This window comes from Leifsonia sp. 21MFCrub1.1 (genome assembly GCF_900107895.1).
In the GTDB taxonomy this organism is placed as follows: Bacteria; Actinomycetota; Actinomycetes; order Actinomycetales; family Microbacteriaceae; genus Leifsonia; species Leifsonia soli.
The window spans coordinates 958,811-1,067,284 of the sequence record NZ_LT629867.1 but is presented as its reverse complement, the minus strand read 5'-3'; the positions used below and the strand labels follow the sequence as shown (position 1 = coordinate 1,067,284).

At 70.4% G+C, this 108,474-nt stretch carries 116 protein-coding genes, 2 tRNA genes and 1 pseudogene (2 of these 119 only partly in view); 60 read left to right on the top strand and 59 right to left on the bottom strand.

Going from position 1 to position 108,474, the window contains the following annotated elements:
• The 4 genes from BLW09_RS05055 to BLW09_RS05040 all read right to left on the bottom strand — a co-directional run.
• Window positions 1–1,862, bottom strand: partial view of a thioredoxin domain-containing protein gene (locus BLW09_RS05055; RefSeq protein ID WP_089909266.1) — the 5' portion only. It extends 1 nt beyond the left edge of the window; the window shows 1,862 of its 1,863 coding nt (coding positions 1–1,862); the start codon lies at window positions 1,860–1,862; only part of the stop codon is in view: it crosses the left edge, with 2 bases visible at window positions 1–2.
• A gap of 107 nt (window positions 1,863–1,969) precedes the next feature.
• The gene (locus tag BLW09_RS05050; protein WP_089909263.1) at window positions 1,970–2,380 is read right to left on the bottom strand and encodes a hypothetical protein; all 411 of its coding nucleotides are present in this window, start codon (window positions 2,378–2,380) and stop codon (window positions 1,970–1,972) included.
• Window positions 2,381–2,438: 58 nt separating this feature from the next.
• Window positions 2,439–3,272 (bottom strand): aldo/keto reductase, encoded by an 834-nt coding sequence (locus tag BLW09_RS05045; protein ID WP_089909260.1) that lies wholly within the window; start codon window positions 3,270–3,272, stop codon window positions 2,439–2,441.
• Between the two features lie 31 nt (window positions 3,273–3,303).
• Entirely contained in the window at window positions 3,304–4,917 is a 1,614-nt protein-coding gene (locus BLW09_RS05040) for a long-chain-fatty-acid--CoA ligase (protein ID WP_231947075.1), read from the bottom strand.
• A 160-nt stretch (window positions 4,918–5,077) separates the two neighbouring features.
• On the opposite strand from BLW09_RS05040, the gene hrpA reads away from it, so the two are divergent.
• The gene (gene hrpA / locus BLW09_RS05035; RefSeq protein ID WP_089909257.1) at window positions 5,078–8,947 is read left to right on the top strand and encodes an ATP-dependent RNA helicase HrpA; all 3,870 of its coding nucleotides are present in this window, start codon (window positions 5,078–5,080) and stop codon (window positions 8,945–8,947) included.
• A gap of 95 nt (window positions 8,948–9,042) precedes the next feature.
• On the opposite strand, the gene BLW09_RS05030 is transcribed toward hrpA, so the two are convergent.
• From BLW09_RS05030 to BLW09_RS04995, 7 genes are all read right to left on the bottom strand, one after another.
• Window positions 9,043–9,813, bottom strand: a complete 771-nt coding sequence (locus tag BLW09_RS05030; protein ID WP_231947073.1) for an SDR family oxidoreductase — start codon at window positions 9,811–9,813, stop codon at window positions 9,043–9,045.
• Between the two features lie 82 nt (window positions 9,814–9,895).
• Complete coding sequence (locus BLW09_RS05025; RefSeq protein ID WP_018191676.1) at window positions 9,896–10,669, bottom strand: amino acid ABC transporter ATP-binding protein; 774 nt, start codon at window positions 10,667–10,669, stop codon at window positions 9,896–9,898.
• On the bottom strand, window positions 10,666–11,649 hold the full coding sequence (locus BLW09_RS05020) for an amino acid ABC transporter permease (RefSeq protein ID WP_089909251.1): 984 nt from the start codon (window positions 11,647–11,649) through the stop codon (window positions 10,666–10,668). The genes BLW09_RS05025 and BLW09_RS05020 overlap by 4 nt, the downstream gene beginning before the upstream one ends.
• A 5-nt stretch (window positions 11,650–11,654) precedes the next feature.
• Window positions 11,655–12,554 carry an ABC transporter substrate-binding protein gene (locus BLW09_RS05015; protein WP_089909248.1) on the bottom strand — a complete coding sequence of 300 codons (900 nt, stop codon included), beginning with the start codon at window positions 12,552–12,554 and terminating at the stop codon, window positions 11,655–11,657.
• Window positions 12,555–12,792: 238 nt separating this feature from the next.
• Entirely contained in the window at window positions 12,793–13,677 is an 885-nt protein-coding gene (locus BLW09_RS05010; protein WP_089909245.1) for a sulfurtransferase, read from the bottom strand.
• 1 nt (window position 13,678) lies between these two features.
• On the bottom strand, window positions 13,679–14,668 hold the full coding sequence (locus BLW09_RS05005; protein ID WP_089909242.1) for a ribonucleotide-diphosphate reductase subunit beta: 990 nt from the start codon (window positions 14,666–14,668) through the stop codon (window positions 13,679–13,681).
• Between the two features lie 130 nt (window positions 14,669–14,798).
• A complete protein-coding gene (locus BLW09_RS04995; protein ID WP_172824174.1) occupies window positions 14,799–17,279 on the bottom strand; it encodes a ribonucleoside-diphosphate reductase subunit alpha in 2,481 nt (826 codons plus the stop codon).
• Between the two features lie 263 nt (window positions 17,280–17,542).
• On the opposite strand from BLW09_RS04995, the gene BLW09_RS04990 reads away from it, so the two are divergent.
• Together BLW09_RS04990 and BLW09_RS04985 are read left to right on the top strand one after the other, a co-directional pair.
• A complete protein-coding gene (locus BLW09_RS04990; RefSeq protein ID WP_089909232.1) occupies window positions 17,543–18,754 on the top strand; it encodes an MFS transporter in 1,212 nt (403 codons plus the stop codon).
• Window positions 18,755–18,869: 115 nt separating this feature from the next.
• Window positions 18,870–19,757, top strand: a complete 888-nt coding sequence (locus BLW09_RS04985; RefSeq protein ID WP_089909229.1) for a DUF559 domain-containing protein — start codon at window positions 18,870–18,872, stop codon at window positions 19,755–19,757.
• A gap of 58 nt (window positions 19,758–19,815) precedes the next feature.
• Here the strand turns inward: BLW09_RS04985 and BLW09_RS04980 are convergent, their stop codons facing one another.
• Both BLW09_RS04980 and BLW09_RS04975 read right to left on the bottom strand, forming a co-directional pair.
• Window positions 19,816–20,796 (bottom strand): aldo/keto reductase, encoded by a 981-nt coding sequence (locus BLW09_RS04980; protein WP_089909226.1) that lies wholly within the window; start codon window positions 20,794–20,796, stop codon window positions 19,816–19,818.
• A gap of 9 nt (window positions 20,797–20,805) precedes the next feature.
• Window positions 20,806–21,417 carry a TetR/AcrR family transcriptional regulator gene (locus BLW09_RS04975; protein ID WP_089909223.1) on the bottom strand — a complete coding sequence of 204 codons (612 nt, stop codon included), beginning with the start codon at window positions 21,415–21,417 and terminating at the stop codon, window positions 20,806–20,808.
• Window positions 21,418–21,474: 57 nt separating this feature from the next.
• On the opposite strand from BLW09_RS04975, the gene BLW09_RS04970 reads away from it, so the two are divergent.
• The 3 genes from BLW09_RS04970 to BLW09_RS04960 all read left to right on the top strand — a co-directional run bounded on the left by BLW09_RS04970 (window position 21,475) and on the right by BLW09_RS04960 (window position 24,622).
• Complete coding sequence (locus tag BLW09_RS04970) at window positions 21,475–22,230, top strand: SDR family NAD(P)-dependent oxidoreductase (RefSeq protein WP_089909220.1); 756 nt, start codon at window positions 21,475–21,477, stop codon at window positions 22,228–22,230.
• 77 nt (window positions 22,231–22,307) lie between these two features.
• The gene (locus tag BLW09_RS04965) at window positions 22,308–23,483 is read left to right on the top strand and encodes an acyl-CoA dehydrogenase family protein (protein WP_089909217.1); all 1,176 of its coding nucleotides are present in this window, start codon (window positions 22,308–22,310) and stop codon (window positions 23,481–23,483) included.
• Window positions 23,484–23,509: 26 nt separating this feature from the next.
• Window positions 23,510–24,622, top strand: a complete 1,113-nt coding sequence (locus tag BLW09_RS04960) for an aminopeptidase P family protein (RefSeq protein ID WP_089909215.1) — start codon at window positions 23,510–23,512, stop codon at window positions 24,620–24,622.
• A 7-nt stretch (window positions 24,623–24,629) separates the two neighbouring features.
• On the opposite strand, the gene BLW09_RS04955 is transcribed toward BLW09_RS04960, so the two are convergent.
• Window positions 24,630–25,043 (bottom strand): DUF3054 domain-containing protein, encoded by a 414-nt coding sequence (locus BLW09_RS04955; RefSeq protein ID WP_442911287.1) that lies wholly within the window; start codon window positions 25,041–25,043, stop codon window positions 24,630–24,632.
• 174 nt (window positions 25,044–25,217) lie between these two features.
• On the opposite strand from BLW09_RS04955, the gene BLW09_RS04950 reads away from it, so the two are divergent.
• Window positions 25,218–28,091, top strand: coding sequence for an aminotransferase (locus BLW09_RS04950; RefSeq protein WP_089909212.1), 2,874 nt, complete (start codon window positions 25,218–25,220; stop codon window positions 28,089–28,091).
• On the opposite strand, the gene BLW09_RS04945 is transcribed toward BLW09_RS04950, so the two are convergent.
• A complete protein-coding gene (locus tag BLW09_RS04945) occupies window positions 28,030–28,965 on the bottom strand; it encodes a LysR family transcriptional regulator ArgP (RefSeq protein WP_089909210.1) in 936 nt (311 codons plus the stop codon). The genes BLW09_RS04950 and BLW09_RS04945 overlap by 62 nt on opposite strands.
• A gap of 71 nt (window positions 28,966–29,036) precedes the next feature.
• On the opposite strand from BLW09_RS04945, the gene BLW09_RS04940 reads away from it, so the two are divergent.
• Window positions 29,037–29,636 carry a LysE/ArgO family amino acid transporter gene (locus tag BLW09_RS04940; protein WP_089909207.1) on the top strand — a complete coding sequence of 200 codons (600 nt, stop codon included), beginning with the start codon at window positions 29,037–29,039 and terminating at the stop codon, window positions 29,634–29,636.
• A gap of 33 nt (window positions 29,637–29,669) precedes the next feature.
• Here the strand turns inward: BLW09_RS04940 and BLW09_RS04935 are convergent, their stop codons facing one another.
• The 6 genes from BLW09_RS04935 to galU form a co-directional block, all read right to left on the bottom strand.
• Window positions 29,670–30,272 carry a TetR/AcrR family transcriptional regulator gene (locus tag BLW09_RS04935; protein ID WP_089909203.1) on the bottom strand — a complete coding sequence of 201 codons (603 nt, stop codon included), beginning with the start codon at window positions 30,270–30,272 and terminating at the stop codon, window positions 29,670–29,672.
• A 2-nt stretch (window positions 30,273–30,274) separates the two neighbouring features.
• Entirely contained in the window at window positions 30,275–30,823 is a 549-nt protein-coding gene (locus BLW09_RS04930; protein WP_089909199.1) for a hypothetical protein, read from the bottom strand.
• Window positions 30,824–30,927: 104 nt separating this feature from the next.
• Window positions 30,928–31,003, bottom strand: a tRNA-Ala gene (locus tag BLW09_RS04925).
• A gap of 58 nt (window positions 31,004–31,061) precedes the next feature.
• On the bottom strand, window positions 31,062–32,141 hold the full coding sequence (locus BLW09_RS04920) for a hypothetical protein (RefSeq protein WP_089909196.1): 1,080 nt from the start codon (window positions 32,139–32,141) through the stop codon (window positions 31,062–31,064).
• A gap of 128 nt (window positions 32,142–32,269) precedes the next feature.
• Complete coding sequence (locus tag BLW09_RS04915; protein ID WP_089909194.1) at window positions 32,270–32,932, bottom strand: GNAT family N-acetyltransferase; 663 nt, start codon at window positions 32,930–32,932, stop codon at window positions 32,270–32,272.
• A 23-nt stretch (window positions 32,933–32,955) separates the two neighbouring features.
• Window positions 32,956–33,933 (bottom strand): UTP--glucose-1-phosphate uridylyltransferase GalU, encoded by a 978-nt coding sequence (galU, locus tag BLW09_RS04910; RefSeq protein WP_089909191.1) that lies wholly within the window; start codon window positions 33,931–33,933, stop codon window positions 32,956–32,958.
• A gap of 59 nt (window positions 33,934–33,992) precedes the next feature.
• Between galU and BLW09_RS04905 the strand changes: the two genes are divergently transcribed.
• From BLW09_RS04905 to mscL, 3 genes are read left to right on the top strand one after another with little or no spacing between them, the layout of a single operon-like run.
• Complete coding sequence (locus BLW09_RS04905; RefSeq protein WP_089909189.1) at window positions 33,993–34,577, top strand: 5-formyltetrahydrofolate cyclo-ligase; 585 nt, start codon at window positions 33,993–33,995, stop codon at window positions 34,575–34,577.
• A gap of 34 nt (window positions 34,578–34,611) precedes the next feature.
• Complete coding sequence (locus tag BLW09_RS04900; RefSeq protein ID WP_089909186.1) at window positions 34,612–34,965, top strand: FmdB family zinc ribbon protein; 354 nt, start codon at window positions 34,612–34,614, stop codon at window positions 34,963–34,965.
• A gap of 16 nt (window positions 34,966–34,981) precedes the next feature.
• Window positions 34,982–35,419, top strand: a complete 438-nt coding sequence (gene mscL, locus BLW09_RS04895) for a large-conductance mechanosensitive channel protein MscL (protein ID WP_089909182.1) — start codon at window positions 34,982–34,984, stop codon at window positions 35,417–35,419.
• 94 nt (window positions 35,420–35,513) lie between these two features.
• Here the strand turns inward: mscL and BLW09_RS18875 are convergent, their stop codons facing one another.
• The 5 genes from BLW09_RS18875 to BLW09_RS04875 all read right to left on the bottom strand — a co-directional run bounded on the left by BLW09_RS18875 (window position 35,514) and on the right by BLW09_RS04875 (window position 42,212).
• Window positions 35,514–35,702, bottom strand: a complete 189-nt coding sequence (locus tag BLW09_RS18875; protein WP_157696905.1) for a hypothetical protein — start codon at window positions 35,700–35,702, stop codon at window positions 35,514–35,516.
• Between the two features lie 38 nt (window positions 35,703–35,740).
• Window positions 35,741–39,514 (bottom strand): ATP-binding protein, encoded by a 3,774-nt coding sequence (locus BLW09_RS04890; RefSeq protein WP_089909179.1) that lies wholly within the window; start codon window positions 39,512–39,514, stop codon window positions 35,741–35,743.
• Window positions 39,515–39,681: 167 nt separating this feature from the next.
• Window positions 39,682–40,179: a hypothetical protein gene (locus BLW09_RS04885; protein WP_089909176.1), complete on the bottom strand. Its 498-nt coding sequence runs from the start codon at window positions 40,177–40,179 to the stop codon at window positions 39,682–39,684.
• A gap of 51 nt (window positions 40,180–40,230) precedes the next feature.
• Entirely contained in the window at window positions 40,231–41,505 is a 1,275-nt protein-coding gene (locus tag BLW09_RS04880; protein ID WP_089909173.1) for an MFS transporter, read from the bottom strand.
• A complete protein-coding gene (locus BLW09_RS04875; protein WP_231947071.1) occupies window positions 41,502–42,212 on the bottom strand; it encodes a helix-turn-helix domain-containing protein in 711 nt (236 codons plus the stop codon). Before BLW09_RS04875 ends, BLW09_RS04880 begins: the two co-directional genes overlap by 4 nt.
• Window positions 42,213–42,287: 75 nt before the next feature.
• Here BLW09_RS04875 and BLW09_RS04870 point away from each other — a divergent pair, with 75 nt between their 5' ends.
• Window positions 42,288–43,733: an MDR family MFS transporter gene (locus tag BLW09_RS04870; RefSeq protein ID WP_089909171.1), complete on the top strand. Its 1,446-nt coding sequence runs from the start codon at window positions 42,288–42,290 to the stop codon at window positions 43,731–43,733.
• Window positions 43,734–43,844: 111 nt separating this feature from the next.
• On the opposite strand, the gene BLW09_RS04865 is transcribed toward BLW09_RS04870, so the two are convergent.
• On the bottom strand, window positions 43,845–44,486 hold the full coding sequence (locus tag BLW09_RS04865) for a class I SAM-dependent methyltransferase (RefSeq protein WP_089909168.1): 642 nt from the start codon (window positions 44,484–44,486) through the stop codon (window positions 43,845–43,847).
• A 119-nt stretch (window positions 44,487–44,605) separates the two neighbouring features.
• Here BLW09_RS04865 and BLW09_RS04860 point away from each other — a divergent pair, with 119 nt between their 5' ends.
• Together BLW09_RS04860 and BLW09_RS04855 are read left to right on the top strand one after the other, a co-directional pair.
• Window positions 44,606–45,514, top strand: a complete 909-nt coding sequence (locus BLW09_RS04860) for a DsbA family protein (protein ID WP_231947069.1) — start codon at window positions 44,606–44,608, stop codon at window positions 45,512–45,514.
• Between the two features lie 121 nt (window positions 45,515–45,635).
• Window positions 45,636–45,959 carry a hypothetical protein gene (locus tag BLW09_RS04855; protein ID WP_089909162.1) on the top strand — a complete coding sequence of 108 codons (324 nt, stop codon included), beginning with the start codon at window positions 45,636–45,638 and terminating at the stop codon, window positions 45,957–45,959.
• Here the strand turns inward: BLW09_RS04855 and BLW09_RS04850 are convergent.
• Window positions 45,956–46,570 (bottom strand): TetR/AcrR family transcriptional regulator, encoded by a 615-nt coding sequence (locus BLW09_RS04850; protein WP_089909159.1) that lies wholly within the window; start codon window positions 46,568–46,570, stop codon window positions 45,956–45,958. The two genes, BLW09_RS04855 and BLW09_RS04850, sit on opposite strands and share 4 nt — an antisense overlap.
• Before the next feature lie 132 nt (window positions 46,571–46,702).
• Here BLW09_RS04850 and BLW09_RS04845 point away from each other — a divergent pair, with 132 nt between their 5' ends.
• From BLW09_RS04845 to BLW09_RS04835, 3 genes are read left to right on the top strand one after another with little or no spacing between them, the layout of a single operon-like run.
• A complete protein-coding gene (locus BLW09_RS04845) occupies window positions 46,703–47,299 on the top strand; it encodes a DUF6230 family protein (RefSeq protein ID WP_089909158.1) in 597 nt (198 codons plus the stop codon).
• On the top strand, window positions 47,290–47,835 hold the full coding sequence (locus BLW09_RS04840) for a DUF6114 domain-containing protein (protein WP_089909155.1): 546 nt from the start codon (window positions 47,290–47,292) through the stop codon (window positions 47,833–47,835). The genes BLW09_RS04845 and BLW09_RS04840 overlap by 10 nt, the downstream gene beginning before the upstream one ends.
• Window positions 47,832–48,539: a hypothetical protein gene (locus tag BLW09_RS04835; protein WP_089909153.1), complete on the top strand. Its 708-nt coding sequence runs from the start codon at window positions 47,832–47,834 to the stop codon at window positions 48,537–48,539. The genes BLW09_RS04840 and BLW09_RS04835 overlap by 4 nt, the downstream gene beginning before the upstream one ends.
• Before the next feature lie 10 nt (window positions 48,540–48,549).
• Here the strand turns inward: BLW09_RS04835 and BLW09_RS04830 are convergent, their stop codons facing one another.
• Window positions 48,550–49,164, bottom strand: coding sequence for a J-domain-containing protein (locus tag BLW09_RS04830; RefSeq protein WP_089909150.1), 615 nt, complete (start codon window positions 49,162–49,164; stop codon window positions 48,550–48,552).
• 86 nt (window positions 49,165–49,250) lie between these two features.
• Here BLW09_RS04830 and BLW09_RS04825 point away from each other — a divergent pair, with 86 nt between their 5' ends.
• The 3 genes from BLW09_RS04825 to BLW09_RS04820 all read left to right on the top strand — a co-directional run bounded on the left by BLW09_RS04825 (window position 49,251) and on the right by BLW09_RS04820 (window position 51,157).
• The gene (locus tag BLW09_RS04825) at window positions 49,251–50,045 is read left to right on the top strand and encodes an epoxide hydrolase family protein (protein ID WP_231947067.1); all 795 of its coding nucleotides are present in this window, start codon (window positions 49,251–49,253) and stop codon (window positions 50,043–50,045) included.
• On the top strand, window positions 50,038–50,334 hold the full coding sequence (locus tag BLW09_RS19185; RefSeq protein WP_231947065.1) for an alpha/beta fold hydrolase: 297 nt from the start codon (window positions 50,038–50,040) through the stop codon (window positions 50,332–50,334). The genes BLW09_RS04825 and BLW09_RS19185 overlap by 8 nt, the downstream gene beginning before the upstream one ends.
• Before the next feature lie 202 nt (window positions 50,335–50,536).
• Window positions 50,537–51,157, top strand: coding sequence for a class I SAM-dependent methyltransferase (locus BLW09_RS04820; protein WP_089909147.1), 621 nt, complete (start codon window positions 50,537–50,539; stop codon window positions 51,155–51,157).
• A 6-nt stretch (window positions 51,158–51,163) separates the two neighbouring features.
• Here BLW09_RS04820 and BLW09_RS04815 read toward each other — a convergent pair whose 3' ends face one another.
• A complete protein-coding gene (locus BLW09_RS04815; RefSeq protein ID WP_089909145.1) occupies window positions 51,164–52,594 on the bottom strand; it encodes an FAD-dependent monooxygenase in 1,431 nt (476 codons plus the stop codon).
• 398 nt (window positions 52,595–52,992) lie between these two features.
• Here BLW09_RS04815 and BLW09_RS04810 point away from each other — a divergent pair, with 398 nt between their 5' ends.
• The 3 genes from BLW09_RS04810 (at window position 52,993) to dinB (ending at window position 55,110) form a co-directional block, all read left to right on the top strand.
• Window positions 52,993–53,199 (top strand): hypothetical protein, encoded by a 207-nt coding sequence (locus BLW09_RS04810; RefSeq protein ID WP_089909143.1) that lies wholly within the window; start codon window positions 52,993–52,995, stop codon window positions 53,197–53,199.
• 122 nt (window positions 53,200–53,321) lie between these two features.
• The gene (locus tag BLW09_RS04805) at window positions 53,322–53,795 is read left to right on the top strand and encodes a DUF1990 family protein (RefSeq protein ID WP_089909140.1); all 474 of its coding nucleotides are present in this window, start codon (window positions 53,322–53,324) and stop codon (window positions 53,793–53,795) included.
• A 118-nt stretch (window positions 53,796–53,913) separates the two neighbouring features.
• Entirely contained in the window at window positions 53,914–55,110 is a 1,197-nt protein-coding gene (gene dinB / locus BLW09_RS04800) for a DNA polymerase IV (RefSeq protein ID WP_089909137.1), read from the top strand.
• A 17-nt stretch (window positions 55,111–55,127) separates the two neighbouring features.
• Here the strand turns inward: dinB and BLW09_RS04795 are convergent, their stop codons facing one another.
• Window positions 55,128–55,355, bottom strand: coding sequence for an RNA-binding S4 domain-containing protein (locus tag BLW09_RS04795; RefSeq protein WP_089909134.1), 228 nt, complete (start codon window positions 55,353–55,355; stop codon window positions 55,128–55,130).
• 95 nt (window positions 55,356–55,450) lie between these two features.
• On the opposite strand from BLW09_RS04795, the gene BLW09_RS04790 reads away from it, so the two are divergent.
• From BLW09_RS04790 to BLW09_RS04775, 4 genes are all read left to right on the top strand, one after another.
• Window positions 55,451–56,011, top strand: a complete 561-nt coding sequence (locus BLW09_RS04790; protein WP_089909131.1) for a dihydrofolate reductase family protein — start codon at window positions 55,451–55,453, stop codon at window positions 56,009–56,011.
• A gap of 83 nt (window positions 56,012–56,094) precedes the next feature.
• A complete protein-coding gene (locus BLW09_RS04785; protein ID WP_089909128.1) occupies window positions 56,095–57,228 on the top strand; it encodes a hypothetical protein in 1,134 nt (377 codons plus the stop codon).
• A gap of 44 nt (window positions 57,229–57,272) precedes the next feature.
• Window positions 57,273–57,710, top strand: coding sequence for an alternative ribosome rescue aminoacyl-tRNA hydrolase ArfB (gene arfB, locus BLW09_RS04780; RefSeq protein WP_089909126.1), 438 nt, complete (start codon window positions 57,273–57,275; stop codon window positions 57,708–57,710).
• 63 nt (window positions 57,711–57,773) lie between these two features.
• Window positions 57,774–57,980: a hypothetical protein gene (locus BLW09_RS04775; RefSeq protein ID WP_089909123.1), complete on the top strand. Its 207-nt coding sequence runs from the start codon at window positions 57,774–57,776 to the stop codon at window positions 57,978–57,980.
• Between the two features lie 21 nt (window positions 57,981–58,001).
• Here BLW09_RS04775 and BLW09_RS19060 read toward each other — a convergent pair whose 3' ends face one another.
• Window positions 58,002–58,166, bottom strand: a complete 165-nt coding sequence (locus BLW09_RS19060) for a hypothetical protein (protein ID WP_172824173.1) — start codon at window positions 58,164–58,166, stop codon at window positions 58,002–58,004.
• 90 nt (window positions 58,167–58,256) lie between these two features.
• Here BLW09_RS19060 and BLW09_RS04770 point away from each other — a divergent pair, with 90 nt between their 5' ends.
• Together BLW09_RS04770 and BLW09_RS04765 are read left to right on the top strand one after the other, a co-directional pair.
• Window positions 58,257–58,934 carry a response regulator transcription factor gene (locus tag BLW09_RS04770; RefSeq protein ID WP_089909120.1) on the top strand — a complete coding sequence of 226 codons (678 nt, stop codon included), beginning with the start codon at window positions 58,257–58,259 and terminating at the stop codon, window positions 58,932–58,934.
• A 278-nt stretch (window positions 58,935–59,212) separates the two neighbouring features.
• Window positions 59,213–59,740: an HIT family protein gene (locus BLW09_RS04765; protein ID WP_157696904.1), complete on the top strand. Its 528-nt coding sequence runs from the start codon at window positions 59,213–59,215 to the stop codon at window positions 59,738–59,740.
• A gap of 398 nt (window positions 59,741–60,138) precedes the next feature.
• Here the strand turns inward: BLW09_RS04765 and BLW09_RS04760 are convergent, their stop codons facing one another.
• Window positions 60,139–60,630: a TIR domain-containing protein gene (locus BLW09_RS04760; RefSeq protein ID WP_089909114.1), complete on the bottom strand. Its 492-nt coding sequence runs from the start codon at window positions 60,628–60,630 to the stop codon at window positions 60,139–60,141.
• A gap of 272 nt (window positions 60,631–60,902) precedes the next feature.
• Between BLW09_RS04760 and BLW09_RS04755 the strand changes: the two genes are divergently transcribed.
• A complete protein-coding gene (locus BLW09_RS04755) occupies window positions 60,903–61,838 on the top strand; it encodes a 5'-nucleotidase (protein ID WP_197682051.1) in 936 nt (311 codons plus the stop codon).
• 272 nt (window positions 61,839–62,110) lie between these two features.
• On the opposite strand, the gene BLW09_RS04750 is transcribed toward BLW09_RS04755, so the two are convergent.
• Window positions 62,111–63,271, bottom strand: a complete 1,161-nt coding sequence (locus tag BLW09_RS04750) for a DNA cytosine methyltransferase (protein ID WP_089909111.1) — start codon at window positions 63,269–63,271, stop codon at window positions 62,111–62,113.
• 146 nt (window positions 63,272–63,417) lie between these two features.
• Between BLW09_RS04750 and BLW09_RS04745 the strand changes: the two genes are divergently transcribed.
• Window positions 63,418–64,596: a hypothetical protein gene (locus tag BLW09_RS04745; RefSeq protein ID WP_089909109.1), complete on the top strand. Its 1,179-nt coding sequence runs from the start codon at window positions 63,418–63,420 to the stop codon at window positions 64,594–64,596.
• A 743-nt stretch (window positions 64,597–65,339) separates the two neighbouring features.
• On the opposite strand, the gene BLW09_RS04740 is transcribed toward BLW09_RS04745, so the two are convergent.
• Window positions 65,340–65,411, bottom strand: a tRNA-Arg gene (locus BLW09_RS04740).
• A gap of 138 nt (window positions 65,412–65,549) precedes the next feature.
• On the opposite strand from BLW09_RS04740, the gene BLW09_RS04735 reads away from it, so the two are divergent.
• From BLW09_RS04735 to BLW09_RS04720, 4 genes are read left to right on the top strand one after another with little or no spacing between them, the layout of a single operon-like run.
• A complete protein-coding gene (locus BLW09_RS04735; RefSeq protein WP_089909106.1) occupies window positions 65,550–65,879 on the top strand; it encodes a PadR family transcriptional regulator in 330 nt (109 codons plus the stop codon).
• 2 nt (window positions 65,880–65,881) lie between these two features.
• Window positions 65,882–66,250, top strand: coding sequence for a DUF1048 domain-containing protein (locus tag BLW09_RS04730; protein WP_089909104.1), 369 nt, complete (start codon window positions 65,882–65,884; stop codon window positions 66,248–66,250).
• Window positions 66,247–67,068 (top strand): ABC transporter ATP-binding protein, encoded by an 822-nt coding sequence (locus tag BLW09_RS04725; protein WP_089909101.1) that lies wholly within the window; start codon window positions 66,247–66,249, stop codon window positions 67,066–67,068. The genes BLW09_RS04730 and BLW09_RS04725 overlap by 4 nt, the downstream gene beginning before the upstream one ends.
• Window positions 67,065–67,835, top strand: coding sequence for an ABC transporter permease (locus tag BLW09_RS04720; RefSeq protein ID WP_089909098.1), 771 nt, complete (start codon window positions 67,065–67,067; stop codon window positions 67,833–67,835). Before BLW09_RS04725 ends, BLW09_RS04720 begins: the two co-directional genes overlap by 4 nt.
• Before the next feature lie 115 nt (window positions 67,836–67,950).
• On the opposite strand, the gene BLW09_RS04715 is transcribed toward BLW09_RS04720, so the two are convergent.
• Entirely contained in the window at window positions 67,951–68,166 is a 216-nt protein-coding gene (locus tag BLW09_RS04715; RefSeq protein ID WP_089909095.1) for a hypothetical protein, read from the bottom strand.
• 68 nt (window positions 68,167–68,234) lie between these two features.
• Between BLW09_RS04715 and BLW09_RS04710 the strand changes: the two genes are divergently transcribed.
• Window positions 68,235–68,651: a GNAT family N-acetyltransferase gene (locus BLW09_RS04710; RefSeq protein WP_231947064.1), complete on the top strand. Its 417-nt coding sequence runs from the start codon at window positions 68,235–68,237 to the stop codon at window positions 68,649–68,651.
• Between the two features lie 28 nt (window positions 68,652–68,679).
• Here BLW09_RS04710 and BLW09_RS04705 read toward each other — a convergent pair whose 3' ends face one another.
• From BLW09_RS04705 to BLW09_RS04695, 3 genes are all read right to left on the bottom strand, one after another.
• A complete protein-coding gene (locus tag BLW09_RS04705; RefSeq protein ID WP_089909092.1) occupies window positions 68,680–69,378 on the bottom strand; it encodes a GNAT family N-acetyltransferase in 699 nt (232 codons plus the stop codon).
• A gap of 12 nt (window positions 69,379–69,390) precedes the next feature.
• The gene (locus tag BLW09_RS04700) at window positions 69,391–69,906 is read right to left on the bottom strand and encodes an HNH endonuclease (RefSeq protein ID WP_089909089.1); all 516 of its coding nucleotides are present in this window, start codon (window positions 69,904–69,906) and stop codon (window positions 69,391–69,393) included.
• A 414-nt stretch (window positions 69,907–70,320) separates the two neighbouring features.
• On the bottom strand, window positions 70,321–70,959 hold the full coding sequence (locus BLW09_RS04695) for a C40 family peptidase (RefSeq protein WP_157696903.1): 639 nt from the start codon (window positions 70,957–70,959) through the stop codon (window positions 70,321–70,323).
• Here BLW09_RS04695 and BLW09_RS18870 point away from each other — a divergent pair.
• Window positions 70,958–71,263 (top strand): hypothetical protein, encoded by a 306-nt coding sequence (locus BLW09_RS18870; protein ID WP_157696902.1) that lies wholly within the window; start codon window positions 70,958–70,960, stop codon window positions 71,261–71,263. The genes BLW09_RS04695 and BLW09_RS18870 overlap by 2 nt on opposite strands.
• 214 nt (window positions 71,264–71,477) lie before the next feature.
• Here the strand turns inward: BLW09_RS18870 and BLW09_RS04690 are convergent, their stop codons facing one another.
• Window positions 71,478–72,170, bottom strand: coding sequence for a metal-dependent transcriptional regulator (locus tag BLW09_RS04690; protein ID WP_089909085.1), 693 nt, complete (start codon window positions 72,168–72,170; stop codon window positions 71,478–71,480).
• Window positions 72,171–72,301: 131 nt separating this feature from the next.
• Between BLW09_RS04690 and serC the strand changes: the two genes are divergently transcribed.
• Window positions 72,302–73,417 (top strand): phosphoserine transaminase, encoded by a 1,116-nt coding sequence (serC, locus tag BLW09_RS04685; protein ID WP_089909082.1) that lies wholly within the window; start codon window positions 72,302–72,304, stop codon window positions 73,415–73,417.
• 7 nt (window positions 73,418–73,424) lie between these two features.
• Window positions 73,425–73,589: pseudogene (locus BLW09_RS19180) on the top strand (DUF2530 domain-containing protein); the annotation flags it as partial.
• On the opposite strand, the gene BLW09_RS04680 reads toward BLW09_RS19180, so the two are convergent.
• Window positions 73,509–74,366 (bottom strand): DUF3027 domain-containing protein, encoded by an 858-nt coding sequence (locus tag BLW09_RS04680; protein WP_089909080.1) that lies wholly within the window; start codon window positions 74,364–74,366, stop codon window positions 73,509–73,511. The pseudogene BLW09_RS19180 and the gene BLW09_RS04680 overlap by 81 nt on opposite strands.
• Entirely contained in the window at window positions 74,359–74,739 is a 381-nt protein-coding gene (locus BLW09_RS04675) for a cold-shock protein (RefSeq protein WP_018191747.1), read from the bottom strand. Before BLW09_RS04675 ends, BLW09_RS04680 begins: the two co-directional genes overlap by 8 nt.
• 56 nt (window positions 74,740–74,795) lie before the next feature.
• Here BLW09_RS04675 and BLW09_RS04670 point away from each other — a divergent pair, with 56 nt between their 5' ends.
• From BLW09_RS04670 to BLW09_RS04660, 3 genes are all read left to right on the top strand, one after another.
• Window positions 74,796–75,083: a hypothetical protein gene (locus BLW09_RS04670; RefSeq protein WP_089909079.1), complete on the top strand. Its 288-nt coding sequence runs from the start codon at window positions 74,796–74,798 to the stop codon at window positions 75,081–75,083.
• 28 nt (window positions 75,084–75,111) lie between these two features.
• Window positions 75,112–77,004 (top strand): helicase-associated domain-containing protein, encoded by a 1,893-nt coding sequence (locus BLW09_RS04665; RefSeq protein WP_089909077.1) that lies wholly within the window; start codon window positions 75,112–75,114, stop codon window positions 77,002–77,004.
• Window positions 77,005–77,071: 67 nt separating this feature from the next.
• On the top strand, window positions 77,072–78,715 hold the full coding sequence (locus BLW09_RS04660; RefSeq protein WP_089909075.1) for a DNA repair helicase XPB: 1,644 nt from the start codon (window positions 77,072–77,074) through the stop codon (window positions 78,713–78,715).
• 43 nt (window positions 78,716–78,758) lie between these two features.
• On the opposite strand, the gene BLW09_RS04655 is transcribed toward BLW09_RS04660, so the two are convergent.
• From BLW09_RS04655 to BLW09_RS04640, 4 genes are read right to left on the bottom strand one after another with little or no spacing between them, the layout of a single operon-like run.
• On the bottom strand, window positions 78,759–79,640 hold the full coding sequence (locus tag BLW09_RS04655; protein ID WP_089909072.1) for an aminoglycoside phosphotransferase family protein: 882 nt from the start codon (window positions 79,638–79,640) through the stop codon (window positions 78,759–78,761).
• Window positions 79,627–80,379 (bottom strand): pyrimidine reductase family protein, encoded by a 753-nt coding sequence (locus BLW09_RS04650; RefSeq protein WP_089909069.1) that lies wholly within the window; start codon window positions 80,377–80,379, stop codon window positions 79,627–79,629. The genes BLW09_RS04655 and BLW09_RS04650 overlap by 14 nt, the downstream gene beginning before the upstream one ends.
• Entirely contained in the window at window positions 80,372–81,316 is a 945-nt protein-coding gene (gene folP, locus BLW09_RS04645) for a dihydropteroate synthase (RefSeq protein ID WP_089909066.1), read from the bottom strand. The genes BLW09_RS04650 and folP overlap by 8 nt, the downstream gene beginning before the upstream one ends.
• Window positions 81,270–82,490, bottom strand: coding sequence for an NAD(P)/FAD-dependent oxidoreductase (locus tag BLW09_RS04640; protein WP_089909064.1), 1,221 nt, complete (start codon window positions 82,488–82,490; stop codon window positions 81,270–81,272). Before BLW09_RS04640 ends, folP begins: the two co-directional genes overlap by 47 nt.
• Before the next feature lie 103 nt (window positions 82,491–82,593).
• On the opposite strand from BLW09_RS04640, the gene BLW09_RS04635 reads away from it, so the two are divergent.
• Window positions 82,594–83,286 (top strand): response regulator transcription factor, encoded by a 693-nt coding sequence (locus BLW09_RS04635; RefSeq protein ID WP_018191755.1) that lies wholly within the window; start codon window positions 82,594–82,596, stop codon window positions 83,284–83,286.
• Between the two features lie 59 nt (window positions 83,287–83,345).
• Entirely contained in the window at window positions 83,346–85,046 is a 1,701-nt protein-coding gene (locus BLW09_RS04630) for a sensor histidine kinase (protein ID WP_089909061.1), read from the top strand.
• 158 nt (window positions 85,047–85,204) lie between these two features.
• Here BLW09_RS04630 and groL read toward each other — a convergent pair whose 3' ends face one another.
• From groL to BLW09_RS04610, 4 genes are all read right to left on the bottom strand, one after another.
• Complete coding sequence (gene groL / locus BLW09_RS04625; protein WP_089909058.1) at window positions 85,205–86,824, bottom strand: chaperonin GroEL; 1,620 nt, start codon at window positions 86,822–86,824, stop codon at window positions 85,205–85,207.
• 194 nt (window positions 86,825–87,018) lie between these two features.
• Window positions 87,019–87,222, bottom strand: a complete 204-nt coding sequence (locus tag BLW09_RS04620) for a cold-shock protein (RefSeq protein WP_018191758.1) — start codon at window positions 87,220–87,222, stop codon at window positions 87,019–87,021.
• 170 nt (window positions 87,223–87,392) lie between these two features.
• A complete protein-coding gene (locus BLW09_RS04615; protein ID WP_089909055.1) occupies window positions 87,393–87,941 on the bottom strand; it encodes a LytR C-terminal domain-containing protein in 549 nt (182 codons plus the stop codon).
• A gap of 21 nt (window positions 87,942–87,962) precedes the next feature.
• On the bottom strand, window positions 87,963–88,274 hold the full coding sequence (locus tag BLW09_RS04610) for a DUF3263 domain-containing protein (protein WP_089909052.1): 312 nt from the start codon (window positions 88,272–88,274) through the stop codon (window positions 87,963–87,965).
• A gap of 181 nt (window positions 88,275–88,455) precedes the next feature.
• Between BLW09_RS04610 and msrB the strand changes: the two genes are divergently transcribed.
• A complete protein-coding gene (msrB, locus tag BLW09_RS04605) occupies window positions 88,456–88,893 on the top strand; it encodes a peptide-methionine (R)-S-oxide reductase MsrB (RefSeq protein ID WP_089909048.1) in 438 nt (145 codons plus the stop codon).
• Complete coding sequence (locus BLW09_RS04600) at window positions 88,893–89,474, top strand: nitroreductase family protein (RefSeq protein ID WP_089909046.1); 582 nt, start codon at window positions 88,893–88,895, stop codon at window positions 89,472–89,474. The genes msrB and BLW09_RS04600 overlap by 1 nt, the downstream gene beginning before the upstream one ends.
• 15 nt (window positions 89,475–89,489) lie before the next feature.
• Here the strand turns inward: BLW09_RS04600 and BLW09_RS04595 are convergent, their stop codons facing one another.
• The 5 genes from BLW09_RS04595 to pdhA are packed head-to-tail and all read right to left on the bottom strand — an operon-like array spanning window position 89,490 to window position 94,133.
• A complete protein-coding gene (locus BLW09_RS04595) occupies window positions 89,490–90,440 on the bottom strand; it encodes a DMT family transporter (RefSeq protein WP_089909044.1) in 951 nt (316 codons plus the stop codon).
• A gap of 32 nt (window positions 90,441–90,472) precedes the next feature.
• Window positions 90,473–90,595, bottom strand: a complete 123-nt coding sequence (locus BLW09_RS19250) for a hypothetical protein (RefSeq protein WP_269457905.1) — start codon at window positions 90,593–90,595, stop codon at window positions 90,473–90,475.
• Between the two features lie 15 nt (window positions 90,596–90,610).
• On the bottom strand, window positions 90,611–91,978 hold the full coding sequence (locus BLW09_RS04590; protein WP_089909042.1) for a dihydrolipoamide acetyltransferase family protein: 1,368 nt from the start codon (window positions 91,976–91,978) through the stop codon (window positions 90,611–90,613).
• Window positions 91,975–93,024 (bottom strand): alpha-ketoacid dehydrogenase subunit beta, encoded by a 1,050-nt coding sequence (locus BLW09_RS04585; protein WP_197682050.1) that lies wholly within the window; start codon window positions 93,022–93,024, stop codon window positions 91,975–91,977. The genes BLW09_RS04590 and BLW09_RS04585 overlap by 4 nt, the downstream gene beginning before the upstream one ends.
• The gene (gene pdhA / locus BLW09_RS04580) at window positions 93,021–94,133 is read right to left on the bottom strand and encodes a pyruvate dehydrogenase (acetyl-transferring) E1 component subunit alpha (RefSeq protein WP_089909040.1); all 1,113 of its coding nucleotides are present in this window, start codon (window positions 94,131–94,133) and stop codon (window positions 93,021–93,023) included. Before pdhA ends, BLW09_RS04585 begins: the two co-directional genes overlap by 4 nt.
• Window positions 94,134–94,260: 127 nt before the next feature.
• On the opposite strand from pdhA, the gene BLW09_RS04575 reads away from it, so the two are divergent.
• The 5 genes from BLW09_RS04575 (at window position 94,261) to BLW09_RS04555 (ending at window position 98,849) form a co-directional block, all read left to right on the top strand.
• Window positions 94,261–94,689, top strand: a complete 429-nt coding sequence (locus tag BLW09_RS04575; RefSeq protein WP_089909037.1) for an Lrp/AsnC family transcriptional regulator — start codon at window positions 94,261–94,263, stop codon at window positions 94,687–94,689.
• A gap of 2 nt (window positions 94,690–94,691) precedes the next feature.
• Window positions 94,692–95,846, top strand: coding sequence for a low temperature requirement protein A (locus tag BLW09_RS04570; protein WP_157696901.1), 1,155 nt, complete (start codon window positions 94,692–94,694; stop codon window positions 95,844–95,846).
• Between the two features lie 179 nt (window positions 95,847–96,025).
• Complete coding sequence (locus BLW09_RS04565) at window positions 96,026–97,210, top strand: thiolase family protein (RefSeq protein ID WP_089909031.1); 1,185 nt, start codon at window positions 96,026–96,028, stop codon at window positions 97,208–97,210.
• Window positions 97,207–97,953, top strand: a complete 747-nt coding sequence (locus BLW09_RS04560) for an enoyl-CoA hydratase/isomerase family protein (RefSeq protein ID WP_089909028.1) — start codon at window positions 97,207–97,209, stop codon at window positions 97,951–97,953. The genes BLW09_RS04565 and BLW09_RS04560 overlap by 4 nt, the downstream gene beginning before the upstream one ends.
• Window positions 97,954–98,000: 47 nt before the next feature.
• The gene (locus tag BLW09_RS04555) at window positions 98,001–98,849 is read left to right on the top strand and encodes a 3-hydroxyacyl-CoA dehydrogenase family protein (RefSeq protein ID WP_172824287.1); all 849 of its coding nucleotides are present in this window, start codon (window positions 98,001–98,003) and stop codon (window positions 98,847–98,849) included.
• On the opposite strand, the gene BLW09_RS04550 is transcribed toward BLW09_RS04555, so the two are convergent.
• Window positions 98,827–99,228 (bottom strand): PaaI family thioesterase, encoded by a 402-nt coding sequence (locus BLW09_RS04550; protein WP_089909022.1) that lies wholly within the window; start codon window positions 99,226–99,228, stop codon window positions 98,827–98,829. The two genes, BLW09_RS04555 and BLW09_RS04550, sit on opposite strands and share 23 nt — an antisense overlap.
• 75 nt (window positions 99,229–99,303) lie before the next feature.
• On the opposite strand from BLW09_RS04550, the gene paaZ reads away from it, so the two are divergent.
• Complete coding sequence (gene paaZ / locus BLW09_RS04545; protein ID WP_089909018.1) at window positions 99,304–101,352, top strand: phenylacetic acid degradation bifunctional protein PaaZ; 2,049 nt, start codon at window positions 99,304–99,306, stop codon at window positions 101,350–101,352.
• Between the two features lie 90 nt (window positions 101,353–101,442).
• Here the strand turns inward: paaZ and BLW09_RS04540 are convergent, their stop codons facing one another.
• The gene (locus tag BLW09_RS04540; RefSeq protein WP_089909016.1) at window positions 101,443–102,036 is read right to left on the bottom strand and encodes a TetR/AcrR family transcriptional regulator; all 594 of its coding nucleotides are present in this window, start codon (window positions 102,034–102,036) and stop codon (window positions 101,443–101,445) included.
• Between the two features lie 69 nt (window positions 102,037–102,105).
• Between BLW09_RS04540 and paaA the strand changes: the two genes are divergently transcribed.
• The 6 genes from paaA to BLW09_RS04510 are packed head-to-tail and all read left to right on the top strand — an operon-like array spanning window position 102,106 to window position 106,620.
• Window positions 102,106–103,098 (top strand): 1,2-phenylacetyl-CoA epoxidase subunit PaaA, encoded by a 993-nt coding sequence (gene paaA, locus BLW09_RS04535; protein WP_442911286.1) that lies wholly within the window; start codon window positions 102,106–102,108, stop codon window positions 103,096–103,098.
• Window positions 103,095–103,382, top strand: a complete 288-nt coding sequence (gene paaB, locus BLW09_RS04530; RefSeq protein ID WP_089909013.1) for a 1,2-phenylacetyl-CoA epoxidase subunit PaaB — start codon at window positions 103,095–103,097, stop codon at window positions 103,380–103,382. The genes paaA and paaB overlap by 4 nt, the downstream gene beginning before the upstream one ends.
• Window positions 103,379–104,242 carry a 1,2-phenylacetyl-CoA epoxidase subunit PaaC gene (paaC, locus tag BLW09_RS04525; RefSeq protein WP_231947060.1) on the top strand — a complete coding sequence of 288 codons (864 nt, stop codon included), beginning with the start codon at window positions 103,379–103,381 and terminating at the stop codon, window positions 104,240–104,242. The genes paaB and paaC overlap by 4 nt, the downstream gene beginning before the upstream one ends.
• Entirely contained in the window at window positions 104,236–104,718 is a 483-nt protein-coding gene (gene paaD, locus BLW09_RS04520) for a 1,2-phenylacetyl-CoA epoxidase subunit PaaD (protein ID WP_089909010.1), read from the top strand. The genes paaC and paaD overlap by 7 nt, the downstream gene beginning before the upstream one ends.
• Window positions 104,719–104,728: 10 nt before the next feature.
• Entirely contained in the window at window positions 104,729–105,835 is a 1,107-nt protein-coding gene (paaE, locus tag BLW09_RS04515; RefSeq protein ID WP_089909005.1) for a 1,2-phenylacetyl-CoA epoxidase subunit PaaE, read from the top strand.
• A gap of 14 nt (window positions 105,836–105,849) precedes the next feature.
• Window positions 105,850–106,620: an enoyl-CoA hydratase/isomerase family protein gene (locus BLW09_RS04510; RefSeq protein WP_089909002.1), complete on the top strand. Its 771-nt coding sequence runs from the start codon at window positions 105,850–105,852 to the stop codon at window positions 106,618–106,620.
• 16 nt (window positions 106,621–106,636) lie between these two features.
• Here the strand turns inward: BLW09_RS04510 and BLW09_RS04505 are convergent, their stop codons facing one another.
• Entirely contained in the window at window positions 106,637–107,203 is a 567-nt protein-coding gene (locus BLW09_RS04505; protein ID WP_089908997.1) for a YbhB/YbcL family Raf kinase inhibitor-like protein, read from the bottom strand.
• A gap of 73 nt (window positions 107,204–107,276) precedes the next feature.
• Here BLW09_RS04505 and BLW09_RS04500 point away from each other — a divergent pair, with 73 nt between their 5' ends.
• A complete protein-coding gene (locus tag BLW09_RS04500) occupies window positions 107,277–107,732 on the top strand; it encodes a MarR family winged helix-turn-helix transcriptional regulator (RefSeq protein WP_089908994.1) in 456 nt (151 codons plus the stop codon).
• Window positions 107,733–107,735: 3 nt separating this feature from the next.
• Here BLW09_RS04500 and BLW09_RS04495 read toward each other — a convergent pair whose 3' ends face one another.
• Window positions 107,736–108,104, bottom strand: coding sequence for a VOC family protein (locus BLW09_RS04495; protein ID WP_089908990.1), 369 nt, complete (start codon window positions 108,102–108,104; stop codon window positions 107,736–107,738).
• Between the two features lie 62 nt (window positions 108,105–108,166).
• Here BLW09_RS04495 and BLW09_RS04490 point away from each other — a divergent pair, with 62 nt between their 5' ends.
• Window positions 108,167–108,474, top strand: the 5' portion of a protein-coding gene (locus BLW09_RS04490) for a MarR family winged helix-turn-helix transcriptional regulator (RefSeq protein ID WP_089908987.1). Its footprint extends 169 nt past the window's final position; the window shows 308 of its 477 coding nt (coding positions 1–308); the start codon lies at window positions 108,167–108,169; its stop codon lies beyond the right edge, outside the window.

The window sequence follows — 108,474 nt, the reverse complement described above, 5'->3', positions numbered from 1 at the left end:
TACAGCGCGGCCGCGTCCGTCACGGGCAGCCGGCAGACGAAGTCGCGACACAGATACGCGGTCGGCAGGCCATCCCGCGCGACGCGCCCCGCGAACAGCTCGAACCCGTCGGCGGTCAGGTCCGCCGCCTCCTGCTCGGTCACCAGGGCGACCAGCGGTGCGGGATGCCGCCGAGCGACCCGCACGAGGTCGCCGTCTCCGGCACCCCCGGCCGTCCCGCCCCCACCCGGCCGCACCACGACCAGCTGCTCCGGCTCCTCCGCCAGCCGAGACATCAGCGTCAGCGACGCCCCGAACCCGCTCGGGACCTGCGGGGCCTGCGCGGCCACCATCCGCATCGCCTCGCGCGCCGCCCGCTCGTACTTCCGCTCCCCCGACAGCAGGTAGAGGGTGTGCGCCGCCGCCGCGGTCGCGCTCAGCCCGGACGGATACGCGCCCTCGCTCGGGTCGACGCGCACGGCCAGTCCGGTCGCGGCGAGCACCGGGTCGCCCCCGCCCGGGGTCTCGAAGGGGCACGTCCCCTCGCCGGCCGCATCCAGGCACAGGTCCACCAGATCGCGCGCGGCCGCGGCGTACCGCGGTCCGCCGCCCGCGAGCGCGAGCTCCAGCAGACCGCCGGCGAGCCCGCCGTAGTCCTCCAGCGTCGCCTCCGCGTCGCTGACCCTGTCGCCGAGGGAGGCGCGCAGCAGCAGCCCGTCCGGCCGCCTGTGCCGGGTCAGCAGCAGGTCGGCCGTCTCCCGCGCCGCGGCGATCCAGGCCGGGCGGTCCAGGATGCGACCGGCGCGGGAGAGCGCACCGATCGCGAAGCCGTTCCAGCCGGTCAGCACCTTGGCGTCGACCTCCGGCGGCTCCAGCCGGGCCCGCTCCTCGGGCGCCACCCGGTAGTAGGTCCCCTCGACCCGGGCGCCGTCGATCACGCTCTCCGAATCCTGCGCCGACGCGAAGCCCCCGTTCGGTCGCCGCAGCACCGCCAGTAGGAACGCGGCGATGCCGTCGGCCGTCCGTTCGGCCCACGCGGCGCCGCCCTGCTGCCACGCCGTGGCGTAGGCGTCGAGGAGGAGCGCGTTGTCGTACAGCATCCGCTCGTAGTGCGGGTCGCTCCAGTCACGGCGGGTGGCGTAGCGGAAGAACCCCCCGTCGACGGGGTCGCGCAGCGGGGAGTCCGCCATGCGCTGCAGGGTGCGGTGCGCCAGCTCGCGCCCGGCAGGGCGGGCGAGCAGGAACCCGAGGACCGGCGCGACGGGGAACTTCGGCGCGGTCCCGAAGCCGCCGTACTGCGGATCCTCCGCCTCGGCGAGACGTTCGACGGCGCCGTCCAGAGCGCGGTCGTCGGGCAGGTCGGCGACCGCCGTCGCCGCTGCGGCCGCCGCCGCCATCGCCTCCCCCACGCGGGCGGCGTCGGACTGGACGGCGTCGCGCCGGTTCTCCCAGGCGTCGGCCACCGCATCCAGCACCTGCCGGAAGGTGGCCCGCCCGCCGACCGGCTCCGGCGGGAAGTAGGTGCCGGCGAAGAACGCCCGCCCGTCCGGGGTGGCGAACACCGTCAGCGGCCAGCCCAGGTTGTCGGTGAATGCGCTCGCGGCCGACAGATAGGCCGCATCCACCTCGGGATGCTCTTCTCGATCGACCTTGATCGCGACGAATCGGGCGTTCAGCTCGCCGGCGGCGACGGGGTCGCTGAAGCTCTCACGCGCCATGACGTGGCACCAGTGGCACGTCGCGTACCCGATGGAGATCAGCACGGGCACATCCCGCCTCCGCGCCTCCGCGAACGCGTCTGCGCCCCACGGGAACCAGTCGACCGGGTTGCCCGCGTGAGCGCGCAGATAGGGGCTGACCGCGTCCGCGAGCCGATTCACCATGCGCTCACCCTACGACCGCGACCCGCGAAGGGAAGCCTGGGGAAGGGAAGCCCGGGGAAGAGAAGCCCGGCGCTTCCCTCCGCGGTGCCGCGCCTGCCCGCACGCCCTCAGGCGGGCCGGTCCATCCCGTGCAGCCGAACCGACGAGTTGAGGTAGAACGTGCCGAGCACGGCGTAGGTCAGGCACGCGACGGCCGGGATGAGCGCCCCCTCCGGGCGGCTGGCCAGCGCGCCGACGCCCGAGACGAACGCCAGCAGGATCAGGCCGCCGCCGATCCAGAACCCCGCAGCGGGCCGGGCGGTCGCACGCCACCACGGCCGCGGGTCGGTGCGGTTCTCGTCGGCGCCGCGGAAGCAGCGCACCCCGACGATCACGTACGCCACGTTGAGGGCGGCGACGATCAGCACGTCGAGGGTGGCGTTCACGAGGTTCGCGATGACGAACCCGTTGAGCAGCAGGATGAAAGCGAAGACGCCGACGACGTAGGCGATCTTCCCCGTGACCGACGTGATCCTCACCCGACGAGCCTAGCCGGGAGCGGCGACAGCGGTGGGCCGCACGCTCCCGGCCGGTGGATCAGTTGACCTCGTCCGGGTGGGCGCTGACGCGTCCCTCGCGCTCCAGCGAGCTGATCGCCGCGATCTCGTCGGAGGTCAGCTCGAAGTCGAACACGTCGAAGTTCTCGGCCATCCGGGAGCGGGAGTTCGACTTCGGGAACACGATGTTCCCGGTCTGCAGGTGCCAGCGGATGACGACCTGCGCCGGCGTCTTGCCGTGCGCCTCCGCGGCCTGCGACACCTCGGGCGTCTCGAACAGCGGGTACTTGCCCTGGCCGAGCGGACCCCACGCCTCGATGGCGATGCCGTGCTCGCGCGAGAACGCGGTCACCTCCGGCTGCTGGTGCGCCGGGTGCAGCTCGATCTGGTTGACGGCCGGGACCACGTCCGTGTTGGCGAGCAGCTTCTCGAGGTGCGGAACGAGGAAGTTGGAGACGCCGATCGCCTTGGCGCGACCGGACGCGTAGATCTTCTCCAGCGACGTCCAGGCCTGCACGAAGGTGTCCTTCTGCGGCGTCGGCCAGTGGATGAGGTACAGGTCGACGTAGTCGAGGCCCAGCTTGCCGAGCGACTCGTCGAAGGCCGCCTCCGCGTCGGTCTGGCGGTCGTTCCACAGCTTGGTGGTGACGAAGAGCTCGTCGCGCGGGATGCCGGAGGAGGCGATCGCGGCGCCCACGCCCTCCTCGTTGCCGTAGATCGCGGCGGTGTCGATGTGGCGGTAGCCGACCTCGAGGGCGTCGGTCACGATCCGGGTGGTCTCGTCCGGATCGACCTTGAAGACGCCGAAGCCGAGCTGCGGGATGGTCGTCCCGTTGTTCAGGGTCAGGAGCGGAGTATTTGCGTTTGCAACCATATCCGCCACGGTACCAGCACCACGGCGGCTGTCATCCCACCGGCCGCGACTCCTCGTCCACTACCTCGTCCACCTCGTCGACGATGATCGCGTCACCGTCGAACCGGGCCACCAGCTCCCTCTTGAGCACCTTCCCGCTCGGTCCGAGCGGCAGGGTCTCGACGATCACGATGCGCCGCGGGAACTTGTAGGCCGCCACGCGCTCCTGGGCGTACGCGATCAGCTCCTCGGCCTCCGCCTCGCCGCCGGGCATCAGCGTCACCGCCGCCATGATCTCCTGCCCGTGGGTCTCGTGCGTCACCCCGAAGACGGCCACCATGGCGACGGCGGGATGCGCGGACAGCACCTCCTCCACCTCGCGCGGGTACACGTTGTAGCCGTTGCGGACGATCATGTCCTTCTTGCGGTCGACGATCGTGATGTAGTCGTCCTCGCTCTTCGTCCCCAGGTCGCCGGTGCGGAACCAGCCGTCGACCACGGCCTCCGCGTTCGCCTCCGGCAGATTGAGGTAGCCCTTCATCAGGTTGTGGCCGCGCACGACGATCTCGCCCAGCTCGCCGCGCGGGAGCAGCCGGATGCGGTCGTCCGCCTCGGCGTCGGCGATCTCCACATCCACACCCCAGATCGGCGTGCCCACCGTGCCCACCCGGGTCGGCCGGCCGCGGTGGTTGAAGGAGGCCACCGGCGAGGTCTCGGTGAGGCCGTAACCCTCGTGCACGTCGATGCCGTAGACCTCCTTCATGCGCTCGATGACCGCGACCGGGATGGCCGCGCCCCCGCTCATCCCGTAGCGCAGCGGCGGGCGGTCCGGGTTGGCCTTCGCGGCCTCCAGCAGCGCGATGTACATCGTCGGGACCCCGGTCATGACCGTGCAGGCGTGCTGGTTCATCAACTGCAGGGCCGTGGCTCCGTCGAACTTGGGTACCAGCACGACCGCCGCTCCCGCCCGGAAGCCCATGTTCATCACGCAGGTCTGCCCGAACGTGTGGAACAGCGGGAGACAGCCGAGGATGCGATCGTCGGGTTCGAGGTCCAGCGTCCCGGAGAGCAGCACGTTGACCTGCTCGACCAGCGAGAAGTGGCATCCCTCCGCCCCCTTCGGCTTGCCGGTCGTCCCGCTGGTGTACAGGATCGTCGCGGTGTCGAAGGGATCGCGCGGCACGTACGTGTCGACGGGGTCCGCCGCGGCGGCGAGCTCCTCCAGCCGCGGGAAGGGCGCCTGCTCGTACATCTCATCCGGTACCAGCACCGACAGCGTCGGGATGCCGGCGAGCGCGGCCCCCCGCGCGCCCTCGGCGAGGAGCGGCGCCGCGCAGATCAGCAGCGACGCCCCGGAGTCGCGCAGCACGTACGCGATCTCGTCGGCCTTCAGCAGCGCATGGATCGGCACGACGACCCCGCCGAGCGCCAGGACGGCGTAGTACGAGCGGGGGAAGTCGGGGATGTTCGGCAGCATCAGCGCCACCCTGTCGCCCGGGCCGACGCCCAGCTCCCGCAACGCCCCCGCATACGCGCGGGTCTGCTCCCACAGCTCGCTGTAACGGATCTCCTGCCCCGCGAAGATCAGGGCGACGTTGTCGGGCATCCGATGCGCCGTCTCCGCCAGGATGCTCGCGACCGACATGGTCGCATAGCCGTGACTCATGGGTTCTCCTCGTCTTCGTCGACGCCGGACCCGATACCGGTTGAGGAGAACCTACGTCACGCCCGGGCGCGGGGCAACGCCCCCGGCCGGGGACCACGGGTGAGGACCCCGGGTGCGGACCGTCCGGGCGGGACGCGCACGCCGGTAGACTGGAGGGCTCATGTCTTCGACCTCGACCCTCCCCCGCATCGTCTTCCCGCCCGAGCTGCCGGTCAGCCGGAGGCGGGAGGACATCGCGCGCGCGATCCGCGACAACCAGGTCGTGATCGTCGCCGGCGCCACCGGGTCGGGCAAGACGACCCAGCTGCCGAAGATCGCCCTGGAGCTCGGCCGGACCAGCATCGGCCACACGCAGCCGCGCCGCCTCGCCGCGCGCACCATCGCCGAACGCATCGCGGAGGAGCTGGGGCAGTCCGTCGGCGAGCTGGTCGGCTACCAGGTCCGCTTCACCGACCGGGTGTCGAAGGCGACCAGGATCAAGCTGATGACCGACGGCATCCTGCTCAACGAGCTGCGCCGCGACCGCCTGCTGCGCGCGTACGACACGATCATCATCGACGAGGCGCACGAGCGCAGCCTCAACATCGACTTCCTGCTCGGCTATCTCAAGCAGCTGCTGCCGAAGCGTCCCGACCTCAAGCTGATCATCACGTCCGCCACCATCGACCCGGAGAGCTTCGCCCGGCACTTCGCCTCGCCGGACGGCACGCCCGCGCCGATCGTCGAGGTCTCCGGCCGCACCTTCCCGGTCGAGATCCGTTACCGCCCGCTGGTCGCCGAGGCGCTGGAGGACGACGACGACGATCCGGATCCCGTGCCGTCGGTCGACCGCGACTACCTGCAGGGCATCAACGACGCGCTCGACGAGCTCGACCGCGAAGCACGCGGAGACGTGCTCGTTTTCCTCTCCGGCGAGAACGAGATCCGGGATGCGGCCGACGCCATCCGCGGCCGCAACCTCCCGGGAACCGAGGTGCTGCCGCTCTACGGCCGCCTCTCCTCCGCCGAGCAGCACCGCGTGTTCCAGCCGTCGACCGTCCCCGGCACCCGGCGTCGCGTCGTGCTCGCCACCAACGTCGCGGAGACCAGCCTCACCGTCCCCGGCATCAAGTACGTGGTGGATGCGGGAACGGCCCGCATCAGCCGCTACAGCACACGGGCGAAGGTGCAGCGGCTCCCCATCGAGGCGATCTCGCAGGCCAGCGCCAACCAGCGTTCCGGCCGCTCCGGCCGCACCAGCGACGGCATCGCCATCCGGCTGTACTCGGAGGAGGACTTCGCCAAGCGGCCCGAGTACACCGAGCCCGAGATCCTGCGCACCAACCTCGCCGCCGTCATCCTCCAGATGATCTCGCTCGGCCTCGGCGACATCGCGGCCTTTCCGTTCCTCACCCCGCCCGATTCGCGCGGCATCAAGGACGGCCTGGACCTGCTCACGGAGCTCGGCGCGATCACGGCGTCGAAGGAGGACACCAAGCTCACGGCGGTCGGCCGCCAGCTCGCCCAGCTCCCCATCGATCCCCGGTTCGCCCGCATGGTCGTCGAATCGAAGCGGCACGGCACCTCCCGCGAGGTCATGGCCATCGTGGCCGGGCTCACCATCCAGGATCCGCGCGAACGGCCGGTCGAGCGCCGCGGCAGCGCCGACGAGAAGCACGCCAGATTCGCCGACCCGACCAGCGACTTCCTCACCCTGCTGAACCTCTGGAACTACCTCGAGGAGCAGCAGAAAGAGCTGTCGTCCAGCGCGTTCCGCCGGCTCTGCAAGGCGGAGTTCCTCAACTTCCTGCGCGTGCGCGAGTGGCAGGACGTCTACCGCCAGCTGCGCCAGCTCGCCAAGCCGCTCGGGCTGACCATCGGGGAGCCGTCCGTGAACCCCGACGGCATCCACCGCTCGCTGCTCGCGGGGCTGCTCTCGCACATCGGGCTGAAGGATGTGCGCGAGAGCGGGCCGGCTCCGAAGGGCGCGGGGAAGGGCCCGCGCAGCCGGCAGGCCGAATACCTCGGCGCACGGCAGACCCGGTTCGTGATCTTTCCCGGATCCACCCTCGCCAAGAAGCAGCCCTCCGCGCTGATGAGCGCAGAACTGGTGGAGACCTCCCGGCTGTTCGCGCGGATGAACGCGGCCATCGACCCGGCCTGGGCCGAGCCGATCGCCGGCGACCTCTGCAAGCGGCAGTACAGCGAGCCGCACTGGGAGAAGAGCCAGGGCTCCGTCGTCGCCTACGAGCGGGTGACGCTGTTCGGCGTCCCGATCATCCCGCGCCGGCGCGTGCAGTACGCGCGGATCGACCGGGAGCTGTCGCGGGAGCTGTTCATCCGGCACGCGCTCGTCGACGGCGAATGGGACTCCCATCAGGCCTTCGACCGTGCCAACCGCGCCCTGCGGGCCGAGCTGCGCGAGCTGGAGGAACGCACCCGCCGCCGCGACATCCTCAACGACGACGAGGCGGTCTTCGAGTTCTACGATGCGCGCATCCCGGCCGATGTGGTGTCGACGCGCACGTTCGAGGGATGGTGGAAGAAGGCCAGGCAGGAGACGCCCGACCTCCTCACCATGACGCCGGAGGCCCTTCTGGACGAGGAGGCCGCCGAGGTCGACGAGGACGCCTTCCCACCGGTCTGGCGGCAGGGCGACCAGCGGCTGACCCTGCGGTACCGGTTCGAGCCGGGCGCCGAGGACGACGGGGTCACCGTCCAGGTGCCGCTTCCGCTGCTCGCCGGACTCCTCCCCGACGGCTTCGACTGGCAGGTGCCCGGACTCCGCCACGAGCTGGTCACGGCGCTGATCAAATCGCTGCCGAAGGCGATCCGCCGGCAGGTCGTGCCCGCCGCCGACTGGGCGCAGCGCCTGCTCGGCGAGCTGTCCGGGACAGCCGGGATGCGCGCGCACGAGGGCGAGCGGCCCGCGGCGTCGCTCGCCGACACGCTCGCGGCGACGATCTCGCGGCTGACCGGCTCACGCGTCAGCGGCTCCGACTTCGACCTCGACCGGCTCCCCGCTCACCTGCGCCCGACCTTCCAGGTCGTCGGGGAGCGCGGGCGCACGCTCGCCGCCGGGAAGGACCTCGCCGCCCTCCAGGAGCGGCTGCGCTCGCGGGCCCGCGATTCGGTGGCCGCCGTCGCCGAGGCGCGGACGCCGAACGCGATCGAGCGGTCGGGACTCACCACGTGGGACCTCGACGAGCTCCCGCGCTTCGTCGACTCGACGCACACCGGGCCGGGCGGCACCACGAACGTGATCCGCGCCTACCCGGCGCTCGTCGACGACGGCGACGCGGTCAGCATCCGCCTGATGGGAACGCCCGCCGAGCAGGCACGCGCGATGCCGGGCGGGGTGCGCCGACTGCTGCTCGCCAGCATCCCCTCGCCCGTCGCGTACGTGCAGCAGCACCTCACGTCCACCGAGAAGCTCACGCTCGCCGCCAGCCCGTACCCGAACACCAAGGCGCTGTTCGACGACTGCCTGCTCGCCGTCGTCGACTCGGTGCTGTACCGGATGAAGCCCGACGGCCAGGTGTTCATGCGCGCCGAGTTCGAGGCGGTGCGCGATCGCGTCTCCGGCATCGTGATGGACTCGATGTTCGAGACGGTCGCACTCGTCACCCGCATCCTCACCGCCGCGCGCGCGGCCGAGAAGGCGATCGCGGGGGTGACGGCCCTGACGTATCTGTCGGCGCTGAACGACGCGAAGGGCCAGCTCTCCGGGCTCGTGTATCCGGGGTTCGTCTCCGCGACCGGCCTCGAGCAGCTGCGGCACCTCCCGCGCTACCTGGCGGGCATCACGCAGCGGATGCAAGCGCTGCCCACCAACCCCGGCCGCGACCGGGCCTGGCAGACGCAGGTGGAGACCGCGGTCGCGCTCTACACGGATGCCGGCGGACGCATCCCGCTCGCACCGGGCTCTCCGCCGTCGCTGGTGCACGCGCGGTGGATGGTGGAGGAGTTCCGCGTCTCGCTCTTCGCGCAGTCGCTCGGCACGGCCGAGACCGTCTCCCTCCAGCGCATCCGCAAAGTCCTCACCTCCTGACCCCCACCGCCCCACCGTCGAGTCCGCAAACTTTGCACGTTCGCACCGCGTGTCGCGTGCAAAGATCGCGGACTCGACGGTGTGACGGGGGCGGGTCAGACGTCGAGGTGGAAGCCACCGTTGGAGTGGAGGAGCTGGCCGGTGATCCAGCCGCCGGACACGGAGAGCAGGAACGCGACGAGGTCGGCGGTGTCGTGCGGACGGCCCAGCCGGCCGAGGGCGGTCTCCGCCGTCAGCTGCTCGACCAGCTCCGGCGTCATCCAGCCGGTGTCGATCGGCCCCGGGTTGATCAGGTTCGCGGTGATCCCGAGGTGCGCGAGCTCGACGGCCGCCGCCTTCACGATGCGATCGAGCGCGCCCTTGCTCGCGCCGTAGGGCAGGTTGTGCGCGGTGTGGTCGCTGGTCAGCGCGACGATCCGCCCCAGACCCGCCGCCCCGGACGGGAACTGCTCGGCGAACGCCCGGATGAGCAGCCACGAACCGCGCGTGTTCACGGCGAAGTGCCGGTCGAACGCCTCCACCGACGTGTCGAGGATGCCGCTGTCGACCGAGTGCGCGTGGCTCATCACCAGCGCCTGCACCGGTCCGAGCTCGTCGCGCACCCGCGCGACAGCGGCGGCCGGCGCCTCCGCATCCGCCAGGTCGACGGATACCGGAAGAGCGCGCGCGCCCAGCCGGCGCAGCTCCTCCGCCAGAGCCTCATGCTCGGCGGGATGCGCACCCCACGGCATATCCGAGTCGTAGCCGTCCCAGTACCCGAACGCGACGTCGAACCCGATCGACGCGAGGTTCCGGGCGATCGCGTCGCCGATCGACCCCGGCCGGCTCGCACCGGTCACGAACACCACAGGCCGCTTCGCATCCACCCCGCGATGCTATCGGCTCCGGAGTTTTTCGCACCGACACGCCGTGTCGAGGCGGAGAAACTCCGGAGCCGATGGCGGGAGGCTAGAGCACCTTCGAGAGGAACGCCTGCGTCCGCTGGTGCTGCGGGTTGCTGAGCACTTCGCGCGGGTCGCCGGACTCGACGACCACGCCGCCGTCCATGAAGACCAGCTCGTCGGCGACCTCGCGGGCGAAGCCCATCTCGTGCGTCACGACCACCATGGTCATGCCGCTCGCGGCCAGGCCCTTCATCACATCCAGCACCTCGCCGACGAGCTCGGGGTCGAGCGCCGACGTCGGCTCGTCGAACAGCATCAGCTTGGGGTCCATCGCGAGCGCACGCGCGATCGCGACGCGCTGCTGCTGACCGCCGGACAGCTGCGACGGGTAGTGGTCGCCCTTGTCGCTGAGCCCGACGCGGGCCAGCAGCTCGGTCGCCCGCTCCACCGCCTTCGCCTTCGAAAGCCCCTTCACGCGGATGGGCGCCTCGATGATGTTCTCCAGCGCCGTCATGTGCGGGAACAGGTTGAACCGCTGGAACACCATCCCGATCTCGCGGCGCTGCCGGGCGGCCTCCTTGGGCTTCAGCTCGTACAGCTTGTCGCCGTGCTGCCGGTAGCCGACCACCTCGCCGTCGACCGAGAGCCGGCCGGCGTCGACGCGCTCCAGGTGGTTGATGCAGCGGAGGAAGGTGGACTTGCCGGAGCCCGACGGGCCGATGATGCACAGCACCTCGCCCGGGTTGACCTTGAGGTCGATGCTCTTGAGCACCTCGTTCGAGCCGAAGCTCTTCGAGACGCCCTCGGCCAGAACCATGGGGGTCTTCGTGTCGGTCATCCCTTGCCTCCGAGGTCGTTGCCGTCCGGTGCTCCGGCCGCGGGGAGCGCGCCCGTCGCGAGGGCCGGTTCGTTGCGGTCCGGGCGGCGCGCGTTGACGCCGCGGGAGAACCGCTTCTCCAGGAAGTACTGGCCCACCATCAGCAGGGACGTGAACAGCAGGTACCAGAGCGACGCCACGATGAGCAGCGGGATGGGCGTGTAGGTGACCGCCGAGATGTCGCGTGCGACACCGTAGAGGTCGGTCGTCAGCGGGATCGCCGCCACCAGCGAGGTCGTCTTCAGCATCGAGATGACCTCGTTGCCGGTCGGCGGGATGATGACGCGCATGGCCTGCGGGATGACGATCCGGGTCATGGTCTGCCACCACGACATGCCGAGCGCCGTCGCCGCCTCCTCCTGGCCCTCGTCCACCGAGAGCAGACCGGCGCGCACGATCTCCGCCATGTACGCCGCCTCGTTCAGCGCGAGGCCGATCACCGCGATGATGAAGGCGTTCTGCATGAACCCGAGGTCGAGGGTGAAGCCGACCTGGGTCCACGGCACGCCGAGGAAGATCTGCGGATAGATCAGCGAGAACAGGCCCCAGAAGACCAGCTGCACGTACACAGGCGTGCCGCGGAAGATCCAGAGGTAGAGCCAGGCGACCGACTTCACGACCGGGTTCGGCGAGAGGCGCATGACGGCCAGAATGAGGCCGAGCACGACGCCGATGATCATGGAGTAGATCGTCAGCTGGAGGGTCACGAGCGCAGCAGCACTGATGCGCTTGTCGAAGACGTACTTGCCGACGTACTGCCAGCCGTAGGCCTCGCGCTGGGAGGCGTCCACGATGAACCAGACCAGCAGGAGGATGAGGATCGCCGCGATGACGATGCGCCAGGGGTGCCGGAGCTTGATCGCCTTGATCGGCTCGGGACGGGTCCCGCCCGGCGACGGGACGGATCCCGTCGCCGGCCGGGCGGTGTTGCTCTGTGACATGAAGGTCAGCCCTTCGAGGCCGCGTTGACCTCGGCCTTCTCGACGGCACCGTCGGCGACGCCCCACTTGTCGAGGATCTTCTTGTAGGTGCCGTCGTCGATGAGGGCCTGGACGGCCTTCTGCAGCACCGGGGTCAGCTCCGAGTCCTTCTTGACGGGGAGGCCGTACGGCGCCTCGTCGAAGGTCTTGCCGGCCGCCTCGAGCTTGCCGTTCGACTTCGAGATCGCGTACAGGGTGACGGGCGAGTCGGCGCTGAGGGCGTCGGCCTTGCCGAGGATGACCGCGTTGGTCGCGTCGTCCTGCGTGTCGTAGCGGAGCGCCTGGATGGCGGGCTTGCCCTCATCGGTGCACTTCTTCGACTTGGCGGGAACCTCGTCGGTGTCCTCGTACGTCGTCGACTGGACGGCGACCTTCAGGCCGCAGGCGTTGTCCGGGTCGATGTTCTTGCCCTTCTGGGAGGCCCAGAGGATGCCGGCCGAGTAGTAATTGACGAAGTCGACCTGCTGCTCGCGCTCGGTGGTGTCGGTGAACGACGACATGCCGTAGTCGTCCTTGCCGCCGGCGACGCTCGGGATGATGTTGTCGAACTTCGCGATCGCGAACTCCGTCTTCACACCCAGCTTGTCGCCGATGGCCTTGGCGAGGTCGACCTCCCAGCCGACGGGCTGGGCGTTGTCGTCCTTGTACTCGTTCGGCGGGTACGTGTTGTCCATGCCGACGACGAGCTTGCCGGCGTCCTTGATCTTCTGGGGCAGCTGCCCGGCGAGGGTGTCGTCCTTCTTCACGTCCGAGGCCGAGCTCGACGTTGAGCTGCCGGACGGGGTGCTGTTGTCGACACAGCCGCTGAGCGCGAGCGCTGCGACGGCGGCGACTGCGGCGATGGGAACCGCGGTACGAATGCGCATGATTGTCGTTGTCCTTCTTCCTGTGCAGGAATGTGCCTGATGCGTATTGCAAGGGTAAGGGGAGGATACCCCAGCGGCGTTGCCGCACCTCAACACTAATTCGCGCAGAGAACGGCGTTTTTCGCGGACGTTTCCGGAAGGTTTCGTGCAATCCGGCAGCGGAATTCGTGGAATCGTGCGTGGACGCGCTGCGAAACCCGCGCGGGAGGCGTCGGTCGCCGCTCCCGCGCTGCCGAGGTCACGCTCCCGTAACGACCGGCCGTTCCGGGTCGTTCGACCACGCCGAGTAGGAGCCCGCGTACAGGGCCGGCATCGGCAGCCCGGCGGTGACCATGGCGAGCGCCTCGTGGGCGGCCGTGACGCCCGATCCGCAGTACACGCCGACGGGCGTGTCGGCGCCGATGCCGAGGCCCTCGAACCGCTGCGCCAGGGCGTCGGCCGGGAGCATCCGCCCGTCCGTCCCGAGGTTGTCGGTGGTCGGCGCACTCACGGCGCCCGGGATGTGACCGGGTCGCGGGTCCACGGGCTCCACCTCGCCGCGGAACCGCTCGCCCGCGCGCGCATCCAGCAGCACCCCTCGCGCGTCGGCGGCGAGCGCGGCAGCCGCGTCGCCGTCGAGGGTCGGAAGGGCGCCGAAGCGCACGGTGATGCTGCCGGGGATCGGCGTCGCCCCAGGCCCCTTCTCCAGCGGCATGCCCGCGTCGCGCCACGCGGCGATCCCGCCGTCGAGCACCCGCACGTCGCGCACGCCCGCGTGGCGCAGCAGCCACCAGGCGCGGGCGGCCGACGTGCCGGAGGCGTCGTCGTAGACCACGACGGCGTCGCCGTCGCCGAGGCCCCAGCGTCGCGCGGCCTCCTGGAAGGCCTCGGCCGTGGGGAGCGGGTGGCGCCCGTCCGCCGGCTCCCCGTGCCCGGCGAGCTCGGTGTCCAGGTCGACGTACACGGCACCGGGGATGTGCCCGCGCTCGTACTCCTCGCGTCCGGGCGGGCCGCCCAGCTTCCAGCGCACATCGAGCACGCGCCACGCCGAACGCCGCCGGCCGGCGCCGCTCCACAGGGATTCAGCCCCGAGAGCGACGTCCAGCGCGGCGGCGGTGATCAGCGGAGAGATCTCCGAGGTCATATCAGCGTCCGGTGGAGGCCTTGGCGTTCGACTCGTAGGACGTGTTGGTCGACTCGAAGAAGTTCACCAGCTCCAGCGTGTCGTTGGCGGTCGCCATCCACTTGGCCGGGTTGGAGACCTTGTACTCGGCCTCGAAGCCCAGCTCCTCCAGGCGGCGGTCGGCCAGGTACTTCACGTACTGGTTGATGTAGTTGGCATTCAGGCCCAGGATGCCGCCCGGGAGGAGGTCGCGGTTGTACTGCTCCTCCATCTCGACGGCGTCCAGGATCATCTGACGGATCTCGGCGGCGAACTCCGGCGTCTGCAGGTCCGGGTTCTCCTCCAGCACCGTCAGGATGAGGTTGATGCCGAACTTGAGGTGCAGCGACTCGTCGCGCACCACCCAGTCGATGAGCGAGCCGAAGTTGCGCAGCAGGTTCCGCTGGCGGAACGAGAGCGCCACCATGAAGCCCGAGTAGAACCAGATCCCCTCGAGGATGACGTTGTACGCCACCAGGTTGCGGATGAAGTCCTGCTTGCCCTCGGTCGTCGTGATGTCGAGCGCCTGCTCGGTCATCCGCTTGATGAACCGGACCTCGAACTCCTCCTTCTTCGCCATCGACGGCACGTCGACGTGGGAGTTGTAGGCCTGCTCGCGGTCGATCGGGAACGTCTCGAGGACGTACTCGAACGACATGCAGTGGTTCGCCTCCTCCCACATCTGCTTGGCGAGGTAGAGGTGCGCCTCCGCCGCGTTGATGTAAGGGTAGACACCGAAGGCGAGGGCCTTGTTGACGAGCAGCTCGTTCGGGTTGAAGTAGCTCATCAGGAAGGTGACCGCGTGGCGCTCCTCGTCGGTCATCCGCTTGAAGTCGGCGATGTCCTCACCGAGCTGGATCTCGTTCGGGAACCAGGTGTTCGCGACGGCCTGGTCGTAGAGGTCCATCGCCCACTGGTACGTGACCGGCTTGAGCAGCAGGCCCTCTTCGATTCCCGTTCCCAGAATCCCCATGGTGTTCCGTCTCTTTCGTTATTCGTTCGGTCGGCGGGTTACTGGCAGGACTCGCACTGCAGGTCGTCCATCGGGTCGACCGGCACGACGTATCCATCGAAGAGGTTTGGCTCCTCGATCTTGGTGCTGTTCACTTGCTCTCACCACCCGTCGCGAGTCCGCCGAAGCCGAAGCCACGGCGAGCGGGCGCCGCGGCCGGAGCCGTCTCGGTCACCGCGGGAGCGGCCGAGGGAGCCGGAGCCCCGACGGTCGCGAAGCCCTTGCGGCCACCGCTGATCTCCTCGGCCTTGTTGACCTTGACGGTCGACTGCTCGGCCTGGTGGCGCGGCTTCATGTGGAGGTAGTACGTCGTCTTGACGCCCTTCTCCCAGGCCGCGTAGTAGATGTCCATCATGTCGCCGAGGTCGCGCGTCTCGAGGTACATGTTGCGGCTGATCGCCTGGTCGATCCACTTCTGCGCGCGGGCCGCGACCTCGATGAAGGCGTACGGCGAGAGCTGGAAGCTCGTCTTGAACGTGGCCTTCACCTCGTCCGGGATCTCCGCGATGTTCTGGATGTCGCCCTGCGACCGCAGGATCGCCTCGCGGACGTCCTGCCAGATGCCGCGCTCCTGCAGTGTCTCGACCAGGTTGCGGTTGACCTCGAGGAACTTGCCCGAGGAGGTCGAACGGCTGAAGATCTGCGAGAACTGCGGGTCGAAGCCGGGCGTGGTGCCCGCGACGAGACCGATGGACGCCGTCGGCGCGATGGCCATGAGGGTGGCGTTGCGCATACCGCCCTTGACCTTCTCGCGGAGGCGGTCCCAGTCGAGGCGGATGGTGCGGTCCACCGTGATCGGGATGCCGCGGTCGGCCTCGGTGAGGGCGATGGAGTCGTAGGGCACCAGACCCTGCGACCAGCGGGAGCCCTCGAAGTTCGGGTACGCACCGCGCTCCTGCGCCAGGTCGGCGCTCTCGTCGATGGCGGCGTAGGAGACGTGCTCCATGATCTCGTCGATCAGGGCGTAGGCCTCTTCGCTCTCGTAGCTCAGGCCGAGCTTCTCGACGATGTCGGTGAAGCCCATGACGCCGAGGCCGATGGCGCGGTTCTGCTGGTTGGAGAAGTCGGCCTCCGGAACGCTCGACACGGTGATGTCGATGAGGTTGTCGAGCTGGCGGACCGCCTGGCGGGCGCTGGCCTCGATGCGCTCCCAGTCCATCTTCCCGTCGACCAGGTGACGCGACAGGTTGATCGACGCGAGGTTGCAGACCGAGACGTTGTCGCGGTCCTGCGGCAGCGTGATCTCGGTGCACAGGTTGGAGAGGTGGATGGTGCCCGTGTTGTTGTTGAGCGCACGGTTGTTGATCGTGTCCTTCCAGGTCAGCCACGGGTGGCTGGTGGTCTGGAGGCTCATCAGGATGTCCTTGAACTGCGCGCGGGCGCTGATCTTCTTGAACATCTTCAGGTTGCCGGCCTCGGCCTCTGCGACGTAGTGCGCGTAGCGCTCCGAGAAGGCCTTGCCGTACAGCTCGTTGAGGTCGGCGACCTCCAGCGGGTCGAAGAGGTACCAGTCCTCGTCGTTCTGGACGCGCTTCATGAACTCGTCGCTGATCCACACCGCGGTGTTCGCCGTGCGGGTGCGGCGGTACGGGTCGCCGGAGTTCTGGCGGAGGTCGAGGAACTCCGGGAAGTCCATGTGCCAGTTCTCCATGTAGAAGCAGAGGGCGCCGAACTTCTTGCCGCCGCGGCTGACCGCCCGCAGCACCGAGTCGATCGTGTGCATGAACGGGATGGGGCCGGTGGAGGTGGTGTTGTTGGAGCGGATGGGCGAGCCCTGCGCACGCAGCTTGGTGACCGACAGGCCGATGCCGCCGGTGCCCTTGGTGAGCCACATGACGTCGCGGACGCTCTTCGCGATGTGCTCGATGTCGTCCTGCATCTCCATGACGAAGCAGTTGGAGAGCTGCGGGTAGGCGGTGCCTGCGTTGACGAGGGTCGAGCCGGCGGCCAGGTACTCGAGCTTCGACATCTTGTCGTAGAACGCGATCGCGTGGCTGGTGGGGTCGGCCTCGTTGAGGGAGAGGCCCATGGCGATGCGCATCCAGAAGAACTGCGGCACCTCGAGGGAGTCGCCGTTGCGGGCCTTGATGCCGTAGCGGTTGTTGAGGGTGACGACGCCGATGTACTTCAGCAGCTCGTCGCGCGCGGGGTCGAGGTAGCCGGCCAGGCGGTCGAGGTCGAAGGCGGTGGTGAAGCGGCCGTCGAGCAGCGTCTCGGCGACGCCGCGCTCGATGTAGCCGCGGAAGCGGGAGGTGTGCAGCTCGACCAGCTCGTCGTGGCTCTCGTAGTCGCCGAGCACACGCTTGTAGATGGTCTTGAGGAGGAGGCGCGCGGCGACGGTGTCGAACGCCGGGTCGTCCTTGACGTTCTGGAGGGCGACCTGGATGACCGCCTCGTCCAGCTGCTGGGTCGTGATGCCGTCGAACAGCGTGAGCTCGAGCTCGCTCGCGATCTGCGTCACCCACGTGATGTTCTCGTCGAGTCCCTTGGCCGCGTTCTCGATGGCCAGGTTGATCTTGTTGGCGTCGTACGGCTCGCGCTCGCCGTTGCGCTTCACGACTGTGATTGCCACTGTCTCTCCCTCATTCGCTAAGCCGCCTGAGCGGCGGAAATCCCCGCGGAACCGTGCCTTCCCGCATCGGGGGGAGGCTGACCGGCTCTGTGTGCTCGACCACTATATAGCGGGGGTCCGACATTTCCACTCCCCCACATCTAGTGGGCGTGTCGTCCACAGATGGGGAGAAGTTATGCACAGTTTCCACACCCCGCAAAGTGGGGATGGACCGTGTGGATGATCCCGCGGAACGGCCTCCGCGACCGATAGTGTGGATAGTCGTGAGCACCTACTCGAGCCTCCTGAAGACGCCGGGCGTCGCCCGCATCATCGCGGCTCAGCTCACCGCCCGCTTCCCGTTCGGGATGCTGTCGCTGGCCTTCCTGCTGCACATCGAGCGCGTCCACGACTCGTACGCCGCCGCCGGACTGGTGCTCGGCGCCATGAGCATCGGGCAGGCCATCGCCGGCCCGATGACCAGCAGGCTGATGGGCGTCCTCGGCATGCGCGCCGTGCTCTGGACCACCCTCGCCCTGTGCTCCGTGGCGGTCGCGGCGATCGGCATCTTCGTCATGCCCATCCCCCTCACCATGGGCGTCGCGTTCTTCGCCGGGCTGAGCATGCCGCCCATCCAGCCGGCCGTGCGCACCATCTACCCGAAGATGGTCAACTCGCGGCAGCTGACGCCGCTGTTCTCGCTCGACGCCTCGGCGCAGGAGATCATCTGGATCGCCGGACCGGTCGCCATCACCTTCGTCTCGACGCAGATCGGCACCGTCGAGGGCATCCTGATGTCGGTGGCGATCATGCTCGCCGGCGGCTGCTGGTTCATCTCGTCGCCCGAGGTGGGCCGGGTGCGCATCCCCCGCAGCAAGCGGCGGTTCGGGACGGTGCTGGCGCGGCCGCCCGTCCTGCTCGCGACGGTCGTCGGCTTCCTGCTGATCGGCTCCTGCTCGGCGGTCGAGGCCGGTGTCGTCGCCACGTTCGGCGAGGGCTCTCCGCTCGCCGGGATCGTGCTCGCCATCTGGTCGCTCGGTTCGCTGGTCGGCGGCCTCGCCTTCGGCCACGTGCCGATCGGGCCGTGGGCGACCGCGCGGCGCATGCTCATCGTGTTCGTCGGCGTGGTGCTGTCGACCTTCATGCTGTGGTCGTGGTGGGGGATGTCGCTCACGCTGCTCGTCGCCGGACTCGGCATCGCGCCCGCCCTCGCCGTGCTGTTCGCCATCGTGTCCGCGAGTGTGAAGTTCTCCGACACGGCGGAGGCGTACGGCTGGGTCGGAACCGGGCAGCTGATCGGTGCCGCGCTCGGCTCGGCGCTGGCCGGCTTCCTCATCGACGGCGTCGGTGCGGTCGGAGCCTTCTGGGTCGCCGGGGCGTTCGCCCTGGTCGGCTTCGTCGTGCCCGCCCTGGCGCACCGCATCCACCCCGACCTGCGGGGTCGCGACGCCTCCCCCATCCCCGACACCGAGCCCGTCCCCGTCCAGCCCTCCTGACCGAGTTGCGACATCCTGTCGCAACTCGGTCACCTTTCCGGCAACGACTCACGACTCGATCGGCGGGTGTGGATAAGTTCGGGCAGGAAAAGAGCGCCTCCGGCAGGGTGGCGGGATGGGTCGATACGCCGTTCCTCTGCCAGCCGAGTTCTCCTGGGCGCCGTTCCGGGTGTCCGACGCCGCGGTGCGGGGCGTCGGGCCGGGTCGGCTGCGCCGTCGCGACCTCGAGCGGCCCGTGCGCGGCGTGCGGGCGCCAGCGGGCGCAGATCTTCGGGTGCGCTGCCGGGCACTTCTGCTCCACCGGCCGGAGGGCATGGCGTTCAGCCACATCACCGCAGCGCGCCTGTACGGCATCCCCCTGCCCGAGCGGCTGCGGGGTGACGATCCCGTTCACGTCACGGTGGAGGCGCCCTCCCGTGCACCGCAGATCGCCGGCGTCGTCGGCCACTCTGCGCGGCGCCTCGCTCCAGACCACCGCACCGGACTGCCGCTGACCGGACCGGAGCATACCTGGCTGGATCTCGCGTCCGTTCTCCGTCGCGCCGAGCTCGTCGCGGTCGGCGACTACCTCCTCGCATGCGAACTCGCGTCGGCGGAATCCCTGGCGCACGAGATCGAGTCGTCCGCTGGGCGCCGCGGGATCGCCACGGCTCGCCTTGCCCTGCCGCTGATCCGCCAGGGCGCCGAGTCGCCCGCCGAGAGCGTCTTCCGGGTCCTGCTCCACGACGAGGGTCTCGCACCGCCCTGCCTGAACTACCGGATCCATGCCCGGGACGGCCAGTTCGTCGCGCGCGTGGACATGGCCTACCCCGACCAGCGGCTCGTCGTGGAGTACGAGGGCGACCATCACCGCGTCGAGCGGCGGCAGTGGCATAAGGACATCCGTCGTCAGGGCGCGCTGGAGGACCTCGGCTGGCGTGTCATCCGGGTGACCGCCTCGGATCTCGCCGACCCTACCGACGTCTTCACCCGAATCCGTCGCGCCCTGGTCAGCGAATGGTGAGTCGATGCCGGAATCCGGGACGAGTTGCGACCAGGTGTCACCACTCGGCGGGGGTGGGCTACCAGCGGGGGTGGATGGAGGCGCGGAAGTGCGTGTCGTAGATGCGGTGCACGGCCGCGTCGAAGCCGTCGGGGAGGCGCACGGCGGCGGCAGCCGCGTTCGCGCGCGCCTGCTCCGGCGAGCGCGCGCCCGGGATGACGGTGGTGACGCCGTCCTGCGCGATGATCCACGCGATGGCGGCCTGCGCCGGCGTCGCACCCTCCGGCACCAGCTCGGCGAACTCGCGCGCCGCCTGCACACCCTCCTCGAAGTCGACACCAGAGAACGTCTCGCCCACGTCGAACGCCTCGCCGTGACGGTTGTAGTTGCGGTGGTCGTCGGCCGCGAACGTCGTCTGCTCGCTGTACCGGCCGCTCAGCAGCCCCGAGGCGAGCGGCACCCGCGCGATGATGCCGACACCGGCCGCGCGCGCGGCGGGAAGCACACGGTCGAGCGGCTTGAGGCGGAAGGCGTTCAGGATGATCTGCACCGTGGCCGTGCCGGGCCGGGCGATCGCCGCGAGGGCCTCGTCCACCGTCTCGACGCTGACGCCGTAGTTCTCGATCACGCCCTCCTCGACGAGCGTGTCGAGCGCGTCGTAGACGGCGTCGGTCGAGAACACCGGAGTGGGAGGGCAGTGCAGCTGGACCAGATCCAGCCGGTCGACGCCGAGATTGCGGCGCGAGCGGTCCGTCCACTCGCGGAACTTCGGCAGGGTGAAGTTAGCCGGGTCCTGCGCCTCGCGCCGCCCCATCTTGGTGGCGACGGTGAGCGGCAGTTCGGGGTGCTCCGTCACGAACCGCCCGATGAGCTGCTCGCTGCGGCCGTCGCCGTAGACGTCGGCCGTGTCGAAGAAGGTGACACCGGATTCCGCCGCCGCCTCCAGCACGCCGAGGGCGTCGTCTTCGGAGACGTCCCCCCAGTCCGCTCCGAGCTGCCAGGTGCCGAGTCCGACGACCGACACCTCCCGTCCTGTCCCGCCGAGGATGCGCTGTTCCATGCCATCAGCCTAGGCCGCGCCGGAGGCGGTGTCGGGGGGTTGCGCACCGCCGCTTCCCGGCCACCACGCGGGCGTGATCCGCCGCACCAGGGAGAGGAACGCATCCACGTCTCGAGGCCGCGGCCGGGTGAGCCACACGTCGATCGCGCCGATGATCCCGTCGGCGAGGTAGCGCGCGATGGCCCGCCGCTCCATGTCGTCGTTCGCCGGGACGACCAGGCTGTGCTGGTCGAGCAGGAGTTCGATCGACGCCTGGAAGTGCTCGCTGAGCATGGCGTGCAGGCTCGCGGCGCCGCTGTCGGTCCCGAGGCCGCGGCGGTAGACGATGTCGTGGTCGTCGACGTGCCGCAGGACGGCGCGGGTGACCCCCACGACGGCGGCCGCTGCGTCCGACGGCTCGACGTCGACGAGGAACTCGGCGCGCAGCGCGTCCAGCTCCGACCGCAGCACGCTCTCCAGCAGCGCAGCGGGCGACGGCGCGTACTCGTACACCGTCGACCGGTGGACGCCGGCGGCGGCGGCGAGCGCGCTGACCGTGACCTCGCTCACCGGTCCGCGGCCGGCGAGGTCGAGGATGGTGGCGCTGAGCCGGGCGAGCGTCTTCTGCTGGCGTGCATCCACCGCACGATCGTACAATGGAGTTATCCGACAGTTGTCGGATAACGAAAGGAGATCTTCATGGCTCAGTACGATGTCGCCGACCGGTCCGCGATCGTGACCGGAGGCGGCTCGGGCATCGGCCGTGCCGTCGCCCTGACTCTGGCGGCGAGCGGCGCGTCGGTCCTGGTGACCGACCTCGACGAGGAGCACGCGAAGGCCGTCGCCGACGAGATCACGGCAGCGGGCGGCACCGCGCGCGCCCTCGCCGGCGACGTGACCGACCCGGACTTCGCGACGGCGAGCGTCGCCGCGGCGAACGAGCTCGCCCCGCTGCGCATCGCGGTGAACAACGCCGGGATCGGCGGCGCGTCCGCTCCGGTCGGCGAGTACCCGCTCGACGCCTGGCGGAAGGTCATCGAGGTCAACCTCAATGCCGTCTTCTACGGGATGCAGCCCCAGCTCGACGCCATCGCGGCGAACGGAGGCGGCGCCATCGTGAACATGGCGTCCATCCTGGGCAGCGTCGGATTCGCGAACTCGTCCGCGTATGTGACCGCGAAGCACGCCCTCCTCGGCCTGACGCAGAACGCCGCGCTCGAGTACGCCGGGCAGAAGGTCCGCGTCGTCGCGGTCGGCCCGGGCTTCATCCGCACGCCGCTCGTCGCCTCGAACCTCGACGCCGACACCCTGGCGTTCCTCGAGGGCAAGCACGCGCTCGGCCGCCTCGGCGAGCCCGAAGAGGTCGCGTCCCTCGTCGCGTTCCTCGCGTCCGACGCCGCCAGCTTCATCACGGGCAGCTACCACCTGGTCGACGGCGGATACACCGCCCAGTAATCCTCCACAGCCCCCGGCTTTCCACAGAACTGCCGGGGGCCTGCCGTGCCCGGTCGCGCTCGCCTAGGGTGAGGAACGTGACCGAGCACGACACCTCCCCCGCGAGCAGCCTCCTCTCCGACGACCTCCTCTCCCGCTTCCGGGAGCGGGCCGCCGGCTACGACCGCGACAACCGGTTCTTCACCGAAGACTTCGCCGAACTGGCCGACGAAGGGTACCTGCGCGCCCTCGTCCCGACCGAGCTGGGCGGGCTGGGGCTCAGCCTGCAGCAGACCGCGCGACTTCAGGCGCGACTGGCCGGAGCGGCTCCCGCGACCGCCCTCGCCGTGAACATGCACCTGGTCTGGACGGGCATCGCCAAGACCCTCCGCGACCGCGGCGACGACTCCCTCGAATTCGTGCTGCGCGAGGCCGGGAAGGGCGAGATCTTCGCCTTCGGCCTCAGCGAAGCGGGCAACGACCTGGTGCTGTTCGGCTCGACGACGGAGGCGCGGCCGGAGCCCGACGGGTCGTACCGTTTCCACGGGCGCAAGATCTTCACATCGCTCTCCCCGGCCTGGACCCGGCTCGGCACGATGGGGCTCGACACCACGAGCGACGACGCCCCGAAGATCGTCTACGGCTTCATCGAGCGCACCGGCGGCGGGTTCGAGATCCGCGAGGACTGGGACACCCTCGGCATGCGCGCCACCCAGAGCAACACGACGGTGCTGGACGGCGCCCGCGCTCCCGCCGACCGCGTCGTGCGTCGCCTCGACCCCGGCCCGAACCCCGATCCGCTCGTGTTCGCCATCTTCGCGAACTTCGAGATCCTGCTCGCCTCCGTCTACACCGGCATCGGCGCGCGGGCGCTCGATCTCGCAGTGAAGGCGGCCCACCGCCGCACCAGCCTCAAGAACGATGGGCGCAGCTACGCGAACGACCCGGACATCCGCTGGCGCGTCGCCGAGGCCGCGATCGAGCAGGATGCGCTGCTCCCCCAGCTGGATGCGCTGGCCGGCGACGTCGACGCGCTGGCCGACCACGGCCGTCTCTGGTTCCCGAAGCTGGTCGGGCTGAAGGTGCGCGCCACCGAGACGGCCCGACGCGTCGTGGATCAGGCCATCCGTGTCTCGGGCGGCTCGACGTTCTTCTCCGGCAGCGAGCTGGGGCGTCTGTACCGCGACGTCCTGGCCGGGATCTTCCACCCGTCCGACGCCGAGTCGGCGCACAACACCGTCGCGAACGCGTGGCTCGGGCCGATCGAGGAGTGACCGGGTCGCCCCGGAGGGAGACGCACATGCAGGACATCACCGCGCGGCACTTCGCCGAGCGCCTGGAGCGCGGGGCGCGCCAGGCCGAAGCGGCGGGATTCGACGGGCTGGTGATCGCGCCCGGTCCCGATCTCGCCTACTTCGCCGACTACCTTCCCGTCGCCACAACCGAACGCATCACGCTGCTGGTGATCCCGGCGCAGGGCGAGCCCACCATGCTCGTCCCCGCGCTCGAACACCGCGGCGCGGCCGAGACGCGCGCAGCCGGGGCGATCCGCCTGCGCGATTGGTCCGACGGGGAGGACGAATACGTCCCCGCGGCCGCCCTGCTCCGCCCGGACGGCCGTTACGCGATCTCCGACGCCACCTGGGCGATGCACCTGCTCGGCCTCCAAGAGAAGCTGCCCGACGCGCGCTTCGCGGCCATCTCGACCGCCCTGCCGATGCTGCGGGCGGTGAAGTCGGCCGACGAGGTCGACCGGCTCGCGGCGGCGGGCGCCGCTGCCGACGCGACCTTCGACGACATCCTGCGCGTCCCGTTCGCCGGGCGCACCGAGGAGCAGGTCGCCGCAGACCTCGACCGGTTGCTGCGCGAGCACGGTCACTCGCAGGTCGACTTCACGATCGTCGCCTCCGGACCGAACGGCGCCGACCCGCACCACGAGCCCGGGTCGCGGACCATCGCCGACGGCGACATGGTCGTGCTCGACTTCGGCGGCCTGCTCGACGGCTACGGGTCCGACACGACCAGGACGGTCCACGTGGGTGAGCCGACCGACGAGGAACGCGAGGTGTTCGACGTGGTGGCCCTCGCGCAGCAGACCGCGTTCGAGGCCGTGGCCGTCGGCGTCCCGTGCGAGGAGATCGATCGCGCCGCCCGGCGGGTCATCCGCGACGCCGGTTTCGGCGAGTTCTTCATCCACCGGGTCGGACACGGCATCGGCGTGACGACGCACGAGCCGCCGTACCTGGTGGAGGGCGAGCAGCATCCGATCGAGGCGGGGATGTGTTTCTCGATCGAGCCGGGAATCTATCTGCCCGGGCGATTCGGCGTCCGGATCGAGGACATCGTCGTCGCGGGCGAAGACGGCGCGCACCGGCTGAACAACTCCAGCAGGGAGCTGCATCTGGTGGGCTGAGCGGACGCTAGCGCACGGCCCGGTCGACCGCGACCTGGTGCGCCGCCGCCAGCGTTCGGCGCCGCCGCACGAACGGCAGCGCGATCAGACGCCAGCCGACGAGGAACGCTCCGAGCACGACAGCCGCCACCGCGATGAACGACGGCTGCACGCCCTGGCCTGCGGCGGTGCGGATGAGCATCCCGACGGCGACGGTCATCAGCCAGATCGGGATGCCGGGCCAGACGATCGCCAGCGGGCGGTACCACGCCCAGGTCACCAGCCAGCCGACGATCAGGCCGACGAGGAACGGCCAGAGGGTGTCGATGATGCCGAGGACGGAGTTCGCCTCACCGTGGCTGCGCCGCCCGACGAGCACGAAAAGGGTCACGAGGGCCACGTCGATGACGAATGCGCCGAGCGCGGTCCTCCAGGATTTCACGGGCTCCAGGCTACGCGGACACCCCCGAAGGTTGGCTGGACGGGAGCCGAGTTGATACCGGGGGTTATCCACAATCGGCAGGCTGTCCACAACCTCACCGCGCGGTCGACATGGCGTCCATACCCCGTCAATAGACTGGCGTCAGATCCGCCCCGCCCGAGCCCTGGAGCCCCGTTGCCGAACTTCGACTTCCTCACCCAGCCCGCTCTCCCGCGCCCCGACGTCACCCCCGACGACGCGGCGGCCATCGCGACTGCGCACTTCGGCCTCGCCGGCCGGATCACCGAGCTCGGCAGCAACCAGGACCGCAACTTCCGCATCGACACCGGCGACGCGCGATACGTGCTCAAACTCGCCAACCCGGTGTTCTCGGCCGACGAGCTGCGCGCGCAGAACGCCGCCCTCCGTGCGCTCGCGGGCTCCGGCATCCGCATCCCGGAGGTCATCGCCACGACCGGCGGCGACGAGCTGATCGAGGTGGAGGTCCGCGGCACCGCGCTGTTCGCCCGCGTCCTGCGCTATCTCGACGGCGACCCGCTCACCGACGTCGGCCGCCCGTCTCGGGAGCAGCTGCGCATACTCGGCGCCCTCGCCGGCCGCGTCGCCGCCGGGCTGTCGCCCCTCCGCCACCCCGGGCTCGACCGGACGACCCAGTGGGATGCGCGCGTCAGCGGCGAGGTCGTCGACCTGCTGCTCGACCACGTCGCCCAGCCCGCGAAGCGCACCGTCGTGCGGGACGCGACCGACGCGGCCCTCGCCCGGTTGCGTCCGCTGCGCGACCGGTTGCGCGTGCAGGCGGTCCACGGTGACGTGACCGACGACAACATCGTGCTCGGACACGGCGGACCGGGCGTGATCGACTTCGGCGACGTGTCCGACGGCTGGCTCGTCGCCGAACTGGCCGCGACCGTGACGAGCGCCCTGCACCATGTGCCCGACGAGCCGCTCGCGGTTCTCGACGTCATCGAGGCGTTCCACGCCGAGTCGCCTCTCGACGACGCGGATCTCGCCGCCCTGTGGCCGCTGGTCGTGCTGCGCGGTGCTGTGCTCGTCGTCAGCGGCGAGCAGCAGGTCGCCCTCGAGGCCGACAACGTCTACGCCGCCGAGAACCGCGCCCACGAGTGGGTCGCGTTCGACGTGGCACGGCGGTTGGATGCGGCCGAGCTGGAGACGCTCATCCGCGCCCGACTCGCCCCGGCCCCCGCGCAGCCGTCGACCGGCTTCGGCCGGCTCGTCGCACTCACGACCGGTCCGGAGCACCTCGCCGACCTCTCGGTCATGGCACGCGACCTCGATGCGGGCGTGTGGCTGAGCGACGACGCAGAGGACCGCATCCTCGCCCGGGTCTGCCGCGAGCACGGGCACGCCGTCACCCGGTACACCGAGGCGCGGCTGACCCGCGCCCGGCCCGACCGCCCCCTGCCGTCGGCCACCGTCGCCCTCGCCGTCACGCTCGATGCGCCCACCGGCGTCGACGTGACCGCTCCGTTCGCCGGGGAGCTCGCCCTCGTCGAAGGCTCGTGGCTGCTGCGCGGCGACGCCGTCGACCTGTGGCTCGACGGCCTCACCCGCCCGCTGACCACGGCGACAATCGACGCCGGAGAGACGATCGGCACCGCCATCCGCCTCACGGCGCAGCTGAGCACACTCGCCGGGCACCGGCCGCCCGCGCTCGTCACGCCGACCCTCCCGCTCAGCGCCTGGACGACCGTCTCCCCCGACCCCTCCGCGCTCTTCGGCATCGACCTCGCCGTGGGCGCTCCCGACCCGGAGGCATCCCTGGCCCGTCGCGACGCCACCTTCGCCCATGTCCAGGAGCACTACTTCGCGCGTCCGCCGCTGATCGAGCGCGGCTGGCGCCACCACCTGGTCGACACCCGGGCGCAGAGCTACATCGACATGGTCAACAACGTCACGCAGATCGGTCACGGACACCCGCGGCTGGTCGACGCCGTCCGGGACCAGTGGGCGCGTTTGAACACGAACTCGCGGTTCCACTACGACGAGCTCTCGCGCTTCACCGAGCGCCTGGCGGAGATCGCTCCGGAGGGACTCGACACCGTCTTCCTGGTCAACAGCGGCAGCGAGGCGGTCGACCTGGCGCTGCGGCTGGCGCAGATCCACACCGGCCGGCGCACCATCCTCGCCGTCACCGAGGCTTACCACGGCTGGACGATCGGCTCCGACGCGGTCTCCTCCTCCCTGGGCGACAACCCGCGGGCTCTGGAGACCCGGCCGGACTGGGTGAAGCTCGTCGCCGCTCCGAACTCGCTGCGCGGACGGCACCGTGGTCCCGACTCCGCTGCCGCCTACCTGGCCGACCTGGATGCCGATCTGGCCGAGCTGGATGCGGCCGGCACCGCGGTCGCCGGGTACATCGCCGAGCCGGTGTTCGGCAACGCGGGCGGCCTGATGCTCCCCGACGGCTACCTGGCGGGCGTCTACGAGCGCGTCCGCGCCCGCGGCGGCGTGTGCATCGCCGACGAGGTCCAGGTCGGCTACGGCCGTCTCGGCCACTACTTCTGGGGTTCCGAGCAGCAGAGCGTGGTGCCGGACGTCATCACGATCGCGAAGGCGATGGGCAACGGGCAGCCGCTCGGAGCCGTCATCACCCGGCGTGACATCGCGGAGTCGTTCGCGGCGGAAGGCAGCTTCTTCTCCTCCGCCGGCGGCAGCCCCGTCTCGTCGGTCGTGGGCCTCACCGTCCTCGACGTCATGCGCGACGAGGGCCTGCAGCAGAACGCCGCGGAGGTCGGTGACCACCTCGTGGCGCGGTTGCGGGAGCTGGGCGAACGGCATCCGCTCGTCGGCGCCGTCCACGGCATGGGCCTCTATCTCGGCATGGAGCTCGTGCTCGACCGGGAGACGCTGCAGCCGGCGACAGAGGAGGCCGCCCGGGTGTGCGATCGGATGCTGGCGGAGGGCTGCATCGTGCAGCCGACCGGCGACTACAAGAACGTGCTCAAGATCAAGCCGCCGCTGTGCATCACGCGCGAGAGCGCCGATCGCTTCGCGGACGCGCTCGATCTCGTGCTGGCGACGCTGTAGGGCGGAGGACGCGCCGCGCCTCCTCCCCGATCGCCGCGGCGACCGCGTCGAGCGCTGCGGACCGCAGCGTCCACTGGTGCCAGTACAACGGCACCTCGGCCGTGTGCGCGTCGTCCAGCACGACGAGCGCGCCGGAGGCGACGAGCGCATCCGCCTGGAGGTCCGGCAGCATCCCCCAGCCCAGCCCGTGCACGGCGGCCTCGACGAACTGGGTGGAGGCCGGGATGAAGTGGCGCGGCGGCCGGGCGCCCGGTGCGACCGCGTCGAGGTAGCGGTCCTGCAGGGCGTCCTTGCGGTCGAAGACCAGCATCGGGGCCCGCGCCGCCGCCTCCGCGGTCCATCCGTCCGGGCACCAGCGCTCGACGAACGCCGGGCTCGCCGCCGCGCGGTAGACCATCGACCCGAGCGGGCGGGAGGTGCACCCCTGCACCGGCTCCGGATCGGACCCGATCGCGGCGAGGGCCGTACCGTCGCGCAGGCGGTCGAGGGTGTGCTCCTGGTCGTCGATGCTCAGCTCGTACGCGACGCCGTCGAGCCGGGCGAGGGCGGGCAGCACCCAGGTGGCGAGCGAGTCGGCATTGACGACGAGCGGCAGCGGCGTGCCGGCCGCGCCGTCGTCGCCCGCGAGCTCGGCCGCCGCCTCCGCCTCCAGGAGGGTCAGCTGGCGCGCCAGCCGGAGCAGCACCCGCCCGGCCTCGGTCGGCTCGACCGGCTTGCTGCGCCGCACCAGCACGCGCCCGCTCTGCTCTTCGAGGGCTTTGATGCGCTGGCTCACCGCCGACGGCGTGACGTGGAGGGCAGCGGCCGCCGCCTCGAAGGTCCCGCCGTCCACGACGGCTGCGAGAGTCCGCAGGTGTTCGACATGGGCCGCCATATGAAGCGATGCTAATGCATCATCAGGAACCTGAGCTGTACTTAGGCGAGAGAGCCCCTTAGCGTCGAGAGGTGCTCGCAACGTTCTTCACCGGCCTCGGCTCCTCCGCCTCCCTGATCGTGGCCATCGGCGCGCAGAACGCGTTCGTCCTCCGGCAGGGCCTGCGCCGCGAGCACATCCTGCCGATCGTGGTCATCTGCGTGGCCAGCGACGCGCTGCTCATGGCAGCCGGGGTCGCCGGAATCGGCGCGCTGGTGAAGAACGCGCCGATCGCGCTCGAGATCGTCCGCTGGGCCGGCTTCGCCTTCCTGCTGGGCTACGCCGTCGTCGCCGCGCGCCGGGCGCTGCGCCCCGGATCGCTCACCTCCTCTGGGGCCGTGGCCGGCTCCCTCGCCGCCGCGATCGGCACCTGCCTCGCGATCACCTGGCTCAATCCCCATGTCTATCTCGACACCGTGCTGTTGATCGGCTCGCTCTCCGCGTCGCACGGCGACCCCGGCCGCTGGGTCTTCGGCGCGGGCGCGGCGACCGCCAGCCTGCTCTGGTTCAGTCTGCTCGGCTTCGGCGCGCGCTTCGCCGCGCCGGTGTTCGCCCGGCCGGTCGCCTGGCGCATCCTGGACGGCGGCATCGCGGTGCTCATGGTCGTGCTCGCCATCCTGCTGGTCGTGTAGCCCGGCGGACGACACGATCGCGGCAGAACGGCCTCAGCCCCGAAGCCCGTCGAGGTGCGCCGTCAGCACGGCGACGGCGCGCTCCCGCTCCCGCTCCTGTTCTCGCTCCCCCGGGCCGCCGTCCCAGAGGAGGTGGAGCGCCACCCCGTCCACCAGAGCGTGCAGACGGTCGGCCTCGACCGTCTGGTCGGCGCCCGGCCGCAGCTCCCCGACCCGGTCGAGCTCCGCGATCAGGCCGGCGCACAGCTCGCGGATGCCCTCGTTGAACTGGAGCAGCACAGGTCGCAGCTGCTCGCTGCTCAGCGCCAGCGCGCCGAGCTGGAGGTGTGCGGTCAGCTCGATGCGCCGCTCCTCGTCGAGAGGCAGCAGCTCCTCCAGCACGGCGAGCACGGCCGGTCGGCCTTCGCCCCGGACGCCCTGGATGCGCCGCGTCGCGCTCAGGCGGATGTGCTCGAGGCAGAAGCGGCGGAGGGCGTCCTGCTCGGGGAAGGCGCGGCGGAGGGAGGCGGTGGCGATCCCCGCCTCGGCCGCCACATGGCGCACCGACAGTCCCGCCAGTCCGTCGCGCGCCAGCACCCGCATGGATGCCTCCGCGATCTGGCGGTCGCGCTCGTCGTGGTCGATCAGGCGGGGCATCGTCAGCCCCGCGACGCGACGGGCTGCGCCGTCTTCTTCGGCCAGATCGTGTAGCTGACCGCCCAGAGCACGTCGATCCCGAGGATCAGCCCGAGCGCGGGGAAGAAGCCGAGCAGTTCCGCCGTGCGCGCCGGAGCGCCGACCACGAGGATCAGCGCACCCAGGATCCCGCCGGCCACCGCGCAGGCGAGCAGGGTGCGCCCTACGTCTTTCCAGCAGACGACGGTGTACGCCCAGCCGGTCGGCTTCGGCCGCGGTTCGGCGCCGCGGAACCGCTGCGCGAACTTCGCGTCCGCCCAGGCGATCATCCGGTGGCCGTAGGCGACCGAGATGCCGATGTAGAGGGCGGCGAGGCCGTGGTGCCAGGAGGCGGTTGCCCCGCCGATCAGGTCGGCCGCCACCAGGACGAGCAGCACGACGTCGATGAGCGGTGCTGCGATGAGCAGTGCGGCGCCCAGCCTCGGTCTCCCGGCCGGGTAGCGGGCGATCAGCCCGGCCACGATCGCCACCCAGAACCCGATCTCGCACGCCACGATCGCCAGCAGAATCATCTCGCCTCGCATCCCCTGTGTTAGCACGAGTGTACCAACAAACCGCTCAGGCGGTGCGAGAGGGCAAACAAAAAGGCCGCCCAGCTGGGCGGCCCTTTCGGTGGTGGTGGAGCTAAGGAGATTCGAACTCCTGACCTCTTCGATGCGAACGAAGCGCGCTACCAACTGCGCCATAGCCCCGGGGAACTGCTTAGAAACAATAGCACCCCTCGCGGGTCCCGTCGAAATCGAGCGGGGCTCAGCTGGCCGCCCGACGACGACGCAGGACCGCGTCCAGGTCCATGCTGCCGGTGTCGACCTCGTCGAGGATGCCCATGCTCGCGTAGCGGCTCGGGACGGTCGCGGCGGGCACGTTCGCAGCGGGTGCGGACACGGGCACCGCGGCCGGCCGCTCCACCGCGCGCAGCGGGACCGGCGCGGCCACAGGAGCCGGCGGCACGACCTCTGCCGCCTTCCGCTCGAACTCGGCACGCGCGGCCGCGCGACGCAGCTCGGCCGCCGCATCCACCGACGCCATCGCGGCCGCGGCGACCGTTCCGGGAGACAGGTGCAGCGGCTTCGGGAGCGGACGCGGCGTCCAGCTCTGCCGGAGGCGCTCCTGCACCGGGATGTCGTCGTGCTGCGCGTCGTCGTACAGCTCCGGCGCGACGACGGACGTGCGCACCATCGGCTGCGCGACCGCGGCGGCGCGCTCCGGCCGCGCGAGGCGGCCAAGCATCCACCCGGACAGTGCGACCGCGCCGAGCGAGGCGACGGAGAGGAGCCAGGCTCCGGTCTCGAGGAGCAGGACGGCGCCCGAGACGAGCCCGATCAGCCCGGCGACGAGCACGAGGGTCGAGAGGCCGCGCGCCCGGCGGAGCCGGCGGCGGCGCTGCGGCGACAGCACGGGGCGAGCGGTGGAGGTGGCGAGCACCCGGGCGCGCTGTGCGGCGGCCGCGCGTGCGGCGCGCTCCAGCGCGATCGCGTCGTTGGCGGCTCGTTCCGCCTCCTCGGCGGCCCGGCGGCGCTCGTCCGCGAGCGCCTGCTCGCGGCGGGCGTGCGCAGCGGCCTCCGCGCGTGCGGCGGCGAGGGTCCTCTGCTCGGACTTGCGGAGGATGCGCTGCTGCTCCGCGACCGTGCGTGCGGTGGCTTCGAGACGCACCTCGTCGGGCAGTTCGCTGGTCTCCGCGAGGATGCGCAGCGTCTGCTGCAGCCGGACGGCGTTCCGCTCGGTGGCCAGGTACTCACGGCGGCGCAGCCACACCGGGACCAGATAGGCGAGCCAGAGAGCGGCCGCGAGCGCGACGATGACCCCACCGCCCATCACATCCCCGTTCATGTCCTCTACGGTAGGGGCGGCGAGGGTCGTGCCACCGTCACTCGCGGGGGTGTGTCACCCGATCCAGCGTGCTTTCAGCACATTTCCACCGAAAGCGCCCGAGCAGGGCTCCGCGGATGAGAGCCGCCTCAGTAATGGCGGGCGATCGGCAGCGGGATGGCCGCCGCCGCGCGGTCCTCTGCGGGGATGACCGCCGCGTCGTCCGGGACGTTGTGGTCGAGCCAGCGGCGCAGCACGCCCTGGTTCAGCTCCTCCGACACCAGCGCGAAGCAGAAGTGGTCGCGCCAGTCGCCGTTGATGTGGATGTAGCGGCGCCGCAGCCCCTCGTAGCGGAAGCCGAGCTTCTCGACGACGCGGAGGCTCGGGCCGTTCTCGGGGCGGATGCAGATCTCCATCCGGTGCAGCCCCAGCTGGTAGAAGCAGTAGTCGGTCGCCAGGGCGACCGCCGTCGGGGTGATGTTGCGGCCAGCGAACTCCTCGGCGATCCAGTAGCCGATCGTCGCGCTCGACAGCGAGCCGTACGCGATCGACGAGACGTTCAGCTGCCCGGCGAGCCGGCCGTCCCACTCGACGATGAACGGAAGGCCGTGGCCGGCCCGCGAGTTCGCCAGCAGCGACCGGATGCTCGCCCGGGTGTCGAACGACCCCGGCGCGTACGGGCTGGTCGCCTCCCACTGCCGCAGCCAGCTGCGGTTGTCGAGCAGCGACCGCTCCAGCGGGCGCGCGTCGCGCAGGCGGATGGGACGCAACCCCACGCGACCCTCGGTGAGGGTGGGGACGACGAGCGCCAACGGAGTCCTCCTTCAGCCGGCCGTCAGCGGGACCGGTCGGAGAGCGTCTGGATGGGCCCGGTCGGGTCGACGGGCATCTCCTCGACGAACTCCACGGGCTCGTCCTCGAGCTCGGAGGCGAACTCGCGCAGCCACGGGCGCAGCTCCGGGCCGAGGTCCTCGCGGTCGACGGCGAGCCGCACGATCGCCTTGATGTAGTCGAGGCGGTCGCCGGTGTCGTAGCGGCGGCCACGGAACACGACGCCGTACACGCCGCCCGTCCAGTCGGGGGCCTCCGCCATCGACTGCAGCGCATCGGTCAGCTGGATCTCGCCCCCGCGGCCCGGCTCCGTGCGCTCCAGGACGTCGAAGACCTCCGGGCGCAGCACGTAGCGTCCGATGACGGCGTAGTTCGAGGGGGCGTGCTCCTTGTCCGGCTTCTCGACCAGACCGGTGATGCGCACGACGTCGTCCTCGTCCGTGGCCTCGACGGCGGCGGCGCCGTACAGGTGGATGGAGTCGGGGTCGACCTCGAGGAGGGCGACGACGCTGGTGTGGCGCTGCGCCTGCACGGTCAGCATCCGGCTCAGGAGGTCGTCGCGCGCGTCGATGATGTCGTCGCCGAGGAGCACGGCGAACGGCACCCGCCCGACGTGCATCTTGGCCCGGAGGACGGCGTGGCCGAGACCCTTCGGGTCACCCTGGCGCACGTAGTGCATGTCGGCGAGGGCGGTCGAGTAGTTGACCTTCTCGAGCCGGTCGGTGTCGCCCTTTTTGGTGAGGGTCTCCTCCAGCTCGGCGTTGCGGTCGAAATGGTTCTCGAGGGCGTTCTTGTTGCGGCCGGTGATCATCAGGACGTCGTGCAGGCCCGCGTCGACCGCCTCCTCGACGACGTACTGGATGGCGGGCTTGTCCACGACCGGCAGCATCTCCTTGGGCATCGCCTTGGTCGCCGGGAGGAACCGGGTTCCGAGGCCGGCTGCGGGGATCACTGCTTTCGTAACGCGGTCGTGATTTGCCATGCCGCCTACAGTATCCGCATTTCGGGGGTGCACAGGATGGCATCTCCTAGGATTGCCGTATGGATCCGGACACTGCCGCTCATCGCAAGCGCGCCCTGCGCGCCGAGCTCCGCGAGCGCCGGCAGAACCTCACGACGACCGAGCGCCAGACCGCAACGGCAGGCCTGACCCGCAACCTGGTCGACCTCGCCACCGACCTCTCCGCCCGTTCCGTCTCGGCGTACCTCTCCACCCCGATGGAGCCGGACACGCGCCCCTTCCTCAACTGGGCGCACGCGCAGGGGCTGCGCGTGCTGCTGCCGATCTCGCGCGAGGACGGCCTGCTCGACTGGACGACCGGCGACGGCGAGACCGAGACGGAGGGGCTGTTCGGACTGCCCGAAGCCGTCGGCGAGCTGCTCGGGCCGATCGCGATCAACGACGTCGACCTCATCCTGGTGCCCGCGGCCGCCGTCGACGCGGGCGGGATGCGGATGGGCTGGGGTCGCGGATACTTCGACAAGACGCTCGGCAGCATGGAAAAATGTCCCCCGGTGTACGCCGTCCTGTTCGACGGCGAACTCGTGGACGAGGTGCCGCGCGAGCGTCATGACCAGCCGGTGGACGGCGCGGTCACGCCGACCCGCATCGTCCAGTTCACCTGACCACCACCCCGACAGCGAGCGCAGCGGAAGAAGAATGCCGACCTACTCCTACTCGTGCCGCGACTGCGGCCATGCCTTCGACATCCAGCAGGCCTTCACCGACGACGCCCTCACGGTGTGCCCGAACTGCGGCGGATCGCTCCGCAAGGTGTTCGGGACCGTGGGCGTGACGTTCAACGGCTCCGGCTTCTACCGGACCGACTCGCGCGGTGGGGCGAAGAAGACGGATGCAGCCCCGGCCTCGGGCTCGTCGTCGTCCGGATCCGGCTCGTCGGGCTCGTCTTCCTCCGGCTCATCCGGATCGTCGTCCTCCGGCTCCTCCGGCTCGTCGTCCAGCTCCTCCACCTCCTCGACTCCGTCGACGCCGTCGTCGGGTTCCGCCGCGTAGAAGGGTTCCTCCGGTCATGCTCAAAGGGTTCAAGGAGTTCATCCTCCGCGGCAATGTGATCGACCTGGCCGTCGCGGTCGTCATCGGCGCGGCGTTCACGGGGGTCGTGACGGCGATCGTGAACAACCTGATCAACCCGCTGATCAGCGCGTTCTTCAAAGCGAGCGATCTGGACAATGCGATGATCGTGACGCTGAATAACTCCGACATCAAGTTCGGAGCGGTCCTCGGTGCGGTGATCAACTTCCTGATCGTCGCGGTCGTCGTCTACTTCGTCTTCGTCTACCCGCTGAACCAGGTCAAGAAGCGCGCCGAGCGCCTGCGCAAGAAGGGCGTCGTCGAGCCGGAGGCCCCCATCACGGAGCTCGACCTCCTGACCGAGATCCGCGACCTCCTGCAGGCGCAGCAGTCGCCGCCCCAGCCCGCCGGCAAGCACGCCGACCCGCTCCCCTGACGCGCCCCCGTACCTTTCCCATCGAGTCGTGACTCGGTGCCCTTATCCGGCGCGAGTTGCGACATGATGTCGCAACTCGGCGGAGGGGCGGCGGTCACCAGTGCGGCGGAACGTCGCGGCGCAGCCGCTCGTCGTTCGACGACCACGCCGGCGCGTTGTCGGAGTCGGGAGCGGCCGGCGGCGCGGGCTCGTCCCGCGGTTCGGCACGCGGCTCCGGGTCGGTTCCTGGCGCGCCGGGACGCTGCACGCGGCGGTGCCGTCGCCTCCCGGGTGTCTCGCTCATCCCATCCAGCCTAGAACGGCCGACCGGGAACCGACGACCTAGACGGAACGGCTGTCGACGAGCTCCGGCAGCACGATGGGCGCCGTCACGTCGTCCGGCTCGCCCTTGCCGATGAGCGTGGCGATGCGTCCGGCGACGGCGTCGGGGTCGGCGAACAGCTCGAAGCTGTGCACGCGCAGGTAGTGCCAGCCGAGGCGGCGCAGCACGTCCGGGCGCAGGCGCAGCGACTCGCGCAGGCTGCCCTTCGACACGTCGTGGTCCGTCTCCACCGCCACCGCCCGGCCGCCGTGCGAGGCGACCAGGGTCAGCTTGCCGCGGTAGCCGAGGTGCACGTCGAGCCCGCGGCGGGCCAGGCGCTTCGCGAGGTCGAGCACCATCGGGTCGGCGTCCGGGCTCAGGTACTCCGGAGCGGCGGCCTGGATCTGGTCCGCCTCCCCCAGCACCTGGGCGAGCGCCGCGATGCCGTGCCGCATCCGCGTCTCGTCGATGTCCTCCGGCCGGAAGCAGGAGACGATGTCCATGCCGCGGCGGCCGCGCGTCATGCCGACCGCGAGCAGGCGGTCGCCGCCCGGCTCGGCGAGTGCGCCGAAGTTCGACAGCAGGCGTCCGTGCGGGGTGCGCCCGTAGCCGATGGAGAAGATGACGCGGTCGCGGCTCTGTCCGACCGACTGGTCGAGCGTCACGACGGTGAACGGCTCCGCGCGGTCGCCGAGGATGAAGTCGGCCAGCTCCGAGCGCTTCGCGAACGCCGCCAGCACGGCCTGGTTGACCCGGACGGCGTGACGCTCGCTCGCGGTGATGACCATGAGGGATTCGCGCGGACGCTCGGTGGCGTGCGCGAGCACCAGCTCGACGACCTTCGCGACCTCGGCGTCCGTCGACTCGACGGCACCGGTGTCGGTGTCGGGCATGCCCTGGCCGCCGCGGACGTAGTGCAGAGACAGGCTGCCGTGGCCGAGGTACGTCCCGGCCCACGGCAGGGAGTCGATCATCCCGCCGTAGAAGCGGCGGTTGACCAGCTCGGCGAGGTCTTCGCCGCCCGCGCGGTAGCTGCGGCTCAGCGTGTAGACCGGGAGCAGCTCGGAGAGCCGGGAGAGCGCGGAGTCGGCGTGCAGCGCATCCACGTCGACGGCCTCGACGGTCGTGCCGTACTCGTGCACGCCGATGTCGAAGCGCGACGGCGTCTGGGTCACCGGGTCGCCGAACGCGACGACCTGCTTCGCGCGGCGGATGACGGGGACGTTCTCGGCGAGGCTCGACGCGCCCGCGTCCACCAGCAGCACGGCGTCGAACCCGACCTCGCGCCCGATCGACGGCACCTCGTATGGCGAGATCAGCCAGACCGGGGCCAGCGGCCGGGCCAGGTGCGGCGCGGCCTCGTTGAGCGTGGTCGCCGTCGGCGTCGTGCTCTTCAGGAGGCGCTTGAGCGCTGCGGCCTCGTCCGGCCAGTCGACGATGCCGATCTTCCAGGTCTCGGCGAGCATCCAGGCCAGCTGCTTGCCGGTCGCGGAGGCGTGCGCCTCGTCCACGAGGCGGAAGTCGGCCTCGAGCCGGTCGAGCACGCCGGTGTTGGCGTTCAGCAGGGCGCGGTCGGAGGCGAGGAGCGACTCCAGCACCGACTGCCACCAGGCGAGTTCCAGCTCGGCGCTCACCTGCGCCTCGGGGACGTGCCGGATGGAGAGGTCCGAGATCAGCGGGTCGAGCTCCTGCTCGCGCAGCTGGGTGAGCAGCGCGGTGCGCTCCTGCAGGTTGGCGAGCACCTCGGACTCGGCGGCGAGGCCGGCGATCTGGCGGGTCAGCTCCTCCACCGGCAGCGCGGCGAGCGACTGCGGGGTGCCGGTGCGGCGGAGCGGGATGTCGAGGCGCGCGAGGTCTTCGGCCACGCGCTGGTAGGCGACCTGCACGTCCGCGATCCCGACGGGGACCTCGGGCACGACGCCGGCGACGGCGAACCGGTTCCAGAGGATGCGCTGCTGCTGGATGCGCCGCAGGCTCTCGTTCAGGTCGGTGACGTGCACGCCGGGCCGGACGTACTCGAGCGCGTGCTTGCGCAGACGGCGCCGGTTGGCGCTCGACATCGACGGCGACTCGCGGCGGGATGCGGTGGCCGCGATCAGCTCGGTGAGCGAGCGGTCGAAGACGGACGGCGTGAACTTGTCGAGCGTCTCGCGGATGTCGAGCAGGAGCCGCAGGTAGACGCCGAACTCGGCGATCGACGCGAACGGACGCATCCGGGTCTGCCCGATGAGGGCCTGCGCGCGGTCGATGAGGCGCGGGAGCTCCGCGCGGTTGAGCTTCTTCGCCAGCTCGTGCGCGGCCTTCCCCTCCTCCGTCGTCGTGAAGGAGGCGCCGTACCAGGGCGAGTCGTTCGGGCCGTAGCGGAACTCCCCGAGGCGGGCGGCGCGGATCAGCGCGTCGGCCGACGCTGCGCGGTCGCGGGCCAGCCCCTCGATCGCGCGGCGGCCGAGACGGGCCGTCGTCGACGGCGGCGCCGGAAGGAGGGACAGGCGCGACAGCTCGCGCAGCGCATCCAGCACGGAGACGCGGAGCACCGGGTCGCGGCGGGTCAGGGCGGCGCGGTAGTCGACCAGCACCTTCCGCAGCCGCACCAGCGCCTCGTCGACGTCGGTCACCTTGGGCTGTGTGGCCTTCTCGTTGCGCGCGATCGACTGGATGAGGTCGCGGCGCAGCGTCCGCGGCGTCACGGCGAGACCGGGGAGGCCGGCTGTGCTCAGCCGCTGGGCGATGTCGTCGAGGCTCGACCGCCGGGGGCTGACGACGAGCACGCGCTTGTGCTGGGCCACCAGGGCGCCGATCGCGTTCACGATCGTCTGGGTGCCCCCGGTGCCCGGGAGCGTCTTGACGACGAGCGAGTTGCCTGCCGCGATCTGCGCGACCACGTTCTCCTGCGCCTCGTCGGCGTCGAGCAGGAGGGTGTCGGTCGCGGGCGGGCGCTCGTCCTGGCGGATGGGCTCCACCGGGTTGAAGGCGCTCTCGACGGTCGTGCGCGCGGTCGGGTTGCCGGCCAGCGCATCCAGCAGCACCGTGTCGAGGTCGCGCGCCTCCTCGCTCAGCGCGGGCGCGACGTCGGCGAACGACGACGCCACCAGGCGCGGCTGCACGTTGAACCACGGCAGGTGCGAGGTCAGGCCGCGCAGGCGGTCGATGACCGGCTGCGGCTTGAACACCCCGTTGCTGACGGCGAGCGCCACGAAGGCGTCCGCATCCAGCGTGATCTGGAACTGCTCGTTGAGGGCGCGCGCCAGCTCCGGGTTGAGGAACGTCTGGCCCTTGAGCTTCAGCTCGAAGTCGCGGCCGTAGCGGCGGATGGCGAGCGGGCGCAGCAGGATCGGCGCCATGTACTCCTCGGAGCCGTGTCGCCACTGCGCCAGGCCGATCGCGAGGTGCACCGACTCGATGCCGCGCACCGAGCGCAGCTCGATGCCCTTCGCCGTGATCGCGTTCGCGGCCGCCCGCGCGGTGCGCAGGGCCAGCTCGTCGCGGATGAGGCTCGAGAGCAGGGTGCTCTGCCCGGTGATGAACTGCGGAAGGCCGCCGGGATGCGTCGTGCTCAGCTCGATGCGCGTCCGCGGGCTGTCCTCGAAGTGGAGCAGCGGAGAGACTCCGCCCACCGCCGCGATCTCGTCGCGCCAGCGCTTCCACACCGGCTCGGCGATGTTGCCGGCGACCAGCGCCGGGTCGCCCAGGCTGAGCGCGTGCGGAGCCGTCGTCGTGCGCGGGTTCAGGGCGTCATCGTCTGGGATGCCCGACGTCGCGTCGTCATCCTCGGTCTTCCTGTCCAGTCGCCACACACCGACACCCTACGTTCACATCCCCGGAAACAGCGGGAACCCGGGCGGGTTTCGCGTCAATATCATGCGCCGGACGAACGGCGCCAGCCTCGAGGCGCGCCCGGCGCGTCGCGACGGACGCACCGGGCGCGACGGACCGAGCCGAGGGGCAGGAACGTCGAGCGCGATCAGGGCGCCGGGGTGAGGGTCCCGTACGGCGGGAGGGCGCCGGTCACCACCGGCACCTGGAGTCCGACCGACTCTCCCCCGCTCGTGACGGTCACGGTCGTGAGCGAGCCGGGGGCCGCATCCAGGCCGCTCACCAGGCTCTCGTCGTCCGGCGGATCGCCCAGCTGACGGGTGTCGCGCGGGTCGAGGGACACCGAGATGCTCCCGCCACCGCTCGGGGCGATCTCCACCTGCTGGGTATCGCCGCCCTGGTTCACCAGCGTCACGACGAGGTTCGCCGTCGAGCCGCCGTCGCTCGTGACCAGCACGGCGTTGCCGACGAACACGTCCCCGACCGTGGCGCTGGACCCGACGCTCGCCTCCTCGATGTCGAGGGTGTCCTGCGGCGCGAACAGGTCGCACGCGGTCAGCCCCGCGACGAGCGCTGCGGCGAGCGCCGCCGCTCCGACGGTGCGTCGCAACGGCGGGATGCGGAAGAGCGGGGTGCGGAACGTCATATCCACCTCCGGGGGACCACGGTGGCAGCACCCTAGCGCCCGCGCGCTCCCTTACGTAAGACGGGTCCTTCCGCCGACCGGCGCCCTGTCGCGCAGGGCCACGATCCCGATGAGCCCGCAGAGCAGGTAGAGCGCCGCCTGCACGTCGAGCACCGGCACGATGTCGCCCGAGTCGGCGAGCAGACCGCCGACGAGCAGGCCGACCGCCTGCGCGCCGCCGTCCAGTGTCGTGACGGCGGCGATCACCCGGCCGAGCGCGCGCGGCGGCACGGTCGTCTGGACGAGGGTGATCTCCCCCGTCGCCGTGGTCACGCCCGGGACGCCCATCGCGATGAACAGCCCGGCGTACACCCACAGCGCCGTGGTGAACGGAGCGAGGTTCCAGGTGAGGAGGGAGAGCGCACCGAACACCAGGTACCCGACGCCGATCATCCAGCGCGGAGCCAGCCGCTTCGCCAGCGCGCCGGTCACCAGGCCGCCCAGCACCCCGCCGATCGCCTGGACCCCGCGGATGATCCCGGCCCCGGTGTCGCCCGCCCCGAGGTTCTGCGTGACGTAGACGAGGAAGAGCACCAGGAAGAGGCCCTGCGCCATCCCGGCGAGCGCCGCGATGCCCGCGAGCGTCCGCAGCGTCGCGGACCGCGCGATCAGCGCGAGCCCCTCCACCCACTCGTGCGGGATGCGCCTCTCGGCCGCGACCGCAGGCTCGCCGTCCGCGGTCGCCTCGGCGCCGCCCTTCCGCCGTTGCGGCCGGACGAACAGCATGAGCGTCGCGGTGATGAGGTACGACGCCGCGTCGGCGATCACCACCCCCGGCAGCCCCCACAGCGCGAACGAGAGGCCGCCGAGCGGGGAGCCGATGAGCCGCGCGAGGCTGTCGCTCACGGCGATCAGCGCGTTGCCGCGCGCGAGCTGGTCGGCGCCGACCAGCCGCGGGATCATCGCCTGCCGCGCCGGGTTGATGATCGCGCCGAGCACCGCTTCGACGGCGGCCACCGCGTAGACGATGCCCATCCGGTCGGCGCTCGCCGCGAGGAGGGGCAGGAGCAGCAGGCCCTGCAACAGGGCGACGACGACGATGGTGCGGCGGTGATCCCACCGGTCGACGAGCACCCCGAGGAAGCTGCCGACCAGCAGCATCGGGACGATCTCCACCAGGAACACGGTGGACGCACCGAGCGCCGACCCGGTCGCCGACAGGGCGAACAGCGGCAGCGCGATCATGAGCAGCCAGTCGCCGGTGTCGGAGACCAGGCCCGCCGTCCAGACGAGGGCGAAGTCCCGGCGGAGCAGCGGGGAGCGCTCGCGGGTCGCGGTCGCGGTCACGACGCACTGCCGTCGGTCGGCTCGACGTGGTCGGGCCGGACGGTCTCGTCGGGCTCGGCCGCGGCCCGCGCCGCGTTCGCCGCCGCGATCGCGTCCGGGTGCCGGAAGGCGTTGAGGTGCAGCGCGACGACGTCGCTGCCCTCCGGCGCCTCCGCCCGGGTGAGGGCGATGTAGGGGCGGATGAGCGCATCCAGTCCCTCCACGAGCTCGCGGAGCTCGCCCGGCGTGAGTCTGAGGGCGTACCCGCTGAGCATGCTCGCCTCGCGCCACTCGATCAGCTGCTCGTCGCGCTGGGCGATCGCGCGGTGGACGAGCGCCGCCTCCTCGTCGACCTGGCGGTCGGCGAGGGCGCGCTCGACGGTGTCGGCTCCGATGGCGAACTCGGGATCGTCCGTGCGGCCGAAGGAGAGGCCGGTGGACGACGACCGGTAGGGGCGCTCGCGGCCGTCCTCACCATCCACCGGCTCGACGAGCCCGACCTTGGCGAGCGCGCGGAGGTGGTAGCTGCAGTTGGAGGGAGTGGAGCCGACGACCGCCGCGCACTCGCTGGCCGTGCGCGGCCCGAATGACATCAGGTGGTCGAGCAGGGCCAGGCGGAGGGGATGCGCGAGCGCGCGCAGCGCCCGCGGGTCGGTGACCGTGGTGCGCCGTTCCTGGCGGCCGTCGTCGGTGTCCGCCTCGTCCGGCGACCCGGTTATGAAAGACATGTTTCAGATTGTCGCGCCGACCCTCTTCCACGTCAAGCCGGGAATGCGAGCGCCTCCCTCACGTTGTTGACCTCTATGAACGAACCCACCCGCGCCAGCGTCGGCTTCCGGTCGGAGCGCGGCCCCATCCTGATCGCCCTCATGCTGACGACCGGGCTCGTGGCCATCGACTCGACGATCCTCGCGACCGCGGTGCCCTCGATCGTTCAGGACCTCGGCGGGTTCGCGCAGTTCCCGTGGCTGTTCTCGGTCTACCTGCTCGCACAGGCGGTGTCCGTCCCCGTCTACGCCAAGCTGTCTGACACCGTCGGCCGCAAGCCCATCGTCCTGATCGGCATCGCGCTGTTCCTCATCGGGTCGGTGCTCTGCGGATTCGCGTGGAGCATGCCGGCCCTCATCGCGTTCCGCGCGCTCCAGGGCCTCGGCGCCGGAGCGATCCAGCCGATGTCGATGACGATCGCCGGCGACATCTACACCGTCGCCGAGCGCGCCAAGACGCAGGGCTACCTGGCGAGCGTGTGGGCGATCTCCTCCGTGGTCGGCCCGACGCTCGGCGGCGTGTTCTCGCAGTTCCTCTCCTGGCGCTGGATCTTCTTCGTCAACGTCCCGCTGTGCATCCTGGCCGCGTGGATGCTGATCCGCAGCTTCCACGAGAGCATCGAACCGCGGAAGCACCGCATCGACTACGCGGGAGCCGCGCTGCTGACCGGAGGGATGACGCTGCTCATCCTCGCCGTGCTCGAGGGCGGACAGGCCTGGGCGTGGAACTCGGTGTGGAGCATCGGCGCGTTCGCGCTGGGCGGCCTCCTGCTCGTCGCGTTCGTGCTGGTCGAGCGGCGGGCGGCCGAGCCGGTGCTGCCGCTCTGGGTGTTCTCCCGCCGGCTGCTCGTCACGACGACCCTCATCTCGCTCGGCGTCGGCGCCATCCTGATCGGGCTCACGTCGTACGTGCCCACCTACCTGGAGGGCACCATCGGCGTCGCGCCCATCGTGTCCGGCCTCGCGGTCGCCGCTCTGACCCTGGGCTGGCCGATCGCGGCGAGCCTGTCCGGCCGGTTCTACCTGCGCATCGGCTTCCGCAACACGGCGCTGCTCGGAACGGCGATCGCGATCGTCGGCGCGGTGTCGCTCGCGGCGACCTCGGTCAGCCCGTCCGTGCTGTTCGTCGCGGTCAGCTGCTTCGTCGTCGGCCTCGGGATGGGCCTGATCGCCACCCCGACGCTGATCGCGGCGCAGTCGAGCGTGCCGTGGAACGAGCGCGGCGTGGTGACCGGGAGCAACATGTTCGCCCGCTCGATCGGCAGCGCGGTCGGCGTGGCCGTCTTCGGAGCCATCGCCAACGCGATCATCGGAGCATCGGCGGGCGGCGCACACGCTGCCGGGACCATCCAGCAGGCGTCGACGGCGGTGTTCGTCGCAGTGGCGATCGCCGCGGTCCTGACCATCGTCGCCGGCCTCGCGATGCCGCGCTCCCGCGTCGAGGACGTGGAACTGGGCCGCGCGCCCGCCCCCGCGGAGTAGCCGCACCCGCCGCACCCCGGTCTGCCGTCGCCGGCCGCTGGTTGACGCGACGCGCCGTCGCCGGCGGCCGCCGGGCGGCGTGTCGCGTCAACTCGCGGCACGCCGCGCGGGTCAGCCCGGCAGACGCGTCAGCATGACGAACTCGTTGTACGTGAACGCCTTCCCCGCGAAGCGCGGCAGGGGGAACGAGTACTCCCGCTCCACCGTGAGGCCGAGTCGGTCCGCGAGGCGGCGGAGGCCGTCGAAGTCCGTGAACGAGACATGCGTCGCGTCGCTCGCGTAGCCGCGCTCCTGCGGTGTGATGAAGAGGACGTGTCCTCCGGGCTTCACATAGGGCAGGTATGTGCGGACGAGCTCGACGGCGAAGTCCGGGTCGACGTGCTCGACCACATGGGCGAACAGCAGCGAGTCGAAGGCCCCCGGCACCGCGTGCGGAGTCGAAGGGAACTCGTCGCTGGTGAACGACGTGAGCCCCCGTGCCCGGGCGATGGCCACGGAGTCCGCATTGTGGTCGACGCCGACGCCGTTGTTCCCCAGATGGGCCAGATTGCGGCCGAGGCCGCTCCCCACATCCAGCACGCGCCCGAGATGCAGACGGCGGATGTTCCACCGGTACGGCGCCTGGACGTTGAGGGTCCGGCGCCACCAACTGGTGTCCAGCCGGCGGAGGCGCTCCGCGTACTCGGACCCCGCGGTATCCCGGCCTTCGTTCGGCTCCGCGCCCGTTTCGTGCCCTTCGGGCTCCGACGGCATCAGCTGGCCCGGTCTCTCGACTGCATGCGTCCACGGTAGAGCACCCGGTACAGCGCCTTCAAAGCAAAGTCCCCCTACGATCATGGGAGAACTGTCCACTGTTCGATGGGATGAGCTGAATGGCAACTGGCAGAGGATCGACAGGTCCGACGAAACGCGACCGCCGCGAGGAGGCGCGTGAGACCGCCAGGAGGATGCGCGAGGAGGCCGCCAAGAAGGCCAAGCGGCGCAAGATCATCGTTCAGGGCTCGGTCATCGCCGGCGTCGTGGCCGTGCTCGCCATCATCGGCGTCGTCATCTTCACGACCGTGGGGAACGGGGGCGCAGGCGCCGCCAACCCGAAGAACATGGCGAGCGGCGGCATCCTGCTCACGTCCCCGACGACCGCGGTCACCACCCCCGCGATCCCGTCCGGCGGCCAGCCGACGCCCACGAAGATGAAGCTCGACGGCAAGACGGCGCACATCCAGATCTGGCTCGACTACCAGTGCCCCTACTGCGACCAGTTCGAGACCACCAACGACGACCAGATCAAGCAGTGGCTGCAGGACGGCACGGCGACGCTCGAAGTGCATCCCGTCGCCATCCTCGACAGCGTGCAGAACAACAACTACTCGACGCGCGCCGGCGCCGCCGCCTCCTGCGTGGCGAACTCGCAGCCCGACAAGTTCTGGGACATCAACTCAGCGCTGTTCGCGAAGCAGCCGAACGAGCAGACCGGCACCGGCCTCACCAATGCCGAGATCCTCAGCATCTTCAAGGATGCGGGCGTCAGCTCGAAGGCGATCACCGACTGCGTGAACAACCAGACGTACGCCGACTTCGTCACCACCATGACGAAGGACGCGTCGACCAACTCGCAGCTGAAGAACCCGGCCAACAACGGCTTCGGCACACCGACCGTCTTCGTCAACGGCGAGCGCTACCAGGGCGGCTTCACCGACGCCTCCGTGTTCGCCGCGTTCACGCAGGCGGCCGTGAAGGACGCCGGCTCGGGCAAGACCATCACCTTCCCCACCGCCAAGTAGCCCCACACCCCCACCGTCGAGTCCGCACAAATTGCACACCGCTTCGGCGTGTCACGTGCAAAGTTTGTGGACTCGACGGTGGGTGTAGCGTCGGAGGCGAGAGAGCGGAAGGGACGAGGCGATGGATCGGATTCCGGAGGACGGCGTGGACGGCGTCGAGATCGGCGAGACAGATGCGGGCGAGACGCCCGGATGGGCCGACCCGGCCGACGGCGACGTCGACTACGCGCTGAACGACCCGGAAGCCGAAGCCGACTTCGCCGATGAGCTGGTCACGAACGACGCGGTCGCCGGCGAGACCATCTGGCCCGGACCGGGCGACGGCAACGACGGCCCCACCGGCGGCCAGTCCCGCGAGGCCGAGCCGGTCTACGACGAGCACGGCGACGAGCCCGAGGATGACGGCGTGCTGACCGAAGAGGACGTCGAGGAAGAGGGCATCTAGCCCTCCGCACCTCCGCCGGCGGGCGCGCCCAGCGCATCCACCACTCCCCGGGCGCTGCGCTCGAGGAAGCCGACGATCTCCTCCGACGGCAGCTCCGTGCCGATCGCGCTCTCGACGAGGGCCTCCTCGGCGAACGCGATCCACGATCGCAGGCCGATGCGCAGCAGCAGCGTGTCGGGCACGCCCAGTTCCAGGAACGCCGCGATCACCCGGTCCGCCTGCTCACCGCGCGCCTCTTCGACGACCTGGCGCACCTCCGTATCGGCGGAGGCGACCCCGCGCACGAGCGAGTAGAACGTCCCGCTGTGCTCGCGGACGAACGCGACGGTCCGCGTGAGCGTGTCGTGGAGGCGGTCCAGCGGCGCCAGCCCTACCACCGGCTCCGTGGCGTGCAGCATGCTGTCGCGGGCCGTCCGCACGACCTCCCGGTGGAGTCCCTGCTTCGACCCGAAATAGTGGAACAGCAGCCCCCGCGAGACCCCGGCGCGGGCCGACAGTTCTTCGATCGAGAGCTGGTCCAGCGGGTTGTCGGCGAGGAACGCCACCCCGAGGGCGACGAGCTGCGCCCGGCGCTCGTCCGGCGTGAGCCGCGTGCGCCGGTCGGTCTCCATGCTTCGACCCTATCGGCCGTCTCCCCGACCGTGAGGTGCGCGATCGGCTATTGACAGCCGGTCAATAACGTCTAAGCTCACACCTGGACCTGACTGCGCCGACGCTGTCAAGTCCCCCGAACAGGAGGATCGATGAAGTTCCGAAAGCTCGCCGGGTCGCACGCCGGACGGATCGTGCTCGCCGCCGTCCCCGTCGCCCTCGTCTCGACCGTGCTGATGACCGGCGTCGCCCAGGGCGCAGTCCCCGTCTCGTTCGCCGTCTCCGGCAGCCAGTTCCAGATCAGCGCGACCAAGCTCGACGGCACCGGCTTCTCGCAGTACGCGGGCGTCGCTCCCGACACCGCGGGCAAGGAGCACCAGGTCGCCATCGCCAACATCAAGTCCGCCACCCTCTCCGATCTCTGCCAGGCCGTCGTCACCGACACCCCGCTCGGCAAGGTCGGGATGCTGATCACCGCGGGCGGCGGCGGGACCCCGGCCTCGGCCTCCGACCTGCAGATCGGCATGACCGACCTCAAGGGCGACTCCGAGTTCCACAACATCCGGATCGGCGTGGACGCCTCCACCGTGAACACCGCAGCCAAGGGCACAGCGGGCGACTTCGCACAGGATGCGGACACGGTCACGATCACGAACCTCCAGCAGACCGCATGGAGCACCCAGGCCTCCGTCTTCACCCTCAACGGCATGCACGTCCAGCTGACCGACGGCTCGAAGGGATGCTTCTGATCGTGGCCCGCGCGCACGCGAACGGCCCGATCCCGGCCGCCGACGAACCGGCGGCGCCGGGCGGCCGCGCACGCTTCCGGGCGTGGCGCCGCAGCCGCCCCTTCGTCGGCGGGCTGCTGACGGCGCTCGGCGGCGTCGAGATGTTCTTCTCCGGCCAACTGGACATCGGCAAGATCCACGTGCAGCTCGGCATCGAGGGGCTGCAGGCGACGATCATCCCGATCCTGCTGGTGCTGCTCGGGATCCTGGTGCTGGCGATGCCCGCGCACCGCATCTTCTACGGCGTGATCGCGCTCGCGGTCGCCGTCTACTCGCTCGTCGGCGTGAACCTGGGCGGGTTCTTCATCGGGATGCTGCTTAGCAGCATCGGCGGCATCCTCACCGTCGCGTGGATGCCGAAGAAGGCCGACGTGGACGCGGCGGGCACGGAGACGGCCGACGCGGAAGCCGCGGAGACTGACGCAGCCACAGACGCCGTCGCCGACGCCACCGATACCGCCGCCCAGCACAACACCGTCGAAGGCACGACCGCATGAGGCGGGGCCGCTCCGGCATCGTCGCGGGCGCGCTGGTCGCGTGCATCGCCGCCGCCCTCGCGGGGCTCGGCGCGGCCCGCGTGCCCACCGCGGCCCCCGCCGCGCTGTGCATCCCGATCATCATGCCGTGCACCTCGCCGACGCCGACGCCGACTCCCACGCCGACCGCCACCGGCATCCCGGGCGTCCCCACCCTGCCGATCCCGGGTGCACCCGGAGCCCCTGCGGCGCCCGGCTCCCCCACCCCCGCCCCGGCCGCACCGGCGACCCCGGCCGCCCCGGATGCGGGCGCCCCGGTCTTCACCCAGCCGCCCGCGCAGCTGGGCAGCCAGTCGCTCTCGTTCTCCGGCCTCCGCGGCATCAGCGTCGTGACGGTCCCGCTCGCCGACGGCAGCCGCATCCCTGTGCTCAAGATCTCCGCCGACAGCATCACCATCGACGGCTTCAGCCTGACCGTCCGCAAGGAGACCGGGCCCAAGCTCGCGACGACCGCCGACCAGATGGCCCTGCGCGGGAACGTCCAGGTCTACCTCGACTCGGTGACCGCGACCGGACCGGACGGGAAGACGCTGACGCTCGGCGCGGCGACGCCTCCTCCGGCGGACGGCCTGCCGCCCCAGCTGCTCCGGGTCACGCTGGGGCTCGTCGGGGTGACGGCGGACAGCATCCACTTCACCAACCCGCACCAGCACCTGACGGACTAGCCGGTCGCGCTCAGCGCCCGCGGCGCAGCCGGCGTCGCTCGCGCCAGGAGAGCGCCGCGTACGCCTCCTGCTCGGCTCGCCGCTTCGCATCCGCCTCCCGGATGCGCTCGTCGCGCCGCTGCCGCCAGCGGGCGATCTCCTCGTCGACGTCGCGCGTGCGGGTGATGACGGGCGGGCCGCCCTGCAGCTGGCGGCGCGCCTCGATCACGCGCCGGTTGAAGCTCTCGAGCTGCTCGCGCACGCTGCTCTCCGACGCGAGCCGGTCGAGTTTCGCGTCGAGTTCGGCATCCTCCGTGCGCAGCAGCAGGGCGGGCGGGCCCAGCCCCGTCAGCTGCTCGCGCTCGATCTTGCGGCGGATCCACCAGTCCGGGTCGTGCGTGCCGGTGAGCCCGGGGAGCGGCTTGCCCGCGCCGGGCAGGTTGTCGAAGTCGCCGCGGCGCATCGCCTGCTGGATCGCCGTCTCCACGATCTGGGCGCGCTGCTCCATCGTCGGCTGGCCGGGGTTGGACTCCTCCACCGGCTCTCCGCGCGCCTCCGCGTCTCGGCGCAGGCGGTACCGCGCGGCCTCCACGAGCGGGTCGGACTCGCGAGGCGCGCGACGGGTCTCGTCGCGGTTGCGGGCCATGTCTCCACAGTACGCCGCGCTGCCGACACCGCACCGGGTCGGAGCCGACCTCCGCCGGTGTCGGCGGCAGGCGCTAGCGTCGCGCCATGGAGTTCCGCATCGACGTGCCGCAGCCCGTGCTCGACGACCTGCGCCGGCGGCTGGAGGCGACCATCCTGCCCGAGCCGACGCCCGGTCCCGAGTGGTCGAACGGCATCCCGCCGCGCATCCTGGCGGCCCTCGTCGACCGCTGGAGCAGCGGGTACGACTGGCGTGCCTTCGAGCGCCGGGTCGCCGGCTACGAACAGCGGATGGTCGACCTCGATGGCTGCGATGTGCACGTGGTCCGCCTCCCCGCCCGGCGCGCGACCGGCCTTCCGATCGTGCTGACACACGGCTGGCCGTACTCGTTCGCCTCGATGCTCGGCCTCGCAGATCTTCTCTCCGAGGAGCGCGACGTCGTCATCCCCTCGCTGCCGGGCTACGGCTACTCGGCCGTGCTGCCGGAGCCGTTCTCGTCGCCGGGCGTCGCGCACCGCTGGAACGCCCTGATGACCGCCGAGCTGGGGTACGACCGCTACCTGGTCTACGGCGAGGATGTGGGCGCCGGCGTCAGCGACTGGCTGGCGGGCGCGCATCCCGAGTCGGTCGCCGGGATCATCGCACCGCACGCCTCTTTCTCCGCGCGCTCCCGCCCCGGCGTCGAGCTGACCGAGGAGGAGAAGGCGTTCCTTCGGTCGGTCGCCCGCCCCGAGGAGTCGGGCTGCGCACCAGCAGGGCACGCGTCCCGACACCCTCGCCGCCGCGCTCATCGACTCCCCCAGCGGCCTGCTCGCCTGGATCGCCGAGAAGGTGGCCGCCTGGAGCGACGGGGAGGGTCTGGAGCCGTTCGACGTGGATGACGTGCTCACGAATGCGGCGCTCTACTGGGTCACGCGCTCCATCGGCACCAGCTTCCGGCCGTACCGGGAGTCGCCGGACGACGACGAGCTGCACTCGCTGATCGAGGTGCCCGCCGCCATCGTGGTCCAGCGGCACGAGGCCGGCTACCCGCGCTCGCTCGCCGAGAAGAGCTACACCGACATCCGGTCGTTCGAGCGGCTGGAGCGCGGCGGGCACTTCACCGCGTGGGAGGCGCCGGACGCCGTCGCACGCATCGTGCGTGAACTCGAGGTGAACATCCGGAACTGACCTCCGCCGACCCGTTGACAATCCGGGAAAGCCCTTTACTGTGTGCACTAAGCAACGGATGGCAGGCTGAACCGCAGGGGGCGGGCAGCTGTACTGCGTTCCCGGTGCGCGGCGGTCGGCTTTTTTCGGGTGAGCCGACCGCCGCACCTTCTTTAACCGGCCGATCTCGCTCGAGACGCGCGACCTCGCTACGCTGGCGGCCGTGACCGATGACGAACACCTGAGGGCCGTGCGCGAGCGCTTCGACGATCGCGCGCCCACCTACGACGACAGCGAGATGCACCGGGCGCTCGCGGCCGCCGTCGCCTCGTTCGTCGACCTGGACGGCGTGGATGCTGTGCTGGATGTCGCGACCGGCACCGGTCTGGTGCTCCGCGCCCTGCACGATCGCGGCTACGCGGGCGCCGCCACCGGCGTGGACCTGTCCCCGCGCATGATCGCGGAGGCCCGACGGCACCTTTCGGAGGCCGAGCTCCTCGTCGCCGACGCGACCCGGCTGCCCCTCGGCGACGACGCGTTCGATCTCGTGACGTGCGTCACCGGGCTGCAGCTGTTCCCGCATCCCGCCGCCGCCATCGCCGAGTGGGCGCGCGTGCTCCGTCCCGGCGGACGTGCCGTCACCGCGACCTTCCTCGCCTTCGATCCCAGCCGACACCGGTCCGCCCCGCCGCAGGCCTTCATCGACCACACGCCGTTCGACTCCATCGAGAACCTCACCAGGACGGTCGCGCCGGCCGGCTTCGGCGTCGCCCGCACCGAGACGTGGACGGACGGCGCCGACGAGGTCCTCATCGCCGAGCTGACGCTCCCGCCCGGGCCCTGACCCGCGTCACACCGCACCGAACCACCGCGCGAGGTGCGCGTCCAACGCCTGCTGGTCGTCGCCCACCCAGGCGACGTGGCCGTCGGGGCGCAGTAGCACCGCGGGAGCGTCGAGCTCGTGGCTCGTGTCCGCCACGCGGTCGACCCGCCCCGACCATCCCCCGACGCTCAGCGCCCCGGTCTGGTCGAGCAGCAGGCCGCGCCCGTCGTGCAGGTGTTCGTAGAGCCGGCCGTGCGACAGGCGGAGGTCGCGCAGCCGCCGCCCGAGCAGGCCGGAGTCCGCCGGCCCCTGGCCGACGTCGTACCGCACCGCGATCCCCGCCACCTTCGCGCCGAGGAACGTGCCGACGCCGTCCACGTCCGTCAGCTCGGTCAGCAGCCGGCGCACCGCCTGTGGCCCGGGCTCCGGCGAGATCAGCTCGCTCTGCGCGCGCGTGATGGTCAGCACGTCCTCCGCGGCCGGGTGTCGCTCGGTGAAGTACGTGTCGAGCAGACCGCTGGGCGCCCATCCACCGACCTCCGCCGCGAGCTTCCAGCCGAGGTTGAAGGCGTCCTGGATGCCGAGGTTCAGCCCCTGCCCACCGAGCGGCGGGTGGATGTGCGCCGCATCCCCGGCGATCAGCACGCGCCCGACGCGGTAGCGTTCGGCAAGCCGCGTCGCGTCCGTGAACCGCGTGATCGAGCGCGGCGAGTGGATACCGAAGTCGGTTCCGGCGTATGCCTGCAGCTGCGTGCGGAACTCGTCGAGCGTCGGCGGTACCGACCGGTCCTCGGAGACCGACGCCGCGGGCACCACCGCCCGATACAGCCCCTCTCCGTTCGGCCCGATGCCGAAGCCGCGGTGCGTCTTCCGCACCTCCTCGGCGATCGCCGCGATCTCGTCCGCCGGTGCCGTCGCCTCCGCCTCGCCGAGGATCCACTCGGTGGTCGCCGCTTCGCCCGGGAAGCCGATCCCGAGCGTCCGCCGCACCAGGCTGCGCCCGCCGTCGCAACCGACCAGCCAGCGGCCGCGCACCCGCTCCCCGGAGGTGAGCTCGACGCTCACGCCGTCCGCGTCCTGCTCGAACCCGGCCACCTCCTCGCCCCGCCGGACCAGTGCCCCCAGCTCGGCAGCGCGCTCGGCGATCAGCCGGTCGGTCACCGGCTGCGGCATCCCGAGGATGTAGTCGTGCGTCGTGTCGAGGTGCACCGGCCGCGCGCTCGCGATGCCCGCGAACCGCCCGCCGCCCGGATACGTCGTGCCGACCGCGAGAAAGCGGTCGAGCAGCCCCCGCGAGTCCATGATCTCGATGCTGCGCGGGTGCAGGCCGAGCGACCGCACCGCCGTCGTCGGCTCGGCGTCCCGCTCGAGCACCAGCACCTCCACGCCGTGCAGGCGCAGTTCGCTCGCCAGCATCATCCCGGTCGGGCCGCCCCCGCTGATGATCACGTCGATCACGTCATCCTCTTTCCACCGTCCGCGCCACGATCTCTCGTGCGACCAGCCATTCTGCTGGATGGGGTGGGCCTTGCCGCAAGCCCCCGTCCGACCGGTATCCTGGAAATGCAGGCGGGGACGTCAGCCCGCCGCGTCCGGCCGCCACTCCTCCGCGAGCAGTCGATCTGCAGCCGGCTCAGGCCGCGCGCGACGAACCCGTACCGGCGGAGCGGATGCGGGCGAGCGTGGCGGCCTCGTGCGCCCGGCGCCGATCGCACCGTATGCATGCAACTTCACCCTTTCCGGATGACGCCGCCCCCTCCCTCCCCGCCCTAGCGTGCCTCGTGCAGTGATGTGAAGCCCGTGCCGGCCGGCGATTCGGGACCGCCGGCTGGCACGGGTCGAACGAAGGAGCGGATATGACCTACATCGATCTGCCCATCGGGCTGACGCCGCGCCGCGGGGCGGAGTTCCACCTGATCCGGTGGACGCGCGAACGCGACGAATGGACCGCCGAGACGATCATCGCGGTCTACATCTCGTCCACCCTCGACGAGTGGATCGTCGACCACCGTGGCCGCCGAGTGCGGCTGTCGAGGCAGGAGTGGCTGCGGTACCTTCCGTGAGGCCGGTCGGCGGCGCGGCGACCGCCGCGGTCCCGCCGAGCCCTCTGCGCCGACGGCACGGAGGCGTTCTGGCAGACTCTCCGCATGTCGAACTCCCTCGGCGCGGTGAGCGCATCGTGACGATGCCCGAAGCGCCCCACTGGGCGGCGAGCGACCCGGCGTTCCGCCGGTCCGAGGTCTCGGCGGTCATCGGGCGGGGTGCGGACGCGTGGCAGCGCGCAGGGGACGACGTTCTTCGGTGGCGGGTGAAGACGCGCAGCGGGTTCCTGGTCGGCTCGGACGCTCCGGTGCGGCCGGGTCAGCAGGAGCGGATCCGCGTGCGCGTGCTCGGAATGACGATCGTCGAGCCGGTCGAGGTCGTCGCCGTCGTCGAAGACCGTGACCGGGTCGGCTTCGCGTACCGGACGCTGCCCGGGCATCCCGTCGACGGCGAGGAGGCCTTCGTCGTCCACCGTGACACGGTCGACGGTGACATCACGCTCACCGTGCGCTCCCTCACTCGCGCTGCGCCGCAGCAGCCGTGGCGCCTCCTCCATCCCGTGCTGCGGATCGCCCAACGCGTGGCGCGGCGCCGCTACCTTCGCGCGCTTCGCTGACGGGTTCCGCATCCCGCCGACGGGACGCGCTGGCGCACCTCTGTACTGCCCGCGCCGCGGCCGATGTCCGCGGTCCCTGCGACCATCTCCCTGAAGGTTCGGACGACCGGAGGGCGGGATGCGAGGCGAGGCGACGGTGCTGCACGCGGATCTCGACGCGTTCTACGCCTCGGTCGAGCAGCGGGATGCGCCGGATCTGCGTGGCCGCCCGGTCATCGTCGGCGGCGGGGTCGTGCTGGCGGCGAGCTACGAGGCGAAAGCGCGCGGGGTGCGGACCGCGATGGGCGGCCGGCAGGCACGTGACCTGTGCCCGGAGGCCGTCGTCGTCCCCCCGCGCATGGACGTGTACTCCGCAGCGAGCAAGGATGTGTTCGCGATCTTCCGCGACACCACCCCGCTCGTCGAGGGCCTGTCGATCGACGAGGCGTTCCTCGAAGTCGGTGGGCTCCGGCGCATCGCGGGCACGCCCGAGCAGATCGCGACACGACTGAGGGAACGCGTCCAAACGGAGGTCGGCCTCGCCATCTCCGTCGGCATCGCGCGCACCAAGTTCCTCGCCAAGGTCGCCAGCGCCGTCAGCAAGCCCAACGGCCTGCTGCTCGTCGAGCCGGAGCGGGAGCAGGAGTTCCTCCTCCCGCTCCCGGTGGAACGTCTGTGGGGCGTCGGCGCCGTCACTGCAGAGAAGCTGCACCGACTCGGCATCCGCACCGTCGGCCAGCTCGCCGAGCTCGAGGAGTCCGCCGCCGAACGGCTGCTCGGCCGGGCGGCCGGCGCGCACCTGCACGCGCTGGCCCGGCTCCGCGACCCGCGCCCGGTCAACGCCACGAAGCGACGCGGATCCATCGGCTCCCAGCGCGCGCTCGGAAGCCGCCCGCGCACGGCCGAGGAGCTAGACCTCATCCTCACCCAGATCATCGACCGGCTCGCCCGCCGGCTCCGGGATGGCGACCGCACCTGCCGCACGGTCGTGCTGCGCCTCCGCTTCGGCGACTTCACGAGAGCCACGCGGTCGCGCACGCTCGGCTTCCCGACCGACCGCACCTCCGTGCTGCTGACCATCGCGCGAGCGCTCGTCGCCTCCGTTCAGCCGGACATCGCGGAGCGCGGGATCACCCTCATCGGCGTCTCGCTGTCTCACTTGGGGCGGTCCGACACCTTCCAGCCCGAGCTGCCGATCGACTGGGAGGACGGAGCGCGCCTCGACACCGTGCTCGACGCCGTCCGCGACCGCTTCGGCGCCGCCTCGGTCGCCCGCGCCGCGCAACTCGGTCGCGACCCTGGCTGGTCCACGCCGCTTCTGCCGGAGCACGAATGACGGCCTCGCGGGCGACCTTACGGGCTGACGCGGACGCTGCGCCCCTCGAACGTGACGACGTCGCCGAGCTGCAGCTGGCGTCCGCGGCGGCGATCGACCTCGCCGTTCACGGTCACGTAGCCGTCGATGATGGCCTCTTTGACGTTGCCGCCGGAATCGAGCAGCCCGGCGAACTTCAGGAACTGGCCGAGGCGGATGCCGTCGCCACCGATCGAGATGTCGTCGATGGATGTCGGGTCGCTCATCCCGAAAGGCTAACCCACCGCAGGCAGCAAAGGAGTACGGTCCCGGTGAGAACGCGCCTCGCGCATCCACCTCGTGCATCAAGGGAGACACCGGGATGAGACCGCTCCGCTACGCGATCAACGTCACGCTCGACGGCTGCTGCCATCACGAAGCCGGGCTTCCGCCCGACGAGGAGTCGATGCGCTACTGGACCGCCGAAATGGAGCGGGCCGACGCCCTCCTCTTCGGCCGGGTCACCTACCAGATGATGGAGTCCGCGTGGCGGCGACCGCCCACCGGCGCATGGCCCGAGTGGATGCTGGACTGGCAGATCCCCTTCGCCGAGGCCATCGACGGCGCACAGAAGTACGTCGTGTCGAGCACCCTGACCGAGCCCGACTGGAACGCCGAGCTGCTGCGCGGCGACCTCGGCCAGGCGGTCGAACGGCTCAAGCAGCAGCCCGGCGACGGCCTGTTCGTCGGCGGGGTGACGCTCCCCCTCGCTCTCGCGGATCTGGGACTGATCGACGAGTACGTGTTCGTGGTGCAGCCGATCCTCGCCGGGCACGGGCCGCGGCTGCTCGACGGGCTGCGGGAGCACATCCAACTCGAACTGGCCGACCAGCAGGAGTTCCGGTCGGGCGTGACCGCGATGCGGTACCGGCCGCAGGAGTAGCCGGAGCGGCACCACGAATTGCGGGGGCCACCGTCCGGGTTCCCGGTCGTACCCTGAAGGCGTCGACCGAGGGGGACGGCATCATGGGATGGAGACTCAAGAATCTGACGACGTTGACCGCGGGCGCAGGACTCGCGGTGTACCGCCCGACCGCGTGGCTGTTCGCGCAGTTCACCCGGCACGTCGTCTACCAGGGCTTCTCGTACCAGGACGGCGATGACGGCCAGCTGTATGAGCTGTACAGCAGCCAGAGCGACGACTGGAACGTCAAGAACCTCGTCGCCGAGGCGGGCGGAGCGGAGGTCGCGACCACCGCATCCGGCTACATCTGGGCACACCAGGGCTCGCAGCACGTCGTCTACCAGGGCGTGCGGTTCGACGGTCACGTGCACGAGCTCTGGTACACGGAGGACGACGGCTGGAACGCCAACGACCTGACCGCCGCGGCGCGGGCGCCGCTCACGCTGACGCAGCCGTTCGGTTTCGAGACCTCCTACGACGGCGCCCAGCGGGTCGTCTACCAGGGCCGGGACCGGCATGTCCACGAACTCCGCAACGCCGGGAGCGGCTGGCATGACCTCGACCTCAGCGCCGCCACCGGCGCACCGCTCTGCTCGGTCATCTCCGCGCCGACCGGCTACTCGTTCGAGCACCAGGGCACGGCCCACGTGCTCGTCCACACCGACAGCGACGTGCCCGGCGGCGGTCACATCCTCGAATACTGGGCGGATGCGACGGGATGGCACTGGGGCGACCTCATGGCGGCGACCGGCGCGCCCGGCGTCTCCGACTCGGACACCGTCCACGGTTACGTGTTTCGCGGTGAGGGCAGCCAGCACGTCGACTACATCGGACTCGACGGGCACATCCACGAGCTGTGGTGGAGCACCGACGGCTGGCACCACAACGACCTGAGCGTCGCCGCGTCGGCAGCGACGCCCGCGCGGCTCGGCGGGAGCCTCGCCTGCTACGCGTTCGAGGCGGGACTGTTCCAGCCGGTGGCCACGCAGCACGTGTTCTACACCGGCACCGACTCGATGATCCACGAGCTGTGGTGGAGCGCCGGCGGTTGGCACGTCAACGACATCGGCAGTCGCCTCGGCGCGCCGGCCGTGTGGGGAGACCCGGCCGGTTTCGTGGAGGTGGACAACGGCAGCCAGAACATCTTCTACCTGAGCGACGCACACCAGATCATCGAGCTGCGCTGGCGCCCCTGAGTCGGAGCGGCGTCCACGGCCATGACTCAGGGGATGATGGACGCATGCCCGCCGCCCACCGTCCCGGCCTTCGCGTCGACGCCGGACTCACGATCCCCGAGTCCGAGCTGTCGTGGCGGTTCTCGCGGTCATCCGGTCCGGGCGGCCAAGGGGTGAACACCGCCGACTCTCGGGCGGAACTGGTGTGGGATGTGGCGGGCTCCGCCGTCCTCGCGCCGTTCCAGCGGGAGCGGCTCCTCGATCGGTTGCGCGGCCGCATCGTCGACGGGAAGCTGACGATCACCGCATCCGAGCACCGCGCGCAGCTACGCAACCGGGAAGCCGCGCGCGCTCGGCTGGCCGACCTCGTGGCCGACGCCCTCCGCCCGCCGACGGCCCCGCGAAGACCGACCAAGCCGAGCCGCGGGGCCAGGGAACGGCGGCTGGATGCGAAGAAGCGTCGCACCGACGTGAAGCGCTTGCGTCGCCCTCCTCAGGACTGAGTCGGCTCGCCCCCATCCCGACGCAGCACCCACGGATCGCGCGTTGAGACGTACCCTCGCATCGTGAAAGCGAAGTGGTTGTTCCTCATCCTCGGCATCGTGCTCGTCCTCATCGGACTGCTGTGGACGCTGCAGGGGCTGAACGTGCTCGGCGGTTCCGTGATGAGCGGATCCCCGCTGTGGGGCACCATCGGCCCCATCGTGCTCATCGTCGGAGTCGTGCTGATCGTCGTCGCGCTGCTGCGCCGGCGCCGGGGCTCGGACACCTGACGGCGCCCGGCCCGGCCCGACTCAGACGCGCCGGCTTCCGGTGAGCATCCGGACGAGGAAGACGATGGCAGCGAGGACGAGGAGGACGATCCCGACCCAGAGCAGGAAGTTCAGCGACGAGACGAACCCTCCCGTGAGCAGGAGGACGATGGCGATCACGGCGATGACGATCAGCAGAATGTTCATCAGTTGACCCTTTCTGGTCGGGGGTTGATGGCTCCACGCAACCACCCGCGAGGAGGGGGCGCCTCACCCCTAGGGGTGTAATGTGCGGCCATGTCGGCAGCCCCGGACGGAGCGACGAAGCCGTTCACGATCGCCCTCGTGGACGACTACGACGTCGTACTCCTCGGCCTGGCGCACATGCTGGATGGCTTCAACGACCGGCTGGTCGTCGCCGAGATCGACGCGAACGCCCCGCTGGATGAGCCGATCGACGTCGTCCTGTACGACGCGTTCGCCCAGCCGGAGTCCGGTCACACGCAGATCGGCGAACTCGTGCGGAACCCCCGAGCCCGCCACGTCGTGGTCTACACGTGGAACTTCCACCCCGAACTCATCGAGAGCGCCAGCGCGCAGGGAGTCCACGGCTACCTCTCGAAGACCCTCACGGCACCGGAGCTGGTCGCCGCCCTCGAAGCCGTGAACAGCGGGGAGATCGTGGTGAGCGACTCCCCCGCGCGCGCCCGCAGCGCCGAAGAACTCGACTGGCCCGGCAAGCAGGAAGTGATCACCGACCGAGAGTCGGAGATCCTGGCCCTCATCACGCAGGGCAAGAGCAACGCGGCCGTCGCCGAGCTCAACTACCTCAGCCCGAACACGGTCAAGTCGCACATCCGCAGCGTCTACCGCAAGATCGGCGCCGCCAGCCGCACGCAAGCGGTGCTGTGGGGCGTGGAGCACGGGTTCACGCCGGACCATCGGAGGATCGAGCGGTGGGTTGGCGGGCGGTGAGGAGGGCGTGTGCCCGGATTTGGAGCGCGAATGTTCTGAATTTCGGCCGCCTTGAGATCAAGGTGATCGTCCGCAGTCTTACTCAGCTGCGGTACAAATCTTTATGACCGCTGGAATCACGGGCACGCCCGTAAGAGCGCGGCGGTCATCTGCATGCCCTCCACGATGAGCGCGTCCTGGGAGAGCTGTGATGCTCGCGCATGGCCCGAGACGCACTGAATCTGTCGGCCGTCCAACCGTCGCTGCCCCGCGGTCGTGTGCACCCCTTGGAATGCCACATGATCGGACTCGACGCGCTACGACGCGAGGCGACGCCGGAGGCGTCTATGCTCACAATTGTGACAACAGCAGGCTCTGAGTACGATGCCACATGCGACTTCTGTCGGATCGTGCGTCGCGAGTTGACTGCGCGAGTGGTTTACGAGACAAACGACACTCTCGCCTTCTTCCCTCTTGAGCCCGCAACTACAGGCCACACCATGATTATCCCGAAACGCCATGTTGCGAACTTCCTGGAACTGCTACCCGCGGATTTTCCTCAACTCGGCGAGGCCACTGTGCGAGTTGCGCGCGCCCTCATGGTGGCCCTTGGACCTGACGGTATGAATGTTGTCAGTTCGGCAGGTCGAGTTGCTAGCCAGACAGTCATGCATGCGCACGTGCACCTTGTGCCCCGCTGGCCGGATGATGCCGTCGGCGAAATCTGGCCAACAAAGAAGCCGACCTCAGCCGTGGTGCTGGATGACACCGCAGATGCGGTCCGCGAGATCCTGAACGCTGAGCATCTGGAAGAGCGCAACTACTAGCAACAGCAGACCCAGTCCGATCACCGTGAAATGGAGCCAACGCCACGGCTTTGACCTCCGTACACTCCTGGGCGAACACGCGGGGTACTTCGCGCTGTTCTGATATCGCAGCGTACTCATCTCGAAAATCGGAACCGCCGAGTTCGGGGCCCGAACGTCGTCGTAAAGAGCACGAAACAGCCGTTCCTGACGGAGGAAGAACAGATCCAACTTGGCGAACATTACAGGCGGCACGAGGGCGATAAGAGCCATCCACCAGCTCAAATTAGCGGCCGTGTAGCCGTAAATCACGGCCGCTACAGTCAACGACCATCCCTTGGCCGCAAAGGAGTGCGACGCCTGGCGAGCAATCGTCGCCTGCAGGAACTCCAGGTGCTTTACGCGCTCGGCAGTCCAGCTCAGTAGCTGCTGCGAATCGCGATTGCTTCTTCGACCCATGATTCGATGTTGTCGGAGATAGTCTTGTATACATCCGCGCTCGTTGAGCCGGCCGGGTTGTACACCTTCACCACTTCGTCGAACTTCTCATCGCCCAAGGCAAAACCGGCAAATGGGTTCAATCCGGCGGTCGTCGTGTTCCCGCTCGAATCAGCAAGGTTGTGGATCCGGATTCCAACGACTCCCTTGCCGTCATTCCATGCCTTTGTAAACTCGTAATTCACCCACTTGCGGCCCGCAGTGGACGCACCAATCAAGACCACATTGCAGCTCTTGCCAGACATCTCTTGGTCAATCCACTTCTGGATCTCCGCGTCCCCGCCGCCGGCCACGTCTTCCCACTCGTTGGCTGTCAGCAGCTGCTGTCCTTCGACGACGCCCATGTTCTTCACCTGGGCTACTCGCCACGCGTCTAGGCTGTACCGAAAGCTGAAAAAGACTCTTCGGGTCATAGCTCCCCCTCTACCGATGGCCATGAACGAGGCCAGGGGTAGCTAAGCGGAAAGGCCACCGGGTGAGGAATACCCCCAAAGAGGTCGCATCCGATCACGTGGCCCTCCGGTTAGTGTGCAGGTTGGCCAGAACGGGCACCTTCGAGATCGAAGACTAGCAATCGACCCACTTCCTCGACTGAACTCGGATTTGACCGGCGGGACCTGCTCGGTTGTGCGCTGGAATTCAGATAACGTTTGCGAGAGCCGTCTTCACTTCACCAAGGAGAACAGTGCCGTACGACCTGGGGAATATGCTCGTAGTAGGCGTGGCATCGAGCGCGCTTTTCGATTTGTCTGCAGCTGACTCCGTGTTTCGCGAAGAGGGTGAGGACATCTATAGGGAGTACCAAGAAGCTCACATCGCTGATGCGCTCGAGCCAGGTGTGGCATTTCCCTTCATTCACAGACTTCTTTCCCTAAACGACCTCTCTACGGACGGTGCACCGCTAGTCGAAGTCATAATCCTCTCTCGGAACGACCCCGAGACCGGCCTTAGGGTCATGCGATCGGTAGCTCATCACGGTCTTGCGATAACAAGAGCGATATTTATGCAGGGGCGCTCGCCATATGAGTACATGGGCGCATTGAACATGTCCTTGTTCCTGTCACAAAATGCGAACGACGTTCGAGTGGCCCTCGGGATGGGCTTCGCCGCCGGGCAGGTGCTTGGATCACCCGCGGCAGACCCGAACGGAACTGACCTGCGGATTGCCTTTGACTTCGACGGCGTGCTGGCTGACGACTCTTCCGAGCGCGTTATGCAGGAGGAAGGTCTTCCTGCCTTCCACGCACATGAGACTGCACATCTCGAGGAGCCCTTGCCCGAAGGCAGGCTCTCCGAGTTTCTCCGCGGTGTCAACCGAATTCAGGACATCGAAGAGTCAATGGTGAAGTCTGACGCCCGCTACAACCGCCGCGTTCACGTTGCCATTGTCACTGCCCGCAATGCCCCGTCTCATGAGCGGGTCGTGAGGACGCTCCAATCGTGGGGTGTTCGAGTAAACGACGCGTTCTTCCTCGGCGGTATTGAGAAGTCGACGGTATTGCGCGTGCTGAGGCCACACATCTTCTTCGACGATCAGATTGGGCACTTGGAGGGGGCCGCTGACGAAATCCCCAGCGTTCACGTTCCCTTCGGAGTTATCAACGAGGCGCCTAGTGCATAAAGATGCCGGCGGGCTCCCGCATCACCCTTAATCGCCGGCGCATATCGAAGCGACTATCACCGTCACGGTCAAGGCCCTCGGCGTCCACCAAGGATCAACATCACAGTCGAGCCCGTACCACATTCCATGATTCACAGGACTCTAGGCGGGATTACCTACGAATTGTCACTTAGCAGCCCTGTGCACGGCCGACACGCTCCTCTGAGCATGGGCGCGGAAACTAGCGGAATTGCGCGGCGCGTCAACACCTACCCTGCTTCCAGGCTAGACGCTCAGGCGGATGCAAGAACCCGTGATTCACTCTCGCGGTCGAGATACCCGAGCTGACACATCAACGCCCGTACGACCGCCTTACCGAGCTCCAAGGGTACGGCGTTGCCGAGCTGGCGCTGCACGTCCGCGCGAGTTCCGTCGATCTTGAAGTCGTCGGGGAACGACATGAGTCGCAGCATCTCATTGATCCGGAGCCGTCGAGCGCGCTCCTCACCGGAAGCGGTGCGGACGTTCTCCCAGTGGAATGGCCCTACCCACGGGCCAGGCTGTGCCTGAAGAGTCGTGGATGGGCGGTTCGGGTCGAGCCGAAGGAGAAAGGTCCAGTAACGGCTTCTCCACTCGAAATGGTTGCGGCCGCCGTAGCGCTCGGTGTGCCAGAGGTAGTTTTGGCCGGGCGGGATTTCGGCGGCGAGCTGCCCGTAGTTGCCATCAACAATCTCGTCGTCGGACGCTTGGGCGAGCCGGGGCAGGCCCTCGAACGCCTGCGCGGCGGTGACGTGAGGAATCTTGCTGGCGTCGACCGTGCGCGTGTGCTCGCTCCAGCCAGAATGGGTGGGCTCAGGGAACTCGAACTTCTCTCCGTCACGACGTCCGACTACAAACACCCGGCGGCGTAGCTGCGGGACCCCGTAGTCGGCGGCGAGAAGCACCTTCCACTGAGGGTTGTAACCCAGCTCGCCCAGACCCTTCAGGAGACGCTCGAACTGTGCCTTGTGGGTCTTGTAAGTCAGGCCCTGGACATTCTCGAGGATGAAGGCCTCAGGGCGGGCATCGCGCACGACGCGGACGTACTCGTCGAGCAGGGAGGCGTTGGGGTCACGGCTCTCGCGCTTCTGCTCCAGCCAGAACCCCGACTTACTGAACGGGGTACAAGGCGGACCACCAACGACGAGCACGGGCTCCTTAGAGCGCAGGCCGGCGGTGGCAAGGATCTCCTCCGTCGGGACCTCGCGGATATCCCCGGTGAGCGTCTTGGTGCCACGAAAGTTCGCCTTGAGAGTTTGGAGAGCAGGCTCGTTGTAGTCAGTCGCGACCGAGACGCGAAGCAAGCCACTGCCGGGGTCACCAGACGCCAAGGGCTCTCCGTCGGCGCGCTCGACAGCGAGGTCGAGCCCTCCTGCGCCGGAGAACAAGCTCACCACCGGGAGCTGCTCGCCCATCTGCCACCTCAATCCTCTTGCCTGCACGGCCCGTCATTCGAGGGGCTAGCGATCTAACAAGTATCGTCGAGAGGATTCTGTCAGCACCCTCCGACATGCCCACGGCAGGCGGCGATGTGTGACAGATCACGGCAGATCGGAGGCCTGTGGAGGACGAGTTATTGGCTGGTCGCGCGTTCGGCGAGGTGTACCGGGTGCAGGGCCGGGCTGACATGCATGACTTCCTGCTGCGCGCGGTCGAGGCTTCTGGCGGCCGCGTCCTCTACGCAAGCGGTCCCGAGCGTGCTCCCATTTATCTCGGGGTGCAGCTTGACTCTGACGAACGAATAGGGATGCTCATTTACCCGTTCCGGGTCACCCGAAACACGATCAAGAACCGCCCCGACGATGAGGTCAGGGGTCAATTGCGCTACGGATCCGAAGACAGTTGGACTCGCGACCACCCAATCGGCCGTGACATAGCAGGCGTCGACGTGGCGATGATTCTCGGCATCGACCTGGCCGACGGTGTGATCCTCGGACTGGATGCGAACCTGTGGGACCCGCTGCCTATGGGCATCTCCTTCTACGCAAAGGAGGCGGAGATCGATCAGGCCAAGCGGACTGGCTGGCATGTCTGGGAGAAGATCAACCGAGGCGGAAACAAACGCACCGAGGCGCGCTCGCCTACCAACCTCGAGACCGTCGTTGCGTTCACGCCTGTTCGGCTGGTCGACTACGCACGACTTGAACGACGCGCTACTGCGCTCCGTCTCGACCCGCCTTTGCGCTTTGCCGCGGCGACCGCAATGGCGGATCCTGTGTTGCCAGATGAACCGCAGCACCGGCATGTCCTTGAGAAGCAGTTTGCGCTGACCAGCGAGCAGATCCTCGACATCATCGGCGGCCGGAACCGTCTTTCTGTCGCGGTCCGCGGAGGAGTAGCCGAGTACCACCTGGAGCAGCAGCTCACAGGAGCACCCGGCATAGCCTCGGTTCAACGGCTCGACGTGGACGCGATGCACGACTTCGATGTCACCCTCGATGACGGTACGTTCCTCCGGGTCGAGTGCAAGAACGCCAGCCCCAAGGTTTCCGCTGGCGGTGCGTTCAAGGTCGAAGTGCAAAAGACCCGCGCCTCAAAGGGAGATCCGGCGTCCAGGTTTTATGCGGCGGATGGCTTCGACGTGGTCGCAGCCTGTCTGTTCTCGCCGACAGGACGGTGGGAGTTCCGCTTCGGCCGCACTGCGGACATGGCACGGCACAAGGACTTCTCCGACCGGCTCGCCCCGATCCAGACCATCACCGACGGCTGGACCGACAGCCTCCAGGCGATCAGCAGGTGATGCTCTAGTGACTCGCCCGCACCTCCCCTGCACCGTCCTCGGCGTGTCGACGAGCCAGCGCTTCGGATGGCCGAACCGCTGCTTGCGACGGTGCTCAACAGGCTCAGACCGCAGCCTGATGTCCCGACAGTGATCGAGTCAGCTATGAACGTGCTCGAATAGATGGCCCCACATCCGACGCCCGGCACGCAAGAAGACGAGCGTTGGCCATCGAAGTTTGCATCTACCAGTCCCGAGGTCCAGGGTCATCAGAGAATGGTCGCGCCCGCCTCCCCTCCAAGAACTCCGCGAGGCCGTTGTACGACGGATTGGCGGGCGTCGCTCGGTTCGTGAGCGGATGCGGCGCCGAGGCCCGATTCTCGGAAACGCGACGATGAAGTAACCTCCCCTGGCGTCGCCATCTGGAGTCAGCGCGAAGGCGGAGTTCCCAGCGCACAAGGAAACGCAGCACCTGTACGCCGCCGATTGAAGAGAACAAAGCAAACACTCCGAAGCCCAACCAGTAGGCGGATGGGTTAGTGGAAGCAAGGTGTTCAAGCATCGGTGCAACGCTACTGAAGGCATCCGAATGGCCGCGATCGCCAGTACGGGGGGGGTGACCCCGGCTGGATGGCCGAGCCTACGACTTATCCAGAGTTCGGCGACGCTAAGGCGTCCACCGCTCGTCATGGCGACAGCGCGGTGCGAATGAAATTATCGACTATCTGGGCCGAATGGATAGCCCGAACTGCGGACCTCTAAGGTGCCCCTGGAGGGACTCGAACCCCCAACCGTTTCCTTAGGACGGAACTGCTCTTCCATTGAGCTACAGAGGCTGGCCCGTCGAGTCTAGCGAACGCCGCGCATCCCCCTCGCAAAAAATCTTGCTATTCAGTGTTGCTAACTACCGGTACTCATGCTTACTATGTACCGGTAATCAGCAACACTGACTAGCAAGCAGGAAGGAGGGTCCCATGGGCAAGCAAGAGACCGAGATGCTCAAGGGGACGCTCGAGGGCATCGTGCTCGCCATCCTGTCGCGTCGGCCCGCGTACGGGTACGAGATCACCGCGTGGCTGCGCGACCAGGGGTTCGCCGACATCGCGGAGGGCACCATCTACGCCCTCCTCGTCCGGGTGGAACAGCGTGGGCTCGTGGATGTCGAGAAGGTTCCATCCGAGAAGGGTCCGCCGCGCAAGGTGTACACCCTCAACGCCCGGGGTCGTGACTACCTCGAAGAGTTCTGGAGGACGTGGAGCTTCCTCGCAGAACGGATCGAACAGCTCCACGAAGGAGACAACTGATCATGGCAGCGAAGTGGATCGAGACGATCACCGGATCCCTCGAGCAGAAGAAGCAGTACCGGCAGTACAAGGCCCGCGTGCAGGCCCTGCCGGAGCCGTACCGCGGCGCCGCGAAGGCGTTCGAGCGGTACTTCATGTACAACGGCGGCATCACCGACGGCGACACGCTCGTCACGATGCTCTCCGATTTCGCCGACATGTGGGAGCGGGCGGCCATCGACGGCACGCCGATCAGCGAGCTCGTCGGGGGCGACCCCATCGACTTCGCCGAGACCTACACGGAGTCCTACGGCGGCGTGAAGTGGATCGACAAGGAGCGGGCCCGCCTCATCAAGGCGGTCCAGGAGGCGGAACAGGAGGAGAAGAAATGAGCGCACCCGCGATCAGCGTCCGCGGCATCGAGAAGTCGTTCAAAGACGTCGAGGTGCTCCGCGGGGTCGACTTCGACGTGCAGGCGGGCACCATCTTCGCCCTGCTCGGCTCCAACGGGGCCGGCAAGACGACGCTCGTCCGCATCCTCAGCACCCTCCTCCGCGCCGACGGCGGCACCGCCACCGTGCACGGGGTGGATGTGGCGGCCAAGCCCTCCGACGTCCGCGGCGCGATCAGCCTCACCGGGCAGTTCGCCGCGGTGGATGAGGTGCTCACCGGGCGCGAGAACCTCATCCTCGTCGCCAAGCTGCGCCACCTGAAAGACCCGGGCGGCATCGCCGACGACCTGCTCGCCCGGTTCTCCCTCACCGACGCCGGCAAGCGCAAGGCGTCCACCTACTCGGGTGGGATGCGGCGCCGGCTCGACATCGCGATGAGCCTGATCGGCAACCCGCCGATCATCTTCCTCGACGAGCCCACCACCGGACTCGACCCGCAGGCGCGCATCGAGGTGTGGGAGACGGTCAAGCGCCTCGCCGGCCAGGGGACGACGGTGCTGCTCACCACGCAGTACCTCGACGAGGCGGAGCAGCTCGCCGACCGGATCGCCATCCTCCACAAGGGGACGATCATCCAGAACGGCACCCTCGACGAGCTCAAGCGGCTGCTCCCGGCCGCGAAGGTCGAATACGTCGAGAAGCAGCCGACGCTCGAAGAGGTCTTCCTCGCGCTCGTCGGCGACACGGGAGACGAGAACACCGACACCACCACCGACCGCACCGAGGGCGCGGCCGCCACAGGAAGGAGAGCACGATGACCGCCACCGTTCTCAGCGACACCGGTGTGCTCACCGGGCGCTCGCTCCGCCACATCCTGCGCAGCCCCGACACCATCATCACCACCGCGGTCACGCCGATCGCCCTGATGCTGCTGTTCGTCTACGTGCTGGGCGGCGCGATCAACACCGGCTCCAGCAGCTCGTACGTCAACTACCTGCTGCCGGGCATCCTGCTCATCACGATCGCCTCGGGGGTCGCGTACACGTCCTACCGGCTGTTCCTCGACCTGCAGGGCGGCATCTTCGAGCGGTTCCAGTCGATGCCGATCGCCCGCAGCAGCGTGCTGTGGGGGCACGTCCTCACGTCGCTCGTCGCGAACATCGTCTCGATGGCCATCGTGATCGGCGTCGCGCTGATCATGGGCTTCCGCACGGGAGCATCGGTCTGGGCCTGGCTCGGCGTCGCCGGCATCCTCATCCTCTTCACCCTCGCCCTCACCTGGCTCGCGGTCATCGCGGGGCTCTCGGCGAAGACGGTGGATGGGGCCAGCGCCTTCAGCTACCCGCTGATCTTCCTGCCCTTCATCAGCTCGGCGTTCGTCCCCACGACGTCGATGCCGGGACCGGTCGCCTGGTTCGCCGAGAACCAGCCGGTCACGTCCATCGTCAACACCATCCGCGCACTGTTCGAGCAGCAGCCGGTCGGAGGGGACATCTGGATCGCCCTCGCTTGGCTCGTCGGCATCCTCGTCATCGCGTACGCCTTCGCGATGGTCATCTACCGCCGCAAGGTCACCGCGGGCTGACCGGGGTCACGCTGCCGGCCCCGGCGCCGAACGGAAGGTTCCCACGAGGGCCTTCCGCTTCGGCCGTTAAGCCGCCCTTCGCCCGCCGCCGGGACGGGCTCATCGAGATGCCGCGTCACCCTTCGCCGTTCGCGACCGCCTCGATCCAATCCGTCTCCTCATCGGAGAGATACACGCCGTCCTCGCCATCCTCCGCAGAGCCCTCGGTCAGAACTCCGCCGGCCGCGACGATCTCGTCCGCCACCGGCTCAGGAACAGCATCCCCGTTGTTGGTGATCAGCCACGCCCTCGTCGCTTCCGACAGCGTCGGCCACCACTGCTCGATATCCATGACGGAAGTGTCCCACCGCGCGAGGGCCTTCGGCTTCGGCCGCTAACGGCTCAGCTAGCGTGGTGGGCATGACTGCCACCGTCGACATCGAGGTCGCGACTACGCTGAGCCCGGCCGATCTGGATGCGATCGAGCACCTCCTCCCCCAGCTCTCCACCACCGCCGACTACGACCGTGACCGGATCCTGGCCATGCTCGACCACCCCGGAACCGACCTCCTCGTCGCCCGAATCGGCCGTCAGGTCGTCGGCATGGCGACCCTCGCCACGTTCCCACTGCCGACCGGATGGCGCGGCCACGTCGACGACGTCGTGGTCTACGACACCCAGCGGGGCAACGGGATCGCACGGCGCCTGCTCGAGGCGATGATCGAGATCGCGCGCGAACGCGGCTTGAGGACCCTCGACCTCACGTCGCGCCCCAGCCGCGCAGCGGCCATCCGCCTCTACGAGTCCGTCGGCTTCGAGCGCCGCGACTGGTGCTGATGAGGTTGCGCAAACAGGATGCCGACGGCTAGAGGGTCAGCCGGATGCCGATGTTCTCACCGCGGTCCTCGAAGCCGAGCGAGCGCGCGAGGGAACGCGAGGCCGTGTTGCCGGCCAGGCTCCTCCAGCGGGCGATGCCCGCCGTCGCGATCGCGTCGTTCACGGCCGCAGCCGCGACCCGGCGGCCATGCCCCCTCCCCCGCAGGCCCGGGAGGGTGAGCACACCGATGTCGGACGGCTGCCCCATCCAATCGCTCAGACCGGAGACCGCCGCGAGCCGGCCGTCCGCCCGGACGCCGAACATCCTGCTCGCGTCGGCCAAGCCCGACTCCTCGAACTCGGCATCCCCGACCTCGCGCGAGAACGCCAGGACCTCCACCCCCGAGACCGGCTCGATCCCCGCGCCGTCGACGGGGAGGCCGTCACCGCGGTACGAGTGGATCGCCGGCCCGAGGATGCGCGGGGAGAAGGCGCCAAGAACCCGTTGCCAGCGGTCGACGTCCAGTGCGTCGGCGCCACCCACCGTCTGGAGGATCGGCTCCAGCTCGGCGCGGGACCGGTCCGGAGCCCGAAGCCGCACGACGCCGGGCCGCACCAGGACGTAGACGCCGGGCCACGGGTCGCGCGCCCAAGTCGTGTGGATGCCGGGCTCCCAGATCCGCGCAACGTCAACGTCGAAGACCTCGGCCCAGTACGTGTCGACGCGCGCCTCCGCCTCAGCCTTCATGCGCGCACGCGGTCACCCGGCCAGCTGCAGCTCGTGGCGGCGCCAGGGCTCGGTGAACTCCTCCCAGTTGGGGTCGTTCCAGCGCATGCTGATCAGCGACGCCATGTTCAGGTGCGGCTCCTTCAGCTCGAACGGGAGCTTCCAGCCCAGCTCGCTGAGCAGGCGGTCCGACTTCACGTTGTTGCAGCGGAAGCAGGCGACGACCACGTTGTCCCAGGTGTGGGTGCCGCCGCGGGCGCGCGGGATGACGTGATCGAGCGTGTCGCCGTACTTGCCGCAGTACGCGCACACGTGGCCGTACCGCTCCAGCGCCGACTTGCGCGTCAGCGGGATGCGGCGGTGCGGCACCTTGATGAACTGGTTCAGGAGGACGACGCTCGGCGCATCCAGCACCAGGGAGCGGCTGTGCAGCTGCGCGCCGCTCTGCGCGATCGTCGACGCTTTCCCGCTCAGCACCAGCATGATCGCGCGTCGCGTCGCGATCACGCCGAGCGGCTCGTAGCTGGCGTTGAGAACCAGAGTCTTCATCTGCGGCCCTTCGGGACAAGAGGAGGGAGGGTGCTCGGGCAAACAAAAAGGGCACTGTCCGTGCGGACAGCGCCCAAGGAGGAGGCGGCATGGTGGCGGCACGCCACATGGTGGCGGTGGCAGGCCTCGACGTGGTGGCGGCAGGCGAGGAAGTCGCCCCAGCGGGAGAGCGTGATGCTCGATCCCGTCGGAAGGCCGCGCTCGTCCCACCCGGTCGCCCTCAGCGGCCCGGCGGAACGCGTTCCGACCATCGGATCCTCCGAATCTGCGGCTGCGTGACGCAGCGTCAGAACGCCAGGGTAACCCAGAAACGGCGCGCCACCTATTCGGGGCGCGCCGTTCCTGTGCTGTGGTGCGGAGTGTTCACCGAACGGAAACCCGCGGGTGTGCGTCCGGAGAGAAGGGCAACCGGGCTCAGATGCCCAGGCGGACGATGTAGTAGTCGCTGGTCCAGATCGGGCGGATCGAGATCGAGCGGCCGGAGTCCGGGGCGTCCATGATGTTGCCGTTGCCGGCGTAGAAGCCGTCGTGGCCCGGCATGATCACCAGGTCGCCCGGCTGGGCGTCGGCGATCGAGATGCGCTTGCCCCTCGCGGCCTGGCCGGACACCGAGTGCGGGAGGGAGACCCCGAACTGGGCGTACACGTACATGACGTAGCCGGAGCAGTCGAAGCCCGCAGGGGTGGCGCCGCCGTACACGTACGGGGTGCCGATGTACTGCTGGGCCACCGAGAACACCTGCGAGAGGCTGAAGTTCGGGTACGGCGGGTTGGCGAGGAAGTCGGAGACGGACGGGCCCGTCGACTTGCTGGCGTACGTGGCCAGCTCGACGGCGGCCTGGCGTCGGGCGGCCTCCGCGGCGGCGACGGCCTTCTGCGCGGCCAGCTGCTCCTCCGTCGTAGCGGAGGCGGCGTCGCGGCTGACGGTCGACGCGGCGACCCCGCCGACCTCGACGGTCTGCGACTGGGCCTTCTTCATCGAGTCGGCGGCGCTGGGGCCGAAGCCCGCGCTCTGCGCGTCGCTCGGGTTGAAAGCGAAAGCAGGGAGGGACATGGTCGCGATGATCCCGGTGGCGACGGTGATGACACCGGCGTTGAGGATCCATCCGCCCTTGCGCTTCTTCTTCGCCTGCGCTGCCGTCGAGCCGGTTGCCGTGCGGACGGCGGTCGAAGCGGCGCGGCCGTTCGTGCGCGCCGGCGACGATGCCGGGCGGGATGACGCGGCGGCCTCACGCTGCACGCGCTGCGCGCGGCGGGAGACGGGGGTGGAAGGGGAAGAAGTGATGTCCGTGCTGCTCTGGTCCGGGTTCGAACGGTCCTGGAGGGGACCGGTCGTGCTCGAGTCTGCCAAAGTGTGACCTCCAACGCTCCGGCAGCACTAGGGAGCTGCCCCCGTCCGCACGAGTGGCTTCGGCTTCACGGATCGAGAGACGGGTACTAGGGGGGTGGAGCGTCTCGATCCAGGGTCCTGATGGGCCGGATGGTGGCCCGTTCGGACTCGTAAGAGACTACGGGACGAGACCCCGTTTGTCACATCTTTTCGGGCGCTTTTTAACGAATCGGTAACGGGAATCAGGCGTCGACGAAGATGTGCGCGGCGAGTTCGTTGGGCAGTTCCAGGCCCGTCTCGAACCCGTCGATCTGCACGGCGACGTAGGAGCCGGCCGGGGAGAAAGTGCCGGTCGAGCCCGGAAAGACACCAGCCTGCTTGAGCTGCAGCAGGAGCTCGGGATCGACCTGAGCGGGCTCGCCCAGACGCCGGATCCTGGCAGTCACCCCGGAATCGCTGCCGCGCACGACGTCGACCAGGTTGATCAGGTTCTCGGTGGAAAGGGAGGAGTCGGCAGCGCCCAGCTCGCCGAGACCGGGGATCGGGTTGCCGTACGGCGACTCGGTCGGGTGGCCGAGCATGGTCAGCAGCTTGCGCTCCACCTGCTCGCTCATCACGTGCTCCCAGCGGCAGGCCTCTTCGTGGACGTACTCCCACTCGAGCTCGATGACGTCGCTCAGCAGGCGCTCCGCGAGGCGGTGCTTGCGCATCACGTGGACAGCCTTGCGGCGGCCGTCGTCGGTGAGCTCCAGGTGACGGTCGCCGGAGACGACGACCAGACCGTCGCGCTCCATGCGGCCGACGGTCTGCGAGACGGTCGGACCGGAGTGGCCGAGACGCTCGGAGATGCGCGCACGCAGGGGGACGATGTTGTCCTCCTCCAACTCCAGGATGGTGCGAAGGTACATCTCGGTCGTATCGATCAGATCGGTCATGAACCCCTCCACGTGACGGCGCGCGAACGTCGGATGACAGCCTACTTGGTGCGGCCGACAGCCAGGCGCAGGCCCGGGCGGAGCGCTCGTGCGCGCCGTCCTGAGCATGCAACAGCCAATACACTTCAGTTATGCCGGACGTCACGATCCCCTCTGAGCTGCTGCCCGCCGACGGTCGATTCGGATGCGGACCCTCCAAGGTCCGGCCCGAGCAGGTCGCCTACCTGGCCGGGGCCGGTGCCGAGCTGCTCGGCACCTCGCACCGCCAGGCGCCGGTGAAGAACCTGGTCGGCCGCGTGCGCGAGGGCCTCGGCGAGCTGTTCCGCCTGCCGGAGGGCTACGAGGTCGTCATCGGCAACGGCGGCTCGACCGCGTTCTGGGACGCTGCGGCGTTCGGCCTCATCGAGAAGCGCAGCGAGAACCTCGTCTTCGGCGAGTTCGGCGGCAAGTTCGCCAAGGCCGCGCAGACCCCGTGGCTGGAGGCCCCGCACGTCATCGAGGCGCCCGGCGGATCGCGCAGCGAGGTCGAGGTCGTCGACGGCGTCGACGTGTACGCGTGGCCGCACAACGAGACGTCCACCGGTGTCATGGCGCCGGTCCGCCGCGTCCACGGCGACGACGGCGCGCTCACGGTCATCGATGCGACCAGCGCGGCCGGCGGCGTCGATCTCGACGTCAGCGAGGCGGACGTCTACTACTTCGCCCCGCAGAAGAACTTCGCGTCGGACGGCGGCCTCTGGCTGGCCCTCTTCTCCCCCGCCGCTCTCGAGCGGGTCGAGCGCATCGCGGCGAGCGACCGCTACATCCCCGAGTTCCTCAGCCTCAAGAACGCCGTCGACAACTCGCGGCTCAACCAGACGCTGAACACGCCGGCGATCGCGACGCTGGTGCTGCTGGAGAACCAGCTCGAGTGGATGAACGGCAACGGCGGCCTCGCCTGGGCCGACGCCCGCACCCGCGAGTCGTCCGGCGCGCTGTACTCGTGGGCCGAGTCGGTCGAGTACGCGACCCCGTTCGTCGCCGACCCCGCGCACCGCTCGCAGGTCGTGGTCACGATCGACTTCGACGACCGCGTGGATGCGGCGGCGGTCGCGAAGGCACTGCGCGCCAACGGCGTGGTCGACACCGAGCCGTACCGCAAGCTCGGCCGCAACCAGCTGCGCGTCGCGACGTTCACGGCGATCGAGCCGGCGGATGTGCGGGCCCTGATCGGCTGCATCGAGTACGTGGTCGAGCGGCTGGGCTGACCGCGCGATGCGCCTCTGGCTCCGCGACGACGAACGTCGGCCCGACCCGGTCCCCGTGAAGACGGATGACCGGAGGGCCGTCGTCGTCGGGCTAGCCCTGTGGCTGGTCGCCCTCGTCGTCGTCCTGATCGTCGGCGGCCCGGCGGTCGCCTCCGGCACCTGGCTCTGGACCATCGTCGTCGGACTCGTCCTCGGCGTCCTCGGACTCGGCTACCTCACCGTCACGCGCCGCCGCTGAGGCGTCGGCGTCTTCGTCGTCTTCATCGTCTGCGTCGGCCTCGTCGTCATCTTCGTCGGCGAGCGCCGCGGCCTCCTCCGCCTCCAGATCGAGGTCGCTGTCGACGTCCGTCTCCTCGTCGAAGTCGACGTCGACACTGTCGATGTCGACGCCGTCCACATCGTCGTCGCCGTGCAGGTCGTGCACGTCGTGGTCGTCCTCGGCGTCGTCGAAGCCCTCCTCGGACTCGTCGTCGCTCTCGTCCTCGTCCTCGTCGTCGTCCACGCTGTCGTCATCCGACTCGGCGTCCGCGCTCGCGTTGGCCTCCTGCGCGGCCTGGTACTCGGCCAGGCGCTCCGACCAGGGCACCCAGTCGGGCGCCAGCAGCGATCCGTCGCCGGGCATCAGCTCAGCCTCGAGCACGGTCGGCTCGTCGTCGTCGCCGGCGCGGCCGACGGTGACGGTCCAGCGCCAGTCCGGGTAGCCCGACAGGCGGCTGGCGAAGAGCAGGGAGACGACACCCGGCCCCTCGACGACGTGGCCGAGGGGTTCGCCGATCGTGGCCTCCGGGGTGATCTCGGCCAGCGCCTGGAGTGCGAGCGGAACCGCGGCGAGCAGCTCGGGCTCGGCGACCAGCGGTTCGGCCGGCTCCGCATCCACGATCACGTCCGTCACCTCAACGGCCTCGGCCGCCTCGGCGCCCGGGTCGACGTCGTCGCCGCGCTCAGGCATCCAGGTCGTCCGCGACCTTGCGCAGCACGGCGGCGATCTTCGCGCCGTGCGCCTTGTCGGGGTACTTGCCGCGGCGAAGGTTCGCGCCGATGCCGTCGAGCAGCTTCACGAGGTCCTCGACGATGATCGCCATGTCGTCCGCCGACTTGCGCTTCATCTTCACCAGGCTCGGCGGAGCCTCCAGAACGCGCACGGAGAGCGCCTGCGCTCCGCGCTTGCCGTCGGCGATGCCGAACTCCAGACGGGTTCCCGCTTTGACGACGGCACCGGCGGGAAGCGCCGAGGCGTGCAGGAAGACTTCCTGGCCGTCATCGGAGCTGATGAAGCCGAAGCCTTTCTCCTCGTCGTAGAACTTGACCTTGCCGGTTGGCATGGGAACCTCACTTCGCATGGGGGATCGGATGACCAACCTCAATTATCCTTGATTTCGTGACCCAGCAGACCCCGCCGCCGGCATCGCGGCTCCAGCGCATCCTGTCGTACATCGTCGCCGCGCTCGTCATCGTTTCCCTGGTCTGCATCGCAGCCATCCTGATCGGGACGGCGGCCGGGCAATTCGCGGCCCAGGGTTCCGGCCTCGGGCTGTGGCCGACCGTCTTCTTCTTCCCCCTGGTGGCCCTGCCGATCGCCTTCGTGCTGATCATCGTCCTCCTCATCGTCAGCGCCCGGCGCAACCGGGCGGCCAACGCGGCCAACGGCACCAAGGGCCGGCGCTAGGGGCCGGGACGGCCGGCGGTTCGGCGCCATGACCACCACACTCGCTCTCGCAGCCCGGCTGCGGGAGCTGGACGACGCTGCGCTCGTCTCCGCGCTGCACCACCGCACCTACCGACGGACCGGGCTGTCCGACTTCTTCGACCTGGCGGACGCCCTCCTGGATGCGGACTCCCTCCAGCGCGCCCTCGCCCCGCTCGACCGGACGCGCCTGGCGGCGCTCGTCGCCCTGGGCAGCGGAGGCGGCCCGCTGACGGCCGACGAGCTCGCCCGGCGGCTGGAGGTCGAGCCCGCGACGGCCGGGACGACGCTCGAGGCGGCGGAGGCGGCGCTGGTCGACCTCGACGGCCTGCTGCTCGTCCATCCCGCCGACGCCGACGCCGACACGAGCGCCGACGCGCCCGCCGGTCGCGTGGTCGTCTACGACGCCGTCACCACCCACCTCGCCACCTGGCCCGCTTCCGGGCTGCCGTCACCCGCCGAGCTGCTCGGCACCCCGCCCCCACCCGCTCTGGCGCCCGTGCCGGACACGGAGAGCCGGTTCACCGACCGCCTCGCCTCCGAGCGCGCCTTCGAGGCCGTGACGGCCGTGTCCGAACTCCTGGCGGAGCTGGGGCGCGAGGGAGCGCGCCGGCTGCAGAAGGGCGGACTAGCACTCCCCGCGGTCAAGCGCCTGGCCGAGGCGCTCTCGGTGGACGCCGACATCGTCTCCGTGGTCCTCTCCGCCGCCGAGCGCGCCGGCCTCGCTGCGGTCGACGATGGGATGTGGCTGCCGACGGAGGCCGCCGCCGACTGGTCGCACTCCCCCACCCGCGACCGCTGGCGCGCCCTCGCCGCCGCCTGGCTCGACGCGCTTCCGGCCGACCTCCGCACCCTCCTGGCGCTGCGCAGCCGCGCCGCGTGGGGAGACAGCCTGCGCGAGCACGTCGCCTGGCTGTACCCGGCGGCCGTCGAGGAGGCGCAGCGACGGGTGGATGCGCACACCCGCCTCGCCGAGTGGCTCGGCGTCACCGCGCACCAGGCGCCGTCATCCGCCGGCACCGCGCTGGTCGAGGACGGCCCGGAGGCCGCGACCGAGGTCATGGCGGCCCAGTTCCCGTCCGAGGTGGACCGCGTCTACCTCCAGCACGACCTCACCATCGTCTCCCCCGGGCCGCTCGCGCCGGAGGTCGAGGGGAGGCTGCGCGGGATCGCCGACCTCGAGTCCCGCGCTCTCGCCTCGACGTTCCGCCTCTCCGCCACCTCGGTCGACCGGGCGCTGACCGCGGGCGAGACGGCCGACGGCATCCGCGACTTCCTGAGCGCGATCTCGCTCACCGGGCTGCCGCAGCCGATCGAGTACCTGATCGCCGACGCCGCCGAGCGCCACGGGCGGGTGCGCGTGCACGAGGCGGAGCGCGAGAACATGCGCTCCGCGGTCCGGTCGTCGGACCCGACGGTGCTGCGCAGCATCCAGGTCGACCAGTCGCTCAGCTCGCTGCGGCTGATCCCGACCGGAGACGGCGAGCTGGGGAGCCGGTACCCGCGGGATGTGGTGTTCTGGGCGCTCAGCGACGCGCGGTATCCGGTGGTCGCCGAGGACGCGGACGGCCGCGAGGTGACGCTCCGGCGGCAGCGGTTCGCGCATCCCCGAGCCGCGCAGGAGGCCGACCGCGACGCGGAGCTGGTCGTCCGGCTGCGCCAGGCCGAGGACGACGCCGAGGAGGACACCGGCGAGCGGTGGCTGGCGCGGCAGCTGGATGCGGCGGTCAAGGCGCGCCAGACCGTCATCGTCGAGGTGGCGATTCCCGGCGGCGAGGTCGTCGACTACCTCCTGGAGCCGACCGGGGTCGGCGGGGGCCGCCTGCGCGGACGCGACCGTGCCGCGGACATCGAGCGGACGCTCCCGCTCTCGAGCATCCGGGGCGTGCGCCCGGCACCCTGATCGCGGGAGCGCCCGGTTCCCGGCCATCCGGCCGAACCCCAGGACGCAGGGCGTAGGCTGGTGAGCTATGTCCGATGGCCCCCTGATCGTCCAGAGCGACCGCACCGTCCTGCTGGAGGTCGCGCACCCGGAGGCGGAGGACGCACGCCACGACCTCGCCGTGTTCGCCGAGCTGGAGCGCGCGCCCGAGCACATCCACACCTACCGCATCACCCGGCTGGGGCTCTGGAACGCGCGGGCCGCCGGGCACACCGCCGAGGACATGCTGGGCACCTTGGAGCGGTACTCGAAGTTCCCCATCCCGCAGACGGTGTCGGTCGACGTCTCCGAGACCGTCGCCCGGTACGGGCGGCTCGTCATCGAGCGCGACGACGAGGGGACGCTGCTGCTCCGCTCCACCGACCTGGCCGTCCTGACCGAGGTCGCGAGCGCCAAGCGGATCGCGCCGCTGCTGCTGCAGCGCCGCGACGACACGACGTTCGTCGTGGAGGCGTGGGCGCGCGGGCAGCTCAAGCAGGAGCTCGTCAAGCTCGGCTGGCCGGCGGAAGACCTGGCCGGGTACACCCCGGGGATGCCGCACGAGATCGGGCTGAAGGAGGACGGCTGGGCGCTGCGCGACTACCAGCGCAAAGCGGTGACCAACTTCTTCGACGGCGGCTCCGGCGTCGTGGTGCTCCCCTGCGGCGCGGGCAAGACGCTGGTCGGGGCCGGGGCGATGGCGACGGCGAAGACGACGACGCTCATCCTGGTGACCAACACGGTGTCGGCCCGGCAGTGGCGCGACGAGCTGCTGCGCCGCACGACGCTCACGGCCGAGGAGATCGGCGAGTACTCGGGTCAGGTGAAGGAGGTCAAGCCGGTCACGATCGCGACCTACCAGATCCTCACCGCTAAGCGGAAGGGCGAGTACGCGCACCTGGCGCTGCTGGACGCGCTCGACTGGGGGCTCGTCGTCTACGACGAGGTGCACCTGCTGCCGGCTCCCGTCTTCAAGCTCACCGCCGAGTTGCAGGCCCGCCGCCGCCTCGGACTGACGGCGACGCTGGTGCGCGAGGACGGCCGCGAGGGTGACGTGTTCAGCCTCATCGGCCCGAAGCGCTTCGACGCCCCGTGGAAGGAGATCGAGGCGCAGGGCTTCATCTCTCCGGCCGCCTGCTACGAGGTGCGCGTCGACCTGCCGCCGTCGGACCGGCTCAGCTACGCCGCCGCCCCCGACGACGAGCGGTACCGCCTGGCGGCGACGGCTCCCGCGAAGCTCGACATCGTGCGTCAGCTGGTCGCGCGGCACGAGGGGGAGCGCATCCTGATCATCGGGCAGTACCTCGATCAGATCGACGAGCTCGCGACCGCCCTGGATGCGCCGCAGCTGACCGGCGCGACGCCGGTGGACGAGCGCGAGCGGCTCTACCAGGAGTTCCGCGACGGCCGGACGAAGGTGCTCGTGGTCAGCAAGGTCGCGAACTTCTCGGTCGACCTGCCCGAGGCGACCGTCGCCATCCAGGTGTCGGGCTCGTACGGCAGCCGGCAGGAGGAGGCCCAGCGCCTCGGACGCCTGCTGCGGCCCAAGGAGTCGGGACTGTCGGCGAACTTTTACACGCTGGTCGCCCGCGACACGGTCGACCAGGACTTCGCGCAGAACCGCCAGCGGTTCCTCGCGGAGCAGGGCTACTCGTACACGATCCTCGACGCGCACGCGCTGCAGGCGGCGTAATCGGGCGCGAGATTTGGCGCAAATCGCAGATCTCGCGGGCGGGTCAGCGCAGGATGCGGGAGAGGGTCGTGCGGGCCTCGGGGTCGGCGGGGCGGTCGCGCAGCGTGATCGCGGCCTTCCAGAGGGCCCAGCCGCGCGCCCGCGACCACGTGTCGTCGTCGAGACCGACCGTGTCGACGAAAGCATCGCGGGCCGCGCTCTCGAACATCGTCCAGGCGGGCACGAGGTCACAGGCCGGGTCTCCGACGCCGGACGTGCCGAAGTCGATCACCGCGGACAGCGTGCCCGACGCATCCGTCAGCAGGTTCCCCGGCGCGACATCGCCGTGGAACCACACCGGCGCGCCGGCCCAGCGGGATGCGGTGGCCTCGGCCCAGAGCGCACGGGCCCGGTCCGCATCGACGGCCGGGAGGCGGGTGAACGCGGCGAGCGCCTCCTCGCCGTAGACCTCGGGCGGAGCGCCGCGGAAGAAGTTGTGCGTCCCCGGCTCGGGCGCGCCTTCGGTCGGAGCCGCCAGCAGCGCGACCAGGAAGCGGCCGATGGCCTCGGCGAGCGCCGCATCCCGCGACACGTCGCCGAGCAGCACCACCGGCCGGCCGGGCAGCCAGCGGTACACCGACCACGGCAGCGGGTACTCCGCGGTCGGCCGGCCCTCCGCGACCGGCTGCGGGATGGGCAGCGGCAGCAGCGGAGCCAGCCGCGGCAGCCACTCCTGCTCTTTGGCGACCTGCTCGCGGTATCCGGCGGCGCTCGGCAGCCGGACGCTCAGCTCGTCGCCGAGCCGGAACGTCCGGTTGTCCCAGCCGTCGTGCTCCACTGGGCGGAGGGGCAGCCCGCGCCACCGGGGGAACTGCGCGTCGACGAGGCGACGCACCAGGCCGGCGTCGATCTCCGGCCGGAGCTCGGCCTCCTCAGTTCCGGACATACCGCAGCAGCAGGGTGTCGTCCCCCGCCAGCGTGTGCGCCAAGCGCAACCCCAGCGGGGCGATCGGCGCGGCGCCCGTCGCGATCCGCGACGACGTCCCTCCCTCCAGCCGCGGGCTGACCGTCAGGCACAGCTCGTCCACGGCGCGTGCCGCGATCAGGTCGGCGAACAGGTGCGGACCTCCCTCGCAGTGGATGCGCTTCAGTCCCCGCTCGTGCAGCACGCGCAGTCCGCGCTCGGCCTGCACGCGGTCCCGGCCGCACACCACCACGTCGGCGACCTCCGAGAGCGCATCGCGCGCCTCCGGCCGCGACAGCTCCGTGGTGAGGATGATCGGGCGCTCCGGGGCGTCCTGGAAGATCGGGCTGCGCGGGTCGAGGTCCAGCCCGGCCGACACGATGGCGAACACCGGGTGCGCGGTCATCCCCGCCCCGCTGCGCGCCCGGGCCGACGCCGGGGCGACCCGCATCGCGCCGTACCCCTCGGCGCGTACGGTGCCCGCGCCCACCAGCACCACGTCGCACAGCCGCCGCAGCAGCTCGAACACCCGGCCGTCGACGTCGTTCGACAGCCCGCCCGAGAGTCCCTGGTGGGTGGCAGCGCCGTCCACGCTGGTGACGAAGTTCACCCGCAGCCACGGCTCCCCCGCGCCCTCCTGGTAGAGGGCGGTGATCTCGTCGTCGGTCAGCTCGGGCTGCGACGGCAGCGGCGACAGGCGGTGGATGGCGGGCTCACTCATTCACGTCTCCCATGTTGTGCTTGAGGTAGGCCGGCGCGCGGAAGCCGAGCACGGCCTCGGTCATGCGCACGGCGGCGACGGAGGCGCGCACGTCGTGCATGCGGACGATCCGCGCGCCGTTGACGATGCTGATGACGGCTGCGGCGAGCGACCCCTCCAGGCGATCCGCCCGAGGCGCGTCGAGCGTCTCGCCGATGAAGTCCTTGTTGGAGACGGCGGCGAGGGTCGGGTAGCCGAGGTCCGCGATCTCGCTGAGCCGGCGGGTCAGCTCCAGCGAGTGCAGCGTGTTCTTGTTGAGGTCGTGCCCCGGGTCGACGATGATCCGCTCCTCCGGCACGCCCGCGGCCTGCGCGCGCTCGACGCGGTCGAGCAGGAACGCGGACACCTCGGCGACCACGTCGCCGTACTGCGGCTTCGGGAACGGACGCCGCGGCTCGGCGAGGCTGTGGGTGATGACGAGCGTCGCGTCGCTGTCCGCGACGACCCGGGTCAGGTCGGGGTCGCGCAACCCGGTGGTGTCGTTGATGACGGTCGCCCCGGCCGCGATGGCCTCGCGGGCGACGGCCGCGTGGAAGGTGTCCACCGAGATGACCACGTCGGATCCGGCCCGCAGCGCGGCGACCACCGGAACGACGCGCTCGATCTCCTCCTCGACCGGCACGGGCTCGCCCGGAGCGAAGGGCGCGCCGCCGATGTCGACCCAGTCGGCGCCGAGCGCGACCGCCTCGAAGCAGGCGTCCACCGCCCGGTCGAAGGCGTACGTGCGGCCCTGGTCGTAGAACGAGTCCGGCGTGCGGTTCACCACCGCCATGACGGCGACCTGCCGCGAGAAGTCGAACGTGCGCGCGCCGATCCTCCGGACCGGGACGCGCAGCGGCGGCAGGTACGGCTCAGAGCGTGGCAAGATCGACGTCCCGATCGGCCAGGCGGCTCGCATCCACGTGCTCCCCCAGGCGGATGAGGCGCTGGATGTCGTCCTGCACATCCCACACGTTGACGTTCATGCCCGCCACCACCCGGTCGTTCCGCAGCCAGAACGCGATGAACTCGCGGGAGTCGACGTCGCCCCGGAACACGACGCGGGCGCCGGCGGTGAGCGGGCCGTACCCCGAATACTCCATGCCCAGATCGTATTGGTCGGAGTAGAAGTATGGGATGTCATCGTACGACGCGCGCTCGCCGAGGATGGCGTGCGCCGCGACCTTGCCGCTGGCGATCGCGTTCGCCCAGTGCTCGCTGCGGAGGTGCCGGCCGATCGCCGGAAGGAAGGGATTCGCGACGTCGCCCACGGCGTAGACGTCGTCGATGCTGCTCCGCATCCCCTTGTCGGTGAGAACGCCCTCCGCGACCGCCGCGCCGGAGCGCTCGGCCACCAGGCTGTTCGGCGAGGCCCCGACACCGGCGACCACCACGTCGGCCGGGATGCGCTCCCCCGACGCCAGCACGACGTGCTGCTCCTCGCCGCCGTCGACGCCGACGACCTTCGCGCCGTTGCGGAATGCGACACCGTTGTCCCGGTGCAGCCGCTCGAAGACGCCGCCGAGCTCCCGACCGACGGCCCCGCTGAGCGGCACCGCCGAGTGGCCGATCACGGTCACGTCGTTGCCGTACCCGCGGGCCGCGGCTGCCACCTCCATGCCGATCCAGCCGGACCCGACGATGACGACGCGCCGGCCGCCGACCTCGAGCGCGGCGCGCAGCCAGGCGGCGTCCTCGCGGGTGCGGAGCGGGAACACCGCGCCGTGCCCGCTGCCCGGCACCCCGAGCGGGCGGGCGCGCGCCCCGGTCGCGAGTACGAGGCTGTCGTAAGTGATCCGGCCGCCGTCGGAGACGAACAGCTCGTGCGCGTCCGCCTCGAACGAGCCCGCCTCGACGTTCGGAATGAACTCGACCGCATTGTCGGCGTACCAGCCGGCGGGGTGCACGTCGGCATCCTCGATCCCGCCCTCGCCCTTCAGGTACTCCTTCGACAGCGGCGGGCGGATGTACGGGTGGTGCTCCTCGGCACCGAGCAGCAGGATGCGACCGCCGAAGCCGCGCTCGCGCAGCTCGGTGGCGACGGTCGCGCCGGCCAAGCCGGCCCCGGCGATCAGGACGGTGGGTTCAGACATGATCTCAGCATCCACCGTTCACACGGCCCGCGCCAGCGCCGTGCACTCAGGGCGCACCGACGGCTCACAGCTAAGACCCAGCCGACGCGCAGATACTGTCTCCATGAACGCAGGACCCCGCATTCTCATCGTCGACGACGAGCCGAACATCCGCGACCTCCTCACCACCAGTCTCCGTTTCGCCGGGTTCGCCGTCCGCGCGGTCGGGAACGGCGCGCAGGCGATCTCCGCGGTCCTCGAAGAGGAGCCCGACCTCATCATCCTCGACGTCATGCTGCCGGACATGAACGGCTTCGGCGTGACCAAGCGCCTCCGCGGCGCCGGCTACACCGCGCCCATTCTGTTCCTCACGGCGAAGGACGACACCGAGGACAAGATCACCGGCCTCACCGTCGGCGGCGACGACTACGTCACCAAGCCGTTCAGCCTCGACGAGATCGTCGCCCGTATCAAGGCCATCCTGCGCCGCACGATGCAGGCCGACGAGGACGCGGTCATCCGCGCGGGCGAGCTGACGATGGACCAGGACACGCACGAGGTCTTCGTGGGCGACACCCCGATCGAGCTCAGCCCGACCGAGTTCAAGCTGCTGCGCTACCTGATGCTGAACCCCAACCGCGTGCTGTCGAAGGCGCAGATCCTCGACCACGTCTGGGAGTACGACTTCAACGGCGACGCCGGCATCGTCGAGTCCTACATCTCGTACCTGCGCCGCAAGGTGGATGCGCACTCCAGCGAGCCGCTCATCCAGACCAAGCGCGGGTTCGGCTACATGCTGAAGGCCGCGAAAGCCTGAGGTGCGCACCGGGCGCACACATGCCCGGCACAGCATCCCCCGCTTAGACTGACGGCCTGATGCACTCACGTCTGCTCGACCGCTGGAACGCGATCTCCCTGCGCACGAAGATCACGGGCGTGACCGTGCTCATGCTGACGCTCGGGCTGCTCGTGACCGGCATCGGCACGATGTCGATGCTGAAGCCGGTGCTTCTCGACCAGCTGGACGCGCAGCTCTCGGCCGCGTCGGGTGCGTCGTACCTGAACACCTACCTCGGCACGGCGTCGTCGGACGACGACCAGATCGCGACCGACTCGAGCCCGTCGGACTACTTCGCCGCGCTGTACGACTCCAGCGGCAAGCTGGTGAAGAGCAACTGGTCGAACATCCCGTATGCGCACCGTCCGGCGATCCCCACCACCCTGACCCTCCCCGAGGCGAAGGGCATGAACGGCGGATTCACGCTGCCGAGCAACGACGGCCGGACCACGTACCGTGCCCTCGCGACGACGCAGACGTTCGCGGGCAGCGGTGAGCTCGCCACCGCGATCGTGGCGACGACGACATCGCAGATCGACACGGTGATGGCGAGCTTCCTGGCGATCTTCCTCGGCTTCGGCGTGATCGTGATCGTCGTCGGCGCCGGCCTGACCCGGATGCTCGTCACGACGACGTTCTCGCCGTTGCGAGAAGTGGAGCAGACAGCCGCGGCCATCGCCGACGGAGACTTCAGCCAGCGGCTCGGCGGCGCCACCCCGAACACGGAGGTGGGGCGGCTCAACCGCTCGCTCAACACCATGCTGAACCGCATCGACCGGGCCTTCAGCGACCGCGCGCGCACGATCGAGCAGATGCGCCGCTTCGTCGGCGACGCCTCGCACGAGCTGCGCACTCCGCTGGTCTCCGTGCGTGGCTACGCCGAGCTGTACCGGATGGGCGCGCTGCAGACTCCCGAAGACGTGGCTCAGGCGATGGATCGCATCGAGAAGGAGGCGATCCGCATGGGCATACTCGTGGAGGACCTCCTCGAGCTCGCCCGGCTGGACGAGACCAAGCCCCTCGACCTGCACCGCGTCGACCTGGTCAAGATCGCGCAGGACGCGGCGATGGACGCGATGGCCGGTTCGCCGGGCCGCGTCGTGACCGTGCTGACGCCGGAACCGCGTGCGCCCCAGGAGGACGACACCGCGGAGCCCGGACTGGACACCGTCCCGATGACGATCCCCGACACGGACGCGCGGCCGAGCAACGCCACCGGACCGATCGCGTTCGCGGGCTCGGCGCTCGCGCGCCTGCGCCGCGGCCGCAGCCGCCGCGCGACGACCGGCCCGCTGCCGATCTCGACCGGCGAGAAGGTGGTGCTGACGCAGCCGGCCCCCTCGGAGCCCGCGATCGTCATGGCGGAGGAGAACAAGCTCCGCCAGGTCATCACCAACCTGATGGGCAACGCGCTGCGCTACACGCCGGAGGGCAGCCCGATCGAGATCGCGGTGCAGATCGACCACCGCACCGAGCGCGGCATCATCGAAGTCCGCGACCACGGCGAGGGCATCCCTCCGCAGATCCGCGAGAAGATCTTCCAGCGCTTCTGGCGCGCCGACACGTCGCGCGCCCGCGAGACCGGGGGCAGCGGACTGGGGCTCGCAATCGTCTCGTCCATCGTGGCCGCGCACAACGGGACGGTCGACGTGGTCGACACCGAGGGAGGCGGCGCGACCTTCCGCGTCTCGCTGCCGCTCGCCGGCTCCCCCGCCGCCCCCAAGCCCGTCGCGCCGTAACGGCCCGCCCGCCCGCCGAGGTGCGACATCCTGTCGCCACTCGACCCGGATTCCGGCATCGAGTCACGACTCGCTGCCCCTCCGCGATGTCGCGGAGGGGCGCACGCGAAGAGGGCGCCTCCCGAATGGGAGACGCCCTCTCTGCGTGGTGCGGGGACTTAGAAGTCCATGCCTGCGCCCGGGTCTCCGACCGGAGCCGGGTTCTTCTCGGGCTTGTCGGCGACGACGGCCTCGGTGGTGAGGAACAGGCCCGCGATCGACGCGGCGTTCTGCAGCGCCGAGCGGGTGACCTTCACCGGGTCGTTGATGCCGGAGGCCAGCATGTCGACGTACTCGCCGGTCGCGGCGTTGAGGCCGTGGCCGACCGGGAGGTTGCGGACCTTCTCGACGACGACGCCGGCCTCGAGGCCCGCGTTGATCGCGATCTGCTTCAGCGGAGCCTCGATGGCGACCTTGACGATGTTGGCGCCGGTCGCCTCGTCACCGGTGAGCTGCAGCTTCTCGAAGGCGGTCTTGCCGGCCTGGATGAGGGCCACGCCACCACCGGCGACGATGCCCTCCTCGACGGCGGCCTTCGCGTTGCGGACGGCGTCCTCGATGCGGTGCTTGCGCTCCTTGAGCTCGACCTCGGTGGCCGCGCCCGCCTTGATGACGGCGACGCCGCCCGCGAGCTTGGCGAGGCGCTCCTGCAGCTTCTCGCGGTCGTAGTCCGAGTCGGTCGACTCGATCTCGTTGCGGATCTGCTGCACGCGGCCGGCGATGGCCTCCGGGTCACCGGAACCCTCGACGATCGTGGTCTCGTCCTTGGTGATGACGACCTTGCGGGCCTGGCCGAGCAGGTCGAGGGTGACGTTCTCGAGCTTGAGACCGACCTCCTCGGAGATGACCTGGCCGCCGGTCAGGATCGCGATGTCCTGCAGCATGGCCTTGCGGCGGTCGCCGAAGCCCGGAGCCTTGACGGCGACGGACTTGAAGATGCCGCGGATCTTGTTCACGATCAGGGTCGCGAGGGCCTCGCCGTCGACGTCCTCAGCGATGATGAGGAGCGGCTTGCCGGCCTGGATCACCTTGTCGACGATCGGCAGGAGGTCCTTGATGTTGCTGATCTTCTGGTTGGCGATGAGGATGTACGGGTCCTCGAACACCGCCTCCTGGCGGTCCTGGTCGGTCACGAAGTACTGCGACAGGAAGCCCTTGTCGAAGCGCATGCCCTCGGTGAGCTCGAGCTCGGTGCCGAAGGTGTTCGACTCCTCGACGGTGACGACGCCCTCCTTGCCGACCTTGTCGATCGCCTCGGCGATGATCTCGCCGATGGTGGTGTCACCGGCGGAGATGGACGCGGTGGCCGCGATCTCCTCCTTGGTCTCGACCTCCTTGGCGGAGGCGATGAGCTCCTCGGTGACCGCCGCGACAGCCTTCTCGATGCCGCGCTTCAGGGTGATCGGGTCAGCGCCGGCCGCGACGTTCCGCAGGCCCTCCTTGACCAGGGCCTGAGCGAGGACGGTCGCGGTGGTGGTGCCGTCGCCGGCGACGTCGTCGGTCTTCTTGGCGACCTCCTTGACGAGCTCCGCGCCGATCTTCTCGTACGGGTCGTCGAGCTCGATCTCCTTTGCGATGGAGACGCCGTCGTTGGTGATCGTCGGTGCGCCCCACTTCTTCTCGAGGACGACGTTACGACCGCGCGGGCCCAGGGTCACCTTGACCGTGTCGGCCAGGGTGTTGAGGCCGCGCTCGAGGCCGCGGCGGGCGTCCTCGTTGAAAGCAATGATCTTTGCCATGTGTTTCTCGTCCCTCCCGGACGTGTGCGAAAGATTCCGTCTATTAGCACTCGATCAGATGGAGTGCTAAAGCGATTCTGGCACTCGCCGCTGTCGAGTGCAAGGTCACTCCGCGACCGGCGAACACCGGGAGCAACGGCGAAGCGCCGCCCCCGATGGGGACGGCGCTCCGCAGATTCGTTGGTTCGCTGTGCTCAGGCCAGTCGCACCGACTCGGCCTGCGGGCCCTTCTGCCCGGTGCCGACCTCGAAGACGACCTGCTGGCCCTCTTCGAGGACCTTGTATCCGTTCATGTCAATCGCGGAGTAATGAACGAAAACGTCCTGTCCCCCTCCATCGACGGTGATGAAGCCGTAGCCCTTCTCAGCGTTGAACCACTTCACGGTCCCGTTCGCCATGCATTACTCCCATTGCTGTGTCGCTCGCGCGATCCGTCGCCGCACGTTGACTCCCGATCCTAATGCTTTCAATAGGCGGCGACGCCAGAGATTTCGTGAATCGACTACGAAATGAAGCGAAAGTTAAACACGCGCGAAACAAAGAGATCCGGCCCTGGTCGGAGCGCGGATCAGCCCCGGTAGTTCGCGCCGATCACGACCGTGATGTCCGCGCCGGTGTCGTCGAACGCGTTGCTCTGCTGGATGGTCGCTCCCGGCAGCGACTGCACCACGCCCAGAGCGGCGGCCTGGTTGGCCGGGTTGCCGTAGTAGACGATCGTGGATGCCAGGTCGTTGCGGTCGGCGTTGGCGAGAGCGGCGATCTTCCACCCCGCGGCCTTGAGCTTGTCGCCGACGGTCTGCGCCAGGCCTTCCGTGGCCGTGCCGTTGAGCACGTTGACCTGCAGCGACGGGTTGACGGTCGGGACGATCGTCGGCGTCGGCGTGGGCGTCGGCGTCTGCGACCGGGACGTCGAGGCCGGCGATCCGTGGAAAGAGAGGTTGCCGTTGATGACCGAGAGCCCGAAGATGCCGGCGCCGACCAGCACGATCGTGGCGAGCGCCGCCCATCCGACCGCGATCCAGCCGCGACCCCGCGGGCGCGGCGCCCGGTGGGCGCCGACGCGCTTCAGGCCGTCGGGGATCTCGTCGAACCTGTCGCGGGGATACTTCTCAGCCATCGGGGGATGCGGTCCTCGGGGTCAGTCGCCGGACGGGAGGGTCCGTGCGTGTCGGGCGGCCAGCCTCGCCTCGCGCAGCCGCAGCAGCCTCTTGACGAGCATGGGGTCGTGGCGGAGGGCGGCCGGACGGTCGATCAGCGCACCGAGCAACTGATAGTACCGAGCTGCCGAGAGACCGAACTCCTCGCGGATGGCCTGCTCCTTGGCTCCGGCATGACGCCACCACTGGCGTTCGAACGCGAGGATCGCGGCATCCCGATCGCTCAGCTGATCCGTGTCCGAGGGCGTGCGGTCGGTGGCAGGCCGTCCGTCGGCAGACCGGGTCACGCGCACCGCCTTCCCTCGTCACGGACGCCGGGCGGTGCCGGTCGTGCCGGTCGCGCCCCGCGCTCGCGCATCATCCTAGGACGCCGGCCCTGTGTGTTCCTTGTTTCTGCCCGGCACGTCGCGGGACGAAACGGGAACAGCCGCCGGGGCGACGCCGTTTAGTCTGGTGACGACGAAAGGGACAGGCATGGCACAGAACGAGACGGCCACGAACGGGCACACCGACGGATACACGGTCTCCAAGAGCGAGAACGAGTGGCGTGAGGAACTCAGCCCCGAGCAGTACGCGGTGCTCCGCGAGGCCGGGACCGAACGCCCGTGGACCGGCGAGCTGCTCGACGAGAGCCGCGCGGGCCTGTACACCTGTGCCGCGTGCGGTGCAGAGCTGTTCAAGTCGGGCACCAAGTTCGACTCGGGATGCGGCTGGCCGAGCTTCTACGAGTCCGTCCGGCCGGAGGCCGTCCAGCTCATCGAGGACACCAGCCTCGGCATGGTGCGCACCGAGGTGCGCTGCGCCTCCTGCGGCTCGCACCTTGGGCACGTCTTCCCGGACGGCTTCGGCACCCCGACCGGCGACCGCTACTGCATGAACTCCCTCTCGCTGAACTTCACGCCGGAGTCCTGATGACGGAGGCCCCGACGGTCGCCGGCCCCGCCGGCGGCCTCGCCGAGCGCGTCGCCGCACGCCGGTCGTACTCGCGTGTGACGCCGGATGCGCCGACGCACGAGGAGCTGCTGCCGCTGGTGGCCGCGGCCGGCCGGGTCGCGGATCACAGCGCGCTGCACCCGTGGCGGCTCATCGAGCTGCGCGGCGACGCCCGCCTGCGGCTCGGGCAGGCGTTCGTGCGGGATGCGAAGGCGACCGGGTCGGATGCTGAGAAGCTCGCGTCCAAGCCGCTGCGCTCCTCCCTGCTGATCGCGATCGTCTCGGTGCGCACGAAGAGCGAGAAGGTTCCCGGCTGGGAGCAGGATGCGGTGGCGTCGGGCGTGGCGCACATCCTGAGCCTGCTCCTCCACGACGCGGGCTGGGGCGTGATGTGGCGGACCGGCCACCACACCCGATCGAAGGCCGTGCACCGGATGCACGGGCTGAAGAAGAACGAGCGGCTGCTCGGCTGGCTGTACGTCGGCGGCATCCCCGCGGACAGCCGGGAGGGGCACCGCCGGTCGATCGACCCGGAGCGGTTCCTGACGACGCTGGACTGACCGCCGGGCCTCTTGTCAGGCGGTCTGCCGGCGCCAGCCCCAGCGGATGCTGGCGACGGCGACCGCGACGATCGCCAGCAGCGTGCCGCCGATGGTCGAGAACGCGAGGACGTGGCCGGCGGTGGGCAGCAGGAGGTCGAGCAGCAGTGCGGAAGCCAGCTGACCGGCGACGGTGGCGAGGCCCAGCAGCAGGACGCCGGTGATCCGCACCAGGAACGCGGTCACCCCGATGAAGATGCAGCCGATCGCGCCGCCGACGTAGAGCCACGGCTCCGCCGGCAGGCGCGCGGGCAGCCCGGCGAGCGCCCAGTGCCCCAGCATGAGCACGACCAGCACGGAGGTGCCGACGGCGAAGTTGATGAAGGTCGCGGTGAGCGCGCTCTCGGCGACGACCCGGACCTGACCGTTGACGGCCTGCTGCCAGCCGGTGCCGAGGCCCGCGATGAACGGGAGCAGCATCATCCACACCGGAGCGCCGCCGCCGAACTGCGCCGACACGGCCCACGTGACCGCGACCAGGGCGAGCAGCGCGCCGACGAGACGCGCGGCGGTCAGCGGCCGGCGCCCCCCGGGGCCGAGGCCGATCCGGTCGAGGACGAGGCCGCTGATGGTCTGCCCCGCCACGACCGCGACCGTGAACAGCGCGACGCCGAGCGCGGCGGCGGTCAGCCCCTGCGACAGCACCAGGAACGAACCCGCGGCGCCGCCGAGGACGTACCACCAGCGCAGGCCGCGGCCGCGAAGGGCGTCGCGGACGCGCGCGAGGCCCCTCCGTCCGGCGGGGACGATCGCGAGCGCGACCGTGAGGATCACCAGGCCGGAGCCGAACGAGATGGCGGCGGCGGTGAAGCCGTCGCCCAGACGACTGCCCAGTTCGCCATTGATGCGCGACTGCAGCGCGACCAGGGCGCCGCAGAGCAAGGCGAGGACGAGCGCGAGCCAGAGCGGGAGCGAGCGAGGGGTCACTCCTCCAACCCTAGGCCCGGCGGCGACCCGGCTCAGGGTGCCGGCGCTTCGCCGTCGGTCGGCTCCGGCGTCGGCAGCCAGTCGATGTTCTCCTCCGGCGCGACCTCCTTCTCCTCGCTGAGGTCGTAGTCGTCGTCGTTCTTCTTGTCGCTCATGCCGCCACCCTACGCTCAGCCGGCGACAGCGCCGGGCGTGTCCGCCAGCGCGCCGAGCGGCGACTCGATCGCGTCGGCGATCTCCCACAGGAAGCCCGCCGCCACTCCCCCGTCGGTCACCCGGTGGTCGAACACGAGCGACAGCTGCAGGATGCGCCGGGGCACGATCGCGCCGTCCACGACCCACGGCCGCTCGATGGCCCGCCCGAGGCCGAGGATGGCGACTTCGGGATGGTTGATGATGGCGGCGCTGCCGTCGACGCCGAGGCTGCCGTAGTTGTTGATCGTGAACGTCGACCCGGCGAGATCGGCGGGAGGGAGCGTCCCGTCGCGGGCCGCCCGCGCCAGGCGGTCGAACTCGGCGTCGAGCTCGCGCACCGAGAGGCGGTCGGCCCGGCGGACGACCGGGACGAGCAGGCCGCGGTCGGTGTCGGCGGCGAAGCCCAGGTTGACGCCGTCGAAGAGCTGCAGTCCCTGGCCGTCCGGGGTCACGCGACCCGCGAGCTCGGGATGCCGCGCGAGAGCGGTGAGGGCGAACCGCGCGACGAAGGACAGGAACGAGGGAGCGCGACCGCCGCGGGCGAGGCGGCGCCGGCCGTCCCACAGCTCGGTCGCATCCACATCCACCCAGACCGTCGCCTCGGGGATCTCGGAGCGGCTGCGCGTCATGGTCTCGGCGACGGTGCGGCGGAGGCGCGAGAACGCGGCGGTGTCGCGGACCGTGAGGCCCGTGCGCGGGTCGGTGGCGGCGGCGGAGCCGGTGCCGGCGGCTTCGGGGGCGGCGGGCGCCGGTGAGGACGGGCCGGCGACGGATGGGCGCGACGGCACCTGCGCGCGCGCCGACAGCGCCGCCTCCACATCGTGTCGGGTGACGACGCCGTCCGGGCGGCTCGGACGCAGGGTGGAGAGATCGATCCCGTTGCTGCGGGCGAGCGCGCGCACCACCGGCGAGACGACGGGGACGATCGGCGGCCGGGGCGAGGTGGATGCGAGACCGGCCGGAGTCGCGGGAGCCGCGGCGGGCGGGCGCGGCGGCTCGAGAGTCGCCGTGCGCGCGGCCCGGGGCCGCCTCCCGGCGTGCGTCGTCGTGCCGTAGCCGACCAGCACGGCGCCCGACCCGCCGGACGCCGCCGGAGACTCGGCCGCCTCCTCCACCTCGATCAGCGGCGCGCCGACCAGAATGTTCTCGCCCTCGGCGCCGTGCAGCGCGGCGACCCGGCCGGCATACGGCGACGGCACCTCGACGACGGACTTCGCGGTCTCGACCTCCGCGATCGGCTGGTCGGTGACGACGGTGTCGCCGACCGCGACCAGCCAGCGCACCAGCTCCGCATCGGTCAGGCCCTCGCCGAGATCGGGGAGGGTGAACACCCGCGCGGTCATGCGTCCTCCCACTGCAGCGCATCCACGGCGTCGAGCACGCGGTCGACGTCGGGCAGGTAGAACCGCTCCAGCTTCGGCGGCGCGAACGGGGTGTCGAACCCGGTCACCCGGCCCACCGGCGCGAGGAGGTGGTGGAAGCAGCGCTCCGAGACGCGCGCGACGATCTCGGCCGCCATGCTGGCGAAGCCCGGCGCCTCGGCCACCACGACCGCGCGGCCGGTGCGGCGGACCGCCGCGCAGACCGTCTCGTCGTCGAACGGGACGAGCGACCGCAGGTCGATGACCCCGATGCTGCGGCCGTCGTCCGCGGCGGCCTCGGCAGCAGCGAGCGCGACCGGCACGGACGGCCCGTACGCGATCAGGGTCGCGTCGTCGCCCTCGCGGGCCACACGTGCGCGGCCGATCTCAGGGAGCGGCGCTTCCACATCCACCTCGCCGGTCGACCAGTACAGCTTCTTCGGCTCGAGGAAGATCACCGGGTCGGGATGCGCGATGGCGGCGCGCAGCAGCCCGTACGCGTCCTGCGGGGTGACGGGCGACACGACGGTCAGCCCGGGCGTGTGCACGTAGTAGGCCTCCGACGAGTCGGAGTGGTGCTCCACCCCGCCGATGCCGCCGGCGTACGGGATGCGGATGACGAGCGGCAGACGCACGCGGCCCTGCGTGCGGTTGCCCATCTTGGCGACGTGATCGACGATCTGCTCGAACGCGGGATAGGCGAACGCGTCGAACTGCATCTCGACGACCGGGCGCATCCCGTTCATGGCCATGCCGACGGCGGTCCCGACGATGCCGGACTCGGCCAGCGGGGTGTCGAAGCAGCGGCTCTCGCCGAAGCGGGCGGTCAGCCCGTCGGTGATGCGGAAGACGCCGCCGAGGGCGCCGACGTCCTCGCCGAACACGACGACGGACGGGTCGGCGGCGAGCGCGTCGGCGAGCGCGCGGTTGAGCGCCTGCGCCATCGTCATCGTGGCGGGAGCGGCGGCCGGTGCGGCGGCTCCGTTCTGGGGGTCGGCGCCGGCGGGGGCGTCGTGCATGAGCGTCATCGGGCGGCCTCCTGAGGGTTCGACCGACCCGCATCCGCGGCGCGGAGTTCGGCGGCGAGCTGCTCGGCCTGCTCGCGCAGCTGCGGGGTCGGGGTGGCGTAGACATGGGCGAACAGGTCTTCGGGGTGCGGCTCGGCGTCGGCCATGATCGCGGTGCGGAGGTCGGCGGCGACCCGCTCGGCGTGGGCATGCGCCTCCGCGTCGTCGCCCTCCGCGAGCTCCCCCTGGGCGGTCAGCCAGGCGCGCAGCCGGAGCAGCGGGTCGCGGGCGAGCCACGGCTCCACCTCGTCGGAGGTGCGGTAGCGGGTGGCGTCGTCGGCGTTGGTGTGCGACTTGATGCGGTAGGTGACGGCCTCCACCAGGGTCGGACCGCCGCCCTCCCTGGCCTCCTCGACGGCCTCCCCGAGCACCGCGAGCAGGGCGGCGAGGTCGTTGCCGTCGACGAGCCGGCCGCGCATCCCATAGCCGATGCCCTTGTGCGCCAGGCTCGGCGCGGCGGTCTGCCTGCTGAGCGGCACCGAGATCGCGTAGCCGTTGTTCTGCACCAGGAACACGACCGGCAGGTGGAAGACGGCCGCGAAGTTGAGCGCCTCGTGGAAGTCGCCCTCGCTGGTCGCGCCGTCGCCGCACATCGCGAGCACCACCGTGTCCTCGCCGCGGAGACGGGCCGCGTGGGCGAAGCCGACTGCGTGCAGCAGCTGGGTCGCCAGGGGCGTGGCCTGCGGGGCGACGCGGTGGCGGTTCGGGTCGTAGCCCGAGTGCCAGTCGCCGCGGAGCAGCACGAACGCCTCGAACGGGTCGACGCCGCGGGCGATCACGGCGACGGTGTCGCGGTAGGTCGGGAACAGCCAGTCCTGCTCGCCGAGCACCATCGCGGCGGCGATCTCGCAGGCCTCCTGGCCGTGCGACGACGGGTAGACGGCGAGACGCCCCTGGCGCACCAGCGCGTCGGCCTGATCGTTGATCCGGCGGGCCAGCACGAGCCGCCGGTAGCCCTCACGCAGGGTGTCGGCGGCGGGCATCCGGTGGCGGTCGTCCGGGTGGGACGCGCCATCCTGATCGATGAGCCGCAGCGGGGTGTCGCCGGGCAGCAGATCGTCCGCGTGCATCTGTTCTCCTTCGAAAGACGTCGCTCCTCCCCAGCATGACTTCGGCAGACGCGGGACGCTACGGGTGCGCGCGAGTCGAGACGAACGGGTGCGGGCAGCGCGGATCGGTGGCAGACTGTCCAGCACCATGGACGACATCGACGTACGGATCCTGGACGCTCTGCGCGCGGACGGCCGCGCCTCCATCACCTCCGTGGCGGAGGCGGCCCACGTGTCGCGCGCCAACGCCTACTCGCGGGTCTCGCGGCTGGTGTCGGACGGGGTCATCACCGGGTTCACCGCGAAGGTCGACCCGCGACGATCGGGGCGCGCATCGTCGGCGTACGTGACGCTGCGGGTGGAACAGGCGGACTGGCACGACCTGAGGGAGCGGCTGCAGCGCATCCCGGAGGTGGAGCACTTCGCGCTGGTCGGCGGCGACTTCGACGTCATCCTGCTCGTGCGCGCCCGAGACAACGAGGACCTGCGCCGCGTCGTCCTCGAGGAGCTCACGGCGATCCCCTCGGTGCGCGACACCAAGACCTCCCTCGTCTTCGAGGACCACGACCTGCGATGAGGATGGTCGGGAGCAGTGACCGCGACCCGGGCCGGGCCGACTGGATGGAGCTGTTCTTCGATCTGATCTTCGTGGCCCTGGTCGGCCAGCTGGCGCACGGCCTCCACGTGCATCCCGGCTTCGCGGCGATCGGGGTGTTCCTCGCCCTGTTCGCCGCGGTGTGGTGGGCGTGGGGCAACCTGACGTTCGTCGTCAACGTGTCGCGGCGGCTCACCCGGCGAGGGCTGTCGCTGGTGATGTTGCTGGCGATGGTGGCGGTCGGTGCGATGGCCGTCGCCGCTCCCGAGGCGATCGGCGAGCGCGCCTGGCTCTTCGCGGCCGGGAACGCCGCGCTGCGGATCGTGCTGCTCGTCGCCTGGATCCGGCTGTCGTGGGCGGACGGGGTGGCCTCGCGCATCCGGATCAGCGTCTACAACGGTGTGACGGCGGTGCTCTGGCTGGTCTCCATCCCGCTGCCGGAGCCGGCCGGCTACGTGCTGTGGGCGGTCGCGATCGCGCTCGAGGTCGTGCTGCTGGTCACGACGGCGTCGAGCTGGGCGTCCGGCGCGTTCGAGACGCTGAATGTGGACCACCTGTCGGAGCGGTTCGGGCTGCTGGTGATCATCGTCCTCGGCGAGTCCGTGCTGAGCATCGTGGCCGTGGTGAGCGAGTCGTGGACGGCGGGCGGTGCGCTCGTCGGCCTGCTGGGGCTGGTGATCGTGGCCGGGCTGGCGTGGACGTTCTTCCTCTACGGCGTCGACGTCATGCACCAGGGGCTGGAACGGCTGCTCGCGCGCGGGGATGTGCGAGGCATCCGGGACACGGTGGCCTTCCTGCCGTTCCTGCTGCTGGCGGGGGTGACCGCGCTCTCCGGCGCGCTGTCGGCGGCGATCGAGCATCCCGCCGAACCGCTGCCGCTCGCCCTCTCGGTGTGCCTCGGGGGCGGGATCGCGCTGTTCTACTTCGCGAACACGGTCATCTCCCGTCGCTACGGCGACGAGTGGCGGGTGGTGCTGCGCTGGGGCGTGCCGGCCGTCGTGCTGTCGCTGCTGCTGATCCCGCTTGGCGCGGTGCTCCCCGCCGCGGCGACGGTCGCGTGCGCCGTGCTCGTGCTCGCTTACAACGTCTCCGCCGCCGAGCGCACCTCCCGCCGCCGCGCCCGTGCCGCCTCCCTCTGACTCCGCCCACCGTCGAGTCCGCAAAGACTGCACGCTCGGGTGGCGTGTCGCGTGCAGTCTTTGCGGACTCGACGGTGGGGGATGGCGTGGGAGGCGGGTTGATTGCGCGGGCCGGGTCTGCGACGATGCAATTGCTGAACGATTGTTCGGTAATTCGTGGCGTCGAGGGAGAGGGCACGATGGCGGAGGCCTACCTGGTCGACGGGGTGCGCACGCCGGTCGGCCGCTACGGCGGCGCGCTGGCGGGCGTCCGGCCCGACGACCTCGCGGCGCTGGTGGTCGGCGAGGTGGTCCGCCGCGCGGGCGTTCCCGGCGACGCGCTCGACGAGGTCGTGCTCGGCGCGGCCAACCAGGCGGGCGAGGACAACCGCAACGTCGCCCGGATGGCCGTACTGCTCGCCGGACTGCCGGACGAGGTCCCGGCACTGACCGTCAACCGGCTATGCGCGTCGGGGCTGACCGCCGTCATCCAGGCCGCGCAGGGCATCCGGGCCGGCGACGCCGACCTCGTGGTCGCGGGCGGCGTCGAGTCGATGACCCGCGCTCCCTGGGTGCAGGGCAAGCCCGAGCGCGCCTACGCGAAGCCCGGCCCGCAGTACGACACCGCGATCGGCTGGCGCTTCACCAACCCCCGGCTGCTCGCGCGCGACAAGGCGACCTACACGATGCCCGAGACGGCGGAGGAGGTCGCGAGGATCGACGGCATCAGCCGCGAGGGCGCCGACGCCTTCGCTCTGCAGAGCCACCGGCGGGCGGCCGCGGCGGCCGATGCGGGCCGGTTCGACGCCGAGCTGCTCGCGGTCGACACCCCCGCAGGTCCGGTCGCGGCCGACGAGGGCATCCGTCGCGACACCAGCCTGGAGGCGCTCGCCCGCTTGAAGCCGGTGGTGGCCGGCGGCGGCGTCGTCACCGCGGGCAACTCCTCCCCGCTGAACGACGGCGCGTCCGCGGTCGTCGTCGCGAGCGCGGAGGCGGTCGAGCGGCACGGGCTGAAGCCGCGGGCACGTATCGTCGCCGCGGCGAGCGCCGGCGTCGCGCCCGAGGTCATGGGACTCGGCCCGGTGCCCGCAACGCGCAAAGCGCTCGCGCGCGCCGGCCTCGACGTCTCCGACCTGGGCGCCGTCGAGCTCAACGAGGCGTTCGCCAGCCAGGCGCTCGCCTGCATCCGCCGGCTCGGACTCGACCCCGCGACCGTGAACGCCGACGGCGGCGCGATCGCCCTCGGCCACGCCCTGGGGTCGAGCGGGTCGCGCATCCTGGTCACCCTGCTCGGCCGGATGGAGCGCGAGGGCGCCCGCTACGGCCTCGCGACCATGTGCGTGGGCGTCGGGCAGGGCACCTCCCTCATCGTGGAGGCGGTATGAGCGACACCCGGAGGCTCACCGTGGCCGAGCTCCCCGACCGTGTGGTGGTGACCCTCGACCGGCCGGAGCGGCGCAACGCGATCGACCAGCGGATGGTGGACGAACTGCACGAGGTCTGCGACGCCCTGGAGCGCGCGCCGCGCATCCTGATCCTCACCGGCTCCGGCGGGGTGTTCGCGTCGGGCGCCGACATCGCACAGCTGCGCGAGCGTACCGCCGCGGACGCCGCAAGCGGCATCAACGACTCGGCGTTCACGCGGATCGCCGAGCTCCCCATGCCGGTCATCGCCGCCCTCGACGGCTACGCGCTCGGCGGCGGGGCCGAGCTCGCCTACGCAGCAGACCTGCGCATCGGCACGCCGCGGGTGCGGATCGGCAACCCGGAGACGGGTCTCGGGATCATCGCCGCCGCCGGCGCGCTCTGGCGGCTGCCCGCGCTCGTCGGCCTGCCGCTCGCGACCGAGCTCGTGCTGACCGGGCGCCTCCTGACCGGCGAGGAGGCCCTCGCCGCGGGTCTGGTGTCGTCGCTGCACGAGCCGGACGAGCTGCTCGCCGCGGCGCACGCCCTCGCCGACCGGATCGCCGCGAACGATCCCCTGGCCACCCGCCACACCAAGCGCGTGCTGCGGGAGCCTGCCGACCGGCATCCCGCCGCCGAGCGCGAGGCGCAGGCCGAGCTGTTCGACTCTCCGGAGAAGCACCGGAGGATGACCGAGTTCCTGGAACGGAGGAGACGCACGTGAACCACGCGGCACTGCCCGAGCGCGTCGCCGTCATCGGCGGCGGCCGGATGGGCGCGGGCATCGCGCACGCCTTTCTGATGGCGGGCGCCGAGGTGGTCGTGATCGAACGGGACGCGTCGGCCGCGGCGGAGGCGCGCGACCGCATCCTCGCCGCAGTGGAGGGCAGCGTCCGTCGCGGCGCCGCACCGCCAGACCCGGAGAGCCTGCTGGTCACCGTCACCTGGGAGGCGCTCAACGGCGCCGGGCTGGCCGTCGAGGCGGTGCCAGAGCTGGTCGGCCTCAAGCGCGAGGCCCTGCGGAGGGCCGAGGACCTGCTGCCCGTGGATGCGGTGCTCGCGACCAACACCTCGTCCCTGTCGATCGACGTGCTGGCCGAGGGGCTGCAGCGACCGGGCGCGTTCCTCGGAATGCACTTCTTCAACCCCGTGCCCGCCTCCACCCTCGTGGAGCTCGTGACCGGGACGGCGACCGCGACGACCGCCGCCGAAGCCGCGGAGGGCTGGGTCGCCGCGATCGGCAAGACGCCGATCACCGTGCGCGACTCCCCCGGCTTCGCCTCGTCGCGACTCGGCGTGCTGCTCGGACTGGAGGCGATCCGGATGGTGGAGGAGGGCGTCGCGACGCCGGAGGACATCGACACGGCGATGACGCTCGGCTACAAGCATCCGGTCGGGCCGCTCCGGCTCACCGACATCGTCGGGCTGGACGTGCGCCTCGACATCGCCGAGTACCTCTCGCGCGAGCTCGGGCCGCGGTTCGAGCCGCCGGAGCTGCTGCGGCGGATGGCCGCCGAGGGGATGCTCGGGCGGAAGTCGGGACGCGGCTTCTACGACTGGACCGAGGGCGATGAGCCCGGGGACGCTCCCGGCTCCTCTACCGCTCCGGAGCGTCGATGATGAGGTTGGTGATGCGCGCCGTGCAGAGCCGGTTGCCCTCCTCGTCGGTGATGACGATCTCGTGCGACGCGATCGTGCGGCCGAGCCGGATCGCCGTCGCGACCCCCGTCACGAGGCCCGAGCGCGCCGACCGGTGGTGGGTCGCGTTGATGTCGATGCCGACCGCACTGCGCCCCGGCCCGGCATGGATGACGGCCGCCCACGATCCCAGCGCCTCCGCGAACGCGACGGATGCCCCGCCGTGCAGCAGCCCGAACGACTGGCGGTTGCCCTCCACGGGCATGGTCGCGACCACGCGCTCGGCCGACTGCTCCAGGATGCGCACGCCCATCTTCACGTCGAGCTCGCCCAGTTCGATCGTCCAGTCGCCGTCGGCCATGCCGTCAGCTTACGCATCCACCGTGCCCGCCTCATCCAACGCATCCAGCATCCCTCGCCCCGAAGGAGCCCGCCCATGATCCTGCCCAGCTACCTCCGCGACGGATGGTGGACGCCCGACACGGAGGAGGGCGCGGCCGACGTGCTCGACGCCTCCACGGGCGAGCTCGTCACCCGGGTCAGCACGGCCGGCCTCGACCTCGCCGGCGCACTGGAGCACGCCAGGACCGTGGGCCAGCGCTCGCTCGGCGAGCTGACCTTCCATCAGCGCGCCCTGCTGCTCAAGCAGCTCGCCCAGGCGCTGACCGAGCGCAAGGACGAGCTGTACGCGCTGTCGGCGCAGGCCGGCGCCACCCGGGCCGACGCCTGGATCGACGTCGACGGCGGCATCGGCGCGATGTTCACCTACGGCTCGAAGGGCCGGCGCGAGCTCCCGAACGCCCAGGTCGTGCTCGACGGCCCGGCGGAGCAGCTGTCGAAGGACGGCAGCTTCCTCGGCCGCCACGTCTACACGCGCCTGCCGGGTGTCGCGGTGCAGATCAACGCCTTCAACTTCCCCGTGTGGGGCATGCTCGAGAAGCTGGCGCCCTCCTTCCTCGCCGGGATGCCGACCCTGGTGAAGCCGGCGACCCCGACCGCGTTCGTGGCCGAGGCCGCCGTGCGGATCATGGTCGAGTCCGGGCTCCTGCCCGCGGGCTCCCTGCAGCTGGTGAGCGGATCGGTCCCCGACCTGTTCGACCATGTGCGGCTCGGCGACCTGGTCGCGTTCACCGGGTCGGCATCCACCGCCGAGCGCCTGAAGGCGCACGCGTCCGTGCAGACCGGCGGGGTGCGGTTCACCAGCGAGACCGACTCGATCAACGCGTCGGTGCTCGGCCCGGACGCCGTCACCGGGACACCCGAGTTCGACGCGTACGTGAAAGGGCTGGTCGTCGAGATGACGGCGAAGTCCGGGCAGAAGTGCACGGCCATCCGCCGGGCGATCGTCCCAGCTCCCCTGGCGGACGACGTGATCGCCGCCGTTCGCGACCGCATCGCCTCCCGCGTCGTGATCGGCGACCCGCGCGCCGAGGGCGTGACGATGGGACCGCTCGCCTCGCGCACGCAACGCGAGGAGGTGCTGCGGCAGGTCGGCCGGCTGGTCGCGGCGGGCGGCGAGCTGGTCCTCGGCGGACTCGACCAGCCGACCGTCGTGCGCGCCGACGGCACGACCGGCGCCGTCCTGGAGGGTGCGTTCGTCGCCCCGGTGCTGCTGCGCTTCGCCGACGCGTGGACGCCGGAAGCGCACACCGTCGAAGCCTTCGGGCCGGTCGCCAGCGTCCTGTCCTACGACACGGCGGAAGAGGCTGTCGCGCTCGTCGCCCGCGGCGGCGGGTCCCTCGTCACCAGCGTCGCGACGCACGACCCCGCGTTCTCGCGCGCGTTCGTGCTGGGCTCGGCGGCCTACAACGGCCGCATCCTCGTGCTCGACCGCGACGACGCACGCACCTCGACCGGGCACGGCTCGCCGATGCCGCATCTGGTGCACGGCGGTCCGGGTCGGGCGGGAGGCGGCGAAGAGCTCGGCGGCATCCGCGCGGTGCTGCACCACATGCAGCGGACCGCGCTGCAGGGGTCGCCGGATCTGCTCACCGCGATCACCGGGGTGTGGCATCCCGGCGCCGCCGCGTCGCCGGAGCCGCCGCATCCCTTCCGCAAGTCGCTGGCGACCCTGCGGATCGGCGACCAGGTGCAGTCCGAATCACGGCGCGTGACCCTCGACGACATCGAGACGTTCGCGACGTTCACCGGCGACACGTTCTATGCGCACATGGATGAGGAGGCGGCGGCCGCGAACCCGTTCTTCCCCGGCCGGGTGGCGCACGGCTACCTGCTGGTGTCGTGGGCGGCCGGGCTGTTCGTCGACCCCGCGCCCGGGCCTGTGCTCGCGAACTACGGACTGGAGGACCTGCGGTTCCTGACGCCCGTCGTTCCCGGCGACAGCATCCGCGTCACCCTGACGGCCAAGCAGATCACGCCGCGCGAGACCGACGACTACGGCGAGGTGCGGTGGGATGCGCGCATCCAGAACCAGCACGACGAGCTCGTCGCCACCTACGACGTCCTCACGCTCGTCGCCAAATAGCCCGCTCACAAGCCGACAGCTCCTGAGTTTTTCGCACGAATCGGCGCTGGGAGCCCGAAAAACTCAGGAGCTGTCCGTTCGGGGCGGGGGTCAGCGGAGGGCGAGGGCGAGGATGGTGTCGGCGAGGTCGTCGGGGGTCAGCGGGCCCGCCGGGGTGTACCACTCGGTGAGGGAGTTGATCATCCCGAAGAGGAGGCGCGCAACGACGGCCGGGTCCGCATCCGTACGCAGGGAGCCCTCGGCCCGCGCCTCCGCCACCAGCTCGGCGACCGCGTGGTCGAACGCGCGACGGCGGGCGAGCGCCGCCCGCTCCACGTCGGTGTTGCCGCGGACGCGCAGCAGCAGCGTCACGTACGGCAGCCGGTCGGCGAGCACCCGGACGGCCCCGCGCAGCACGAAGGCCAGCCGGTCGGAGGCCGCCCCGGTCGTCGCATCGGGCGCCCGCAGCACCCCCTCCAGCCCGTCGAGCGCTTCGTCGAGCGCCAGGCCGAGCAGCTCGTCCTTGGAGGCGACGTGGTGGTAGATCGCCGACTTCGACAGTCCGAGCCGGTCGGCGAGCATCCCGATGGAGGTCGCGTCGTAGCCGTGCTCGTTGAACGCGGCGACCGCGACCTCGAGGATCCCCCGCTGGTCGTAGCCGGGCCGCCCTCGGCGCAGGGCGTCGGAGCGCAGCGTCTCGGTCACGCGCCCAGTCTGGCACGCGCGCCCGCCCAACGGATATACTGAACGAACGATCAGTAAATAGTGATCGCGATGGGAGGGTCGACGATGACCACCACAACAGCCGACACGGCGTCCGAGACGGACGGCCGGGCCCGCTTCGACGAGCTCATCGCCGCCGACTCCCGCGTCGAGCCGCGCGACTGGATGCCCGACGACTACCGCCGCACCCTCATCCGGCAGATGTCGCAGCACGCCCACTCGGAGATCATCGGGATGCAGCCAGAGGCCAACTGGATCACGCGCGCTCCGAGCCTGAAGCGCAAGGCCATCCTCATGGCCAAGGTGCAGGATGAGGCGGGCCACGGCCTCTACCTGTACTCGGCGACGGAGACCCTCGGCGTCACCCGCGACGAGCTCACCGAGCAGCTGCTCTCCGGCCGTGCCAAGTACTCCTCGATCTTCAACTACCCCACGCTCAGCTGGGCCGACATCGGTGCGATCGGCTGGCTGGTCGACGGCGCAGCGATCTGCAACCAGGTGCCGCTGTGCCGCTGCTCCTACGCCCCCTACGGCCGCGCCATGGTCCGCATCTGCAAGGAGGAGTCCTTCCATCAGCGGCAGGGCTTCGAGATCCTGCTGACCCTGATGCGCGGCACCCCCGAGCAGCAGCGGATGGCACAGGATGCGGTGGACCGCTGGTACTGGCCGTCGCTGATGATGTTCGGCCCGCCGGACGGCGACTCGCCCAACTCCGCACGCTCGATGGCGTGGAAGATCAAGCGGTTCTCGAACGACGACCTGCGCCAGCGGTTCGTCGCCATGCTCGTGCCACAGGCGGAGGCGTTGGGCGTCACGCTGCCCGACCCGGACCTCCGCTGGAACGAGGAGCGCCAGGCCTACGACCTCGGCCCGATCGACTGGAGCGAGCTGCAGGAGGTCATCGCCGGCCGCGGCGTCTGCAACGCGCAGCGCCTGCAGCGTCGGCGCGAGGCGCACGAGGACGGCCGCTGGGTGCGGGAGGCCGCGGCCGCGTATGCCGAGAAGCAGCGCGCCGCACGCGAGAGCGCGGAGGCCGTCGCATGACCGCGGAACCGTGGCCGCTGTGGGAGGTCTTCGTGCGGGCATCCCGCGGGCTCAGCCATGTGCACGTCGGCTCCCTGCACGCTCCGGATGAGGAGCTCGCGGTGCGCAATGCCCGCGACCTCTACACCCGCCGCGGCGAGGGCGTCTCGATCTGGGTGGTGCGCTCCGACCGGATCACCGCGAGCGACCCCGACGCGAAGGACGCCTTCTTCACCGCGCCGGAGGGCAAGAACTTCCGCCACGCCACGTACTACACCGCCGCCGAGGGGGTGAGGCACCTGTGACCGACGCGCAGCACGCGCACATCGGCGCCCCCGATGTCGATCACGGCCACGTGGAGCTCAGCGCGGTCGTCCTCTCCGACGAGTTCGTCTCCGCCGACGCGCCCGCGTCCCCCGGGGTCGCCGAGTACGCGCTGTGGCTGGGCGACGACTCCCTGATCCTGGCGCAGCGCCTCGGCGGCTGGATCACCCGGGCACCGGAGCTGGAGGAGGATGTCGCCCTGGCGAACATCGCCCTCGACCTGCTCGGCCATGCGCGCTCCTTGCTCCGCTACGCCGGTTCGGCGACGGGACGCACCGAGGACGACCTGGCGTACTGGCGCGACGAGGGCGACTTCCGCTCCGCGCACCTGTTCGAGCAGCCGAACGGCGACTTCGCGCACACGATCGTGCGGCAGTTCGCCGCCGCGCACTACCTGCACCCGCTGTACGAGCGGCTGCGCGCATCCACCGATCCGGTGCTCGCCGGCGTCGCGGCGAAGGCGGTGAAGGAGGTCGACTACCACCGCGATCACGCCGACCAGTGGATGCTGCGCCTGGCGCTCGGAACGGACGAGTCGCGCCGCCGCACCCTGCGCGCGATGGAGGACGTCTGGCCCTACGTCGACGAGCTGTTCTCCGACGAGGCCGCGGGAGGAGTCGACCTGTTCGACGCCCTCGACGGCGTGGCCGTGCGTCCCTCGACGCTCCGCGAGCCGTTCGGGGCCGAGGTCGGCCCCGTGCTGGCGGAGGCCCGGCTCGAGCCGCCGACGGCCTTCCATGCGGCAGGCGGCGGGCGCCGCGGCCGGCACTCCGAATACCTCGCACCCCTGCTCGCGGAGCTGCAGGTGCTCGCCCGCCAGCATCCGGGGGCGTCATGGTGACGCATCACGCCGACGCCGCGCGGGCGTGGTCGGCGGTCGCCGCCGTCGTGGACCCGGAGGTGCCGGTGCTCAGCATCGACGATCTCGGCGTGCTGCGCGAGGTGACGGTCTCCGACGACGGCGTCGAGGTGGTCATCACGCCGACCTACTCGGGATGCCCGGCAATGGATGCGATCCGCGAGGATGTCGTGCGCGCCCTGGCCGCGGAGGGGTTCGGCGACGTCCGGGTCCGGCTGGTGCTGTCGCCCGCATGGACGACCGACTGGATCAGCGCCGCCGGCCGCTCCGCCCTGCAGGAGTACGGCATCGCTCCCCCGTCGGCCGCCGGCCCGGTCCGGCTGAGCATGTCGGTGAAGTGCCCGCACTGCGACTCGCTGGACACCCGCGAGGTCGCGCACTTCGGGTCGACGTCCTGCAAGGCGCTGTTCGTCTGCCGGTCGTGCGGCGAACCGTTCGACCATTTCAAGGCGCTGTGAGGGAGGCCTGATGGCGCGGGCACGTTTCCACACGCTCGCGGTCGCCGACGTGCGACCGTTGACGGCGGCGAGCGTCGAGGTCACCTTCGCGGTGCCGGAGGAGCTCCGCGGCGAGTACGACTACCTGCCCGGGCAGCACGTCGCCCTGCGCGCCACCGTCGACGGCCATGAGCTGCGGAGGAGCTACTCGCTGTGCCGCCCGCCACTGCCGCCGACCGGCGACCGGCCCGGCCGCATCAGCGTCGCGATCAAGCGCGACCTGGGCGGCGCGTTCTCGACCTGGGCGACCAGCGAGCTGCGGGCGGGCGACCGGATCGACGTGATGAGCCCGCAGGGCACGTTCACGGTCGACCCGTCGCGCGTGGACGGCCGGCACGTGGTGGGCATCGCCGCGGGGTCCGGCATCACGCCGCTGATGGCACTCGCCGGCAGCATCCTGGCCGGCTCTCCCACGGCGCGGTTCACGCTCGTCTACACGAACCGCACGGCGATCGACGTCATGTTCCTCGAGGACCTCGCCGATTTGAAGGACCGCTACCCCGCGCGGCTGGCGCTGCACCACGTGCTCTCGCGCGAGCAGCGCTCCGCCCCCCTGCTCTCCGGCCGGATCGACGAGGAGCGGCTGCGCAGGATGCTCGACACGCTCGTCCCCCCGTCGACCGTCGACGAGTGGTTCCTGTGCGGACCGTTCGAGCTCGTGCAGCTGTGCCGTGACGTGCTGGAGGCGTACGGGGTGGCGCGGGACCGCATCCACTTCGAGCTGTTCACGACCGGCGAACCGGGCGAACCCCGCGGCGACGCGGGTCGTCCGGTGGTGGTCCACGAGGGCGAGCGCACCGCCGAGATCGAGTTCACGCTCGACGGCCTGAGTTCGACCGTGACCACGCCGGTGGATGCGAACGAATCGGTTCTGAACGCGGCTCTGCGGGTGCGGCCGGACGTGCCCTTCGCGTGCACCGGCGGCGTCTGCGGGACATGCCGCGCGCGGCTGGTCAGCGGCGACGTGCGGATGACGGAGAACTACGCGCTGGAGCCGGAGGAGCTCGAACGCGGCTACGTGCTGACCTGCCAGTCCCATCCCCTGACCGACCGCGTCGTGGTCGACTACGACGTCTGAACAGCGGAGGCCCCGTGATCGACCTGGACATCGCCGACGGGATCGCCCGTGTCACCCTGGACGCTCCGGAGCGGCTGAACGCGCTCGGCCCCGACGACCTGCGGGCGCTGGATGCGGCCTACGCCGAGGCGGAGGCGGCTGGCGTGCGCGCGCTGGTGCTGCGCGGCGAGGGTCGCGCGTTCTGCGCCGGCCGCGACATCGCGGGCGTCGACCCCGCGACCGACGACGTGAGCGGGTACCTCGACGGCCTGGTCACTCCCCTGCTGCGCCGGATCGCAGCGTTCCCCGCGCCGACCTTCGCCGCAGCGCACGGCGCGTGTCTCGGGGTCGGCCTCGGGCTCCTGATCGCGACCGACGTGGTCTACGTGGCGGAGGACGCCAAGGTCGGCTCGCCGTTCGCCGCCCTCGGCGCCGCCCTCGACTCCGGCGGCCACTGGCTGCTGGTCTCGCGCCTCGGCCCGCACCGGGCGCTCGACCTCATCTACTCAGGCCGGCTCCTGTCGGGCGCCGAAGCGGTCGCGGGTGGCCTGTTCTCGCGATCCCTGCCGGCCGACGGCCTGCGCGACGAGGTGGATGCCGCAGCCCGGGCGGCCGCGTCCGGCGCCACCCAAGCGTTCCTGGCGAGCAAGCGGATCGTCGCGGGCCTGCGCGACGGCTCGCTCGACTTCTGGGGCTCGGTCGCCGCCGAGAACGCCGCGCAGTCGGCCCTGCGCGACACGGACGACTACCGCGAGGGGTTCCGCGCCTTCCAGGAGAAGCGGAAGCCGCGCTTCTCCGGCCGCTGATCACGCCCTGCGTGGTCTAACGGATCTCGTAGGTTCCGTCGAGGCGGGCTCGGGCGATGACGTGCCCTCTCATGGCGCGGAGGGTGTCGGCGAGGGTGAACGACGCCGGCAGATCGATCGACTCGTCGAGGGCGAAGAGCTGGAAGGCGTACGTGTGGGCTCCGTGCGAGCGGATGGGGAGCGGACCCGCGTAGCCACGTCGGCCGAACCCGCCTCTGCCGTGCCGGATCCCCCGGACGGGGCTCGGCTCGGCGAGCCCGTTCTCCGGGATGCCGTGTGCCGCCGGGTCGATCCCGACGGCGAGCGCGTGGGTGGCGGGTCTCGAGAAGGGCACATCGGGGTCCTGCACGATGAGCACGAGCTCTCGCGTCTCCGCCGGAGGCGTGGTCCACGACAGTGCGGGCGAGACGTTCGGTCCGCGCAGCCGGCCACGATGGCGGTCGGGAATCGGCGCGCCGTTGTCGAAGGCCGGACTGGTGAGCGCGAAGGTCTCCGGCGCATCCAGGCCGGGGTCGGCCCAGGCGAGGGTGCGGTGTCCTGCGCGCCGGCCGCGGAGGAGAAGACCGAGTGGATTGGCAGGCATGGTGGTCCGGCTTCCTTCTCCGTCATCGATGCTTAGGCATACTAAGGACTCTTCTTAGGTAGACTAATCACCCATGGATGCCGAAGCAAGCGCCGAGCCACGTGGAGCCCTCACCGTCCCCGGCCTCGGCGCTCAGGTCCGCTCGACGGTCGGACGACTGTACCGGCGCTTCCGCAGCGAACGCCCGGAAGGCGGCCTCGGCGACGCCGCCCTGGACGTGCTGAACTGGCTGCACAAGACCGGCCCGCAGACCTTGACCGAACTCAGCGAGGTCGCCCAGGTCACTCCCGCGTCGATGAGCCAGAGCGTCAACAGACTCACGTCGGCGGGATACGTCGTCCGAACCCCCGATCCGGGCGATCGCCGCAAGGTGCTGTTCCGCACGACCCCCGAAGGCGCTCGCCTCGCCGAGACGACACGGGCTCGGCGCGACGCGTGGCTGGAGGGGCGGCTCGGCGCGCTCAGCCCCGAGGATCAGCAGGTGGTCGCGCGCGCCTGCGCCATCCTCGCCACGATCTCGGATTCCTGACCCTCAGACGCGGTCGTGCAGCGTGATGTGGTACCCGTCGGGGTCGGCGAAGGTGAAGGTGCGGCCGAAGGGGCCGTCGATGGGCGCGGCGACGATCGTGCGGCCGTCGGCGACGAGGGCGTCGTGGATGGCCTGGACGTCGGTCGCGTGCAGCCAGATCGCGGCGCCGATGCCCGGCTGAGGAACGGAATCGAGATCGGTGCCCTGGACGATGTCCCGGAGCGCGAATGCGATGGGCTTCGTGTCGAAGACCACGGCGTGCGGTGGGCCGGCCGGCGAGCGGACGAGCCCGAGGTAGCGCTCGTAGAAGGCCTGGGATGCGGCGAGATCGCGCGTCTGCAGCGAGAGGAAGTCGGGGCCGGTGGCAGGCATGGGATGCTCCTTCATTTCGTGTCAGTTATCTGACACGACTCAAGCTATGTCAGAATACTGACATGAGTCAAGACGGAGTCGGCGTCGACCTCGAGACATCGTTGGGCTACCTGCTCAAAGAGGCGTCCAGCGCGCTGCGCGCAGCCATGGAGGAGGTGCTCCGCCCGCTCGGCATGACGATCACGCACTACTCGTGCCTGGAGCTGCTCTCCCAGCGCCCCGGCCTGTCGAACTCCGAGCTCGCCCGCGGCACGTTCGTCACCCGACAGTCGATGAACGTGCTGCTCCAGACGCTGGAGCGGGAGGGGGACGTGACCCGGCCGGCGGAGGCGCCCGTCGGCAAGGTGCTGCCCACCCGGCTCACCGCCCG

Coding starts and splice junctions, on each gene's coding strand:
- BLW09_RS05045 (WP_089909260.1), bottom strand. CDS start 3,272: ATGGTTGCAAACGCAAATACTCCGCTCCTGACCCTGAACAACGGGACG.
- BLW09_RS05040 (WP_231947075.1), bottom strand. CDS start 4,917: ATGAGTCACGGCTATGCGACCATGTCGGTCGCGAGCATCCTGGCGGAG.
- hrpA (WP_089909257.1), top strand. CDS start 5,078: ATGTCTTCGACCTCGACCCTCCCCCGCATCGTCTTCCCGCCCGAGCTG.
- BLW09_RS05025 (WP_018191676.1), bottom strand. CDS start 10,669: ATGACCGACACGAAGACCCCCATGGTTCTGGCCGAGGGCGTCTCGAAG.
- BLW09_RS05020 (WP_089909251.1), bottom strand. CDS start 11,649: ATGTCACAGAGCAACACCGCCCGGCCGGCGACGGGATCCGTCCCGTCG.
- BLW09_RS05015 (WP_089909248.1), bottom strand. CDS start 12,554: ATGCGCATTCGTACCGCGGTTCCCATCGCCGCAGTCGCCGCCGTCGCA.
- BLW09_RS05010 (WP_089909245.1), bottom strand. CDS start 13,677: ATGACCTCGGAGATCTCTCCGCTGATCACCGCCGCCGCGCTGGACGTC.
- BLW09_RS05005 (WP_089909242.1), bottom strand. CDS start 14,668: ATGGGGATTCTGGGAACGGGAATCGAAGAGGGCCTGCTGCTCAAGCCG.
- BLW09_RS04985 (WP_089909229.1), top strand. CDS start 18,870: ATGGGTCGATACGCCGTTCCTCTGCCAGCCGAGTTCTCCTGGGCGCCG.
- BLW09_RS04980 (WP_089909226.1), bottom strand. CDS start 20,796: ATGGAACAGCGCATCCTCGGCGGGACAGGACGGGAGGTGTCGGTCGTC.
- BLW09_RS04970 (WP_089909220.1), top strand. CDS start 21,475: ATGGCTCAGTACGATGTCGCCGACCGGTCCGCGATCGTGACCGGAGGC.
- BLW09_RS04960 (WP_089909215.1), top strand. CDS start 23,510: ATGCAGGACATCACCGCGCGGCACTTCGCCGAGCGCCTGGAGCGCGGG.
- BLW09_RS04945 (WP_089909210.1), bottom strand. CDS start 28,965: ATGGCGGCCCATGTCGAACACCTGCGGACTCTCGCAGCCGTCGTGGAC.
- BLW09_RS04935 (WP_089909203.1), bottom strand. CDS start 30,272: ATGCCCCGCCTGATCGACCACGACGAGCGCGACCGCCAGATCGCGGAG.
- BLW09_RS04930 (WP_089909199.1), bottom strand. CDS start 30,823: ATGATTCTGCTGGCGATCGTGGCGTGCGAGATCGGGTTCTGGGTGGCG.
- BLW09_RS04920 (WP_089909196.1), bottom strand. CDS start 32,141: ATGAACGGGGATGTGATGGGCGGTGGGGTCATCGTCGCGCTCGCGGCC.
- galU (WP_089909191.1), bottom strand. CDS start 33,933: ATGGCAAATCACGACCGCGTTACGAAAGCAGTGATCCCCGCAGCCGGC.
- BLW09_RS04905 (WP_089909189.1), top strand. CDS start 33,993: ATGGATCCGGACACTGCCGCTCATCGCAAGCGCGCCCTGCGCGCCGAG.
- BLW09_RS04900 (WP_089909186.1), top strand. CDS start 34,612: ATGCCGACCTACTCCTACTCGTGCCGCGACTGCGGCCATGCCTTCGAC.
- mscL (WP_089909182.1), top strand. CDS start 34,982: ATGCTCAAAGGGTTCAAGGAGTTCATCCTCCGCGGCAATGTGATCGAC.
- BLW09_RS18875 (WP_157696905.1), bottom strand. CDS start 35,702: ATGAGCGAGACACCCGGGAGGCGACGGCACCGCCGCGTGCAGCGTCCC.
- BLW09_RS04885 (WP_089909176.1), bottom strand. CDS start 40,179: ATGACGTTCCGCACCCCGCTCTTCCGCATCCCGCCGTTGCGACGCACC.
- BLW09_RS04875 (WP_231947071.1), bottom strand. CDS start 42,212: ATGTCTTTCATAACCGGGTCGCCGGACGAGGCGGACACCGACGACGGC.
- BLW09_RS04870 (WP_089909171.1), top strand. CDS start 42,288: ATGAACGAACCCACCCGCGCCAGCGTCGGCTTCCGGTCGGAGCGCGGC.
- BLW09_RS04865 (WP_089909168.1), bottom strand. CDS start 44,486: ATGCCGTCGGAGCCCGAAGGGCACGAAACGGGCGCGGAGCCGAACGAA.
- BLW09_RS04860 (WP_231947069.1), top strand. CDS start 44,606: ATGGCAACTGGCAGAGGATCGACAGGTCCGACGAAACGCGACCGCCGC.
- BLW09_RS04855 (WP_089909162.1), top strand. CDS start 45,636: ATGGATCGGATTCCGGAGGACGGCGTGGACGGCGTCGAGATCGGCGAG.
- BLW09_RS04850 (WP_089909159.1), bottom strand. CDS start 46,570: ATGGAGACCGACCGGCGCACGCGGCTCACGCCGGACGAGCGCCGGGCG.
- BLW09_RS04845 (WP_089909158.1), top strand. CDS start 46,703: ATGAAGTTCCGAAAGCTCGCCGGGTCGCACGCCGGACGGATCGTGCTC.
- BLW09_RS04840 (WP_089909155.1), top strand. CDS start 47,290: ATGCTTCTGATCGTGGCCCGCGCGCACGCGAACGGCCCGATCCCGGCC.
- BLW09_RS04835 (WP_089909153.1), top strand. CDS start 47,832: ATGAGGCGGGGCCGCTCCGGCATCGTCGCGGGCGCGCTGGTCGCGTGC.
- BLW09_RS04830 (WP_089909150.1), bottom strand. CDS start 49,164: ATGGCCCGCAACCGCGACGAGACCCGTCGCGCGCCTCGCGAGTCCGAC.
- BLW09_RS04825 (WP_231947067.1), top strand. CDS start 49,251: ATGGAGTTCCGCATCGACGTGCCGCAGCCCGTGCTCGACGACCTGCGC.
- BLW09_RS04810 (WP_089909143.1), top strand. CDS start 52,993: ATGACCTACATCGATCTGCCCATCGGGCTGACGCCGCGCCGCGGGGCG.
- BLW09_RS04805 (WP_089909140.1), top strand. CDS start 53,322: ATGCCCGAAGCGCCCCACTGGGCGGCGAGCGACCCGGCGTTCCGCCGG.
- dinB (WP_089909137.1), top strand. CDS start 53,914: ATGCGAGGCGAGGCGACGGTGCTGCACGCGGATCTCGACGCGTTCTAC.
- BLW09_RS04795 (WP_089909134.1), bottom strand. CDS start 55,355: ATGAGCGACCCGACATCCATCGACGACATCTCGATCGGTGGCGACGGC.
- BLW09_RS04790 (WP_089909131.1), top strand. CDS start 55,451: ATGAGACCGCTCCGCTACGCGATCAACGTCACGCTCGACGGCTGCTGC.
- BLW09_RS04785 (WP_089909128.1), top strand. CDS start 56,095: ATGGGATGGAGACTCAAGAATCTGACGACGTTGACCGCGGGCGCAGGA.
- arfB (WP_089909126.1), top strand. CDS start 57,273: ATGCCCGCCGCCCACCGTCCCGGCCTTCGCGTCGACGCCGGACTCACG.
- BLW09_RS19060 (WP_172824173.1), bottom strand. CDS start 58,166: ATGAACATTCTGCTGATCGTCATCGCCGTGATCGCCATCGTCCTCCTG.
- BLW09_RS04770 (WP_089909120.1), top strand. CDS start 58,257: ATGTCGGCAGCCCCGGACGGAGCGACGAAGCCGTTCACGATCGCCCTC.
- BLW09_RS04765 (WP_157696904.1), top strand. CDS start 59,213: ATGATCGGACTCGACGCGCTACGACGCGAGGCGACGCCGGAGGCGTCT.
- BLW09_RS04760 (WP_089909114.1), bottom strand. CDS start 60,630: ATGACCCGAAGAGTCTTTTTCAGCTTTCGGTACAGCCTAGACGCGTGG.
- BLW09_RS04750 (WP_089909111.1), bottom strand. CDS start 63,271: ATGGGCGAGCAGCTCCCGGTGGTGAGCTTGTTCTCCGGCGCAGGAGGG.
- BLW09_RS04735 (WP_089909106.1), top strand. CDS start 65,550: ATGGGCAAGCAAGAGACCGAGATGCTCAAGGGGACGCTCGAGGGCATC.
- BLW09_RS04730 (WP_089909104.1), top strand. CDS start 65,882: ATGGCAGCGAAGTGGATCGAGACGATCACCGGATCCCTCGAGCAGAAG.
- BLW09_RS04725 (WP_089909101.1), top strand. CDS start 66,247: ATGAGCGCACCCGCGATCAGCGTCCGCGGCATCGAGAAGTCGTTCAAA.
- BLW09_RS04720 (WP_089909098.1), top strand. CDS start 67,065: ATGACCGCCACCGTTCTCAGCGACACCGGTGTGCTCACCGGGCGCTCG.
- BLW09_RS04715 (WP_089909095.1), bottom strand. CDS start 68,166: ATGGATATCGAGCAGTGGTGGCCGACGCTGTCGGAAGCGACGAGGGCG.
- BLW09_RS04710 (WP_231947064.1), top strand. CDS start 68,235: ATGACTGCCACCGTCGACATCGAGGTCGCGACTACGCTGAGCCCGGCC.
- BLW09_RS04705 (WP_089909092.1), bottom strand. CDS start 69,378: ATGAAGGCTGAGGCGGAGGCGCGCGTCGACACGTACTGGGCCGAGGTC.
- BLW09_RS04700 (WP_089909089.1), bottom strand. CDS start 69,906: ATGAAGACTCTGGTTCTCAACGCCAGCTACGAGCCGCTCGGCGTGATC.
- BLW09_RS18870 (WP_157696902.1), top strand. CDS start 70,958: ATGGTCGCGATGATCCCGGTGGCGACGGTGATGACACCGGCGTTGAGG.
- BLW09_RS04695 (WP_157696903.1), bottom strand. CDS start 70,959: ATGTCCCTCCCTGCTTTCGCTTTCAACCCGAGCGACGCGCAGAGCGCG.
- BLW09_RS04690 (WP_089909085.1), bottom strand. CDS start 72,170: ATGACCGATCTGATCGATACGACCGAGATGTACCTTCGCACCATCCTG.
- serC (WP_089909082.1), top strand. CDS start 72,302: ATGCCGGACGTCACGATCCCCTCTGAGCTGCTGCCCGCCGACGGTCGA.
- BLW09_RS04680 (WP_089909080.1), bottom strand. CDS start 74,366: ATGCCTGAGCGCGGCGACGACGTCGACCCGGGCGCCGAGGCGGCCGAG.
- BLW09_RS04675 (WP_018191747.1), bottom strand. CDS start 74,739: ATGCCAACCGGCAAGGTCAAGTTCTACGACGAGGAGAAAGGCTTCGGC.
- BLW09_RS04665 (WP_089909077.1), top strand. CDS start 75,112: ATGACCACCACACTCGCTCTCGCAGCCCGGCTGCGGGAGCTGGACGAC.
- BLW09_RS04660 (WP_089909075.1), top strand. CDS start 77,072: ATGTCCGATGGCCCCCTGATCGTCCAGAGCGACCGCACCGTCCTGCTG.
- BLW09_RS04655 (WP_089909072.1), bottom strand. CDS start 79,640: ATGTCCGGAACTGAGGAGGCCGAGCTCCGGCCGGAGATCGACGCCGGC.
- BLW09_RS04650 (WP_089909069.1), bottom strand. CDS start 80,379: ATGAGTGAGCCCGCCATCCACCGCCTGTCGCCGCTGCCGTCGCAGCCC.
- folP (WP_089909066.1), bottom strand. CDS start 81,316: ATGCGAGCCGCCTGGCCGATCGGGACGTCGATCTTGCCACGCTCTGAG.
- BLW09_RS04640 (WP_089909064.1), bottom strand. CDS start 82,490: ATGTCTGAACCCACCGTCCTGATCGCCGGGGCCGGCTTGGCCGGCGCG.
- BLW09_RS04635 (WP_018191755.1), top strand. CDS start 82,594: ATGAACGCAGGACCCCGCATTCTCATCGTCGACGACGAGCCGAACATC.
- BLW09_RS04630 (WP_089909061.1), top strand. CDS start 83,346: ATGCACTCACGTCTGCTCGACCGCTGGAACGCGATCTCCCTGCGCACG.
- groL (WP_089909058.1), bottom strand. CDS start 86,824: ATGGCAAAGATCATTGCTTTCAACGAGGACGCCCGCCGCGGCCTCGAG.
- BLW09_RS04620 (WP_018191758.1), bottom strand. CDS start 87,222: ATGGCGAACGGGACCGTGAAGTGGTTCAACGCTGAGAAGGGCTACGGC.
- BLW09_RS04615 (WP_089909055.1), bottom strand. CDS start 87,941: ATGGCTGAGAAGTATCCCCGCGACAGGTTCGACGAGATCCCCGACGGC.
- msrB (WP_089909048.1), top strand. CDS start 88,456: ATGGCACAGAACGAGACGGCCACGAACGGGCACACCGACGGATACACG.
- BLW09_RS04600 (WP_089909046.1), top strand. CDS start 88,893: ATGACGGAGGCCCCGACGGTCGCCGGCCCCGCCGGCGGCCTCGCCGAG.
- BLW09_RS19250 (WP_269457905.1), bottom strand. CDS start 90,595: ATGAGCGACAAGAAGAACGACGACGACTACGACCTCAGCGAGGAGAAG.
- BLW09_RS04590 (WP_089909042.1), bottom strand. CDS start 91,978: ATGACCGCGCGGGTGTTCACCCTCCCCGATCTCGGCGAGGGCCTGACC.
- BLW09_RS04585 (WP_197682050.1), bottom strand. CDS start 93,024: ATGACGCTCATGCACGACGCCCCCGCCGGCGCCGACCCCCAGAACGGA.
- pdhA (WP_089909040.1), bottom strand. CDS start 94,133: ATGCACGCGGACGATCTGCTGCCCGGCGACACCCCGCTGCGGCTCATC.
- BLW09_RS04575 (WP_089909037.1), top strand. CDS start 94,261: ATGGACGACATCGACGTACGGATCCTGGACGCTCTGCGCGCGGACGGC.
- BLW09_RS04570 (WP_157696901.1), top strand. CDS start 94,692: ATGGTCGGGAGCAGTGACCGCGACCCGGGCCGGGCCGACTGGATGGAG.
- BLW09_RS04565 (WP_089909031.1), top strand. CDS start 96,026: ATGGCGGAGGCCTACCTGGTCGACGGGGTGCGCACGCCGGTCGGCCGC.
- BLW09_RS04560 (WP_089909028.1), top strand. CDS start 97,207: ATGAGCGACACCCGGAGGCTCACCGTGGCCGAGCTCCCCGACCGTGTG.
- BLW09_RS04555 (WP_172824287.1), top strand. CDS start 98,001: ATGGGCGCGGGCATCGCGCACGCCTTTCTGATGGCGGGCGCCGAGGTG.
- BLW09_RS04550 (WP_089909022.1), bottom strand. CDS start 99,228: ATGGCCGACGGCGACTGGACGATCGAACTGGGCGAGCTCGACGTGAAG.
- paaZ (WP_089909018.1), top strand. CDS start 99,304: ATGATCCTGCCCAGCTACCTCCGCGACGGATGGTGGACGCCCGACACG.
- paaA (WP_442911286.1), top strand. CDS start 102,106: ATGGGAGGGTCGACGATGACCACCACAACAGCCGACACGGCGTCCGAG.
- paaB (WP_089909013.1), top strand. CDS start 103,095: ATGACCGCGGAACCGTGGCCGCTGTGGGAGGTCTTCGTGCGGGCATCC.
- paaD (WP_089909010.1), top strand. CDS start 104,236: ATGGTGACGCATCACGCCGACGCCGCGCGGGCGTGGTCGGCGGTCGCC.
- paaE (WP_089909005.1), top strand. CDS start 104,729: ATGGCGCGGGCACGTTTCCACACGCTCGCGGTCGCCGACGTGCGACCG.
- BLW09_RS04505 (WP_089908997.1), bottom strand. CDS start 107,203: ATGCCTGCCAATCCACTCGGTCTTCTCCTCCGCGGCCGGCGCGCAGGA.
- BLW09_RS04500 (WP_089908994.1), top strand. CDS start 107,277: ATGGATGCCGAAGCAAGCGCCGAGCCACGTGGAGCCCTCACCGTCCCC.
- BLW09_RS04495 (WP_089908990.1), bottom strand. CDS start 108,104: ATGCCTGCCACCGGCCCCGACTTCCTCTCGCTGCAGACGCGCGATCTC.